The sequence below is a fragment of the Actinoplanes sp. NPDC049265 genome (assembly GCF_043197135.1).
Classification (GTDB): domain Bacteria; phylum Actinomycetota; class Actinomycetes; order Mycobacteriales; family Micromonosporaceae; genus Actinoplanes.
Genome location: NZ_JBICSP010000001.1, coordinates 1 through 112790 on the forward strand (window position 1 = coordinate 1; position 112790 = coordinate 112790).

Annotated in this window: 111 protein-coding genes, 2 tRNA genes and 1 pseudogene (1 of these 114 running past the window's edge); 41 read left to right on the plus strand and 73 right to left on the minus strand. The window is 71.3% G+C overall.

Annotated features, from left to right (window positions below; translation table 11 throughout):
- Both ACGFIO_RS00005 and ACGFIO_RS00010 read right to left on the minus strand, forming a co-directional pair.
- Positions 1-583, minus strand: a 583-nt coding sequence (locus tag ACGFIO_RS00005) for an IS110 family transposase (protein WP_392819936.1), incomplete at its 3' end; no start/stop codon positions are given.
- Between the two features lie 283 nt (positions 584-866).
- Positions 867-2417: a Rieske 2Fe-2S domain-containing protein gene (locus tag ACGFIO_RS00010; protein WP_392819938.1), complete on the minus strand. Its 1551-nt coding sequence runs from the start codon at positions 2415-2417 to the stop codon at positions 867-869.
- A gap of 134 nt (positions 2418-2551) precedes the next feature.
- Here ACGFIO_RS00010 and ACGFIO_RS00015 point away from each other — a divergent pair, with 134 nt between their 5' ends.
- Positions 2552-2779: a DUF2631 domain-containing protein gene (locus ACGFIO_RS00015; RefSeq protein WP_392819941.1), complete on the plus strand. Its 228-nt coding sequence runs from the start codon at positions 2552-2554 to the stop codon at positions 2777-2779.
- Between the two features lie 33 nt (positions 2780-2812).
- On the opposite strand, the gene ACGFIO_RS00020 is transcribed toward ACGFIO_RS00015, so the two are convergent.
- From ACGFIO_RS00020 to ACGFIO_RS00055, 8 genes are all read right to left on the minus strand, one after another.
- Complete coding sequence (locus ACGFIO_RS00020) at positions 2813-3862, minus strand: DivIVA domain-containing protein (protein WP_392819943.1); 1050 nt, start codon at positions 3860-3862, stop codon at positions 2813-2815.
- A gap of 37 nt (positions 3863-3899) precedes the next feature.
- Positions 3900-5078, minus strand: coding sequence for a 23S rRNA (adenine(2503)-C(2))-methyltransferase RlmN (gene rlmN, locus ACGFIO_RS00025; protein ID WP_392819946.1), 1179 nt, complete (start codon positions 5076-5078; stop codon positions 3900-3902).
- 44 nt (positions 5079-5122) lie between these two features.
- Positions 5123-6157: a phosphatidate cytidylyltransferase gene (locus ACGFIO_RS00030; protein WP_392819949.1), complete on the minus strand. Its 1035-nt coding sequence runs from the start codon at positions 6155-6157 to the stop codon at positions 5123-5125.
- Positions 6157-6714 (minus strand): ribosome recycling factor, encoded by a 558-nt coding sequence (gene frr, locus ACGFIO_RS00035; protein WP_392819951.1) that lies wholly within the window; start codon positions 6712-6714, stop codon positions 6157-6159. Before frr ends, ACGFIO_RS00030 begins: the two co-directional genes overlap by 1 nt.
- 45 nt (positions 6715-6759) lie before the next feature.
- A complete protein-coding gene (gene pyrH / locus ACGFIO_RS00040) occupies positions 6760-7536 on the minus strand; it encodes a UMP kinase (protein WP_392819954.1) in 777 nt (258 codons plus the stop codon).
- 97 nt (positions 7537-7633) lie between these two features.
- On the minus strand, positions 7634-8461 hold the full coding sequence (gene tsf, locus ACGFIO_RS00045; RefSeq protein WP_392819957.1) for a translation elongation factor Ts: 828 nt from the start codon (positions 8459-8461) through the stop codon (positions 7634-7636).
- Positions 8462-8490: 29 nt separating this feature from the next.
- Positions 8491-9447, minus strand: coding sequence for a 30S ribosomal protein S2 (gene rpsB / locus ACGFIO_RS00050; RefSeq protein ID WP_392819959.1), 957 nt, complete (start codon positions 9445-9447; stop codon positions 8491-8493).
- Between the two features lie 214 nt (positions 9448-9661).
- A complete protein-coding gene (locus ACGFIO_RS00055; RefSeq protein WP_392819962.1) occupies positions 9662-10270 on the minus strand; it encodes a hypothetical protein in 609 nt (202 codons plus the stop codon).
- Positions 10271-10414: 144 nt separating this feature from the next.
- On the opposite strand from ACGFIO_RS00055, the gene ACGFIO_RS00060 reads away from it, so the two are divergent.
- The 3 genes and pseudogenes from ACGFIO_RS00060 (at position 10415) to ACGFIO_RS00070 (ending at position 13848) form a co-directional block, all read left to right on the plus strand.
- Positions 10415-10774 carry a YraN family protein gene (locus ACGFIO_RS00060; protein WP_392819964.1) on the plus strand — a complete coding sequence of 120 codons (360 nt, stop codon included), beginning with the start codon at positions 10415-10417 and terminating at the stop codon, positions 10772-10774.
- 57 nt (positions 10775-10831) lie between these two features.
- Positions 10832-12352, plus strand: a pseudogene (locus tag ACGFIO_RS00065) (YifB family Mg chelatase-like AAA ATPase); the annotation flags it as partial.
- 281 nt (positions 12353-12633) lie between these two features.
- Positions 12634-13848, plus strand: a complete 1215-nt coding sequence (locus tag ACGFIO_RS00070; RefSeq protein WP_392819966.1) for a DNA-processing protein DprA — start codon at positions 12634-12636, stop codon at positions 13846-13848.
- A gap of 11 nt (positions 13849-13859) precedes the next feature.
- Here ACGFIO_RS00070 and ACGFIO_RS00075 read toward each other — a convergent pair whose 3' ends face one another.
- A complete protein-coding gene (locus ACGFIO_RS00075) occupies positions 13860-14045 on the minus strand; it encodes a DNA-binding protein (protein ID WP_392822498.1) in 186 nt (61 codons plus the stop codon).
- Between the two features lie 1038 nt (positions 14046-15083).
- Between ACGFIO_RS00075 and ACGFIO_RS00080 the strand changes: the two genes are divergently transcribed.
- Together ACGFIO_RS00080 and ACGFIO_RS00085 are read left to right on the plus strand one after the other, a co-directional pair.
- On the plus strand, positions 15084-15341 hold the full coding sequence (locus tag ACGFIO_RS00080) for a hypothetical protein (protein ID WP_392819969.1): 258 nt from the start codon (positions 15084-15086) through the stop codon (positions 15339-15341).
- Positions 15342-15716: 375 nt separating this feature from the next.
- Entirely contained in the window at positions 15717-16121 is a 405-nt protein-coding gene (locus tag ACGFIO_RS00085) for a winged helix-turn-helix domain-containing protein (protein WP_392819971.1), read from the plus strand.
- Between the two features lie 224 nt (positions 16122-16345).
- Here ACGFIO_RS00085 and ACGFIO_RS00090 read toward each other — a convergent pair whose 3' ends face one another.
- Positions 16346-16792 (minus strand): DUF6636 domain-containing protein, encoded by a 447-nt coding sequence (locus ACGFIO_RS00090; protein ID WP_392819974.1) that lies wholly within the window; start codon positions 16790-16792, stop codon positions 16346-16348.
- 45 nt (positions 16793-16837) lie between these two features.
- Here ACGFIO_RS00090 and ACGFIO_RS00095 point away from each other — a divergent pair, with 45 nt between their 5' ends.
- Together ACGFIO_RS00095 and ACGFIO_RS00100 are read left to right on the plus strand one after the other, a co-directional pair.
- On the plus strand, positions 16838-17776 hold the full coding sequence (locus tag ACGFIO_RS00095; RefSeq protein ID WP_392819976.1) for a tyrosine recombinase XerC: 939 nt from the start codon (positions 16838-16840) through the stop codon (positions 17774-17776).
- A 20-nt stretch (positions 17777-17796) separates the two neighbouring features.
- Positions 17797-18978 carry an aminotransferase class V-fold PLP-dependent enzyme gene (locus ACGFIO_RS00100; protein WP_392819979.1) on the plus strand — a complete coding sequence of 394 codons (1182 nt, stop codon included), beginning with the start codon at positions 17797-17799 and terminating at the stop codon, positions 18976-18978.
- Positions 18979-19403: 425 nt separating this feature from the next.
- Here the strand turns inward: ACGFIO_RS00100 and ACGFIO_RS00105 are convergent, their stop codons facing one another.
- The 14 genes from ACGFIO_RS00105 to ACGFIO_RS00170 all read right to left on the minus strand — a co-directional run bounded on the left by ACGFIO_RS00105 (position 19404) and on the right by ACGFIO_RS00170 (position 29529).
- The gene (locus ACGFIO_RS00105; RefSeq protein WP_392819981.1) at positions 19404-20129 is read right to left on the minus strand and encodes a peptidoglycan DD-metalloendopeptidase family protein; all 726 of its coding nucleotides are present in this window, start codon (positions 20127-20129) and stop codon (positions 19404-19406) included.
- Between the two features lie 40 nt (positions 20130-20169).
- The gene (locus ACGFIO_RS00110; RefSeq protein ID WP_392819983.1) at positions 20170-20493 is read right to left on the minus strand and encodes a DUF2469 domain-containing protein; all 324 of its coding nucleotides are present in this window, start codon (positions 20491-20493) and stop codon (positions 20170-20172) included.
- Complete coding sequence (locus ACGFIO_RS00115) at positions 20490-21305, minus strand: ribonuclease HII (RefSeq protein WP_392819986.1); 816 nt, start codon at positions 21303-21305, stop codon at positions 20490-20492. Before ACGFIO_RS00115 ends, ACGFIO_RS00110 begins: the two co-directional genes overlap by 4 nt.
- Positions 21305-21961 carry an NUDIX hydrolase gene (locus tag ACGFIO_RS00120; protein ID WP_392819989.1) on the minus strand — a complete coding sequence of 219 codons (657 nt, stop codon included), beginning with the start codon at positions 21959-21961 and terminating at the stop codon, positions 21305-21307. Before ACGFIO_RS00120 ends, ACGFIO_RS00115 begins: the two co-directional genes overlap by 1 nt.
- 45 nt (positions 21962-22006) lie before the next feature.
- Entirely contained in the window at positions 22007-22654 is a 648-nt protein-coding gene (lepB, locus tag ACGFIO_RS00125) for a signal peptidase I (RefSeq protein ID WP_392819992.1), read from the minus strand.
- A complete protein-coding gene (lepB, locus tag ACGFIO_RS00130; protein WP_392819995.1) occupies positions 22651-23532 on the minus strand; it encodes a signal peptidase I in 882 nt (293 codons plus the stop codon). Before lepB (ACGFIO_RS00130) ends, lepB (ACGFIO_RS00125) begins: the two co-directional genes overlap by 4 nt.
- Before the next feature lie 174 nt (positions 23533-23706).
- Complete coding sequence (rplS, locus tag ACGFIO_RS00135; RefSeq protein ID WP_392819997.1) at positions 23707-24066, minus strand: 50S ribosomal protein L19; 360 nt, start codon at positions 24064-24066, stop codon at positions 23707-23709.
- A 122-nt stretch (positions 24067-24188) separates the two neighbouring features.
- The gene (gene trmD, locus ACGFIO_RS00140) at positions 24189-24947 is read right to left on the minus strand and encodes a tRNA (guanosine(37)-N1)-methyltransferase TrmD (protein WP_392819999.1); all 759 of its coding nucleotides are present in this window, start codon (positions 24945-24947) and stop codon (positions 24189-24191) included.
- Entirely contained in the window at positions 24947-25444 is a 498-nt protein-coding gene (gene rimM, locus ACGFIO_RS00145; protein ID WP_392822499.1) for a ribosome maturation factor RimM, read from the minus strand. The genes trmD and rimM overlap by 1 nt, the downstream gene beginning before the upstream one ends.
- Before the next feature lie 18 nt (positions 25445-25462).
- Complete coding sequence (locus ACGFIO_RS00150) at positions 25463-25720, minus strand: RNA-binding protein (protein WP_014447131.1); 258 nt, start codon at positions 25718-25720, stop codon at positions 25463-25465.
- On the minus strand, positions 25698-26219 hold the full coding sequence (gene rpsP, locus ACGFIO_RS00155; protein WP_392820002.1) for a 30S ribosomal protein S16: 522 nt from the start codon (positions 26217-26219) through the stop codon (positions 25698-25700). Before rpsP ends, ACGFIO_RS00150 begins: the two co-directional genes overlap by 23 nt.
- Positions 26220-26378: 159 nt before the next feature.
- Positions 26379-27026: a DUF402 domain-containing protein gene (locus ACGFIO_RS00160; protein ID WP_392820005.1), complete on the minus strand. Its 648-nt coding sequence runs from the start codon at positions 27024-27026 to the stop codon at positions 26379-26381.
- Positions 27026-28432, minus strand: coding sequence for a proline--tRNA ligase (proS, locus tag ACGFIO_RS00165; RefSeq protein WP_392820007.1), 1407 nt, complete (start codon positions 28430-28432; stop codon positions 27026-27028). The genes ACGFIO_RS00160 and proS overlap by 1 nt, the downstream gene beginning before the upstream one ends.
- A gap of 20 nt (positions 28433-28452) precedes the next feature.
- The gene (locus ACGFIO_RS00170) at positions 28453-29529 is read right to left on the minus strand and encodes an amidohydrolase family protein (RefSeq protein ID WP_392820009.1); all 1077 of its coding nucleotides are present in this window, start codon (positions 29527-29529) and stop codon (positions 28453-28455) included.
- A gap of 101 nt (positions 29530-29630) precedes the next feature.
- Between ACGFIO_RS00170 and ACGFIO_RS00175 the strand changes: the two genes are divergently transcribed.
- On the plus strand, positions 29631-30044 hold the full coding sequence (locus tag ACGFIO_RS00175; RefSeq protein ID WP_392820011.1) for a hypothetical protein: 414 nt from the start codon (positions 29631-29633) through the stop codon (positions 30042-30044).
- 66 nt (positions 30045-30110) lie between these two features.
- On the opposite strand, the gene ACGFIO_RS00180 is transcribed toward ACGFIO_RS00175, so the two are convergent.
- The 3 genes from ACGFIO_RS00180 to ACGFIO_RS00190 form a co-directional block, all read right to left on the minus strand.
- Positions 30111-30725, minus strand: coding sequence for a Uma2 family endonuclease (locus ACGFIO_RS00180; protein ID WP_392820012.1), 615 nt, complete (start codon positions 30723-30725; stop codon positions 30111-30113).
- Between the two features lie 61 nt (positions 30726-30786).
- Positions 30787-32343 carry a signal recognition particle protein gene (gene ffh, locus ACGFIO_RS00185; protein ID WP_392820014.1) on the minus strand — a complete coding sequence of 519 codons (1557 nt, stop codon included), beginning with the start codon at positions 32341-32343 and terminating at the stop codon, positions 30787-30789.
- Between the two features lie 29 nt (positions 32344-32372).
- Positions 32373-32615, minus strand: a complete 243-nt coding sequence (locus ACGFIO_RS00190) for a hypothetical protein (protein WP_392820016.1) — start codon at positions 32613-32615, stop codon at positions 32373-32375.
- A gap of 152 nt (positions 32616-32767) precedes the next feature.
- On the opposite strand from ACGFIO_RS00190, the gene ACGFIO_RS00195 reads away from it, so the two are divergent.
- Positions 32768-34795: an acyltransferase family protein gene (locus ACGFIO_RS00195; RefSeq protein WP_392820018.1), complete on the plus strand. Its 2028-nt coding sequence runs from the start codon at positions 32768-32770 to the stop codon at positions 34793-34795.
- Here ACGFIO_RS00195 and ACGFIO_RS00200 read toward each other — a convergent pair.
- From ACGFIO_RS00200 to ACGFIO_RS00215, 4 genes are read right to left on the minus strand one after another with little or no spacing between them, the layout of a single operon-like run.
- Complete coding sequence (locus ACGFIO_RS00200) at positions 34785-34973, minus strand: hypothetical protein (protein WP_392820021.1); 189 nt, start codon at positions 34971-34973, stop codon at positions 34785-34787. The two genes, ACGFIO_RS00195 and ACGFIO_RS00200, sit on opposite strands and share 11 nt — an antisense overlap.
- Positions 34974-35027: 54 nt before the next feature.
- Positions 35028-35207 carry a hypothetical protein gene (locus ACGFIO_RS00205; protein WP_392820023.1) on the minus strand — a complete coding sequence of 60 codons (180 nt, stop codon included), beginning with the start codon at positions 35205-35207 and terminating at the stop codon, positions 35028-35030.
- Between the two features lie 16 nt (positions 35208-35223).
- On the minus strand, positions 35224-35586 hold the full coding sequence (locus tag ACGFIO_RS00210) for a hypothetical protein (protein ID WP_392820025.1): 363 nt from the start codon (positions 35584-35586) through the stop codon (positions 35224-35226).
- A complete protein-coding gene (locus tag ACGFIO_RS00215; RefSeq protein ID WP_392820028.1) occupies positions 35583-36476 on the minus strand; it encodes a glycosyltransferase in 894 nt (297 codons plus the stop codon). The genes ACGFIO_RS00210 and ACGFIO_RS00215 overlap by 4 nt, the downstream gene beginning before the upstream one ends.
- Before the next feature lie 62 nt (positions 36477-36538).
- Between ACGFIO_RS00215 and ACGFIO_RS00220 the strand changes: the two genes are divergently transcribed.
- The 4 genes from ACGFIO_RS00220 to ACGFIO_RS00235 all read left to right on the plus strand — a co-directional run bounded on the left by ACGFIO_RS00220 (position 36539) and on the right by ACGFIO_RS00235 (position 42104).
- The gene (locus tag ACGFIO_RS00220; RefSeq protein ID WP_392820031.1) at positions 36539-38119 is read left to right on the plus strand and encodes a glycosyltransferase family 2 protein; all 1581 of its coding nucleotides are present in this window, start codon (positions 36539-36541) and stop codon (positions 38117-38119) included.
- A gap of 173 nt (positions 38120-38292) precedes the next feature.
- Positions 38293-38778, plus strand: coding sequence for a CAP domain-containing protein (locus ACGFIO_RS00225; protein WP_392820033.1), 486 nt, complete (start codon positions 38293-38295; stop codon positions 38776-38778).
- A gap of 282 nt (positions 38779-39060) precedes the next feature.
- Positions 39061-41139, plus strand: a complete 2079-nt coding sequence (locus ACGFIO_RS00230) for a glycosyltransferase (RefSeq protein WP_392820035.1) — start codon at positions 39061-39063, stop codon at positions 41137-41139.
- Positions 41136-42104 carry a class I SAM-dependent methyltransferase gene (locus ACGFIO_RS00235; protein ID WP_392820037.1) on the plus strand — a complete coding sequence of 323 codons (969 nt, stop codon included), beginning with the start codon at positions 41136-41138 and terminating at the stop codon, positions 42102-42104. Before ACGFIO_RS00230 ends, ACGFIO_RS00235 begins: the two co-directional genes overlap by 4 nt.
- Before the next feature lie 129 nt (positions 42105-42233).
- Here the strand turns inward: ACGFIO_RS00235 and ACGFIO_RS00240 are convergent, their stop codons facing one another.
- Positions 42234-44342 (minus strand): AAA family ATPase, encoded by a 2109-nt coding sequence (locus ACGFIO_RS00240; protein WP_392820039.1) that lies wholly within the window; start codon positions 44340-44342, stop codon positions 42234-42236.
- Between the two features lie 120 nt (positions 44343-44462).
- Here ACGFIO_RS00240 and ACGFIO_RS00245 point away from each other — a divergent pair, with 120 nt between their 5' ends.
- Positions 44463-46010, plus strand: coding sequence for a hypothetical protein (locus tag ACGFIO_RS00245; protein ID WP_392820041.1), 1548 nt, complete (start codon positions 44463-44465; stop codon positions 46008-46010).
- The gene (locus tag ACGFIO_RS00250; protein WP_392820044.1) at positions 46010-47986 is read left to right on the plus strand and encodes a glycoside hydrolase domain-containing protein; all 1977 of its coding nucleotides are present in this window, start codon (positions 46010-46012) and stop codon (positions 47984-47986) included. The genes ACGFIO_RS00245 and ACGFIO_RS00250 overlap by 1 nt, the downstream gene beginning before the upstream one ends.
- Before the next feature lie 15 nt (positions 47987-48001).
- On the opposite strand, the gene ACGFIO_RS00255 is transcribed toward ACGFIO_RS00250, so the two are convergent.
- The 6 genes from ACGFIO_RS00255 to ACGFIO_RS00280 form a co-directional block, all read right to left on the minus strand.
- Positions 48002-50212, minus strand: coding sequence for a [protein-PII] uridylyltransferase (locus ACGFIO_RS00255; protein ID WP_392822502.1), 2211 nt, complete (start codon positions 50210-50212; stop codon positions 48002-48004).
- Entirely contained in the window at positions 50209-50547 is a 339-nt protein-coding gene (locus tag ACGFIO_RS00260; RefSeq protein ID WP_364315304.1) for a P-II family nitrogen regulator, read from the minus strand. The genes ACGFIO_RS00255 and ACGFIO_RS00260 overlap by 4 nt, the downstream gene beginning before the upstream one ends.
- A 36-nt stretch (positions 50548-50583) precedes the next feature.
- Positions 50584-51984, minus strand: coding sequence for an ammonium transporter (locus tag ACGFIO_RS00265; protein ID WP_392820047.1), 1401 nt, complete (start codon positions 51982-51984; stop codon positions 50584-50586).
- A 211-nt stretch (positions 51985-52195) separates the two neighbouring features.
- Positions 52196-52993 carry a phosphotransferase gene (locus ACGFIO_RS00270; RefSeq protein ID WP_392820050.1) on the minus strand — a complete coding sequence of 266 codons (798 nt, stop codon included), beginning with the start codon at positions 52991-52993 and terminating at the stop codon, positions 52196-52198.
- A 50-nt stretch (positions 52994-53043) separates the two neighbouring features.
- Complete coding sequence (ftsY, locus tag ACGFIO_RS00275) at positions 53044-54216, minus strand: signal recognition particle-docking protein FtsY (protein WP_392820052.1); 1173 nt, start codon at positions 54214-54216, stop codon at positions 53044-53046.
- Positions 54217-54367: 151 nt separating this feature from the next.
- A complete protein-coding gene (locus ACGFIO_RS00280) occupies positions 54368-55171 on the minus strand; it encodes an SDR family NAD(P)-dependent oxidoreductase (RefSeq protein WP_392820054.1) in 804 nt (267 codons plus the stop codon).
- An 83-nt stretch (positions 55172-55254) separates the two neighbouring features.
- Between ACGFIO_RS00280 and ACGFIO_RS00285 the strand changes: the two genes are divergently transcribed.
- Complete coding sequence (locus ACGFIO_RS00285; RefSeq protein ID WP_392820057.1) at positions 55255-55734, plus strand: MarR family winged helix-turn-helix transcriptional regulator; 480 nt, start codon at positions 55255-55257, stop codon at positions 55732-55734.
- Between the two features lie 39 nt (positions 55735-55773).
- Here ACGFIO_RS00285 and ACGFIO_RS00290 read toward each other — a convergent pair whose 3' ends face one another.
- The gene (locus ACGFIO_RS00290; RefSeq protein ID WP_392820059.1) at positions 55774-56982 is read right to left on the minus strand and encodes an FAD-dependent monooxygenase; all 1209 of its coding nucleotides are present in this window, start codon (positions 56980-56982) and stop codon (positions 55774-55776) included.
- A 66-nt stretch (positions 56983-57048) separates the two neighbouring features.
- Here ACGFIO_RS00290 and ACGFIO_RS00295 point away from each other — a divergent pair, with 66 nt between their 5' ends.
- From ACGFIO_RS00295 to ACGFIO_RS00305, 3 genes are all read left to right on the plus strand, one after another.
- Complete coding sequence (locus tag ACGFIO_RS00295) at positions 57049-57567, plus strand: MarR family transcriptional regulator (protein WP_392820062.1); 519 nt, start codon at positions 57049-57051, stop codon at positions 57565-57567.
- A 67-nt stretch (positions 57568-57634) separates the two neighbouring features.
- Positions 57635-59323 carry an alkaline phosphatase D family protein gene (locus ACGFIO_RS00300; protein ID WP_392820064.1) on the plus strand — a complete coding sequence of 563 codons (1689 nt, stop codon included), beginning with the start codon at positions 57635-57637 and terminating at the stop codon, positions 59321-59323.
- A 172-nt stretch (positions 59324-59495) separates the two neighbouring features.
- Positions 59496-60041, plus strand: a complete 546-nt coding sequence (locus ACGFIO_RS00305; protein WP_392820067.1) for a DinB family protein — start codon at positions 59496-59498, stop codon at positions 60039-60041.
- A gap of 72 nt (positions 60042-60113) precedes the next feature.
- Here the strand turns inward: ACGFIO_RS00305 and ACGFIO_RS00310 are convergent, their stop codons facing one another.
- The 3 genes from ACGFIO_RS00310 to ACGFIO_RS00320 all read right to left on the minus strand — a co-directional run bounded on the left by ACGFIO_RS00310 (position 60114) and on the right by ACGFIO_RS00320 (position 64966).
- Positions 60114-60725 (minus strand): HAD family hydrolase, encoded by a 612-nt coding sequence (locus tag ACGFIO_RS00310; RefSeq protein WP_392820068.1) that lies wholly within the window; start codon positions 60723-60725, stop codon positions 60114-60116.
- A gap of 4 nt (positions 60726-60729) precedes the next feature.
- Positions 60730-64311 (minus strand): chromosome segregation protein SMC, encoded by a 3582-nt coding sequence (gene smc, locus ACGFIO_RS00315; protein ID WP_392820070.1) that lies wholly within the window; start codon positions 64309-64311, stop codon positions 60730-60732.
- Positions 64312-64771: 460 nt separating this feature from the next.
- The gene (locus ACGFIO_RS00320) at positions 64772-64966 is read right to left on the minus strand and encodes a hypothetical protein (protein ID WP_285682804.1); all 195 of its coding nucleotides are present in this window, start codon (positions 64964-64966) and stop codon (positions 64772-64774) included.
- Between the two features lie 424 nt (positions 64967-65390).
- Here ACGFIO_RS00320 and ACGFIO_RS00325 point away from each other — a divergent pair, with 424 nt between their 5' ends.
- From ACGFIO_RS00325 to ACGFIO_RS00340, 4 genes are all read left to right on the plus strand, one after another.
- Positions 65391-66242: a CAP domain-containing protein gene (locus ACGFIO_RS00325; protein WP_392820072.1), complete on the plus strand. Its 852-nt coding sequence runs from the start codon at positions 65391-65393 to the stop codon at positions 66240-66242.
- A gap of 145 nt (positions 66243-66387) precedes the next feature.
- A complete protein-coding gene (locus ACGFIO_RS00330; protein WP_392820075.1) occupies positions 66388-67890 on the plus strand; it encodes a DUF3492 domain-containing protein in 1503 nt (500 codons plus the stop codon).
- Positions 67887-70019 carry a hypothetical protein gene (locus ACGFIO_RS00335; protein WP_392820078.1) on the plus strand — a complete coding sequence of 711 codons (2133 nt, stop codon included), beginning with the start codon at positions 67887-67889 and terminating at the stop codon, positions 70017-70019. The genes ACGFIO_RS00330 and ACGFIO_RS00335 overlap by 4 nt, the downstream gene beginning before the upstream one ends.
- Positions 70020-70032: 13 nt before the next feature.
- A complete protein-coding gene (locus ACGFIO_RS00340; RefSeq protein WP_392820080.1) occupies positions 70033-70593 on the plus strand; it encodes a spherulation-specific family 4 protein in 561 nt (186 codons plus the stop codon).
- 73 nt (positions 70594-70666) lie between these two features.
- Here ACGFIO_RS00340 and ACGFIO_RS00345 read toward each other — a convergent pair whose 3' ends face one another.
- The gene (locus ACGFIO_RS00345) at positions 70667-71287 is read right to left on the minus strand and encodes a TetR/AcrR family transcriptional regulator (protein WP_392820082.1); all 621 of its coding nucleotides are present in this window, start codon (positions 71285-71287) and stop codon (positions 70667-70669) included.
- Between the two features lie 45 nt (positions 71288-71332).
- On the opposite strand from ACGFIO_RS00345, the gene ACGFIO_RS00350 reads away from it, so the two are divergent.
- Positions 71333-72562 (plus strand): FAD-dependent monooxygenase, encoded by a 1230-nt coding sequence (locus tag ACGFIO_RS00350; protein WP_392820085.1) that lies wholly within the window; start codon positions 71333-71335, stop codon positions 72560-72562.
- Here ACGFIO_RS00350 and mutM read toward each other — a convergent pair.
- The 9 genes from mutM to rsmD all read right to left on the minus strand — a co-directional run bounded on the left by mutM (position 72498) and on the right by rsmD (position 79011).
- Positions 72498-73370, minus strand: coding sequence for a bifunctional DNA-formamidopyrimidine glycosylase/DNA-(apurinic or apyrimidinic site) lyase (gene mutM, locus ACGFIO_RS00355; RefSeq protein WP_392820087.1), 873 nt, complete (start codon positions 73368-73370; stop codon positions 72498-72500). The genes ACGFIO_RS00350 and mutM overlap by 65 nt on opposite strands.
- A 10-nt stretch (positions 73371-73380) precedes the next feature.
- A complete protein-coding gene (locus ACGFIO_RS00360) occupies positions 73381-74526 on the minus strand; it encodes a hypothetical protein (protein ID WP_392820089.1) in 1146 nt (381 codons plus the stop codon).
- A complete protein-coding gene (gene rnc, locus ACGFIO_RS00365) occupies positions 74523-75284 on the minus strand; it encodes a ribonuclease III (RefSeq protein WP_392820092.1) in 762 nt (253 codons plus the stop codon). Before rnc ends, ACGFIO_RS00360 begins: the two co-directional genes overlap by 4 nt.
- Positions 75274-76452 (minus strand): phosphate acyltransferase PlsX, encoded by a 1179-nt coding sequence (locus ACGFIO_RS00370; protein WP_392820094.1) that lies wholly within the window; start codon positions 76450-76452, stop codon positions 75274-75276. The genes rnc and ACGFIO_RS00370 overlap by 11 nt, the downstream gene beginning before the upstream one ends.
- Before the next feature lie 37 nt (positions 76453-76489).
- The gene (rpmF, locus tag ACGFIO_RS00375) at positions 76490-76663 is read right to left on the minus strand and encodes a 50S ribosomal protein L32 (protein WP_067685631.1); all 174 of its coding nucleotides are present in this window, start codon (positions 76661-76663) and stop codon (positions 76490-76492) included.
- Positions 76664-76668: 5 nt separating this feature from the next.
- On the minus strand, positions 76669-77235 hold the full coding sequence (locus tag ACGFIO_RS00380; protein ID WP_392820096.1) for a YceD family protein: 567 nt from the start codon (positions 77233-77235) through the stop codon (positions 76669-76671).
- Between the two features lie 81 nt (positions 77236-77316).
- Complete coding sequence (locus tag ACGFIO_RS00385) at positions 77317-77811, minus strand: hypothetical protein (protein WP_392820099.1); 495 nt, start codon at positions 77809-77811, stop codon at positions 77317-77319.
- Positions 77812-77938: 127 nt separating this feature from the next.
- On the minus strand, positions 77939-78418 hold the full coding sequence (gene coaD / locus ACGFIO_RS00390) for a pantetheine-phosphate adenylyltransferase (protein WP_392820101.1): 480 nt from the start codon (positions 78416-78418) through the stop codon (positions 77939-77941).
- Complete coding sequence (rsmD, locus tag ACGFIO_RS00395; protein ID WP_392822504.1) at positions 78415-79011, minus strand: 16S rRNA (guanine(966)-N(2))-methyltransferase RsmD; 597 nt, start codon at positions 79009-79011, stop codon at positions 78415-78417. Before rsmD ends, coaD begins: the two co-directional genes overlap by 4 nt.
- A 313-nt stretch (positions 79012-79324) precedes the next feature.
- Here rsmD and ACGFIO_RS00400 point away from each other — a divergent pair, with 313 nt between their 5' ends.
- Positions 79325-80236: an LPXTG cell wall anchor domain-containing protein gene (locus tag ACGFIO_RS00400; RefSeq protein ID WP_392820104.1), complete on the plus strand. Its 912-nt coding sequence runs from the start codon at positions 79325-79327 to the stop codon at positions 80234-80236.
- A gap of 329 nt (positions 80237-80565) precedes the next feature.
- On the plus strand, positions 80566-80934 hold the full coding sequence (locus tag ACGFIO_RS00405; RefSeq protein ID WP_392820106.1) for a hypothetical protein: 369 nt from the start codon (positions 80566-80568) through the stop codon (positions 80932-80934).
- Positions 80935-81210: 276 nt separating this feature from the next.
- Here ACGFIO_RS00405 and ACGFIO_RS00410 read toward each other — a convergent pair whose 3' ends face one another.
- Positions 81211-81843, minus strand: coding sequence for a DUF3515 family protein (locus ACGFIO_RS00410; RefSeq protein WP_392820108.1), 633 nt, complete (start codon positions 81841-81843; stop codon positions 81211-81213).
- Between the two features lie 2 nt (positions 81844-81845).
- Entirely contained in the window at positions 81846-82079 is a 234-nt protein-coding gene (locus ACGFIO_RS00415) for an Lrp/AsnC ligand binding domain-containing protein (protein WP_285682767.1), read from the minus strand.
- A gap of 105 nt (positions 82080-82184) precedes the next feature.
- Between ACGFIO_RS00415 and ACGFIO_RS00420 the strand changes: the two genes are divergently transcribed.
- On the plus strand, positions 82185-83120 hold the full coding sequence (locus ACGFIO_RS00420) for a thiamine-phosphate kinase (protein WP_392820110.1): 936 nt from the start codon (positions 82185-82187) through the stop codon (positions 83118-83120).
- Between the two features lie 18 nt (positions 83121-83138).
- On the plus strand, positions 83139-83624 hold the full coding sequence (locus tag ACGFIO_RS00425; protein ID WP_392820113.1) for a GNAT family N-acetyltransferase: 486 nt from the start codon (positions 83139-83141) through the stop codon (positions 83622-83624).
- Positions 83625-83849: 225 nt separating this feature from the next.
- On the opposite strand, the gene rpmB is transcribed toward ACGFIO_RS00425, so the two are convergent.
- Positions 83850-84041 (minus strand): 50S ribosomal protein L28, encoded by a 192-nt coding sequence (gene rpmB, locus ACGFIO_RS00430; RefSeq protein WP_030436140.1) that lies wholly within the window; start codon positions 84039-84041, stop codon positions 83850-83852.
- A 153-nt stretch (positions 84042-84194) separates the two neighbouring features.
- Between rpmB and ACGFIO_RS00435 the strand changes: the two genes are divergently transcribed.
- Genes ACGFIO_RS00435 through ACGFIO_RS00450 form a run of 4 tightly spaced genes read left to right on the plus strand, consistent with a single transcriptional unit; the run spans position 84195 to position 89045 of the window.
- Positions 84195-86009 (plus strand): DAK2 domain-containing protein, encoded by a 1815-nt coding sequence (locus tag ACGFIO_RS00435; RefSeq protein ID WP_392820116.1) that lies wholly within the window; start codon positions 84195-84197, stop codon positions 86007-86009.
- Positions 86006-88252 (plus strand): ATP-dependent DNA helicase RecG, encoded by a 2247-nt coding sequence (gene recG, locus ACGFIO_RS00440; RefSeq protein WP_392820119.1) that lies wholly within the window; start codon positions 86006-86008, stop codon positions 88250-88252. The genes ACGFIO_RS00435 and recG overlap by 4 nt, the downstream gene beginning before the upstream one ends.
- Positions 88249-88578 (plus strand): DUF952 domain-containing protein, encoded by a 330-nt coding sequence (locus tag ACGFIO_RS00445; protein WP_392820120.1) that lies wholly within the window; start codon positions 88249-88251, stop codon positions 88576-88578. The genes recG and ACGFIO_RS00445 overlap by 4 nt, the downstream gene beginning before the upstream one ends.
- Positions 88575-89045 carry an AAA family ATPase gene (locus ACGFIO_RS00450; protein ID WP_392820122.1) on the plus strand — a complete coding sequence of 157 codons (471 nt, stop codon included), beginning with the start codon at positions 88575-88577 and terminating at the stop codon, positions 89043-89045. Before ACGFIO_RS00445 ends, ACGFIO_RS00450 begins: the two co-directional genes overlap by 4 nt.
- Before the next feature lie 72 nt (positions 89046-89117).
- Here the strand turns inward: ACGFIO_RS00450 and ACGFIO_RS00455 are convergent, their stop codons facing one another.
- Genes ACGFIO_RS00455 through ACGFIO_RS00470 form a run of 4 tightly spaced genes read right to left on the minus strand, consistent with a single transcriptional unit; the run spans position 89118 to position 97485 of the window.
- Positions 89118-94574, minus strand: coding sequence for a carboxyl transferase domain-containing protein (locus tag ACGFIO_RS00455; protein ID WP_392820124.1), 5457 nt, complete (start codon positions 94572-94574; stop codon positions 89118-89120).
- Between the two features lie 12 nt (positions 94575-94586).
- Positions 94587-95681, minus strand: coding sequence for a cystathionine gamma-lyase (locus ACGFIO_RS00460; protein WP_392820126.1), 1095 nt, complete (start codon positions 95679-95681; stop codon positions 94587-94589).
- Positions 95678-96673, minus strand: a complete 996-nt coding sequence (locus tag ACGFIO_RS00465) for an NAD(P)H-dependent glycerol-3-phosphate dehydrogenase (protein ID WP_392820128.1) — start codon at positions 96671-96673, stop codon at positions 95678-95680. The genes ACGFIO_RS00460 and ACGFIO_RS00465 overlap by 4 nt, the downstream gene beginning before the upstream one ends.
- Entirely contained in the window at positions 96670-97485 is an 816-nt protein-coding gene (locus ACGFIO_RS00470; protein ID WP_392820131.1) for a lysophospholipid acyltransferase family protein, read from the minus strand. Before ACGFIO_RS00470 ends, ACGFIO_RS00465 begins: the two co-directional genes overlap by 4 nt.
- A gap of 571 nt (positions 97486-98056) precedes the next feature.
- Between ACGFIO_RS00470 and cofC the strand changes: the two genes are divergently transcribed.
- Genes cofC through ACGFIO_RS00490 form a run of 4 tightly spaced genes read left to right on the plus strand, consistent with a single transcriptional unit; the run spans position 98057 to position 102039 of the window.
- Positions 98057-98701 carry a 2-phospho-L-lactate guanylyltransferase gene (gene cofC, locus ACGFIO_RS00475; protein WP_392820134.1) on the plus strand — a complete coding sequence of 215 codons (645 nt, stop codon included), beginning with the start codon at positions 98057-98059 and terminating at the stop codon, positions 98699-98701.
- A gap of 19 nt (positions 98702-98720) precedes the next feature.
- Entirely contained in the window at positions 98721-98924 is a 204-nt protein-coding gene (locus ACGFIO_RS00480; RefSeq protein WP_392820136.1) for a cold-shock protein, read from the plus strand.
- A 50-nt stretch (positions 98925-98974) separates the two neighbouring features.
- Positions 98975-101164: an RNA degradosome polyphosphate kinase gene (locus ACGFIO_RS00485; RefSeq protein ID WP_392820139.1), complete on the plus strand. Its 2190-nt coding sequence runs from the start codon at positions 98975-98977 to the stop codon at positions 101162-101164.
- Positions 101165-101166: 2 nt separating this feature from the next.
- Positions 101167-102039 (plus strand): NUDIX domain-containing protein, encoded by an 873-nt coding sequence (locus ACGFIO_RS00490; protein WP_392820142.1) that lies wholly within the window; start codon positions 101167-101169, stop codon positions 102037-102039.
- Here ACGFIO_RS00490 and ACGFIO_RS00495 read toward each other — a convergent pair.
- The 4 genes from ACGFIO_RS00495 to leuC form a co-directional block, all read right to left on the minus strand.
- On the minus strand, positions 102023-102445 hold the full coding sequence (locus tag ACGFIO_RS00495) for a hypothetical protein (RefSeq protein ID WP_392820144.1): 423 nt from the start codon (positions 102443-102445) through the stop codon (positions 102023-102025). The genes ACGFIO_RS00490 and ACGFIO_RS00495 overlap by 17 nt on opposite strands.
- A 103-nt stretch (positions 102446-102548) precedes the next feature.
- Positions 102549-103364, minus strand: a complete 816-nt coding sequence (locus tag ACGFIO_RS00500) for an HU family DNA-binding protein (RefSeq protein ID WP_392820146.1) — start codon at positions 103362-103364, stop codon at positions 102549-102551.
- Between the two features lie 256 nt (positions 103365-103620).
- On the minus strand, positions 103621-104208 hold the full coding sequence (leuD, locus tag ACGFIO_RS00505; RefSeq protein WP_392820148.1) for a 3-isopropylmalate dehydratase small subunit: 588 nt from the start codon (positions 104206-104208) through the stop codon (positions 103621-103623).
- A gap of 5 nt (positions 104209-104213) precedes the next feature.
- Positions 104214-105668 carry a 3-isopropylmalate dehydratase large subunit gene (gene leuC, locus ACGFIO_RS00510; RefSeq protein WP_392820150.1) on the minus strand — a complete coding sequence of 485 codons (1455 nt, stop codon included), beginning with the start codon at positions 105666-105668 and terminating at the stop codon, positions 104214-104216.
- A 49-nt stretch (positions 105669-105717) separates the two neighbouring features.
- Between leuC and ACGFIO_RS00515 the strand changes: the two genes are divergently transcribed.
- The gene (locus tag ACGFIO_RS00515) at positions 105718-106404 is read left to right on the plus strand and encodes an IclR family transcriptional regulator (RefSeq protein WP_392820152.1); all 687 of its coding nucleotides are present in this window, start codon (positions 105718-105720) and stop codon (positions 106402-106404) included.
- An 86-nt stretch (positions 106405-106490) separates the two neighbouring features.
- On the opposite strand, the gene ACGFIO_RS00520 is transcribed toward ACGFIO_RS00515, so the two are convergent.
- The 5 genes from ACGFIO_RS00520 to ACGFIO_RS00540 all read right to left on the minus strand — a co-directional run bounded on the left by ACGFIO_RS00520 (position 106491) and on the right by ACGFIO_RS00540 (position 108101).
- Positions 106491-106622, minus strand: a complete 132-nt coding sequence (locus ACGFIO_RS00520; protein WP_392820154.1) for a hypothetical protein — start codon at positions 106620-106622, stop codon at positions 106491-106493.
- Entirely contained in the window at positions 106619-107290 is a 672-nt protein-coding gene (locus ACGFIO_RS00525) for an MBL fold metallo-hydrolase (protein ID WP_392820155.1), read from the minus strand. Before ACGFIO_RS00525 ends, ACGFIO_RS00520 begins: the two co-directional genes overlap by 4 nt.
- A 173-nt stretch (positions 107291-107463) precedes the next feature.
- A tRNA-Glu gene (locus ACGFIO_RS00530) sits at positions 107464-107536 on the minus strand.
- Positions 107537-107617: 81 nt separating this feature from the next.
- Positions 107618-107689, minus strand: a tRNA-Gln gene (locus ACGFIO_RS00535).
- A gap of 70 nt (positions 107690-107759) precedes the next feature.
- On the minus strand, positions 107760-108101 hold the full coding sequence (locus ACGFIO_RS00540) for a hypothetical protein (protein WP_392820158.1): 342 nt from the start codon (positions 108099-108101) through the stop codon (positions 107760-107762).
- On the opposite strand from ACGFIO_RS00540, the gene ACGFIO_RS00545 reads away from it, so the two are divergent.
- Positions 108069-108848, plus strand: a complete 780-nt coding sequence (locus ACGFIO_RS00545) for a TetR/AcrR family transcriptional regulator (RefSeq protein ID WP_392820160.1) — start codon at positions 108069-108071, stop codon at positions 108846-108848. The two genes, ACGFIO_RS00540 and ACGFIO_RS00545, sit on opposite strands and share 33 nt — an antisense overlap.
- Here the strand turns inward: ACGFIO_RS00545 and ACGFIO_RS00550 are convergent.
- Entirely contained in the window at positions 108835-109626 is a 792-nt protein-coding gene (locus ACGFIO_RS00550) for a fumarylacetoacetate hydrolase family protein (protein WP_392820162.1), read from the minus strand. The two genes, ACGFIO_RS00545 and ACGFIO_RS00550, sit on opposite strands and share 14 nt — an antisense overlap.
- A 70-nt stretch (positions 109627-109696) precedes the next feature.
- On the opposite strand from ACGFIO_RS00550, the gene ACGFIO_RS00555 reads away from it, so the two are divergent.
- Positions 109697-110614 (plus strand): 3-methyladenine DNA glycosylase, encoded by a 918-nt coding sequence (locus ACGFIO_RS00555; RefSeq protein WP_392820164.1) that lies wholly within the window; start codon positions 109697-109699, stop codon positions 110612-110614.
- Here ACGFIO_RS00555 and ACGFIO_RS00560 read toward each other — a convergent pair.
- Positions 110611-110880 (minus strand): hypothetical protein, encoded by a 270-nt coding sequence (locus ACGFIO_RS00560; protein WP_392820166.1) that lies wholly within the window; start codon positions 110878-110880, stop codon positions 110611-110613. The two genes, ACGFIO_RS00555 and ACGFIO_RS00560, sit on opposite strands and share 4 nt — an antisense overlap.
- Before the next feature lie 2 nt (positions 110881-110882).
- Positions 110883-111320: an alternative ribosome rescue aminoacyl-tRNA hydrolase ArfB gene (gene arfB, locus ACGFIO_RS00565; RefSeq protein ID WP_392822505.1), complete on the minus strand. Its 438-nt coding sequence runs from the start codon at positions 111318-111320 to the stop codon at positions 110883-110885.
- Positions 111321-111689: 369 nt separating this feature from the next.
- Here arfB and ACGFIO_RS00570 point away from each other — a divergent pair, with 369 nt between their 5' ends.
- Positions 111690-112790: the 5' portion of a M16 family metallopeptidase gene (locus tag ACGFIO_RS00570; RefSeq protein WP_392820168.1), read on the plus strand. 207 nt of this gene lie beyond the right edge of the window; 1101 of the gene's 1308 nt are visible here — the first part of the coding sequence; its start codon is at positions 111690-111692; its stop codon lies off the right edge, out of view.

A 112790-nucleotide genomic window follows, 5' to 3' on the forward strand; every position in this document is an offset into this window, starting at 1 on the left:
CGAAGTCGGCGATGAACGCCCGCGAGGTCACAGCGTCGAGCTCGCTGAACAACCCCACCACGGCGGGCAGCACCGTCAGCAGATGCGACCGCAGCTGGTTGGCCACCGCCAGCCGGTGACCGACCAGGTCCTTGCGAGCCCGCACCAACGCGCGCAGGGTCTGCGTGTCCTGCCGGTCCGGGATCAGTGGTGTCAGCCGGCGCCGGTCGGTGCGCACCACGTCCGCGAGAACGAACGCATCGAACCGGTCGTCCTTGTTGCCCGCCGATCCGTACCTGCTACGCAGACTCTTGACCCGCGACGGGGCGATCACGAACACCGGCAGACCCGCCGCGAGCAGCGCGGTCACCAACGGCCCGTCACCACGTTCGATACCGACCCCGGCCACCTCGGCCCCAGCCAGCACCATGATCAGACGGGCGATACCGGCCTTGTCATGGCCGACGGTGACCCGTTCGACGACCTCACCATCGGCGTCGATCAGACACGCGACGTGATTGTTTTCTGCCCAGTCGACACCCGCGAACGCTGGCGCCGGCCCGGCCGTACTTGCGACACTCAAACGCTTGACCTCGCTGTTCAACCCAGCTGGACAAGCATCTGGTGGTCCCGAGGCCATCACTGCCGGACGCTCATTGACGGGCGCTCAACGGCGCAGTAGCCCTGTCGCCAGTCGGGATGCCCCGGACCGCCAGGCCCCGCGAACACTCCCGCAAGCCCTCAAAACAGGGGGCAGCAACGGTGGGCGATGACCCGACGGATCCAGATGCCTCCGGCCCTAACGAGCCGGACAACAACAAGGGTCCACCAATGAGCTGCGGTCTGTACCACCCACCCAGCTACGACAGGACGCTCTTGAAGTTGGTCTAGCTCTTCTCGGCGCGGATCTTGTGGCCGACCGAGGTGAGGCACCTTCCGCTGGGGAGGTCGAACTTCCAGCCGTGGAGCTGGCAGGTCAGCGTGTTGCCGTCGAGGACGCCGAAGCGGGACAGGTCGGCCTTGAGGTGGGGGCAGCGACGCTGGACGTTCCAGTCGCCGATCACGGTGTCCTCGGCGTCGACGGAGCGCTCGTGTTCGTCGTACCAGCCCTCGGCGTACTGCAGGCGCTCCTCGGAGAGGCACTTGAAGAAGCTGTAGACGAACTCGTTGTACTGGCCGATGCGCGCGGCGGAGAAACGGCAGGACAGGAACAGGGAGTTGACCCAGTCGCCCTCGTCGATGTGGATGAGGTGCTCGATCAGGGCGCGGCCGGTGCGGAAACGGTAGCGGACCTTCTCGTCGGCGTACGGGCGGACCTGCTTGCCGGGGAAGTCGACGACGATGGACTCGATGACCTCGCCGGACGTGCCGAACGAGTCGGTCAGGTCGAAGCGGACGGGGCCGCCGACGCCGTTGGCCATGTAGATCGACTCTTCCAGCAGCGGCTCGATGCGCTTCTTGAGCTCGCCCAGGACGTCGATCTCGGGGTGCCGCCAAGAAGCCTTCTCGGCCTCGATGATGGGGCGCTTGCGTTCGCGCATCTCTTCGAGGTGCTGCTGCTTGTTGGCGAAGAACTCGTCGACATCCGTGGGATGTTGCGTGTCGATCGAGTGCTCGGTGAGTTCGGACACGCTGCCGGGCAGGAGGACGACGCCGTTGGTGCCGCCGACCTTCGCGTACTCACGCATGAAGACCGACTGGTCCGGGAAGATGTTGCCCTCGTCGCCGAAGATGTCGTTGAACTGCCACAGGTCGTCGTCGAGGAAGCACGGTGGGCCGGCGATCGGGAAGACGTACGACGCCTTCAGGTCGTTGATGTAACGCCAGGTGCGGTCGAACTGCCGGTCCCGCTTCTGCTTGCCGAACGCGCGTTTCGCGTTTTCCGGCAGCTCGTAGACCATCGGGTACCAGATGGCGCCGGAGAACTGCAGCATGTGCGCGTGCACGTGGCCCAGCTCGGTGAACGTGGTCAGGTCGGACGGGCGGGCGTCGTTCTGGTTGAGCACCCGGATGCCGTCGTGCTCGACCCACAGTGACGAGTCGCCGATCGGGCCGTCGGTCGGGCTGATCAGCGCCTGGATCATGATCTTGAGGCCGCCGTCGAGCTCGTGCACCTGGTTGGACTTGGTCTTCAGGAACTTCGTGAAGCCCAGCTCGCGCAGCTCGTCCTCGAGCTGGCTGGTCGGGTATTCCGGCAGCAGAACCGTGGCCTTCTTGCTGATGTGCTGCTTGAGGTTCTTCGCGTCGAAGTGGTCACGGTGCAGGTGTGACACGTAGAGGTAGTCGACGTCACCGAGCGTGTCCCAGTCGAGCAGGGAGTTGTCGGGGAAGGGGAACCACGAGGCGAAGAACGCCGGGTTCACCCACGGGTCGCACAGAATGCTGCCCGCGGCCGTGTCGATCCGCATGCTCGCGTGCCCAGTGCCCGTGATCCGCACCGTTGCCCTCCCTCACTCCCGGTCAACCAACAACGGCATCGAAGGTACCGGGTGCGGGTTGGTGGGCTGCGCGCGGAGCCGCCGTGCGAAAATGATCGGCGAGAAATGCTTCCCCGCCGCAGGAGGACCGAGTCGTGGCCGAAGAGCCGGTTTACTCTCCCGATCAGCTCAAGCCGGGCAACCGCAAGTGGGCCCGCCGCGGCGCGCTGGGCTCGGCCGTGATCATCCTGCTCTACTTCTGGGGCAACCACGAGGGCAACACCGAGAACATCTACCTCGTGCTCACCGCGCTGATCCTGGTCGGCCTGGTCGTCGCCGACGCGGTGCTGCGGCGCAACGGCCTCAAGGCCAACGACCAGTAGAGGCAGGCGGGGGCCCGCCCGGGCCCCCGTTCCTCAGCGCCGGCGCAGCAGGATGTCTTTGACCTCGCGCAGGGCGGCGTCCACCTCGGCCTCGAAGTAGCCACCCGGAACCAGCCCGAACTGCAGCGTGTCGAGCTCGTTCTCGGGGACGGGCATCGGGCCCCGACCGGACATGGCCTGCAGGATGCTCTCGAAGAGCCGGTCCACCTGCATCGGGTCGTACCCACTGCCGAACCGGCGCGGCTGGAACGTACGCCGCAGCTGGTCGACGCGGTAAAGCTCACCGTTCGGGCCGCCGTCGCCGCCCATCGGCGGGCCACCCATGCCCGGGCCGCCCATGCCCCCGCCGCCCATCGGCGGACCGCTCATCGGTGAGGGCGGGCCGCTCATCGGCGACGGACCGTAACCGCCACGGTCGCGTTCCGGCATCCGGATCTCGGCGGTCATGTCGGCCTTGCCGTGCCGGCCGGGCTCGAACGAGTCGAAGCTGCCGGTGTCGTAGCCGGGACCGGGCCGGTCGTAACCCGGGCCCTGGCCCTGAGGGCTGTTGTCGTAGCCGGGGCCGGGACCGGGACCGCCGGGGCCCATCTGGCCGCGCTGACCGCCGTACGACGGCTCGTCGTAACCGCCCCGGCCGTAGGTCGGCTCGGGTGACGGGGGCAGCTGCTGCTGCTGACGCTGGGGCATCTGCGGCGGCATCTGGATGCGCTCGGTCGGCGGCGCGCCTCGGCTCATCCCGGCGGCGCCCATCGACGGGCCCATCCGGTCGACCGGCATCGCACCGGAGTTGCCGCGCATCGGCTCGGGCGCCATCCGGGGGTCGGGCTGCCGGCCGCCGCCGCGCTCCTCGAACTCGGCGAGCTGGCGCTCCACCCGGTCGAGGTGCAGGTCGACCTGCCATTCGTCGTACCCGCCGAAGCGCACCCGGAAGACGACGTCGTGCACCTCCTGGGCACCGACGGGCGGCCCGACCTGCTCGCCGGCCAGGGTCGCCTCCACCCGGTCGAGGAAGCTGTCGACCTCATCCACCTTGTAGCCGCGCCGCAGCGCGCGCCGCCGGAAACGCTGCCCCTGACTCGTCACAACGTCTCCCAATCCTGCTGCTGGGTACTCGGCCCAGTCACTGTGCCACCTCCGCGTCGGCGGCGGGGCCCCCAGCGCCCGCCTCCGTCACCTCGCCCGCGGCCAGCTGGCCACAAGCGCCGTCGATCTCGCGGCCACGGGTGTCCCGGACCGTCGTCGCCACACCGGCCGCGCGGAGCCGGGCGACGAACTCCCGCTCGACCGGTTTGGGACTGGCATCCCACTTGCTGCCCGGAGTCGGGTTCAGCGGGATGAGATTCACATGGGCCAGCTTGCCGCGCAGCAGCCGGCCAAGCAGGTCGGCGCGCCAGGGCTGATCGTTTACGTCCCTGATCAGGGCGTACTCGATGGAGATCCGGCGTCCCGTCTGCGCCGCGTAGTCGAACGCGGCTCCGAGCACCTCGGCCACCTTCCAACGCTGGTTGACGGGCACTAGCTCATCGCGCAGATCATCATCGGGGGCGTGCAGGGAGAGTGCAAGGGTCACCTGCAGCTCTTCGGCGATCAACCGGCGCATTGCGGGCACCAGACCCACGGTCGAGACGGTGATGTGCCGTTGCGAGAGGCCGAGCCCTTCCGGCGCCGGCGCGGTGAGCCGGCGGACCGCCTCGAGAACCCGCGGATAGTTGGCCAGCGGCTCGCCCATGCCCATGAAGACGACCCGGGACAGCCGCGGCGGTGAGCCGGTGACCGCCCCCGACGCGGCCACCCCGGCCAGGTAGACCACCTGGTCGACGATCTCGGCGACGGACAGGTTGCGGGTCAGACCGGCCTGGCCGGTGGCGCAGAACGGGCAGGCCATGCCGCAGCCGGCCTGGCTCGACACGCACGCGGTCACGCGGTCGGGGTAGCCCATCAGCACGCTCTCGACCAGCGCGTTGTCGTGCAGCCGCCACAGCGTCTTGCGGGTGGCGCCGTCGTCGCAGGCCAGCTCGCGGACCGGGGTGAGCAGGGTGGGCAGCAGATCGCCGGTGAGGCGGTCCCGCGCGGCCGCGGGCAGGTCGGTCATCGAGCCGGGGTCGCGGACCAACCGGCCGAAGTAGTGGGTGGAGATCTGCTTGGCCCGGAAGGCGGGCTCACCGAGCCCCTTGACCGCTTCCTGGCGGGCGGCCAGGTCGAGATCGGCAAGGTGGCGCGGGGGCATGCTGGCGCGCCGGCGCGTACGGACGGCGTCGGGCGAGTCGGGACTGGTCGGAATGACCGGAAGAGTCGTCATGGCGTGTCCAGTCTCCCACGCCCCGGCATGTCGTCACTCATCGCTTACCCCGGCGGCGCGATCAGTGTCAGCAGCAGATACGCGGTCGGCACGGCGAACAGGATCGAATCCAGCCGATCCATCAGGCCGCCGTGACCGGGCAACAACTGGCTCATGTCCTTGATCCCGAGGTCTCGCTTGAGCATCGACTCGGCCAGATCGCCGACGACCGCCACCACCGCGATCACCGCGCCGAACAGCAGGCCCCATCCGACCGCGGCGTCGAGCAGGAAGTAGAGCATCAGGCCACTACCCAGGGCGGCCGCGGTCACCGAGCCGCCGAAGCCCTCCCAGGACTTCTTCGGGCTGATCGCCGGGGCCATCGGGTGCTTGCCCAGGAAGACGCCGGCCGCGTACCCACCGGTGTCGGAGAGCACGACCGCGACCAAAATGCAGAGGATGCGGTACGCGCCGTCGTCCGGTTGCGCCATCAGCACGGCGAAGCTGAGCAGGAACGGAACGTACACGGCGATGAGCAGGCTGGCCCGCAGGTCGGTGCGGAACTCGCGCGGCCGGTCGGCCAGCCGCCACACGATGGCCGCCAGCACGGTGACGACCAGGCCCACGACGACCGCGTCCTCGCCGGCGAACCAGGCCAGGCCGTTCATCAGCAGGCCGCCGGCGATCAGCGGAATCATCGGCGGCTCGGCACCGGCCTGACGCAGGGCCCGGACCATCTCCCAGATGCCGACGACGGCCGCCGCGGCGATCACTCCGAGGAAGGCCGGCTTCCAGACGATCAGGGAGGCGAGCACGGTCAGGCCCAGGCCGACACCGACCGCGATGGCGGCGGGCAGGTTGCGCCCGGCCCGGCCCGAGGTCTTCGAGTCGGCTCGTCGCTTGCCCTTGCCGCGCGGTCCGGCCGTCAACTCGTACTCGGCCTCCGAGGTCGAAGTGGCGGCGGTCGGCGGGTCCCAGGCCGGGGCGGCCGGTTCCTCCGCGGCGGGCGCCCAGTAGGCGGCGTAGGGCGACGGCGCGTCCGGGGAGGACGGCCGATCGCCTGGGGTGGGCGCCCCGCCACGGGGATCGAGGTAGGACATCAGACCTCGAGCAGTTCTGATTCCTTGTGCTTCACCAGGTCGTCGACGACGGCCACGTACTTGTGGGTCACGTCGTCCAGTTCCTTTTCGGCTCGGCGGACCTCGTCCTCGCCCGCGTCGCCGTCCTTGACCAGGCGGTCCAGCTGCTCCTTGGCCTTGCGGCGGACGTTGCGGATGGCCACCCGGCCCTCTTCCGCCTTGCCGCGCGCGACCTTGATCATGTCGCGGCGCCGCTCCTCGGTCATCTGCGGGAGGTGGATGCGCAGCTGCGTACCCTCGTTGTTGGGGTTGACCCCGAGGTCGGAATCGCGGATGGCGCGCTCGATCGGGCCGAGCTGCGACTGGTCGTACGGCTTGACGATGACCATGCGCGGCTCGGGCACACCGACCGAAGCCATCTGGGTCACCGGGGTCGGCGCACCGTAGTAGTCGACGACGATCTTCGAGAACATCGCCGGTGTGGCGCGTCCCGTACGGATCGCGGCGAACTCCTCCTTGGCGTGCTCGACCGCGCTGTCCATCTTCTCCTCGGCCTCGAAGAGGATCTCCTCGATCACCGCCGTCGCCTCCTTGGCTCGTTGCTGCTCAGATTTCCCTGGTGCTCAGCGGCTCTGCTGCTCGGCGGTGATCAACGTACCGATCTTCTCCCCGCTCACGGCGCGGACGATGGTGTCGTCACCCTGGGCGCCGAAGACCAGCATCGGCAGCCCGTTCTCTTCGCACAGGCTGAAGGCCGCCTGATCGGCCACCCGCAGGCCCTGCTGGATGACACCGGCGAAGGTGATCGTCTCGATCTTGCGTGCGGTCGGATCGGTACGTGGGTCGGCGGTGTAGACGCCGTCCACGCCGTTCTTGCTCATCAGCACCAGGTCGGCGTGAATCTCCAGCGCGCGCTGGGCGGTCACCGTGTCGGTCGAAAAATACGGCATGCCGGCGCCCGCCCCGAAGATGACCACGCGGCCCTTCTCCAGGTGCCGGATGGCGCGGAGCGGAATATACGGTTCGGCGACCTGGGCCATCGTGATCGCGGTCTGCACCCGCGTCTCGATGCCTTCCTTTTCCAGGAAGTCCTGCAGCGCCAGGCAGTTCATGACCGTGCCGAGCATGCCCATGTAGTCGGCCCGGGAGCGGTCCATGCCGCGCTTCTGCAGCTCGGCGCCGCGGAAGAAGTTGCCGCCACCCATCACGACCGCGACCTGTACGCCGCGCCGGATGACGGTGGCGATCTGCCGGGCGATGCCCTGCACGACATCGGGATCGACGCCGACCTCGCCACCGCCGAAGACCTCGCCGGACATCTTCAGCACGACCCGTCGCGGGCGCTCGTGCGGTGACGCCGGATCGTCGATCCGAACGGCCTGCTCGGTCACCATCGTCATCAGATCCGCCTTCCCTGACCGGCTACTGCACCAGACCCTATGTGACGAGGAGGCCGGACGCAGAATCGCGTACCCGGCCTCCCGTCCGTGCCTTTTCCTACTCCTGGCCGACCTCGAAGCGGACGAACCGGGTGATCTCGATCCCGGCCTCCTTGGCGATCGCGGCGACCGTCTTCTTGTTGTCGGTCACCGACGGCTGCTCGAGCAGGACGAAGTCCTTGAAGAAGGAGTTCACCCGGCCCTCGATGATCTTGGGCAGCGCCTGCTCGGGCTTGCCCTCCTCACGAGCGGTCTGCTCGGCGATCCGGCGCTCGGACTCCACCGTCTCGGCGGGGACCTCGTCCCGGGTCAGGTACTTCGGACGCATCGCGGCGATCTGCATGCCGATGCCCCGGGCGTCGGCGTCGGCGGCCTCGTCGCTCTTGCCCGAGTACTCGACCAGGACGCCCACCTGCGGCGGCAGATCCTGCGCCTTGCGGTGCAGGTAGACCGCGGTCGTGCCCTCGAGCTCGGCGAACCGGTTGACCACGATCTTCTCGCCGATCTTGGCCGAGAAGTCCTGGATCACGTCGGCGACCGTACGGCCGTCGAGCGTGGCCGTGCTCAGCGCGGCGGCGTCGGCGATCTTGTTCGCGGCACCCAGCTCGACGAGCTGCTGACCCAGGGCCACGAAGTCCGGGGTCTTGGCGACGAAGTCGGTCTCGCAGTTCAGCTCGAGCAGCGCCTTGCCGGAGTGCGCGACGATGCCGTTCGCGGCCGTCCGGCCGGCCCGCTTGCCGACGTCCTTGGCCCCCTTGACGCGCAGGAACTCGACGGCCTTGTCGAAGTCACCGTCCGACTCCTCGAGCGCCTTCTTGCAGTCCATCATCCCGGCGCCGGTGAGGTCGCGGAGCTTCTTCACGTCCGCGGCGGTGTAGTTAGCCATGACTCGTCTCTCTTGAATCGAATCGGGGTTTACTCGGCGGCCTTCGCGGCAGCGACCGGCTCGGCCTCGGCGACCGGCTCGGCCTCGGCGGCGGGCGCGGCCTCGGCAGCCGGGGCGGCCTCGGCGACCGGCGCGGCCTCAGCAGCCGGGGCGGCCTCAGCAGCCGGCGCGACCTCGGCGTCGGCGGCCTTCTTCTCGGCGCCCTCGTACAGGTCGCGCTCCCACTCCGGCAGCGGCTCGCCGGCGGCGACGGTGCCCGGCTCGGGCTTGGTGTCGGCGTCACCGCGGTTGCGGCCGGACCGGGCGATCAGGCCGTCGGCCACGGCGGCGGCGACAACCCTGGTCAGCAGCTCGGCCGAGCGGATGGCGTCGTCGTTACCCGGGATCGGGAAGTCGACCTCGTCCGGGTCGCAGTTGGTGTCGAGCACGGCGATCACCGGGATGCCCAGCTTGCGGGCCTCGTCGACGGCGATGTGCTCCTTCTTGGTGTCGACCACCCAGATCGCGGACGGCACCTTGGTCATGTCCCGCAGACCACCGAGGGTCTTGGTCAGCTTGATCTTCTCGCGGGAGAGCTGCAGGGTCTCCTTCTTGGTGTACCCGGCGGCGGTGCCGCTCAGGTCGCCCAGGGCCTCGAGCTCCTTCATCCGCTGCAGCCGCTTGTAGACCGTCTGGAAGTTGGTCAGCATGCCACCCAGCCAGCGGTGGTTCACGTACGGCTGACCGACCCGCGTGGCCTGCTCGGAGATGGCCTCCTGAGCCTGCTTCTTGGTGCCGACGAAGAGGATGTGGCCACCCTCGGCGACGGTGGTCTTCACGAACTCGTACGCCTTCTCGATGTAGTCGAGAGTCTGGCGCAGGTCGATGATGTAGATGCCGTTACGCTCGGTGAAGATGAAGCGCTTCATCTTCGGGTTCCAGCGCCGGGTCTGGTGCCCGAAGTGGACACCGCTTTCCAGCAGCTGACGCATGGTCACGACGGCCATGGGTGATTGCTCCCTGTATTTCCCTGGTTGACACGCTCACCGGCGGTGGGCGTCCTGGCGCCCGGTCGTCGGCCGCAGGCGGACCCGGGAAAAGCCGGGACCAGGGAGGGCCGCCGCTGCACAGCGTCACCGACCCGGGGCCGATGCGCGGCGTGCAGAGGGCGCGCGAGGTCGACCGCACGAGGCGGTCGCCGCGACAAGCATACGCCCTGGGTTATGCCGCTCCTAAACCGGCAGCCAGGAGCACCAGGAGACCGATCGGGAGATAAACGTGGGGCGGACGCAGCCACTCGTGACGGTTGGCCGGGGCGCTACCGGCCACCGCGTACAGGCCACCGCCGGTCAGCGGAAGGCCGAGCGCGAGCAGCACGGCCGGCACCACGGCACCGGCCGCCATCGGCCCGGCGCCGAAGGTCGCGTTGATCAACAGCATGATGGCCGGGATCATCAGGACACCGGTGACGGCGAGAACGGCCAGGGCGGAAAGCGGCGGACGGGTACGGAACATCCGATTCGTACGCGACTGATACCGGCTTACCGGGGTGGCCTCTTTGTAGGGGGCCATCTGCTGCTGCGGCGGCGGAGCGTACGCACCCGGTGACGGCGCGTCGGCCAGGGACGTCGCCCCCGGCGGGCGCACGGCCGGGTACTCGGGTCCGCGTACCGGAATCCGGGTCTCCTCCATCGGGGGCCCGTCGATCCGGAACGCGCCACTGGGGCGGTCGTGCACCCCTGAGTCGTACGGGTTCCCGGAGGGGGTCGAGCTCTGTCCCGTGTACCAGCTGGGCTGCGGCTCGTCCGGGTAGCGGCGGTTTCCGTCCACGAGATGGGAACTTAGCCGCACCACGTGTGCCACGCCACAGCTGAACGGTTATCACGGCCGGGCGATCACTGACAGGTTGTCCACAGTAGCTGTCCGTCCACAACCTTTCGGCCGTTTCGTCTTCGCGAATCCGATGGTGGGCGCATGACAAAGGTGCGAAGAGCGGTCGGCGAGTACGGCGAACACGTCGCGGAGCGGTACCTGACCGCGGCCGGCCTGGTGGTCCTGAACCGCAACTGGCGATGCTCCGAAGGCGAGATCGACCTCGTCCTCCGCGACGGTGACGACGTGGTCTTCTGCGAGGTGAAGACCCGGCGCGGCGACACCTTCGGCCGTCCGGCCGAGGCGATCCGCTGGCAGAAGGTGCGGCGCCTGCGACGGCTGGCGGCGTGCTGGCTCGCCGAGACCGAGGTGCACCCACACGAGGTGCGCTTCGACGTGGTCGAGGTGATGCCCCAGCCCCAGGGCGCGGCCATGGTCGAACACATCCGGGCGGCGTTCTGAGATGAGCTACGCACGGGTGCTCCGCGCCGGCCTGATCGGGACGACGGGCCAGGTCGTATGAGCTACGCCAGAGTCCTATGCGCCGGCCTGGTCGGGATGGAGGGCCGCATTGTCGAGGTCGAGGCCGACCTGGCGGCCGGTCTTCCGGCCGTCGTCCTCACCGGCCTGCCGGACAAGGGACTGAACGAGGCCCGCGAGCGCGTCCGAAGCGCGGTCGTCAACTCCGGGCAGACCTGGCCGCAGAAGCGCATAACGGTCAACCTCCAGCCGGCCACGATGCCCAAACACGGCAGCGGCTTCGACCTGGCCATCGCGTGCTCGCTGCTGACCGCGGCCGGCGACCTACCGGCCGCGCCGCTGGAAGGCGTCGTGGTGCTGGGCGAACTCGGCCTCGACGGTGGGGTGCGATCGGTACGCGGCGTGCTGCCGATGGTGGCGGCGGCCGTTCGCCGCGGTCTGACCCGAGTCGTGGTGCCGGTGGAGAACGCTCGCGAGGCCGCGGCGGTCCCCGGAGTCGACGTTCGCGCGGTCGACACGCTTTCCAGGCTGATCGCCTTTCTCAACGGCCAGCGACACCTGCTCGACCTACCGGACTTCCCCGAGCCGCCACCCGACCCACCGGGACCGGACCTGGCCGACGTCGCCGGTCAGGAACTAGGTAAGTACGCGATCGAGGTAGCCGCGGCCGGCGGACATCACGTCGCGTTCTTCGGCCCGCCCGGGTCAGGAAAGACCATGCTGGCCGAACGCCTCCCGGGGCTACTTCCCGAACTCGACGACGAGACGGCTCTGGAGGTCACCGCCCTGCAGTCGATCGCCGGTGTACTGCCGGCCCACTCGACGCTGATCCGGCGGCCTCCGTTCCAGGCGCCACACCACACGGCCAGCACGCCTTCGCTGGTCGGCGGCGGCAGCGGCATCGCCAAGCCAGGCGCGCTGTCGTTGGCGCATCGTGGCGTCCTGTTCCTGGACGAGGCCGGCGAGATCGCCACAGCCACACTCCAGGCATTACGCCAGCCACTGGAAAGCGGCCGGGTGGTCGTCGCACGGGCCAAGGGAACGACCGAGTTCCCGGCACGAGTGCAATTGGTCGTCGCGTCCAACCCGTGCCCCTGTGCGCAACCCGCGGGTGACGAGGCCTGTGTCTGCGCATCCTCGGTCCGGCGTCGTTACCTGGCCCGGATGTCCGGGCCGCTGCTCGACCGTATCGACATACAGATCAATCTGCGGGCGCTGAGCGCGGCCCAGTTGATGACCGCTGACGCACCGGCCGAGCCGTCCGCACTCGTGGCCGAGCGGGTCGCCAAGGCGCGCGCCGCGGCGGCCGCCCGCTGGGCGGCGGACGGATGGCAGACCAACGCGGAGGTACCCGGGCCGCAGTTGCGCAGGAAACCTTGGCGCCTACCGAACACCGATACGCGCGCGCTACGCGCCGGGCTCGATCGCGGAGTGCTCTCGGCCCGCGGCTTCGACCGCGCGTTGCGGCTCGCCTGGACCATCGCCGATCTGGACGGCAAGCAACGCCCGACCCGGGACGACGTGGACGAGGCCGCCCAGCTACGGATGGGTGACGGGTTGCCCGCCCCGTCGCGCGGATCGGTGAATTGGTCTTCGCCCGTCGACCCGGCGCCGCTTCCGTCTTCAGCCGGCCATTCCGCGCCACGACCGCCCACCGGACCCACACGCCCATCCCTCGGTCCCGAGCCGCCGACCGAGCCGGCGGTCACCGAGCAATCAGCGACCCCGACATCGATCGAAACAATCAGTACGTCGCGGGCCACCGGGCCGTCCATGGCTCCGACTGATGACGACGCGCCAGCAACCACTGAAGCGTCGGCTGCAAGGAAGGACAAGTGATCGTGGCGGGTGATCAGGCGCCGCTGGATCGGGATGAGGATGCGGCTGCTCGGGTGGCGCTCACCTGGCTGGCCGAGCCCGGTAATCGTGCCGTCTGGACGATGGTGCAGGACATCGGGGCTCCGGCCACGATGAAGGTGTTGCTGGCCGGGCGGGCTCAGGACGCGAGTCTGCGTACGGGAGTGCAGTCGCGCAGCGCCAAGGGTGACGCGCGGCGCCTGGCCGACGCGGCGTTGCGTCAGGCCGCACGGCTCGGGGCTCGGATCGTGATACCGACCGATGACGAGTGGCCCGGTGGGGTCGACGCGCTCGCCACGCTCGAGGTGCCCGTGCCGGGCAGGCTGAACCGGGATATCCGGCCGCCGCTGTGCATCTGGGTGCGCGGGCCGTGGCCGCTGGGCGAGACGCTGGGGCAGTCGGTCGCGGTGATCGGGGCGCGGGCCGCCACCGGGTACGGCACGCATGTCACGGGCGAGATCGCGTACGGGCTGGCCGACCACGAGTGGACGGTGGTGTCGGGCGGGGCGTTCGGGGTCGACGCGGCGGCGCATCGGGCGGCGCTGGCCGGCGGTGGGCGTACCGTGTCGGTCCTGGCCTGCGGGGTCGATCGGCCGTACCCGTCAGGTAACGCGTCGCTGTTCGAGCAGATCGCCGAGACCGGGCTGCTGATCAGCGAGTGGCCACCGGGCTCGGAACCGCTGCGGCACCGGTTTCTGATTCGCAACCGGGTGATCGCCGCGGCCACGCGCGGCACCGTCATCGTCGAGGCGGCCGCCCGCAGCGGTGCGGTGCAGACCATGGGCCGGGTGCTGGAGTTGCACCGCAAGGCCATGGTCGTGCCGGGGCCGGTCACCTCGGCCATGTCGGTCGGCTGCCACGAGCTGATCCGGGCCAACCCGGCGGTGCGCCTGGTGACCGGGCTGCCGCAGGTCTTGGAGGAGATCGGGCGGATCGGCGACTACACGGCCGAGCGCTCGCGCGGGCCGGAGCACCAGCGCGACCACCTCGACGAGGAGTCGGCGGTGCTGCTGGAGGCGGTCCCGCACCGCGGCGCGGCCGACCCGGCCGAGCTCGCCGCGAAGGCCGGCCTGCACCTGCGCACTGTTCTGCGCCGCCTGTCGCTGCTGGAAACCCTCGGCCTGATCACCCGCCACCCCAACGGGACGGTCACCTTGCGCCCGTCCCGCCCGCAACTCGCTCAGGAGGCAACCACATGACCGGCGCCGGATCAGTCCTCGGGATCGTCGATGTCGCGGCGGTGGACCTTCATCCACGCCTCGACGTCCTCGGTCAGCCAGACCTTGCCCTGGGCGAGATCGGCGACGGGCTTGGGAAAGTCGGTGCGGCTGGTGATCTGGTACGCCCGCTGCCGACTGACCCCACCCAGGCGGATGCGGATCTCATGCGCACCCATGAGTCGGATCTGCTTCGCTGCCACGAGATCACCGTAGGCGCGGGACTATTAGTCTTTTATCAACTTCACGGGAGACAGCTAGTCGTGGGTAAACTAGGCTAGTCTCATGAACACCACTCGCGAGAGCATCTCGCCGGTGCCACTGGCACCCCTGCACCGCCGCAGCTGGCGCACCCTTTGGCGGCGCTGCTCGTGCGGCCTGCCCGAGCCGTGCGTGGACCGGGCGACCACTTCCGTCCCCCTTCCCGTACCCGTCTCGGCGGCACTGAACGGGCCGACGGAAATCCTCCCGACAATCGTCGCTCCGACCCGGCCGAAAAGCCCGGCGGATCACGCACCCCCGCCTGCCGCCGACATTCCACCGAAGCACCGACCGTCCATTCCCATCAACCCCGGAAGGCCATTGCCCAAACACAGCACCGCGGCAATGCGACCCGCCACCCCGCGGTGCCCGCACACCAACCTCATGCAATCGCCGCGACCGGGCCGCGCATCCCGAGAGCGACCCACGAGACCCGGCCCCACCGCGCCCGACCGGCTCGCGACATCCGGCCCGACAGCGTCCCCGGCATCCCGCTTCGCGACGCCCGACGGGCGCCCGATACACGGCCTCACGACGCCCGACCGGCGCCCGAGCTCCGGCCTTACGGTCGCTGACCGGCGCCCGACAACCGGCTTCGGGACGCCCGACCGGCCGCCGACAACCGGTCTCTGGGCACCTGAACGGCTCGCGAAACCCCGCCCCACGGCCCGAGAGCGGCTTGCCGCACTCGGCCCGGTAGCGCGACAACAACCGTCGCGGTCCGGCCCAGCGGCACGCGATCGGCTCACCGACCACAGTCGACGGCGGACGAACACGATCGACGACGACGGCCACCAAGCCGGTCGAGCCGGCAACCTCACCCCGGCCCAGGAGAGCCGAGCCGGCAACCTCCTCCCAGACCAGCGGAACCGAGCCCCTCGCCTCGCCCCGACACACAACAGCCGGACCGGCATCCCGACAGAGGAGGCCCGGATCAATCGACCCACCAGCACCTGGTGATCCCCTTCCCGCGGATCGAGCACCTCTGGATCCGCCCGTCCTGGGACTGCCGCACCTGTCAGCAGCCCTGGCCCTGCCCAACGGCACGGGAGGCCATGCTCGACGAGTTCCAGCAGTTCCCGTCGGTCCTGATCGTCTACATGCACAGCCAGATGACGGCGGCCTTCCTTGACATGACGGCTAGTGGGCAGAGCCCGCCGGCCGATCTGTTCGAGCGGTTCCTTTACTGGGCAACGCCAAGAACGAGCAACTGACGAGAGGCAGTCGACACGTCCGGCCCCAGACCCTCCATCGCAGTAACCACCGGGGACAGCCAGCGGCCAGTCCACGAGGTGGCGAACACTTGGAGGCCATAGCCGGACCCAACTGTCCATAGTCAACGGAGAGGGTGCCGATGCGGGAAGCCGCGCGCCTCATAGTCAATCGCAGTGTCAATCCACAGTGGTACGGGTAAGGTGGGCGACGGCCGGAAGAGCCCGCTCGGGACACGCCCTTGCGATGCGATCAACCGGCCGTCGCCACCCACCGCCCGATCAAGCTCGGCCTTCTCAGTGCGGCAGGATTATCATACCTACATGGGGCTGTACGTACAACGTGATGGAACATCGTGGCCACGTAAGCTGGGTAACATGATCGACCCCTCGGCCGACCGTGCGGTTTTCCGGCAACTCGCCGACATTCTGCGGTCCCAGATCGAGTCCGGCGAGCTGGGTCCCGGTGATCCACTGCCGAGCGAGTTGCGGCTCGCGCAGGAATACACCATCAGCCGCACCACGGTTCGGCAGGCCATCGCTCAGCTGCGCACCGAGGGGCTGGTCAGTGTCGAGCGTCCGCGGGGGACGTTCGTCCGCGTGCCGGAACAGGTCGAGCAGATCACCCTCGCCCGCGGCGACCGGGTGGTCGCGCGGATGCCCACCGACGCCGAACGCCGCTCGCACCGCCTCGGCGAAGGCGTCCCGGTCCTGGTGGTCACCTCGAACGACGGCACGATCAAGGTCCACCCGGCCGACCGCGTCCAACTCGGCCGCCCGTAACTCCAGCGCGGACCGCGCACGGAGCCACCCCGTCGCAAGGTGCCGCCCGCGACGAGAACAGGCAGAACAGCCGGTTTTCCCGAACCGTTAGGACGGTTGCCCGGGATCGGAGATGACGCCTAACGTCGGCAGCGAGGCACCGTCCACCTGAGACGGTGTACCGGCCCCTGTGGTGCGGTCGCCCGCCTTTCTGCCCCAGGGCGTCCGCACCACAGGTTCAAGAGCTAAAAGGTCTTGTAGGTCGCCCGGGCCAGCGTGAACCCGTGACCGGACGGCACGTGCGTGCACCGGATGCCGGCCGTGGCGCTCGTGCAGACGAACTCGCCGACCTGCACGGCCTTCCCGTACCCGAGAATCTCGGTCGCACCCAGCACCGTGTCACCGGCGCAGGTCACCGTCGCCCCCTCGGCCGTCACCGTGACCGCGTTCCCCCACGCCTGCTCGCAGTCGGCGGGCTTGGCCGGCGGCTCCCACGTCTTCTCGGTGATGTCGCAGCGCGCCGACTCGGCCGTCACCAGGCAGCCGATGTTCTTCGACGGAAGCGTGAACTGCCGGGACGCGTTGTTCGGGCCGCCCAGCCCGGTCGTGGCCGCGGGCTCGCCCCGGTCGGCGGGCGACGAGCACCCGGACACGCACAGAACCAAACCGATGATCACCAGAGCCCGCCTCACCACGGCAGAATAGGGGGACGACCAAAACGGCGGAAGACAAGGGCGATGGGTACGCGGGAGCTCCACGAGACGCTGCCGGCCGCGATGCGCGACGCGGCGGACGAGTTCGGCCTGCACCTGGCCCGCGTCGAGAATCGGTCGAAGCACACCGTCCGGGCGTACATGGGGGATGTGGTCTCGCTCCTCGATCATGCGGCCAGGGACGGCTGCGCGGCACCGGGCGACCTCGACATCACCGTGCTGCGCGGCTGGCTGGCGGCGCGGCTGCGCGACGGTGCGGCCCGGACGTCGCAGGCCAGGCGGGCGGCCGCGGCCCGGTCCTTCACCGCGTGGGCCCACCAGCAGGGCCTGGCCGGCATCGATCCGGGCACCCAGCTGGCCAGCGCGCGGGCCCACCGCGACCTGCCGACCGTGCTGCGCAGCGACCAGGCCGCCGAGCTGGTCGAGGCCCCGGCCGCGCGGGCGGCCGACGATCCGCTGGAGATCGCAGTCGAGCTGCGCGACCGGGCCGTGCTCGAGGTGCTCTACGCGACCGGGATCCGGGTCGGCGAACTGTGCGGGCTCGACCTGACCGACATCGACGACGGCCGGCGCGTGCTGCGGGTCTTCGGCAAGGGTGCCAAGGAGCGGACCGTGCCGTACGGTCTGCCGGCCCAGCGCGCCCTCGACGCCTGGCGGGAGCACGGGCGGCCCCGGCTGAGCAGTCGGGGCGAGGCGCTGTTCGTCGGCGTCAAGGGCGGACGGCTGCAGCCCACGGTCGTACGCCGGATCGTCTCCGCCGCCGCCCAGGCCCGCGGCCTCCCGCACATCAGCCCGCACGGCCTGCGCCACTCGGCCGCCACCCACCTCCTCGACGGCGGCGCCGACCTGCGCGCCGTGCAGGACCTGCTCGGGCACGCGTCGCTGTCGAGCACCCAGATCTACACGCACGTATCGACCGAGCGCCTGCGAGCGGCGTTCCGCCAAGCTCACCCCCGCGCCTGACGATCACTTACGATCCAGGGATGAGAGAGCCGCCCCCCGCCATCCCCGGTGCGCGCCTGCTCTTCTCCCTCGACCCCGCGGTGTCCTACCTCAACCACGGCTCGTTCGGCGCCGTGCCGATCAGCGTCCAGCGCACCCAGCAGCGGCTGCGCGATGAGGCCGAGTCGAACCCGATGAAATTCTTCGCGCAGGGACTCGAGGACCGGGTCACGCACACCCGCCGACATCTGGCCGGTTTCCTCGGCGCCGACCCCGACGGCAGCGCGCTGGTCGGCAACGTCACCACCGGCGTCTCCCTGGTCCTGCAGTCGCTGCGGATCGGCGCCGGCGACGAGGTCCTGATGACCGACCACGGGTACGGCGCCGTGGCGCTCGCCGTCCGCCGCCAGTGCCGCCGGGCCGGCGCGACCGCGCGTACCGTGGCCGTGCCCCTGACCGCCACCCACGCCGAGGTCGCCGCCCGGATCCGCTCCGCGCTGCGCCCCGGCCGCACCAAGCTCCTGGTGATCGACCAGCTGACCTCACCCACGGCCAAGGCTTTCCCGGTCCGCGACGTGGCCGCCGCCGCCCGCGAACATGACATTCCGGTGCTGGTCGACGCCGCCCACGCCCCCGGAATGCTGCCGGTCGACGTGTCCGCGATCGGCGCCGACTTCTGGGTCGGCAACCTGCACAAGTGGGCGTTCGCCCCGCGCGGCACAGGGCTCCTGGCCGTGGCCCCGCCGTGGCGCCGCCGGATCGACCCGCTGATCGTCTCGTGGGATCAGGAGAAGGGCTTCCCGCACAGCGTCGAGTTCCAGGGCACCCTCGACCCGACCGCGTGGCTGTCCGCCCCCGCCGGCCTCTTCGTCCTGCGCACGCTCGGCGTCGACCAGGTCCGCGCCCACAACGCGGCCTTGGCCGCCTTCGGCCAGCAGATCATCGGCGAGGCCCTGGGCTGCGCCCCCGACGACCTGCCCGACCCCGGCGACCCGCACGTCTCGATGCGCGTGGTCCCCCTGCCCGCCGGCCTGGCCACCACCCCACCGGAAGCCCACGGGTTGCGCGACCACCTGGCCGACCAGCTCTCCGTCGAAACCGCGATCAACGCCTGGGGCGGCCGAGGCTACCTACGCCTGAGCGCCCAGGTCTACAACCGCCCCGACGACTACCTCCGCCTCGCCGAACACCTCCCCGCCTTCCTCCGCTCCCTCCAGCGCTGACCCCCAAAACCAACCCCAAGGTCAACTTCCGGTCGTAGCGGGCTGCTGGGCCCAGACCGCAGCTCCCGCCGAGGCCGGTCCGGGCGCCGCACGCTTCGCTTCCGCGGCGCCCTCCCTACAACCTGAGTAAGTGGTCACCCCCGCCGCTACCGCGGCCCACCAAACCCACCCACCGTGGCGCCACCCCATCGCGCCACGCCCACCCGCGCCGCGCGCCCACGTCCCATAGCGCGCGTGGTTGCTGGATGAGAACGCGGCGATGCCCCTCACTTGCACCCCAGTCAATGGGACCCGCCCACGTCCCATCACGCCCGCCGCGCTCACCCTCCCGATCGTGCGGTGGAGCCGGTTTTGGTGGTAGGTCTGGGCGGTATCGGCGCTGCGGATACCGCCCAGACCTACCACCCAACCGACATCGGGGAACATCACAGCGGTAGGAGCCGGACCCGGCCGCGTCCTAGAAGGACCATCGGGTCGAGGTAGGTGTCGCCGCGCCGAAGGCCCCAGTGGAGGCAGGCCGATACTGGACAACCGGGGTGGCCGGCGTCGACCGTAGCCAGAACATCGCCTGCTCCGACCGCCTCGCCCACGCTGACCGACGCCGTCACCGGCTCGTAGGTGGTGCGCAGGCCCCCGGGGTGAGACACGGTGAGAACGCCCCGACCGGCTACCACCCGGGCGAAGAGCACCGTGCCAGCGCGTGGCGAGCGGATCTGTGCGCCCGCCGTCGCGCTCAGGTCGACACCGCGGTGCCCGGCCAGCCACGGCCGCTGCGGTGGGTCGAAGGCGCGGACCACCAGCCCGGGCGACACTGGGCTGATGATCAACGCTGGCCCACGCGACACCGCGCCGCGGAAGGGGTCCGGCGCGCGCGGCGCTGCACCGCGGAAGGGGTCCGGCGCACGTGGCACCGCACCGTTGAAGTAGGTCGGCCCGAGAGACGCCGGGCCACGGGAGTGCGCCAACGCACGCGGCACCACGCCGCGGGAAGAGGCCGGCCCAGGAGTTGCCGGACCGGGGAAGGGGGCCGGCGCGCGCGGCACCACGCGGTAGAAGGAGATCGGCCCGGGAGACGGCGACCGGGGAAAAGGGGACGCCGGGCCGAGAAGCATGGCTAAGAGGAGCAGGACTGTCGGCATGCGGGCAAGCATGCCGAAGAGTCAGGCGGCCCGGAGGGGGCCTGTGGATAACTCAGCCGCCGAAGCCGGCGTTGTCGGGGAGGGAGATGTCGGGCTTCTCGAGTTCCTCGACGTTGACGTCCTTGAAGGTCATCACGCGGACGTTCTTGACGAAGCGGGCCGGACGGTACATGTCCCAGACCCAGGCGTCGTGCATCTCGACCTCGAAGTAGACCTCGCCGTCGGCGTTGCGGACGTGCAGGTCGACCTGGTTGGCGAGGTAGAAGCGACGCTCCGTCTCCACCACGTACGAGAATTGGCGGACGATGTCGCGATACTCCCGGTAGAGCTGCAGCTCCATCTCGGTCTCGTACTTCTCGAGATCCTCTGCGCTCATCGCTTCTCGCCCTCCATTGCCTCATCTTCCCCCACCGCTGGCGATCGCCCCGGCGGCTCGCCCGACGCCACGCCGACGGTACCCTCCTCCGCAGGCCAGAGCGTAAGCGGCTCGGGTCGGGCGGCGGTCAGCACCGGGCGGCGCGCGCGTGGCGGGCGGTTGCTGCGGCCGGAGGCGGCCGCCACGTTGACGTACGAGAACCGGTGCTCGGCACACGGCCCGTGCCTGGTCAGGGCCGCGCTGTGCTCGTCGGTGATGTAGCCCTTGTGCTCGGCGAAGCCGTAGTCGGGGTACTGCCCGTCGAGCTCGACCATCATCCGGTCCCGGGTGACCTTGGCGAGCACGCTGGCCGCGGCCACGCAGGCGGCGACCCGGTCGCCCTTCCACACGGCGAGGCCGGGCGCGCCCAGGCCGTCGACCGGGAAGCCGTCGGTGAGCACGTAGTCGGGGCGGGTGCTGAGCGAGGCCAGCGCCCGGCGCATCGCGGCCAGGTTGCACACGTGCAGGCCGCGCTGGTCGACCTCGGCGGGCGGGATGATGACCACCGACCAGGCGAGGGCCCGCTTGACCACTTCCGCGTAGACGCGTTCGCGGGCGAGGGGGGTGAGCAGCTTGGAGTCGGCCAGCTCGGCGATCTCGCCGCGTTTGCCCTCGGGCAGCATGGCCGCGGCGGCCACCAGGGGCCCGGCGCAGGCGCCCCGGCCGGCCTCGTCGGCGCCGGCCACGTTCTGGAAGCCGCGGCGCTGCAGGGCCCGCTCAAGGGCGTATAGGCCACCTTCACGGCGAATGATGGTGCGCGCGGGAGCAAGCATCAGACAACACCCCCGAAAGACGACGGCGCGGGGGAAGACGACGGCGCGAACGGGGGTGACGCGGACGGGGGTGACGCGGAGGGGGGCGACGCGGGTAGGGGCGGGACGGACGAAGGCGCGGAGGGCGACGCGGGTAGGGACGGCGCGGAGGAAGGCGCGGGTGGAGACGGCACGGAGGAAGGTAACGCGGGTGGGGGCGACGCGGAGGGGGCGGTGAGGCGGCGGAGCAGGTCAGCCAGCTCGGCGGGATAGATCAGCTCGGTCGAGGCGGCGATCTCGTCCGCCGACCACCAGCGGTGGTCATCGATCGTCGCCCGTTCCTCCGGATCGAAACCGGCGGTGTCGACTTTCCACTCGTTCACGCGTACCAGAAAGAAGTCTTGATCTTGACGGTAGGAACGGCCCATGTAGCTGAACTCGGTCACCTGGTGCCAGACCGGCTCGCCGAGGTCTTCCCAAGGAACGCGCAGACCGGTCTCCTCGAAGAGCTCACGCGCGGCCCCCTGTGCGGGCGTCTCGCCGGCCTCCAGCCCGCCGCCGGGGGTGAACCACCAGCGCAACCCGGGCCGGGCCGGATCACCGCCGCGCAGCAGCAGGGTGCGGTCGGCCCGATCGACGAGCACGACGCGAGCGGCACGGCGGTCGAGGACGGTCACAGCACCCAGCTTATTGCGCCCCCGGTCGATGTCGACCGCGGGCGGTCACTTGGCGGCGGCCGGCTCCGGTACGCCGTTGAAGGTGTTCGGCACGGACAGCCAGGTCGCCCTGTCCACCGGCCAGAAGATGGTGAACGCCCGGCCCACTATCGAATCCTCGGTGATCGTCGCCTCCTGGATGTTCTGGGAGGTCTCCCAGTGCTCCAGCGAGTCGGCCGACGCCTCCCGGTGGTCACCCATGACCCACAGGCGACCGGCCGGCACGGTGATGTCGAACGGCTCGTCGGCGACCGCGTTGCGGGTGCCGTCGGCGTCGGTGTAGATGTACGGTTCGTCGATCGCGTGGCCGTTGATGACCAGCCGCTGCTGCTGGTCGCAGCACATCACGTGGTCACCGGGGAGGCCGATGATGCGCTTGATGAAGTCTTCGCCCTCGTTGCCGCTCTGCCACGACTTTGGCGCCTCGAACACGATGATCTCGCCCCGGCGCGGGTCGCGGAAGTCGTAGACGAGCTTGTTGACGAGCACCCGGTCGAGCACGTTGAGCGTGTGCTCCATCGACGGGGACGGGATGTAGAAGGTCTGCAGCACGAACGCCCGGACCAGGACAGCGACCAGAATCGCCACCCCGACGAGGATCGGCAGCTCGCGCCAGAAGGATCCGCGGCGCTTCTCGGTCTGCTCGTCAATCACGATCGGAGCCTACGTCGCCGGGGGACGAACGGCAGTCCGGAACGCGCGGAGAGCCCGGCACTTAACAGGAACGGGAGGAAGAGCGCCCCGGTCGTCGGATCGGGCCGGGCCGGCGGCTCGGCCGGCATCGCGAAGGTCTTCCAGTTCTCGGGGACGTCCAGGCTGGTGAACCGGCTGGTCGGCCAGACGATCACGAAGGCGCGGCCGATCACGTTGTCGACCGGCACCGGGCCCTGGCAGCGCGCGTCCTGGGAGACGCCGCGATGGTCGCCCATCACGAAGATCTGGTCGGCCGGAACGGTCACCTCGGCGAAGATCCGGCTGGTGCACTGCCGCGGGTTGGGCGGGGCGTCGAGCGAGGAGTTCTCGAAGATGTACGGTTCGTCGATCGACTTGCCGTTGACGGTGACCCGGCCCTGCTGGTCGCAGCAGGCCACTTTGTCGCCGGCGACGCCGATCACCCGTTTGATGAAGTCGCGTTCACCCGGGCGGCTGACGCCGACGAGGTCGCCGATGGTGCGGCCGAGCTTGGCCGAGAAGGCCTGGCTGACCGGCTCGCTGGGGGTTTCCGAGGCCCAGGTCTCCGGCCCCCGGAAGACCACGATCTCACCGCGCTCGGGGTTGCGGACGTCGTAGATGACCTTGTTGACCAGGACCCGGTCCTTGATCTCGAGCGTCTGCTGCATCGACCCGGAGGGGATGAAGAACGCCTGGACCAGGAACGTGCGGATCAGTACGGCCAGGCAGAAGGCCACCACGAGCAGGAGTGGAAGCTCCTGCCAGAGCGGCATCTCCTTGCGCCGGATGATCCGGCCCCGGCGCGGTGGTCGCCTGCTCGGCGACACGCCACCCGGATAGCCACCCGAATAGCCGCCCATCTGTCCCACGCTACGCATCTCCCGCCGCCGTCCGGACGTTACAGGCCCCGGATACAGCACTACCGCCCGGAGAACGTCCTCTGACAGACGTTACGGGCGGCAGTGCGAACGAAGTTCATCCGTCACTGGAGCAAGAATATGTCGCGCTCACTCCGACCGACGGATCGACGACTGTCAGCCGACGGTCTGCTTCTCCCGCAGCTCCTTGATCTTGGCCTTCTTGCCGCGGAGCTCGCGCAGGTAGTAGAGCTTGGCCCGGCGCACGTCACCGCGGGTGACCACCTCGATCTTGTCGATCGCGGGGCTGTTCAGCGGGTACGTCCGCTCGACACCGACACCGAAGCTGATCTTGCGGACCTTGAAGGTCTCGCGGAGGCCGCCACCCTGCCGGCTGATCACGACGCCCTGGAAGACCTGGACCCGGGAACGGTTTCCCTCGACGACCCGGGCGTGCACCTTGACGGTGTCACCGGCGCGGAAGTCGGGGAGGTCGGTGCGCTGCGACTGCGCGTCGAGAGCATCCAGCGTGTTCATTCGCTGCATCCTTACTCACAGCGCACCGGGAGTTCGATGCGCAGATGGGCACTACTGATCCCTGATCACCTCGAAGGATCCTCGTTCGTCGAGCCACGGCGTGGGGACGAACGGCAACCTCCCTACTTTGCCACAGAGGGAGGCTCGATCTGAAATCCGCCCTCCGCGAGGGCGGCCCTGTCTTTTTTGTCCAAATCCGCGGGCGGGTAAGCGGCCATCAGGTCGGGGCGGCGCGAGGCCGTGCGCAGGAGTGATTGGGTACGCCGCCAGCGCGCGATCCGCCCATGGTCCCCGGACCGCAGGACCTCCGGCACGTCACGTTCCCGCCAGGACGCCGGCTTGGTGTACACCGGCGCCTCGAGCAGACCGGCCGCGTACGACTCCTCGGTCAGCGAGTCGGCGTTGCCCAGCACCCCGGGCAGCAGCCGGGTGACCGCCTCGAGGATGACGATGACCGCCACCTCGCCCCCGAACAGCACGTAGTCGCCGAGCGACACCTCACGCACCGGCATCCGGGCGGCCGCGTCGTCGATCACCCGCTGGTCGATGCCCTCGTACCGCCCGCAGGCGAAGATCAGATGGTCCAGCCCGGCCAGCTCGTGCGCGTCGGCCTGGGTGAACGGCTTGCCCACGGGCGACGGCACGACCAGGGTGCCCGGGCCGACCGCGTCCAGCGCCTGACCCCAGGGCTCGGGCCGCATCACCATGCCGGGCCCACCGCCGTACGGGGTGTCGTCCACCGTCCGGTGCACGTCCGACGTCCAGGTGCGCAGGTCGTGCAGGGTGAGGTCGAGCAGGCCGGTCCCTCGCGCCTTGCCGATCAGCGACAGTTCCAGCGGCGCGAAGTACTCCGGGAAGATCGAGACGATGTCGACGCGCATCACAGATCGAGCAGGCCGGGAGGAAGATCGACGATCACGCGCCCGCCGGCCAGGTCGACGGTCGGCACCATGGCGGCGACGAAGGGGATCAGCGCCGTACCCCCGCCCGATTTGTCGAGAACGAGCAGATCTGACGACGGCGCGTGGTCGATCCGCGCGACCGAGCCGAGCTCTTCCCCGTCCAGCGACACCACCCGCAGACCCACCAGCTGGTGATCATGAAATTCGTCAGGGTCGGTCGGCGCCACCAGGGAGGACGAATCCACCTGCAACTCGGTGCCACGGAGCTCCTCGGCCGCGTTGCGGTCGGGAACGCCGGAGAACTGGGCGATGATCCGCCCTTGATGCCAGCGCAGAGCCTCGAGCGTGAGCGTGCCGGAGGTGGTGGTGAACACCGCCCCCGGCACGAAACGTCGCTCCGGCTCATCCGTACGCACGGTCACCAGGACTTCGCCCCGGATCCCGTGCGCCTTACCGATGTGACCGACGACGAGCAGCATCAGACAGTACGCGGATCAGTACGCGTCGACGATGTCGACGCGGATCCCGCGCCCACCGATCGACCCGATGACCTGACGCAGCGCCTTGGCCGTGCGCCCGCCGCGCCCGATGACCGTTCCCAGGTCCTCGGGGTGCACACGGACCTCGAGCCGCTTGCCGCGGCGCGAGTCGACCAGACGGACCCGGACGTCGTCCGGGTTGTCGACGATGCCTTTGACGAGGTGCTCCAGCGCGGGCCGGAGCGCCCCGTCAGCTCGCGTCGGCGCCGGCACCGGCCGGGTCCTCTGCGGTCGCGGCGACGGCCTCGCGGTTGGGCTCGGCCGGGTCGGCGGCCTTGGTCTGCTCCGGCTTGGCCTCGGCGGCCTCCGGCGCGGCGGCCGACTTGGCGGACTTCTTGGCCGGCCGGGTGGCCTTGGCGGGCGTCTCGACGCCCGCGGCGGCCTTGGCCTCGGCCTCGTACGCCGCCTGGCGGTCGGCCTTCGCGGCCGCGACCTTGAGCGGCGGCGGGGCCGGCAGGCCCTTGAACTGCTGCCAGTCGCCGGTCAGCTCCAGGATGCGCTGCACGGCCTCGCTGGGCTGCGCGCCGACGGAGAGCCAGTGCTGAACCCGGTCGGACTTGACCTGGATCAGCGAGGGCTCCTCCTTCGGGTGGTAGATGCCGACGTACTCGATGGCACGGCCGTCACGCTTGGTGCGCGAGTCGGCGACGACGATGCGGTACTGCGGGTTGCGGATCTTGCCCATCCGCAGGAGCCGGATCTTAACGGCCACGGTCTTTTACGCTCCCGATGATTTGCGTGAGGTGAGCCGACGGAACCCACGTGGGGATGCGGGACCGATGCCTCGTTTGGACCTGATCGCACGCCGAGGGGTTAGAGGGCGCCTCGCGCGGACCGATACCAGCTCACTATTGTGCCAGACACCCGGGAGTTACCGAGGGTCGGGGGCCCTGTCCCATCCGGCCGGAACCTCCGGAAGCCCCCAAGACGGGTCGGGGACGAAGTCCGTCCAGCTGCCGTCGAACGGGAACTCGCCGGCCTCGATGATCTTGATGACCCGCCTGCCCTCGGCCCGCACGGCCTGCTCGTCGGCCACCCAGTAGTGCTCCGGGAGGCCGAGACGCTCGGTGAACTCGTCCTCGTCCTTCCACTCCCAGGTGCGGTCCGGGCGTACCACGACATCCAGATCCTGATCGACGACGTCGATGCCGGCCAGGTCACCGTCGGCCCACCGGGTGACGCGCTCCTCGAGGTTCACGTACCAGCCGTCGAACACCCCGGCCGCGGTCCAGAACCACCAGACCGAATGGTCCGCCTCGGGCGGGAAGAACATCAGGATGCCGGGGCCCTGCCACTCCCCGAGCCGGTGCTCGTAGGGCAGCGTGACCCACTCGGTGAAGGGGCGGCCCCGCGCGCCCCGCCCGTCCGGTGCCACCTCATACATCACCGGCGTGTGCTGGGCGAGCCAGACGAGCAGGCCGCGCTCGGTGTCGGAGACCACGCGGACCGGGCGCGCGAAGGCGATCCGGTCGCGGCGGGTGTTGCGGTGCAGGACGACCTGCCCCGGGGCGTACGCCATCAGTACGAACGGGCCAGGATCGCCACAAGCCCGTCCTCGGTGTCCGAGTCGGGCATCGAGCCGTCCTCCCGGACCAGGGCGCGGACCGTGACCGCCTTGCCGTTGGCCTCCTTCTCGCCGGCGTCACCGACCGCCGGCCAGGGCACCCGGGCCCAGCCGGTCTGCGCGGCCTCGATCGCCTCGGCCAGCGTCTTGACCTCGACCGTGCGCTCGGTGCGGAAGGCCAGCGCGTCGTCGTAGAGGCGCTGCTGGTCGGCGGTGAGCGCGGCGGTCACCTCGTCGGTCACCCCGCCCAGCGGCACCGGCGACTTGGTGCCGTCGATCCGGCGGGCCACCACCACGTTGCCGGCGGCCAGGTCGCGCGGCCCGACCTCGATGCGGATCGGGATGCCGCGCAGTTCGGCATCCACGGCACGCCGCCCGAACGGGATGTCGGCCCGGTCGTCCAGCTTTACGCGTACCCCCGAAGCCTTGAGCTCGTCCCGCAACTTGGCCGCGGCCTCGACCACACCCTCGCCCGCCTTGACCACCATGACCTGCACCTGCGTCGGCGCCAGGCGCGGCGGCAACCGCAGCCCGTTGTCGTCGCCGTGGGTCATGATCAGCCCGCCCATCATCCGGGTGGACGTGCCCCACGACGTGGTCCAGGCGTGCTCGACGGTGCTCGCCTGGGAAGTGTAGGTGATGTCGAACGACCTGGCGAAGTTTTGCCCGAGCTCGTGCGACGTGCCCATCTGCAGGGCCTTGCCGTCGCCCATCATGCCCTCGAGGGTCATGGTGTTGGTGGCGCCGGCGAACCGCTCGCCCTTGGTCTTGCGGCCCGGCACGACCGGCATGGCCAGCACCTGGACCATGAAGTCCTCGTAGACATCCTTGTGGATCTGCCGGGCGTACGCGCGGGCGTCGTCCTCGGTGGCGTGCGCGGTGTGGCCCTCCTGCCAGAGGAACTCGGTGGTCCGCAGGAAGGTGCGCGGGCGCAGCTCCCAGCGCACGACGTTGGCCCACTGGTTAAGGAGCAGCGGCAGGTCGCGGTAGGAGTCGACCCACTTGGCCATGAACTCGCCGATGACCGTCTCGCTGGTCGGGCGGACCACCAGCGGCTCGGCCAGCTGCTTGCCACCGGCGTGGGTGACGACGGCCAGCTCGGGCGAGAAGCCCTCGACGTGCTCGGCCTCGCGGCGCAGGTAGGACTCGGGGATGAACAGCGGGAAGTACGCGTTCTCCGACCCCGACTCCTTGATCCGCGCGTCCATCTCGGACTGCATGCGCTCCCAGACGGCGTAACCGGCCGGCCGGATCACCATCGTGCCGCGCACCGGGCCATTGTCGGCCAGTTGCGCCTTGGCGATCAGATCCTGGTACCAGCGGGGGAAGTCCTCCGCACGGGGAGTGAGCACGCGAGCCATGGCCGGAATATTAGTCGGGCCTACTTGATCACGTTTCCCCGGAGCACGATGCGGCTCGGCGTCTTGACCACGCGAAGGTCCTCGCGGGGGTCGGACGGGTAGACGACCAGGTCGGCCAGGCCGCCTTCGACCAGGCCCGGGAAGCCCAGCCACTCCCTCGCGCCCCAGCTCGCGGCGGCCAGCACGTCGTCCACCGACATGCCCGCCCGCCGCAGGAGCAGCATCTCGTCGGCAGCCAGCCCGTGGTCGATCCCGCCGCCCGCGTCGGTGCCGACATAGATGGGTACGCCGGCCTCGTACGCCGCACCCACCACGGCCGGGAACCGGTCACGTAGCGCGAGCATGTGGTCGGCGTACCCACCGAACTTGGCTCTGGCCTGCTCGGCGATGTCACCGAAGGTCAGGATGTTGATCATGGTCGGCACCAGCGCCGTGCCCCGCCGTGCCATCTCGTCGACCAGGTCGAGCGAGATGCCGGTGCCGTGCTCGACCGAGTCGACGCCGGCCCGCACCATCATCGCCACGCCCTCCTCGGAGAACGTGTGCACCGCGGCCCGGGCCCCGTTGGCGTGCGCGGCCTCGACCGCCACCGCCATCGTCGCCTCGTCCCAGCTCGGCGCCAGGTCGCCGGCCGCACGGTCGAGCCAGTCCCCCACGATCTTGACCCAGCCGGTGCCGGCCTTGGCCTGCTCGGCGACAGCCTGGGCGACGCCGTCGGCGGCCACCTCGACCCCGATGTCGCGCAGGTACCGCTTCGGCGCGGCCACGTGCTTGCCCGCGCGGGCGAGGCGAGGGATGTCCGGTTCGTCGTCCAATTCCGGGTACGGGTACGGCGAACCGGCGTCACGCAGCGCCAGCACTCCCGCGTCCCGGTCGAGGTAGGCCAGCTGCCGCGCCTCGTCGAGCCCGGTGATCGCCCGCGGCCCCCGCGCGATGCCCAGATGACAGTGGGCGTCGACCAGCCCCGGCAGGATCCACCCCGCACTCGCGACGGTCTCGGCCCCGGCCACCGGCTCGTAGGTGACCCGGTCGCCGACCAGCCACAGGTCCCGCATTTCACCCTCGGGGAGAACGACCCCGCGCACATGCAACGCCACGGGGTCTTCCTACCACGATCACCGCTTGCCTAGATGTCCGTAAAATATGAATCAGGTTACTTTGCCCGAACCGCTCCGGGGTTAATCCGTTGTGGACAGTCATGAAGAAGCGCACAGCGATTCCGCTGATGATCGCCGCCGCCCTGGCCACCACCGCCGTCGCGACCGGCCCCACGATGGCCGCCGCACCCACCACCGCGGCCGGGGTGATCGTCACCTACCGCCACCCGAACAACTCGACCTTCAAGGCGATCCTCACCGACTCGACCTCCATCGCGAAGGCCCGGGCCCAGCTCGCCGGCACCGAGCCCGCCCCCAGCCACCCGAGCGGCACGATCAACTACAACGGGGCCAACGAGAACACCGGCTGGTCCTGGCACCTGGACAACACCCGGCAGAGAGACTCGGACATCGAGGCCTGCGACGGCACACCTCAGGACGTCGAGAACCACGCCATCACGGTCTCGACCTACTGCCCGTGGGACGCCGTCGTGATCGCCATCCAGAACAACTGACCGAGCACCCGCCCGGCGGCACAAGCCGCCGGGCGGCACAAGCCGCCGGGCGGCACATCGCCCCGCTCAGTGCCGCATGGCTCGCGAGATCAACCCGTCGCGGCGACGCGTCAGCGCCGGCAGATCGATCGTGACCTCCCACGGCACGTCGACAGTCACCACGTCCGTCGTCTCGATGTGCCGGTGGTAAACACTGTTATCGCCGAGCAGAAACTGGTTGAAGGAGATCCGCTCGGTGTAGAGGTCGACGATCCAGTAGGACGGAATGCCGTTCACAGCGTATTGCTTGCGTTTCACCTCCCAGTCCCGGCTGATCGAACTGGGCGACACCACCTCGACCGCGAGCAGGACATCGGCGTGATGGATCAGCGTCGCCATAGAGGCGCTCGCTTCGATCACCAAGACATCCGGTCGTCGTTCGGTGTGCTCGTCGACCATCACCGCCCGCTCCTCACCAACCGCGTAGTCGGGCGGGCAACCGGCATCGATCGCGTTGGCGATCGCGCGGCAGATGATGCTGTGGACCGTCGGCGCTGCGGGCGACAAGACAAGCCTTCCGTTGATCAACTCATAGCGGAGATCCTCGGGAAGACTCACCAGGTCAGCGACGGTGAGATCAGTGCGGCTGAGCAGGTCCTGCAGTTCGGGGTGGAGAGAAGGACGACGCAGGGCAGTGGTCATGGACAGCTCCTCACGAGGGGTGCCGTCCATGCTACTAGACATACGACTACCTGTCGCCTGACTATTTCTCGTCGTCTTTCTTGGGCTTCATGAGCTTGTTGAAGTCGAGATTGGGGAGCTTGAAGCCGGGCGGAAGGCCCTGCGCGCCGTCGCCGCCGGCCAGGGCGGACGGGTCGAAGCCGGGCGGCAGCTGCGGCATGCCGCCACGGGGCAGGGCGCCACCGGTGCGCGGGCCGCGCGAGCCACCCTTCGTACCCTTGCGCTTGTTCTTCGGGCTCTTGGTCGCCTTGCGCCGGTTGCCGCCGGGCAGGCCCATCATGCCGCCCATCTGCTTCATCATCTTCTGCGCGTCGGCGAAGCGGTTGAGCAGCTGGTTGACATCCATCACGGTCACACCGGAGCCGTTGGCGATGCGGGCGCGGCGCGAGCCGTTGATGATCTTCGGGTTGGTGCGCTCGCCGGGGGTCATCGAGCGGATGATCGCGGTGACCCGGTCGAAATGCTTGTCGTCCAGCTCGGCCAGCTGGTCCTTCATCTGGCCCATGCCGGGCATCATGCCGAGGATGTTGGCGATCGGGCCCATCCGGCGGACCGCCATCAGCTGCTCGAGGAAATCCTCCAGCGTGAACTGCTCGCCACCGAGCAGCTTGGCCGTCATCTTCTCTTTCTGATCCTCGTCGAAGGCCGTCTCGGCCTGCTCGATAAGGGTCAGCACGTCGCCCATGCCGAGGATCCGGCTGGCCATCCGGTCGGGGTGGAAGACGTCGAAGTCCTCCAGCTTTTCCCCTGTCGACGCGAACAGGATGGGCTCGCCGGTGACGTGCCGGACGGAGAGCGCCGCACCACCACGGGCGTCGCCGTCGAGCTTGGAGAGCACCACGCCGGTGATGCCGACGCCGTCGCGGAAGGCCTCGGCGGTGGAGACCGCGTCCTGGCCGACCATGGCGTCGATGACGAAGATGACCTCGTCGGGGTTGACCGCGTCGCGGATGTCGCGGGCCTGCTGCATCATCTCGGCGTCGATGCCGAGGCGGCCGGCCGTGTCGACGATGACGATGTCCTTGGCCTGGCGCCGGGCCACGTCGATGGCGTCCCGGGCGACCTGGACCGGGTCGCCGACGCCGTTGCCGGGCGACGGGGCGTAGATGTCGACCCCGGCCCGGCCGGCCAGCACCTGGAGCTGGTTGACCGCGTTGGGGCGCTGGAGGTCGGCCGCGACCAGCAGCGGCTGGTGGCCCTGGCCCTTGAGCCAGCGGGACAGCTTGCCGGCCAGCGTGGTCTTGCCGGAACCCTGGAGGCCGGCCAGCATGATCACGGTCGGTGGCTGCTTGGCGAAGGTCAGCCGCCGCCCCTCGCCACCGAGGACATTGATGAGCTCCTCGTGGACGATCTTGATGATCTGCTGGGCCGGGTTGAGCGCCTGGGAGACGTCGGCGCCGCGCGCCTTCTCCTTCAGCGCGTTGATGAACGACCGGACCACCGGCAGCGCGACATCCGCCTCGAGCAGCGCAAGGCGGATCTCGCGCGCGGTGGCGTCGATGTCGGCGTCGGTCAGCTTCCCCTTGCCGCGAAGCTTGGTGAAGATGCCGTTGAGGCGGTCACTGAGGTTGTCGAACACGTGGCAAGCCTAGCTTCCCGCCGCCGCGACTACTGGTTGCGCATCCGATAGGTCTTGGCGGCCGCCTCGATGCGGTTCTGGGTGCGGGTTCCGGGGCGCAACTCGCGCTTGACCCGGCCGTAGACCCAGACGCCGCCGCCGACCACGGCCGCGCCGATGAGCAGGTAGCCGAACCAGCCGAGCAGGAAGTGCAGCACGCTGACCGCGACCCACCCCACCACGACGACGCCGGCGATCAGTGCGACCAGGTATGCGATGCCCTTGCCCATCATGCCCTCTTCTCGGTTGACCCGGACTCCACCATGCGCCCTCGACGCAACTCCGCGCATCAGTCTCCCGCCGTATTCGTACCCGTAGGGGTCGGTGGTGCAGAAGGGTCGATATCGACCGCAACCTCGCCTCGGGCACCGACGTTGACGATTCTGTGACGATCACCCGCGTCGTCCCGCGGCGGGTCACGCCCGGCGGGTCACGGAACGGCCACTATCGGCGCGACATCGAGGGCCTGCGTGCGGTAGCGGTGCTGATGGTCGTGCTCTACCACGCGGGCGTGCCACTGATCCGCGGCGGCTTCGCCGGGGTCGACGTGTTCTTCGTCATCTCCGGCTATCTGATCACCGGGCAGTTGCTGCGGGACGGCCGGATGGTCGCCTTCTACGCCCGACGGTTCCTCCGCCTGCTGCCCGCCGCCCTGCTGGTCGCCGCGGTCACGGTGGGTGCGGCGGCACGCTGGCTGCCGCCGGTGCGTACGCCCGCCATCGCCGCCGACGGCCTGTTCGCCACCCTGTCCAGCATCAACTACCGGCTGGCGGCGACCGGCGCCGACTACCTGACCGCGGCGACCGCCCCCTCACCCCTGCGGCACTTCTGGTCGCTGGCGGTGGAGGAGCAGTTCTACCTCCTCTGGCCGCTGCTGCTGATCGCCGGTTGGGCGCTCGGCCGCCGCCGCGGGATCACCGGCGCGCTGGCCGTGGTGGTGGCCGGCTCGTTCCTGACCTCGCTGTGGCAGACCACGGCCAACCCGACCTGGTCCTACTTCGGACTGCACACGCGGGCCTGGGAGCTGGGCGCCGGCGCACTGGTCGCGGTGCTGGCGCCCCGGGTGCCGCGCCGATTCGCGTCGGCACTGTGCGGGGCCGGCCTGGCCGTCATCGTGCTCTCCGCCGTCGTCCTCACTGCGCGAACCCCGTTCCCCGGGTACGCCGCGGCGCTGCCGGTGCTGGGCACGGTGGCCGTGCTGACCGGCGGCGTCACCGCGCCCTCGGGCCTGCTGGGCGAGCCGCCGCTGCAGGCCGTCGGGCGCCTTTCCTACTCCTGGTACCTGTGGCACTGGCCGTTCCTGACCATCGGCCCGGCCGCGCTGGGCGTGAGCGCGACGCTGCCGGTGAAGCTCGCCCTGGCCACGGCCGCCCTGGTCGCGGCCTCCCTCACGTACGCGATGGTGGAAAACCCGATCCGCCGCCTCCCCGCCCTGCGCGACCGCCCCCGGGCGACGGTGGCCGGCGGCCTGGTCCTGATCCTGGCCACTGCGGCCGGCTACCTCGTGGTGAGCCGGACCGACCCGGCCCCGCCGACCCGCTACCGGGCGCCGGTGCTGACCGCGTGGACGCCGGAGCAGCTGGCCGCGGGCCTCACCACCCCGGCCGTCCCGGCCAACCTGACGCCGTCACTGCGCGCCGCGAGCAAGGATCTGCCCCGGGTCTATCCGGACGGCTGCTCGTCCGAGCTCACCGACACCTCTATCCGGCAGCCGTGCGCGTACGGCGACGTCGCCTCGGCCGAGACCGTGGTGCTGTACGGCGACTCGCACGCCGCGCACTGGTTCCCGGCCCTCGAGGTGATCGCCCGCGACCGCCACTGGCGCCTGCTCGTGGTGACCAAGAACGCCTGCTCGGCCGCGGCCACCCGGATCTTCCAGGTGGCCCTGAACCGGCCCTACAACGAGTGCGTGGTGTGGCGGCGGAAGGCGTGGGCGTACATCGCCGGGGTGCGGCCGTCGCGGGTGTTCATGGCGTCCGCCGCGGCCGGCGGCACCGTGGTCGACGCGGCCGGCGTACCCGTCGACGATCCGACCTGGACCGACCGGGCCTGGCTGGCGGGCTGGGCCGAGACGACCGAGCGGCTGGGGCACGGCCGCGCCCGGCTCTATCTGCTGGAGGACACCCCCTACCAGCGACAGCCGCCGCTGGAGTGCCTGTCGCAGCATCCGAACGACCCGCGCGCCTGCGTGGTGCCGATGGACAGTGCGCTGCCGGCGCCGGACCGCCGCGTGTCGATCAGGGCGAAGCTGCGTACGGAGGGCGTGGCCGTGATCGATCCGACGCCGTGGTTCTGCACCACCGGCGGCTGCCCGGTCATCGTCGGCAACGTGCTCGTCTTTCGCGACCCGAGCCACATGACCGCCACCTGGTCCCGGTTGCTGGCGCCACGGCTGGACGCGCTCATCGGATGAGAGGCGGCGTCGGATCGGGCCACCGGTCGCCCCGGGCCCGGATCGAACGCCACACCACGTCGGCCCGGCCCAGCACCGAGGGGTGGGCCTCCATCTGCATGACCGCCTGGAAGACCTGGTTGACCTCGGAGTCGGTGGTGGTCGCGTTGACGACCTGTTGCACCAGCCAGCGCCGCACCCGGCCGCCGAGCGCTCGGCCCGGACCCGGCTCTCCAGGAACGGCCGGGGGAGGTCAGCAGGTCGAGGTCGGCCCCGGCCACCTTGGGTACGCCCCGCGTGTACGACGCCATCCTCGCGCGGCGAGCATCCCGGCCATGCTGCCGCCCAGCACCACGGCCGTGCCGAGCCGGACCGGCACACCGGCCGGCGGGGTCGGATCGGCGATCTCGGCGAAGGTCTCGGCGTCTCCCATCGCTCCATTGTGAAACTCAGGCCGGGCGGATGTGACCCGGCCCGTGATCGAGCAGGATCCGGGTCAGCCGCCGGGTCAGCAGGTCGTCCCAGGGGACGCCGGGGCGGTGCCGCTCCCAGGTGGCCGCGTCCGGCAGGTACTCGAGAAGGACTCCGGCGGCACGGGCGTGGCGGAAGCCGGGGCAGTCGGTGACCACCACGGTGGCCGGGCCGGTGTCGTGGGCCAGGCTCGCGGTCAGTGCCCGCAACGCCTCGGCGTCGTGTCCGATCGCGACCACCACCTCGACCGCGTCCGGCTGCGGTTCGGCCGCCCGGGCCCGCCACCAGTCGCGTTCCGCGCGGGCTCCGGCCAGCTGCCAGCGCAACCTCTCCGGCGTCACGGCGTGGCTCCGATCCACGCCGCGGCGGCCGCGGCGCCGTTCTCGAACGCCACCTCCGCGCACCGGGACGCCAGCGCCGCGCGTACCTCCGGCTTTGTCGCCAGCGTGAGCAGGTCGTCCAGGTCCGCGGCCCGCTCGGCGCAGAGCGCCGCCCCGGCCGCCGCGGCGAACCGGGCCCGAGCCAGCTGGTCGTCCGGTCCGTCATCGGGCTCGGGCACGAACACCGTCGGCACCCCCGCGGCCAGCAGCTCGTGATATGCCGTGTAGCCGGCCGTGGCGACGGCCAGGTCGGCGGCCCGCAACGCCCGGGCGGCCGGCTCGATCGGCGTGAACCCCGGCACCGCCCGGTTCAGTCCCCGACACACCACGGCCGGCTCCTCGCCCAGCCCGAGCAGTTCCCGGGCGGCGGTGCGGCCGAGCAGGTCAGCGCGGTCGAGCGCGGTGATCGGCGGGACGGTGGTGACGCCGTCCCGGTCGTACACGGTCCAGCCCTCGTCGCCCGGAGCGGCGAACTCCCCCGGCTCGAGCACCGCGTCGAAGGCCGCCGACCGTCCCCGCCAGCGCAGTCCCTGCCCGCGCCGCCACATCGCCGGGCGCAGCCACCGCCAGGTCACGTCCGGATGGTCGGCGGTCGCGGCGAGCAGCCCGTCCTCCGGCACGCCGTCGAGCACCACGGTGCCGACCTCGTGCACCTCGATCAGGTGACGCAGCCGTTCGCGCAGGAAGGTCTCCCGGCGCGGGCGGGTGGTCGCGGGCAGATGTTCGACCAGCAGCGCGGCGTCGGGCAGGTTCTCGGCGCCGGTGAGCAGGACCGGCGGCTCGGGCAGCCGGGCGGCCACCGCGAGCAGGCGGTCGGTCGCGTCACCGACCAGCAGCACCCGAGGGTTCACACAAGGTTGAACGACACGCGCGTCTCGGACGAAACTCTCCCGCGGTAGTTGATCATTAGGTGGTGGAGGCGGACCAACTTCTGGAGGCTCATTCGGCACCGCCGGTCGTTCCCCGGGTCGGGGACCGCCGGCGGGTGACCAGCGTCGTGGTCGCGTGCGCGCCCGGGCCCGAGCTGATCGGCTCGGTGCGCTCGCTGACCGCGCAGAGCTGGACCAACCAGGAGATCCTGCTGTACGACGACGGCTCGCCGCACGGACACGACGGCGTCTTCCGGTCGGCGGCCGCGCTGGATCCGCGGGTCCGGCTGATCCGGTTGCCGGCCAACGTCGGCGTGTACGCCGCCCGCAACCTGGCCCTGGCCCGCGCCACCGGCGACTACGTGACGTTCCAGGACCCGGACGCTTGGTCGCACCCGCTCCGCCTGGAACGTCAGGTGCACGCCGTGGGCAGCGGCGCCGGGGTCGGCTGTCACGCCGTGCTGAACGGCTCCGTCGTGCGCGGTCCGCTGCTGGTGCGGCGCGGGGCCGGTGACTTCGACGAGGTCCGGCACGGCGGCGACGACGAGTACACGGAACGGCTCGGCCTGCCGGCCCTGGCCGACGTGCTGTGCCTGCTGCGCTCGCCGGTCCCGGCACACCTGGTTCCGGCGCTGCGGGCGTACCGGTCGGCGTACCGGGCGTGGCACCGCCGCCCGGCCGCCTCGCCCTGCCGCCCGTGGCCGCTGCTCGAACGGCGCGGCCGCCGCGCCTACGACGTGCTGCTGGTGGCCGACTGGACCCGGCCGGACGCCGGACTGGGCCAGTTCCAGGCACTCCGGTCACTCGGGCTCCGGATGGCACTCCTGCACCACTCGTCGTCCACCGCCGATCTCGACCCGGCCGTTCAGCACGCCGTCAACGACGGCCAGGCCGAGCAGGTCGACCTGACCGACGACGTGCGGGCCCGACTGGTCGTGGTCCGCGACCCGGCCGTACTGCTGACCCCGCCCTCGGTGCCCAGCGGTATCCGCGCCACCCGGCTGATCCTCGAGGGCGCCGCCACCCCGCGGTGTGCCGCCGAGGCCCGCGAGCTCTTCCACGCCGAGCCGCTGTGGGCGCCGGCCGGGCCGCACAGCCGGCAGGCGCTTTCCGGCCTGCCGCTGACCCCGGTCGACGTGCCGGCCACGGTCGCCGCCGGCCAGTGGCGGCTGGACCGGCGTCCCGTGCGGGCCGGGCGGCCGGTCGCCGGCGTCATCGGCTCGCCGGCTGAGCTGCCGGCCGAGCCCGGCATCGACCTGCGGTTGCTGGACGGTAGCAGCGGCGTACCCGGCGGGTTGCCGTCCTGGTTGGTCTATCGCTCCCTCGACCTGCGCGCCTTCCTGCACCAGCTCGACTTCTACCTGCCGCTGCCGGCCGAGGCCACACCGGCCGACCCCACTCCCGCGGTCCTGGCCGCCATGGCCGCCGGTTGCGTGGTCGTGCTGCCGCCCCGCTACCGCTCCACCTTCGGCGACGCCGCCGTCTATTCCGCCGCACCCACCGACGCGGTCCGCTCCTTCCCGGCCGCGTCCCTACCGGCCCAGCGCGACCGGGCCGTCTCCTTCGTGCGTACCCACCACCAGCACGACCGTTACGCGGCTCAGATCCTGGCCCTGACACCGTGATCGCAACCATCCGGTTCCCGGGCTGGAAAGGCCTTGCGGCTACTTACCCGTCCCGCAACTCAGAGGTCACGGCAAGGCACCTGTAGCGGCCTTCAGGGACCCGTGGGCGGGCCGATCGGAATGCTGAACCTGGCGGAACGAAGCCAGGCGCCGCACTCCGAAAGGCAGATCTCATGCGCTCGATCGTCCGCCGCCTCGCCCAGCTCGCCCTCGTCCCCGCCGCCCTGCTCGGCGTCGTGGCGGTCGCGAACCCGGCTCAGGCCGCCGCGCCGACGGTCGCGCAGCTGCAGGTCGACATCTTCAACGCGACCAACGTGCAGCGGGTCAAGCTGGGCTGCGCCAAGCTCCGCAACGACGCCAAGCTGGGCTACGCCGCCCGCGGCCACGCCGCCTACCAGGCCCGCACCAACAAGATGAGCCACACCGGCTCGAGCAACTCGACGTTCGCGGTCCGCGCCTCCCGCGCCGGCTACGTCGGTGCCCTGGCCGAGAACGTCGCCTACGGCTACCGCTCCGGCGCCCAGGTCGTCTCGGCCTGGATGGCCAGCCCCGGCCACCGCGCCAACATCGCCAACTGCCGCGCCAAGGCGGTCGGCGTGGGCGCCTTCTACTCGGCCAACGGCACCCCCTACTACACCCAGGACTTCGGCTCCCGCTGAGCTTGTCCACCCGAGTTCCGGGCCTGCCCCCGCGGGCCCGACGTGGGGTGATGCCCCACGACCCGCGCCCCCGCCGTCCCCCGCGGCGGGGGCGCGCTGTCGTCAGGGCCGGGAGTTCGGCCCACGCTCAATTCGGCGGGTACGGGCGCAGAGGTCCCCGACCGCGGCGGCCCGCTGCCCGCCTTCGAAGCCCGGCCCGGCGGTGCGTCCGGGCCGTAGCCGCCCACCGGCCACATGCTACGGAGGGCATCACCTGAACGGCCTCGCCGGCGTTGGTCAGGTGTGCAGGCGGCCGAGTTGCTGGACGACCACGTCGCGGCGATCGGTGCTTCGCTGCGGTCGGCGGTCGGTGCCACCGCCGTGCGTACCGGATCGATCGACGCCCGGCATCTGCTCGCCCGCGCCGCCCTCGGGCCCGCCGCCGGCCTCAACGACCTGCTGGTGGCGGCCCGGAACCGGGACCGGCGCTGGCTACGCCGGGTCAAGCCGCGCCGGCCGATCCTGGCCGCCCTGGCCCAGACGATCGCCCTGCAGGACCGGTTGCCGGGCGACCGGGCCGACGCGCTGGCGATCTACTCGCTGATCGGCGCCGGCGCCCTCTCGGCGACCCATCAGGGCCTGCACGCCCAGCTCACCCTGGCCTGGGCCGGGCCGGCCGCGGTGCCCCGGCTGCTGGCCTCCTACAAGCGCATCCGCCCGGAGGTCCGGGCCGCGCTGGAAACCGATCTGGCCAACCCGTTCGTGGCCGAGCGCCCGGTCGGGCCGTGGCTGGAAGCGTTCCGGACCCTGCTCGGGGGCCCGGATCTCACCCTGGACGCCACCAGCCTGCCCCCGATCGACCGGCTCGCCACGCCCGCGCCGCCACTTCAGGTGGAGGCGCCGCAGCGGATCTCGGTGCTGCTCACCGCCGAGCGACCGGGACCGGAACTGCTCACCGCCGTACGCTCGATCCTGGCCCAGACCTGGTCCAACCTGGAACTGATCCTGGTGGCGCCCGAGCACGACCCGACCGTCCGGCGGGCCGCCGCGATGAGCGACCGCATCCGGGTCGTCCGCGACGACGGGCCACGGGCGGCGACCGGCGAGTTCGTCACCTACCAGGACGCCCGCGGCTGGTCGCACCCCCGCCGCCTGGAACGTCAAGTGGCACCCCTGATCCGGGGCGGGCCGGCCGCCACCACCGCGGACGTCCTCCCGGTGACCGAGGACCTGCTGCTGACCAGGGCCGGCCTGCGCGCCACCCGGCCCGAGCCGACGCTGCTGTTCCGCCGCGGGTCGGAGGGCGGGGCGGTCGAGCATCTGACCGAACGGTTGTCGCTGATCCGGGTGGGCGCCGTCGCCACGGCACCGGCGGTGGCCAGGAAGGCGTTCGACGTCGTGTTCGCCGGTGACTGGCGGTTCGCGACCGGCCCGGTCCGCTCGGCCGTCGACGAGATCCGGGCGCTGACCCGGGCCGGGCTGCGCGTCGGGCTGGTGCAGCTGGACTCGTTCCGGGCCGCGTACCGCCGCCCGCTCCCGCCCTGCGACGCGATCCGGGATCTGGCCGGGGCCGAGCCGGTGGGCCTGGACCAGCCGTGCACGGCCGAGGTGTTGGTGATCCGGCAGGCGGCGGTGCTGCAGTTCGCCGCGGACGATCCCGCCCAGTTGCGCGCCGGCCGGGTGCTCGTGGTCGCCGACCGTGCCCCCGGCGGCCACTACGACACCCGGACCTGCACTTCCCGGGTACGCCGGGTGTTCGACCTGACGGCCGTGTGGTGGCCGCGCGATCCCGGCGTCCGGGCGGCGTTGCGGGCGGCCGACCCGGACCTGCCGATCGCCGAACGGGACCTGCCCGCCGTCGTCGACGCGGACGGCTGGGTCGCCGGGCGCGGCGGTGCCACGGCGGGACGCCCGATCGTCGGGGCGGACCTGTGCGACACCTCGCCCGAGGGCGCGCTCGGCATCCTGCGGCACCTGTCCGATCTGGACGTACGCCTGCGCCTGGCCGACGGGCCGCCGGAGGTGCCGGCTCCGCGCGTACCCCACTCGTGGCTGGTTTTCCCGGCCGGTGCCGTGGCCCCGAGAGCCTTCCTCCACCAGCTCGACTTCTATTTGCACGGGCCCGGCCCGGCGGCCGGAACGTTCTCGCGCCCCGCTCTGGAGGCCGCGGCCGCCGGGTGTGTCGTGGTGCTGCCGGAGCGGTTCGCCGCGCTCTACGGCGACGCCGCCGTCTACGCCGAACCGGCCGCCGTGCCGGCCCTGATCCGCCGGTACGCCGCCGACGACGCCCTGTTCGCCGAGCAGAGCCGCCGCGCGCGCGAGGTGGTGGCCCGGGCCCACCGGCCGGAGCAGTTCGCGCTCACGTTGGGAGTCTGCCGATGAAGGAACTCGGACGCCGGGTGCTGCGGCGGCTGCTGCGCCTCACCCCGCACACGATCGGGATCGCCGCGGCGACGCTGGCCGGTGCGGGTGCGATCGCGGCGGCGCTGTCCGGGCGTACGCCGATCGCCGTCGCCTGGAGCGCCGCGCTGCTGACGGCGACGCTCGTGGTGACCGTGCATCTGCATCGCGGCACCACCGCCCGGCACGACGCCCAGCAGGAGTCGGCCGGCGAGCTCCGCGACATCCTGGAACAGCTGCAGCGCCGGGTGATCGCCACGGTCGAGAAGGAGCGCCTGGAGGCCGGCGACCGCCACCTCGAGCTGACCGACACGATCACCCGCGGTCTCACCCCCGAGGGGGCGGAAGCGTTGCTGCGCGCCCAGAACCGCGAGCTCGACGCGGTGATCCAGCTGTCCCGCACGGTCGTGCCGCGGGCGCCCATGCCGATCGGCGACACCGGGCCCACCCCGGCCGACCTGCTCGCCCTGCTGCATCTGACGCGCTCCCGCAAACCCGGTCTGACGGTCGCGCTGGGCGCGGGTCCGGCTTCGATCTGGCTCGGGTACGCGGCGGAGCACGCCGGCCGCGTGGTCGTCGTCGAACACGACCCGGCCCGAGCCGACCGCCTGCGCACCGATCTCGTGGCCCACAACCTGACCGGTGTCGAGGTGGTGCGGGCGCCGCTGGTCGAGCTCACCCTGGACGGCCGCACCACCGACTGGTACGACGTCGACGCCCTGACCTCCCTCACCGACATCGGCCTGCTGCTGGTCGACGGCCCCGCCACCGACCCGCTGCCACCGGCGCTGCACGTGCTGGGCCGCCGCCTGGCCGACGACGGCGTCGTGGTCTCGCTGCCGCGCTCATCGGTCCCGCGCCAGCATCCGCACGACGGTTTCCGCCTCGACCACACCGCCCGCTGGACCGTCCTGTCCCGCGCCACGTCACCGGCTACGTCGTTCTGAGCACGGCGGACCGCTGGCCGGACCGCCACGGCCGGTGGGCGGCGACGGCCTGGACACACCGCCGGGCCGGGCTTCGAAGGCGAGCAGCGGGCCGCTGCGGGCGGGGACCTCCGCGCCCGTACCGGAAGATCAAGGTAGTGGGGTGAAGCGGAAGCTGGCGGCCTCCGTGACCGTCACGGCCGTCGCCTCCAGCACCCCGGTGTATCGGGCCGGGCCGGTGCGACGGGTCGACAGGTAGCGGTTGCGGCCGACCGAGAACAGGACGAACTCGCCCTCGGCGGCCGGGATGACCCGCAGCCACTCGTGTGGCCCCTTGCTCGCCGTGAACAGCCGTACCGCCGCATCGCCCGGCACCCGTGGGCGCGCCGACACGAAGCGGCGGTGGGCGGCGAAGCCCCGCAGCATCAGGTTCGCCGGCCGGCGGGGGAATCGGCACATCTGGAACTGCTCCCACGTGCCGTACGTGTCGGGCCGGGTCCGGGCCCGCAGCACCCCGGCGTCCAGTCCCTGGTAACCGTCCTCGGCCGCGACCAGCAGACCGCTGCGCACGTCGAGCAGACCCACCGCCCGGGGCTCGCAGCGCAGCGGCTCGATCATCGGCGCGCCCCCGGCCACCGTGCCCAGCGCCAGCAGGCCGGTCAGCACCGACGACAGCCAGCGGCGGCGGGCCCGGCAGCGGCCCTGACGACCGGTCTCGACCGCCTCGTGGCTGATGCTCTCGTCGACGAACCGCCGTTCCAGCTCGGACAGTGACGACCGCCAGGACGGCGACGCGGTCCACTGCCGGGTCTGCGCCAGCCGGCTGCCCCGGTAGAGGATGCTCCGGTCGTACCCCAGCTCCTGCCAGACGGCGGCCGAGTCGGCCAGCCGCCGGTGCGCCCGCAGCGTCACGCGGTCCTGGTCCACCCACTGACGCAACCGCGGCCAGGCCCGGATCAGTGACTCGTGCGCCAGTTCGACGCTGCCGTGCCCGGTGGTCAGCAACCGCGCGTCCACCAGCCGGTCGACCAGGCCGGCCGCGTTCACCTGCGAGCGCGGCACGCGGCGGGCCCGCACCCCGGACAGGTCGTCGAGGTCGATCATCCGGAGCAGCAGGGGCCGGAGGGCCGTCCGCTCCTCGTAGTCGAGGCGGTGGTACACGCCTTCGGCGGTGGCCGCGACCGCGCCGTCGACCCCGCCCGCGGCCTGATATCCGTCGAGCGTGATGGTCGTGCCGCGATGACGCCGCCACGCCTCCAGCAACGCGTGCGAGGCGAGCGGCAGGGCACCGGGCCGGCCCGCCACCTCGGCCACGATCGCCGAGACGAGCGCGCCTTCGACCCGCAGCCCGAGGCGGTCGGCCGGCTTCACCACCGCCTCGCGCAGTTCGGCCGGGCTCATCCCGCCCATCAGCAGCTGCCCGTCCTGCATGGCGGCGAGCAGGCCGGGGAACTCGGCGAACCGCGGGTAGTGGTCGGCGCGCACGGCGAGGACCACCCGGGTGCGGCTGCCGGGCCGGCACAGGGCCAGCAGGGCGGCGAAGAAGGCGGCCCGTTCACGGTCCGGCACGGACGCCGAGAACACGTTCTCGAATTGGTCGACGATCAGCAGCAGTTCGGCCGGTCGGTCGAGCAGCGCCTGCCGTACCGCCAGTTCGGCGTGGGCCGGGTCGCGGTTCAGGTCGTCGAGCAGTGCACCGGCCGGGATCCGGGCCAGGCCGGCCAGCGGCAGGGCGAGGTCGGTCAGCGGGTGCGCGGCGGGCACCATCAGCACCGCCGGCTGGGGCATCGCGGCCATCAGCCCGGCCCGCACCAGCGAGGACTTGCCGACACCGGAGGGCCCGAACACGGCCACCAGCCGGCGTTGGGACACCCGCCGGACCAGGTCGGCGACGAGGCCCGCGCGACCGAAGAACAGCTCGGCGTCCTCCTTCTGGAAGGGCGCGAGTCCGGCGTACGGCGGGCTGCCCGCGACCGGCTCGACCGGCTCGGGTGGGTCGGTCCGGGCGAGCAGCCGCCAGCGGTTCTCCCAGTCGGCGACGTTGCCACTGCACGCCTGGACGTACGCCCGGGTCACCGGCAGGGTCGGCAGCCGGCGCCCGGACGCGGCGGCGGCGAGGGTCGCGGCGGAGAAGTTCGCCAGCACGGCCAGCGCCCGGTACGAGGGATTTCCCGCCTTCTCCCGCAGTTGCCGCAGGCCGACCGCGAATTCGACGAGTGGGTCGCCGTTCGGGTCGAGCGCGCGTTCGGGCCGAGGCATACCCACCCCCGTGAGTTGTCCAGCTGTTTGTCCGCACCATTGTCCAAACCGGTCAAGCGGCAGCAAGACAACTTGTCGGCGGCTAGACAGGGATCTCCGACACATTGACGGGGGTAAACCTTGAGAAGACACATCGTCGCGTTCGCCGCGGCGCTGGTCGCGATTCTGGCGATCGGCACGCCGGCGTACGCGGAACCGCCGGTCGACCCGTATCAGGCGTACGTCGACCCGGACTGCCTCTCCTTCGTGGAGCAGCCCGGCGTCAAGGAGTTCCGCGACATGATCATGTCGCGGGTCGGCGGCGCCAACGGCGGCATCTTCGCGTGCTCCGGGTACGAGCACGGCGAGGGCCGGGCCTGGGACTGGATGCGCGAGGCGAGCCGCCCGGCGGAGAAGGCGCAGGTTGAAGCGGTTCTCGACTGGCTGCTGGCCACGGACGCGGCCGGCAACCCGCACGCGATGGCCCGGCGCCTCGGCATCGGCAACATCATCTGGAACCGGCGGTCGATCAGCCTGTGGACATCGTCGGCCAAGCGGTGGAACGACTACCCGTGTGACGGGACGGCCGGCGGCTGCCACACCAACCACGTGCACTTCGCCTTCTCCTGGGCCGGTGCGCGCAAGCAGACCACATGGTTCACCACCCCGGACCGCCCCGGCAACTGGTATCCCGGCGGCAGCTCGTCGACCAGCGACACCGCGGTGACCCAGTCGTCGGTGATCGTCAACCCGGTCAACGGCAACATCCAGGTGTACGCGAACTCGGGCGGCCGGCTGGTCGAGACGTACTGGAGCGAGGCAGCGGGCTGGGTCCGCAACGACATGGGCCTGTCGATCAGCGGTGCGCCGTCGGTGATCCTCAACCCGGCCAACGGCAACGTTCAGGTGTACATGAACTACGGCGGTCAACTGGCCGAGATGTACTGGAGCCCGGCCACCGGGTGGTCGGGTCTGAACCCGCTGGGCGGCAGCATCACCGGCCACCCGGTCGCGATCGTCAACCCGCACAACCAGAACGTGCAGATCTACTACAACGCCGGCGGGCAGCTGGCCGAGCAGTACTGGGTTCCGTCGACCGGGACCTGGTCCGGTCAGCACGAGCTGGGCGGCAGCATCAGCGGCAGCCCGGCGGTCTTCGTCAACCCGCACAACCAACACGTGCAGATCCACTACAACTCGGGCGGCCAGCTGGCCGAGCAGTACTGGCATCCGGCGACCGGCTGGAGCGGCCAGAACAGCCTCGGCGGCACGATGTCGGGCGACCCGGCGATCATCGTCAACCCGCACAACCAGAACGTGCAGATCTACTACAACGGCGGCGGACAACTGGCCGAACGCTACTGGAATCCGGCCGCCGGCTGGAGCGGCCAGAACAACCTCGGCGGCAGCATCACCGGCAGCCCGGCGGTCATCGTCAACCCGCACAACCAACACGTCCAGGTCCACTACAACTCGGGCGGGCAGCTGGCCGAGAACTACTGGGTCCCGGGCACCGGAGCCTGGTCCGGACAGAACATCCTCGGGGGCACGATGACCAGCGACCCGGCCATCGTGGTCAACCCGCACAACCAGAACCTCCAGGTGCACTACAGCTCGAACGGGCAACTGGCCGAGAACTACTGGAACCCGGCCGGCGGCTGGAACGGGCACCACACGGTGGGCAACTGATGACCGCCATCTTCCCGGCGGTGGTCGTGGCGGCGGCGAGCATGCTCGTCGCCGCCCCGGCGGCACCGACCACCGACGTGACCTACCAGGGCCGGCACTACACGGTTCCGGCCGGCTGGCCGGTGCACAACCTGGACGACGAGCCGGCCACCTGTGTGCGCCTCGACCAGAAGGCCGTCTATCTGGGCCGGCCCGGCGCCGACCAGGACTGCCCGGCCAACGCGATCGGGCGTACCGAAGCGATCCTGATCCCGCCGCCGAGGCCGGCGGCCGCGCCCAAAGCGGCCGCGGTCGCCCTCTCCGCCGACCTGACGAACTACGAGGGCAAGGGCTTCGACCCCTGTACGGCGCCGAGCGCGGCCACCATGGACAAGTGGAAGGCCGACTCGCCGTACTCGGCGATCGGCGTCTACATCGGCGGCGTCAACCGCGGCTGCGCCCAGCCCAACCTGACCGCCGGCTGGGTGTCGCAGCGGGCCGCCACCGGCTGGAAGTTCCTGCTGCTGTACGTGGGACTTCAGGCGTCCCGCAACTCGTGCTCGAACTGCGACCTCATCACGTCGCCGACCGCCGAGGGGACCGCGGCCGCCGACGACGCCGTCGCACAGGCCACCGCGCTCGGGTTCGGGCCGGGCAGCCTGCTGACCTACGACATGGAGTCCTGGACGGCCGGGCAGAACAATCTGGCGCTGCCGTTCCTGGACGCGTGGACGCGGCGACTGCACGCGCGCGGCTACTCGTCCGGTGTCTACAGCAGCGCCGCCACCGGCATCACCCAGCTGGTGGACAACTTCGACCGGTACGTGATGCCGGACGTGGTCGACTTCGCCAACTGGAACAACAACGCGACAGTGACCGATTCGCACGTACCGGCCAACCGGTGGGCCGATCACCAGCGCATCCACCAGTACGCCGGCGATGTGAGCGAGACGCACGGCGGTGTCACCCTGCAGATCGACCGGGACTTCTTCGACGTCCGGCTGGGCGGCACCGGCGCCGGTGACTCACCGGTGACCACGGGTTCGGTGGTGATCAACCCGGCCAACGGCAACATCCAGGTGTACGCCAACTCGGGCGGCCGGCTGGTCGAGACGTACTGGAGCGAGACGGCGGGCTGGGTCCGCAACGAGCTGGGCAACGCGATCTCCGGCGCACCGGTGGCGATCCGCAATCCGGCCAACGACAACATCCAGGTCTACTTCAACTCGGGCGGGCACCTGGCCGAGCGCTACTGGAAGGCCACCGACGGCCAGTGGTCGGGGCAGAACGACCTGGGCGGCACCGTCACCGGCCACCCGGTGGTGCTGATCAACCCGCACAACCAGAACGTGCAGGTGCACTACAACGCGGGCGGACAGCTGGCCGAGAACTACTGGGACCGGGCCACCGGCACCTGGTCCGGTCAACATCTGCTCGGCGGAACGATCACCGGCAGCCCGGCGGTGTTCGTCAACCCGCACAACCAGAACGTCCAGATCCACTACAACGCGGGCGGACAGCTGGCCGAGCAGTACTGGAATCCGGCCACCGGCTGGTCCGGCCAGAACACCCTGGGCGGCACCATGTCGGGCGACCCGGCGGTCATCGTCAACCCGCACAACCAGAACGTGCAGGTCTACTACAACGCCGGCGGCCGGCTGGCCGAGCGGTACTGGAACCCGGCGGCCGGCTGGAGCGGCCAGAACGACCTCGGCGGCAGCATCACCGGGAGCCCGGCGGTGTTCGTGAACCCGCACAATCAACACGTGCAGGTCCACTACAACTCGGGCGGGCAGCTGGCCGAGAACTACTGGGTCCCGGCCACCGGCACCTGGTCCGGGCCGAACCTGCTCGGCGGCACCATGACCAGCGACCCGGCGATCGTGGTCAACCCGGCCAACCAGAACGTGCAGGTGCACTACGACGCGGGTGGCCGGCTCGCGGAGAACTACTGGAATCCGTCCGGCGGCTGGTCCGGGCACCACCTGATCGGCTGACGGGCCGCCGCCGGCTCAGACGGCGGCGAGGACGGCGGCGGCCGCGCGGTCTCGCGCGGCCGCCTCCGACCAGTCGCCGATCAGATAGAACGCGTCCACCACGTCACCGCCGAGAGTGGAGATGCGGGCCGCGCGCACCACCGCGCCGATCTCGTCCAGGGCGGTCGCCACCCGGTAGAGCAGCCCCGACGAGTCGGCCGCGCGCAGTTCGAGCACCGTGGCGTCGGTGGCGATCTCGCGATGCCAGACCACCCGGGGCGACGCCGCGTGGCCGCGGGCGCTCATCGCCCGGGCCCGGACCCGCTGGGTCACCGACACGTCGCCGGCGGCGACCCGGCGCAGGTCGGCGGCCAGCGCCACCGGGTCGTAGGGCGAACCGTAGCGGGGCTGGGTCAGGAACGTGACGATCGCGCGTCCGTCCACCGTGGAGGCATCGGCGCCGACCACCTCGAGACGATGCATGGCCAGGCAGGCGGTCACCGCGGCGAGCAGGCCCCGGCGGTCGGCGGCGGCCACCGCCACCTCGTCACCGTCCAGGTGCACGGCGGGCAGGTCGCCGGTCAGCAGCGACGGGTCGGGCTGAGGCGGGGCCGGCAGCACGCCGGTGTCCAGGGCGGTACGCACCTTGGCCACCAGGTCGGCGATCAGCCGGCCCTTCCAGTCCGACCAGGCGGCCGGCCCGGTGGCGTGCGAGTCGGCGCGGGCCAGCGCGTGCAGCAGGTCCAGGGTGGCGACGTCACCGACGGCCTCGGCGACAGTGGCGATGGTCACCGGGTCGGACAGGTCGCGGCGGGTGGCCACGTCGGGCAGGAGCAGGTGCAGGCGGACCAGCTTCTCGATGGTCGCCACGTCGGCCGGGGGCAGGCCGATGCGGGCGGCGACCGCGCCGGCCACCGGCGCGCCGACGACGCTGTGGTCACCGTCCAGCCCCTTGCCCACGTCGTGCAGGAAGGCGCCGATCAGGAGCAGGTCGGGGCGGTCGACCTCGCGGGTGTAGGCGGTCGCCTCGTACGCGGCCTGCACCAGGTGGCGGTCCAGGGTGAAGCGGTGCACCGGGTGATGCTGCGGGAGGCTGCGCATCCGGGCCCACTCGGGCAGCCACGCGTCGATCAGGCCGTACCGGTCGCAGGTCTCCCAGGTGGGCAGCAGGCCGGCGCCGGAGCCGAGCAGAGAGACCAGCGCGCCGCGGGCGGCGGCCGGCCACGGGGTGGGCATGGGCGGGCTGAACGCGGCCAGCCATTCGCAGGTCGCGCGGGCGATGGGCAGGCGGACGGTGGCGGCCGCGGCGGCCACGCGCAGGCTCAGCGCGGGGTCCGGCACGGGACCGATGGCGGTACGCGCGAGCACCAGTTCGCCGTCCTGTTCGACGACGTCGCGGGCGACCGGGCGACGGGCCGGCGCACCCGGCGGCATGCCCCGGCGGCGTCCCGTGCGCAACCGATCGGCGGCCCGCCAGGCGTCTTCCAGGGCATAGGCGACGGTACGGGCATCGCCCGAGACCCGCCGCAGCAGAGCGTCACCGTCGTCCAGGCCGAGCAGTTCGGCCACCGTCCCGCGTTCCTGCGCGACCAGCCGGTCGACCCGGCGGCCGACCGCGATGTGCAGGGCGTCCCGGGTGTCGAGCAGGCGCAGGTTGGCCGCCCGGACCGCGGGTCGCATGGTGTCGGAGATGCCGGCCCGGCCGATGCCCCGCAGCACTGTCACGTCGCGCAGCCCGCCGGCTGCCTCCTTGAGGTCGCCCTCGAGCAGGAAGGCGAGCTCGCCGTGCTGGGCCCAGCGGGCCTGGGTGAGTTCCTTGAGTGGCGGCATCAGGCGGACCGCGGTGCGCCGCCACTGGTCGCCGGCCGCGCCGATCAGCTCGGCCGAGAGCCGGGTGTCACCGGCGATGTGCCGGGCGTCGAGCAGGCCCAGCGCCACCTTCACGTCGTCGTGGGCGACGGAGAGCGCTTCGGGCAGGGTGCGTACCGAATGGTCGAGGCCGAGCTTGGCGTCCCAGATCGGATACCACAGACCGGAGGCGATCCGGTCGATCCCGGCCTGCCCGTCGTGCAGCAGGACCAGGTCGAGGTCGCTGTGCGGCGCGCAGTCGCGCCGGCCCAGGCCGCCCACCGCGAGCAGGCTGACCCCGGGCAGGTGGCTGGGGAAGAGGTCGTCCAGCCAGGTGTCGAGCGCCGCCGCCCGCTGGTCGCGGGCGGCGGCGCCGATGTTGTCACCCAAGATGATCAGAGCGCGTCGAGGCCGCGCTCGCCGGTGCGGACCCGGATCACGTCCTCGACGGCCGTGACCCAGACCTTGCCGTCGCCGATCTTGCCGGTCTTGGCCGCGGTCACCACCGCGTCCACCACCTTGTCGACGTCGATCTCGTCGGTCAGCACCTCAACCTTGATCTTGGGCAGGAATTCCACGGTGTACTCGGCACCCCGGTACACCTCGGTGTGGCCCTTCTGTCGTCCGTACCCCTGAACCTCGCTCACGGTGAGGCCGGCGACGCCGAGCGCGTGCAGAGCCTCCTTCACCGCGTCGAGCTGGTACGGCTTGATCACCGCGGTCACCAGCTTCATGCTCAAACCCTCCATCGGAGCCATCTGTGAATTGAATCAGGACCGGGTGGCGCCGGGGCTGGAGAAGCGCTGAGTCGGCTCCTCGGCCTCGGTCGCCGCCGGGGCCGACTGGGAGATGCCGGCCATGGCGAACGCGCCACCGCCACCGGAACCGCCGGAGGGCGTGAAGTCGTACCCGGTCTCGCCGTGGTCGGCGATGTCGATGCCGCCGATCTCGGCCTCCGGGGTGACCCGGCCGAGCTTGATGGCCTTGAGGATCAGGGCCAGGATCGCCGCGATGGCGAACGAGTAGACCGTCACCGTGAGGCTGCCCAGGAACTGGCGGCCGAGTTGGGTGACGCCGCCGCCGTAGAACAGTCCCTCGGAGGCGTTCAGGATCTTGGCGTCGGTGATGCCGGCGTTGACCTGGGCGGTGGCGAAGAGGCCGATGCTCAGCGAGCCCAACCATCCGCCGACGAAGTGGACGCCGACCACGTCGAGCGAGTCGTCGAAGCCGAAGCGGTACTTCAGGCCCACGGCCAGGGCGCAGACCGCACCGGCGACCAGACCGACCAGGGCGGCCGGCAGCGGGGCGATGAAGCCACAGGCCGGGGTGATCGCGACCAGACCGGCGACCGCGCCGGAGGAGGCGCCGACCAGCGTCGGCTTACCGTCGCGGAGCCACTCGACGATGATCCAGCCGAGCAGTGCGGCGGCCGTGGCCACCTGGGTGTTGATGAAGGCGAAGATGGTGGTGCCGTCGACGGTCAGCTCGGAGCCCGCGTTGAACCCGAACCAGCCGAACCACAGCAGGCCGGCGCCGAGGGCGACGAACGGGACGTTGTGCGGACGCATGTTCTCGCGCGGCCAGCCGACCCGCTTGCCGAGCACCAGGGCCAGCGCCAGCGCCGCGGCACCGGCGTTGATGTGCACCGCGGTACCACCGGCGAAGTCCAGTGCGCGGATCTTGGCGCCGATGAAGCCGCCGCCCCACACCCAGTGCGCGACCGGGATGTAGACGATGGTGAACCAGCCGATCGCGAACAGCACCCAGCCGCCGAACTTCATCCGGTCGGAGACGGCGCCGCTGATCAGGGCGACCGTGATGATGGCGAACATCATCTGGAAGGCCATGAAGGCGTACGTCGGGATGCCGGTGTTGGCCCCGAAGAAGAGCCACTCCTCGGTGATGGCCTTGGTGCCGGTCCCGAGGTAGCTCCAGTTGCCGATGATGTTGTTCAGCCCGGAGCTGCCGTTCACGCCGAACGCCAGGGTGAAGCCGTAGATGATCCACAGCACGGAGATGAGCCCGATGCACGAGAAGCTCATCATCATCATGTTCAGAACGCCCTTGGACCGGTTGAGGCCACCGTAGAACAGCGCCAGACCCGGAGTCATGAGCAGTACGAGCGCAGACGACAGGAGCAACCATGCGGTGTTACCGGTGTTGATCTCCACGCTGCCTCCTCTCGGATAGGTGTCCTCCCGCACGGCCCACTGGCGTCGTCGCCGTGTGTGCCGGTATCGGGCGGAAGCCTTCCGGGCGGCTGTTTCGAGCAGCGTCAACCCGCGATTTCCGAGGTGTGACGGGTTGTTTCCGACGTGTGAAGAAACCCTCACAGGGTGCACGGCAAAACGCCCACTAGGCCATAATCCTCGCGCCTCGCGGTTAACGCAGGGCGTACTCAAGGGTGTGTCGCTCGTAATCGAGCAGCCGCAGGTCACGCATCGGACGACGCAGATGACCCTTGTGAACGATGCGCACGAAGGCCGGATCGCCGGCCGCGGCCATCCGCCGGATGCCCTCGACGTGGTCGACGATCCGCTTCCGGATGGTGCGGACCAGGCGGTGCCGGTCGCGCGGGATCAGGCCGTACGCGTCGGCGAAGAGCCGCAGCCGGTGCGGGCGGTTGGGCCGCTTCCAGCCCAGCGTGTACGAGTCCCGGTCGCTGAACAACGGCACCCAGGTCCAGGCGGCGTAGGCCACGTCGTAGATGCGGGCGCCGGGCGAGGCCAGGTCGAAATCGATCAGTGCCAGCGTGCCGTCGGGTCGCCAGACCACGTTGTGCGGGGCCGCGTCGTGGTGGCAGACCACCTCGGCGTCCGGTGGCGGTGGCCCGAACGAGCGCCACACCGAGCCCGGCGGCGGCTGGAAACCGTACTGGGCGTCGTGGAACATCCGCAGCATGGTCGCCACGGTGACCAGCGCCTCATCGGTCACCCAGTGCGGGGCCAGCGGATATTCACCGCACTCACCGTCGAGATACGACAGCACCTCGCGGCCGCGGTCATCCATCCCGAGCGCGTGCGGTGACCCGGTGAAACCGACCCGCTGCAAGTGGTTGAGCAGGGAATGCACCGCCGGGGTCCACGGGCCGGCGTTCCGCCGGACGGTGTCGCCGGCCTTGGACACCGTGCTGACGTTCCCGCCGTGAAGGGGGATCTCACGAACGGGCTCCTGCGCCACCCACGACCTCCCGCCCTGTCCGCCATGCGCACCCACCTGAAGATTCGAGACTACCCGTCGGCCCCAAGGAGGGCCTCGACGAAGGCCGCCGGCTCGAACGGCGCCAGGTCGTCCGGCCCCTCACCGAGACCGACGAGCTTGACCGGGATGCCGAGTTTGCGCTGCACGGCGATGACGATGCCGCCCTTGGCCGTACCGTCCAACTTCGTCAGTACGACTCCGGTGACGTCCACCGCCTCGGTGAACACCCGCGCCTGCTCCAGACCGTTCTGCCCGGTGGTGGCGTCCAGGATCAGCAGGGTCTCGTCGACCGGCCCGTGCTTCTCGACGACCCGCTTGACCTTGCCCAGCTCGTCCATCAGGCCGACCTTGTTCTGCAGCCGGCCCGCGGTGTCGACCAGCACCGTGTCCACACCGGTGTCGATACCCCGTTTGACCGCGTCGAACGCCACGCTGGCCGGATCGCCGCCCTCGGGCCCGCGGACGGTCTCAGCCCCGACCCGCTCACCCCAGGTGGCGAGCTGCTCGCTGGCCGCGGCCCGGAAGGTGTCGGCCGCGCCGAACAGCACGGTACGCCCGTCGGCGATCAGCACCCGGCCGATCTTGCCGCAGGTGGTGGTCTTGCCCGCGCCGTTCACCCCGACCACCAGCACGACGGCCGGCCGGCCGTCGTGCGGGGCGGTACGCAGGCTCCGGTCCATCTCGGGTTCGAGGGCGGAGGTGAGCTCCTCGGCCAGCTGCGCGCGGACCTCGTCGACGGTCCGCGAGCCGAGCACCCGGACCCGCTCCCGCAACCGCTCGACGATCACCTGGGTGGCCTCGACACCGACGTCGGCGGTGATCAGGCTGTCTTCGATCTCCTCCCAGGCGTCCTCGTCCAGGTGGTCCCGGGAGAGCACGGCCAGCAGGCCGCGACCGAGCGCGTTCTGCGAGCGGCTGAGCCGGGCCCGCAGCCGCACCAGCCGCCCCGCGGTCGGCGCCGGCTGCTCGACCACCGGCGTTTCGGCCACCGGCGCCTCGGCCTCGACCGGCGCGGTCTCCACCGGCCCGGTCCCCGGCGACTCCCCCTCGGCCGGCTTCGTGATCACCGGCGGCGACGTCGGCTCGATCGTCGGCGCCTGCGGCGGCGGAACCTGCTTGCGGCGCATCCGCGGCACCACCAGCCCGACGGCGCCCACCACCAGCACCACGAGCAGGATCACCGATGCGATCACGTATTCCATGCCTCAGAGCCTGACAGATCCCGGAGCGCCGCGTGTCACTCCCCCACCTCCGGCCCGGGCGGGAACCTCGGCTCAGCCAGCACCGCGATCATCCGGTCCCGCGGGCGTCGTCGCGGTTGATCGTGGCGATGAACCCGACGGTTCTCCATGATCAGGTGGCGTCGGCGAGGTGGCGGCCCTGGCTCAGGCCCAGTTTGCGGTTGATGGCGCCGGCCACCGATGTGGTGGTGGCGCGGGGCAGGAAGCGCGCGGCCAGGGTCGACGCCCGGTTGGCGAACTTGCCGGGGTAGGAGGCACGGCGGCGGCGGGCATAGTCGTCGAGGATGTCCTTCGCGACCCGGTCGGCGCTGTCGACGAGACCCTTGTTCATGGTGACGGTGGTGCCGTCGAAGAACGACGTGTCGGTGCCGCCGGGGTGGGCGACCATGACGTGGACGCCGGTGCCGCGCAGCTCGGCGGCGAAGGCCTCGGTCAAGGACAGCACGTACGCCTTGGTCGCGGCGTAACTCGCCTGGTAGGGCATGGGCTGGAAGGCCGCCGTCGAGGCGACGTTGACGATGCCGCCAGAACCGCGGGCGGCCATGACACGGCCGAGCTCGTAGGTCAGGCTGGTCAGACCGGTGACGTTGAGTCCGATCGCCCGCAGGTGCGCGTCCATCGGGACGTCGAGGAACGGGCCGACCGTACCCAGACCGGCATTGTTGATCAACAGGTCGACGTCGAGGCCGCGGGTGGCGAGGTCGCGCAGCAGACCGTCGGTGCCGGCGGGCGTGCTCAGGTCGGCGGCGATCGGGGTCACCCGCACATCCTGGGCGGCGAGCCGACCGGGGGCCGGCTCGGACCGGGCCACCAGGATCAGGTTGGCGCCGCGTTTCGCCAGTTCCTCGGCGAGCGCCCGGCCGATGCCCTTCGACGCGCCGGTGACCAGGGCGGTACGCCCACGGAAGTCGTCCACGGCTCCTCCAATACTTCAAGTCTTGAAGCTTTCGTCCACGCTAGCATGTACTTCAAGTGTTGAAGCAAATTGAGGATGGCGTCATGGATCGGACCGACCTGACCGCGGCGGTCGTCGCCCATCACGAGCTGTTCCTGATGACCGGCGACCGGCTGACCCAGGTCTTCGCCGAGCTGAGCCTCACCCCCGCCACCGCGCACGCCCTGTGGCTGCTCGACCCCCAGGCGCCGCCGCCGGCCATGAAGACCATGGCCGAGCGGCTCTACTGCAACGCCTCCAACCTGACCTTCGTCAGCAACCAGCTCGTCGACCGCGGCCTGGCCCGGCGCGAGGTCGACCCGGCCGACCGCCGATCCCGGGTCCTGGTGCTCACCGAGCGGGGCCGCGAGGTGCGCGACGAACTGATCCGGGAGACGCTGGCCCGCACCCCGTTCGCCACCCTCGGCCCGGACGAGGTGGCCCAGCTGCGGGTTCTGCTCGAACGGGCAACCGGTAACGCCGGATCAGCTGACGGCGTCACGGAGACGCCGGCCCGGGCGGCCGGGAACGCCGGCATCAGCTGAGAACCGGCCAACGGCCGGGCGCGATCTCCTCGGGGCCGGTCATGCCGCAACGCCCGGCGTGGGGTGGAAGTCGGGCAGCGTGATCTTGTCAGCGGGTGGTGAGCTGAGCCGGTCGGCCAGCGCGAGGCGCCGCGCGGGGGCGCTTCCGGCCAGCTTGGCCAAGGTGCGCAGGGTAGTCACGCCGGCCCGGTGGACCGGGTACGCGACGCCGGGCACACCGGCCGGCAGATGCTGCGCCCCGGCGACGTACGGTCGCATCCGTTTCTCGAACCGCTCGAAGGCCCGCGTGTGATCGCCGGCGGTGGCCAGTTCGGCGGCCAGCACGTACGCGCCGACCAGCGCGAGACTGGTGCCCATGCCGCTCAGCGGGGCCGCGCAGTAGGCGGCGTCACCGACCAGCGCGACCCGCCCGGCGCTCCAGCGCGGAAGCCGCACCTGCCCGACGGCGTCGAAGTAGTAGGGCGCCCGGTCGAGCCCGTCCAGGACGCGGCCGGTCTCCCAGCCGGCCCCGGCGAAGGTCCGCCGCAGGAGCGCGGTCTGGTCCTCCCGCCGCAGGTCCTCCAGGCCCCGGACGTTGGTCATGAAGGCCAGCGTGGCGCGGATCGTGCCGAAGTTGTCCGGCCGCAGGGTCACCTGGCGCCGGTCGGGCGCGTGGAACCAGCGCCACCAGTCGTTGTCGGCGCCGGTGCGGGGGATCGTCAGGTAGGCCAGGTAGAGGCCGAGGTGCCGGATCCCGGCCGCAGGGAAGATCATTGACCGGGTACGCGAGGTCAGCCCCTCGGCGACGACCACGACGTCGAAGGTCCGGGGCGGTCCGTGCCGGAATGTCACCTCGACCCGGTCGCCCCGGTCGTCGAGCGCCGTGATCTGGTCGCCGAACAGGTATTCCGTACCCGGAAGGGTGCTCTCGTAGATGACCCGGGACAGCTCGCCGCGCAGGATCTCCAGTTCGGCCGTGCCGCCGTCGACGTCGGAGGCGGCCTGCGGGAAGGACGCGACGGCCCGCCCACGGCCGTCGACGATCTCGGTGCCCACCTCGCCGGTCGAGGCCTCGAAGAGGGCTTCCTCCAGGCCCATGCGGCGTACGACCTCCCGCGACGCGCCCCGGATGTCGATGTTCTGGCCGGTCTCGCGCAGCCCGTCGAAGCGCTCGACGACGGTGGTGTGCCAGCCGGCCGCGTTAAGCCAGTAGGCGAGCGCGGGCCCGGCAACGCTGGCGCCCGAGATCAGGATGGTGGGGGTGGACAAGCGGGGTCCTCTCGTCGCGGCCAAAATAGTTACACCGTGAAGTAGTTACATGGTGAAGCTATCACGGTGGATCGTTATGCTGAGCCGCCCGAGGAGAGGAACTGTGTGACCGGCATCCGGGAAGGGCAGCGGGAGAAACTGCTCGAAGCGCTGCGGAACCACGGAACCGCATTCAGCGCGCTGGCCCGGCAGTTCGGCGTCAGCGCGGGACTGCACATCACCGACGCGACCGCGCTGGTGGAGATCCTCAACGCCGAGGACCGGGGCGCGCCGCTGACCCAGGCCGGGCTCGGCCACCTGGTCGGCCTGACCACCGGCGCCACGTCGTCCCTGCTCAACCGACTGGAGGGCGCCGGCCACGTCCGCCGGCAGCGCGACGACGCCGACCGGCGGGTCGTCCACCTGCACGCCACCGAGGGCGTCGACGCCATGGTCGACCACTTCTTCGCGCCCCTGGTCGACCGCCTCGCCGCCGTGATGGATGCCTACCGGCCCGAGGTGCTGGCCCAGTTCGAGCAGTTCGTGACCGATGTCGCCACCGCGATGACCGCCTACGCGGCGGAGGTCGGGGCGCCCACCAGCTGATGAACCCCGGGCGAAGAGGCCGATCGCCCGCTGGCGGAAATCAAGATCGATAGGAAGACTGGGCCCCGTGACGGCGCACCTGCTCATCGGGCCGGTTCTCCGACGGGTCGTGGGTGACCGCGCGACCGTCTGGGTGGAGACCACGGAACCCGCGTTCGTGCGGGTCGAGGCGGAAGGCGGCGCGTCGGGTTCGGCGCCGACCTTTACCGCGTACGGGCACCACTACGCGATCGTGATCGTCGACGGTCTGCTCCCGGGCGCCGATCACCCGTACACGGTGACGCTCGACGGTCGCGAGGTCTGGCCGCTGGCCGACTCCCCGTACCCGAGATCCTTCATCCGGACCCGCCCGGCCGACGACGCCGAGCACCCGGTCCGGCTGATTTTCGGGTCGTGCCGCGAGGCCACCCCGCACGCCACCGGGCGCAAGCTGCCGCCGGACGCCCTGGACGCGTACGCCCGCCGCCTGATGACCGACCCGCAGAACCCGGACCTGCGCCCCGACCTGATCGTGCTGCTCGGCGACCAGGTGTACGCGGACAAACCCACCGCCAAGATCAGGAAGTTCCTGAAGCGCCGCCGCGAGGCCGGCCACCACGGCCCCGACGACCAGGTCGTCTCCTTCGACGAGTACACCAAGCTGTACCTGGAGTCGTGGCGCGACCCGGAGGTGCGCTGGCTGTTCGCGACCGTCCCGAGCGTGATGATCTTCGACGACCACGAGATCATCGACGACTGGAACACCTCGTCGTCGTGGCGGGCCGACATGGCCGCGCAGGGCTGGTGGCGCGAGCGGATCTCGGCCGGGCTGGCGTCGTACTGGGTCTACCAGCATCTCGGCAACCTGAGCCCGGACCAGCTGGCCGCCGACCCGCTGCTGCACAAGGTCACGACCGTCGACGACGCCACCGACCTGCTGCACGACTTCGGGCTGGCGGTCGACCAGCCCGATTCGGCCGACAACACGGACCAGCCGTACCAGTGGAGTTTCGCCCTCGATCTCGGCCGGACCCGTCTGGTGATGCTGGACAACCGTTGCAACCGGGTGCTGGTCCGGGGCGGCCGCGAGATGCTGCCGGCGCCGGAGTGGAACTGGTTCGTCGACCAGGCCCACGGCGACTACGACCACCTGGTCGTCGGCTCGTCGCTGCCGTGGCTGATGCCGCCGGCGATCCACCACATCGAGGCGTGGAACGAGCAGAGCGCCGACTCGGGCGACAGGCGGCGGGCCGGCCGGGCCGAGCGCCTGCGCCGGATGGTCGACCTGGAGCACTGGGCCGCGTTCCACAAGTCGTTCGGGGCGCTGGCCGAGCTGTTCCGGCGGCTGGGCGAGGGCGGCGAGGGGGCGCCGACGCACCGGGTCGGGATGAGTGGGGCGTACCGCGGACCCGAGACGATCAGCGTGCTGTCGGGTGACGTGCATCACTCGTACGTGGCCCAGGCCGACCTCGGACCCCAGGTCACCACCCCGGTACACCAGCTCACCTGCTCGCCCATCCACAACCAGGTGCCCGCCTTCATGCGCCCGCTGATGCGGTTCAGCTGGTCGCGGGCGGCGGCGCGGAGCACCCGGGGCATGGCGCGCTCGGCGGGCGTACCGGAACCGCCGTTGACCTGGAAACGGCTGGCCGGACCATACTTCGGCAACGCGGTGAGCACGCTGCGGCACCGTGGGGCGCACGCCGACATGACGATCGAGGGTACGAATCCCGACGGCACCCTCTTCGAGGTGGCGAGCGTCGAGCTGCGGCACTGAAACTCGGTCGCCCGGTCCCGGCGTACCCGGAAAGTATGGGCGTCATGACTACGCGGGGGACGATTTCACGGCCTTCCCGCCGGCGGTCGGCCCGGCCCGACCGCCGGCTGCCCGGCTGTCGCCGGATCACGAGTTCGCGACCGCGCCACAGCTGTGCCTTAGGGTCAGTTTCATGACGGTTGGACAACCTCCCGCCCGCCCCGCCATCTGGACGGCGCCGGTCGTGCACAGAGAGCACAAGGCCAAGGCCGGCGACGAACGCTCGATGCTCGACAGCATGCTCGAGTTTCACCGGGCGACCCTGTTGACCAAGTGCGCCGGCCTGACCGCCGAGCAGCTCAAGCAGCATGCGACCGACCCGTCCAGCATGTCGCTGCTCGGCCTGATCCGGCACCTGACCGAGGTCGAGCGGAGCTGGTTCCGCCGCGGCGCGGCCGGCGAGGACGTGGACATGTTCTATTGCTCCGAGGCCAACCCCGACGGCGACTTCGACGACGTCGGCGACGCGGACGCCGAGGCCGACTACGCCACCTACCTGGCCGAGGTCGGCCGAGTCCGCGCCGCGGCGGCCGGCCTGCCCCTCGCACAGACCTTCACCCGCAACGACACGGTCTTCAACGTCCGCTGGGTCTACCTCCACCTGATCGAGGAGTACGCCCGCCACAACGGCCACGCCGACCTGCTCCGCGAACGCATCGACGGCGTCACCGGCGAGTGAGGTCAGCCGTCGTCCCGCCCGGCGGAGCCGACCACGCCGGGTCATCACCCCAGGACGGTTCCCCCGGGACGGTCAAAGGCCGAGGGCCGGGCGCAGGTAGCCGAAATCGCGGCGGGCCGTCCAGCGAAGGCCGAGCATCTTGGCCGCGCGGGCTCCCCGGATGACCCGGTCGTCGTCGTCCACGACCATCACCCAGGGCGGCTCGACGTCGAGGGCCTCGGCCGCCTTGGCGAAGAACTCGGGAGCCGGTTTGTGGATCGCGAGTTCCCAGGAGCTGAGGATCACGTCGAACTCGTCGGTCAGCCCGAGCGCCGCCAGGTCGGCGCGCAGCCGGTCGGTGGCGTTGGTGGCCAGGCCAACCGGGCGGCCGGCCGCGCGGACCTCGCGTACGAAATCGAGAACTTCCTGATCGACGGAGCCGCGGTGGGCCTGCCACTCGGCGACGGCCGCGGCGGCCGGGCCCGGGTCGAGCGGCAGCCGGGACGCGACCAGCTCCATCCACTGCGCGTCGGTGATCTCGCCGGCCACCGCCGGGCGGTACAGCTCCCAGGCCATGGCCGTCGTCAGCAGCGTGCCCGGCTCGAGACCGTAGGAAGACTCGACCCCGGCCGCGACCGACGGATCCCAGTGGCGGACCACGCCGTCCAGGTCGATGAGCAAGGCCCGGGCCGGCTGGCGCTGCACTGTGCTACTCCTCGGTGTCCTTCTTGAGCCGCTGGCTGATCACCTGGGTGACACCCGAGCGCATGGTCACGCCGTAGAGGGCGTCGGCGACCTCCATGGTGCGCTTCTGGTGCGTGATGATCAGCAGCTGGCTGCGCTCCCGCAACTGTTCGAAGAGCGTAATCAGGCGGCCGAGGTTGACGTCGTCCAGGGCGGCCTCGACCTCGTCCATGATGTAGAAGGGCGAGGGACGGGCCCGGAAGATCGCGCACAGCATGGCCACCGCGGTCAGCGAGCGCTCGCCACCCGAGAGCAGGCTGAGCCGCTTGATCTTCTTGCCGGGCGGGCGGGCCTCGACCTCGACGCCGGTGGCCAGCATGTCCTCGGGGTCGGTCAGCACCAGCCGGCCCTCGCCACCGGGGAACAGCACCTGGAAGACGGTCTGGAACTCGCGCGCGGTGTCCTCGAAGGCCGAGGTGAACACCTCGAGGATCCGGTCGTCCACGTCCTTGACCACGGTCAGCAGGTCCTTGCGGGTGGCCTTGAGGTCCTCGAGCTGGTCGGAGAGGAACTTGAAGCGCTCCTCCAGCGCCGCGAACTCCTCCAGGGCCAACGGGTTGACCTTGCCCAGCAGGGCCAGTTCACGCTCGGCCTTGTTGGCCCGCTTCTCCTGGGTCGGCCGGTGGTAGGGCACCGGGTCGGGGGCGGCCTCCCCAGCCGCCGAAGCCGCGTTGACCTCGACCTGAGTCGGCGGCACCCACTGATCGGGGCCGTACTCGCTGACCAGGGTGTCCACGTCGAGCGAGAAATCCTCGGCCGCCTTGGCCTCCAACTGCTCGATGCGCATCCGCTGCTCGGCCCGGGCCACCTCGTCGCGGTGCACCTCGTTGGTCAGCCGCTCCAGCTCGGACACCAGGCGCTTGGCGGTCGCGCGGACCTCGGTCAGCTCGGCCTCGCGGGCCGTACGCGCCCGGGCCAGCTCGTCGCGTACCTCGACCGCCGCTTCCAGCGACACCGCCACCCGGCGCATGGCGTGGGCGGCGCCGACCGCGACCGCCTTGGCGATCTCGGCGCCACGGGCTCGTGCCGCCCGGCGGGCCGCGGCCCGCTCCCGGGCCTGCTTCTCCTGGTTGGCCTGGCGGAGCAGGGAGTCGGCGCGGCCGGAGATCGAGGCGACACGCTCTTCGGCGGTACGGACGGCCAGCCGCACCTCCATCTCGTTCTGCCGCGCCTGCGGAACCATGCCGGCCAGCATGTCCCGCTCCTCGGTGGAGGGTTCCTCGTCGATCGGTGTGTCCTCGGCCAGCCGCAGGCGTTCCTCGAGCTCCTCCAGCCCGGCCCGGTCCCGGTCGCGGCCGGCCTGCGCGCGTTGCAGGGACGACCCGAGCCGCTCGGTCTCGGCCTTGGCCGATCGGGCCGCCGCGCCCAGCTCGGCCAGGCGGCGGGCGGCGGCGTTGCGCTCGCCTTCCGCGGCCCGCTTGGCCGCGGCCGCTACGTTGACGCGCTCCTTGTGCTCGGCGACCTCGGCCCGGGCCTCGGCCAGCCGGTCCTTGAGCTCGCCGATGGACTCCTCGGCGGTCAGCCGGTTGGACCGGGCCTCGTCGACCGCGGCCTGCACCTCGATGTAGCTGGTCTGCTTGCCCGAGCCACCGGCGGCCGAGTACGAGCCGAGCACGTCGCCGTCCGGCGTGACCGCGCGGAGCTCGGCGTTCGAGGCCACCAGCGCGGTCGCCGCGGCCAGGTCGGGCACCAGCACCACGTCGCGCAGCGTGCGGTTGAGGGCGGGGCGGATCGACTCGGGACACTCGATGACGTCGGGCGCCCAGACCGCGCCGTCCGGCAGCGCGGGGCGCAGCGAGTCGAGTGACCCCTGCATGCCGGGCGCGGCGGGACCGGCGACCACGAGGGCGGCCCGGCCGGCGTCGGCGATCTTGAGCGTACGCATCGCCTCGACGGCCTCGTCCACCCCGGCCAGCGCGACCGCGTCGGCCAGGCTGCCCAGCGCCGCGGCCAGCGCCGCCTCGTGTCCGGGCCGGACGGTCAGCATCGAGGCCAGGCTGCCGAGCAGACCCGGCACCTGGTCGGCCTTGCCGAGCAGCGCGCCGGCGCCGTCCTTGCGCCGGAGGCCGAGCGCGAGCGCCTCCTCGCGGGCCTTCCAGCTGGCCGCGTCCTTCTCGGCCGCCCGCTCGGCGTCGGACAGCTCCTTGACGATCGCGGCGGCCCGGTCGTGCGCGGCCACCGCCTCGTCGTGCCGCGCGTCGAGGTCGGCGTTGTCCCGGTCGGCTTCGGTCGACTCGGCCGACACCTCGTCCACGGCGGCCTGCGCGGTCTCGCCCCGCTGCAGCGCGTCGGTGTGGGCGGAGGCGAGGCGCTCGATCTCCTCGTCGGCGCTGCCGGTGCGGGCCCGGGCCGCGTTCACCTGACCGGTGAGCTTGGCGAGGCCCTCGCGCCGGTCGGCGATGGCTTTCGCGGCGGTACGCAGGGAGGCTTCCGCCGCGGCGAGCTGCCGTTCCAGCTCCTGCCGGTACTCGACCGCCTCGGCCAGGCGCATCTGGTCATCAGTCAGCGCCTCGCGCAGCTCCTCCTCCTGCTCGCGAACCCGCTCGGCCTCGGCCACCAGCTGCTCGGGGTCACGGCCGGGCCGCTCGTCCTCGGGCGCGGCGGAGAGGTGCCGCAGCCGCTCACCGGCCAGCTGCTCGGTCGACCGGAAGCGCTCCTGCAGGGCGGACAGCTTGTACCAGGTGTCCTGGGCGGCCTGCAGCAGCGGCGCGTCCTCGGCGTGGGCCAGCTCGAGGTCGGCCAGCATCCGCTGGACCTCGCGATTTTCCCCCTCGACCTCCTGCCGGCGCTCGCGCATGGCCGACTCGTCGGCGATCTCCTTGTCCAGGGTGGTACGCAGCGTGTGCAGGTCGTCGGCGAGCAGCCGGAGCCGGGCGTCGCGCAGGTCGGCCTGGATGCCGGCCGCGCGCCGGGCCACCTCGGCCTGCTTGCCCAGCGGCTTGAGCTGGCGGCGCAGCTCGGCCGTGAGGTCGTTGAGCCGGTTGAGGTTGGTCTGCATCGCGTCGAGCTTGCGGATGGCTTTCTCTTTGCGCTTGCGATGCTTGAGTACGCCCGCCGCTTCCTCGATGAACGAGCGGCGGTCCTCGGGCTTGGCGTGCAGCATCGCGTCGAGCCGGCCCTGGCCGACGATGATGTGCATCTCGCGGCCGATGCCGGAGTCGCTGAGCAGTTCCTGAATGTCGAGCAGGCGGCAGGAGCTGCCGTTGATCTCGTATTCACTCTCGCCCGAGCGGAACATCCGGCGGGTGATCGACACCTCGGTGTAGTCGATCGGAAGCGCACCGTCGCCGTTGTCGATGGTCAGCGTAACCTCGGCCCGGCCCAGCGGCGCCCGGCCGGCCGTACCGGCGAAGATGACGTCCTCCATCTTGCCGCCGCGCAGCGCCTTGGCGCCCTGCTCACCGAGAACCCACGCGATGGCGTCGACGACGTTGGACTTGCCGGAGCCGTTGGGGCCCACCACACAGGTGATTCCCGGCTCCAGCCGCAGCGTCGTGGCGGAGGCGAAGGACTTGAAGCCCTTGACCGTCAGGCTCTTGAGGTGCACGGATCTCCGAGGGTCGGTTGTCGTCTACTGGGGTGCAGGCTACCCGCACCCGGCCGGGACCCCTGGTTGCGGCGCGTCCACGGCCGATTTTCACAGCTCACGGCGCCTTCCGCGGACGGCTCACCGGGCTCTCCTCAGACAAGTCCCCGGTCTTCCGCTCGCCGGCTTCCGCGGGCAGCTCCCGGCTTCCGTTCCGCCGGGCTTCCGCGGGCAGCTCCCGGCTTCCGCTCCCCGGGCCTCCGCGGACAGCTCCCGGCTTCCGCTCCCCGGGGCTTCCGCGGACAGCTCCCCGGCTTCCGCGGACGGCCGCCGTGCCTTCCTCGCGGCCCCCCGCGGCCCGTCCTGGGATCGCTCCCGGCCAAAAAGATGCGCGCCGCCACGGTGGTGGAGGCGCGCTGTTTGGGGGGTGTCCCATGGAGCTGGTTGGGGCCGGAGCGGCCCCGGTTACTCAGCGAGATACTCAGGTCAGCGCGGGCTCGGTCAGCCGCGCGAAATCGTCTGCTTCCGCGGCGGCGGCCGCGAGACGATCGTTTTCCGCCCGCAGACGGGTGACCTCGAACTCCAGAGCCTGCACCCGGGAACGCAGTCGGGTGACCTCGTCGATCAGGCGCCGATCGGGCGCCGCACCTACGTGGCCGAAGAGGGCCTTCGCCATCATGAACTCCTAGTGAGACTGGCTGTCTCTTTGTGAAATGTGATGCCGGGAACGGCCGGCCGTCGCACGCCCAAGGGGCGCACACCACGCTCACGGGCACGCGTGAGCACAGAATCCCGCACCAGAGATGGGAGCATGAGGTGCGGATCGCCCGAGCCCAGTACCACTGAAGAGTGACCTGGACACGGATGGGCGCGACTGGCGACTCATCCATAGTCCGCCGAGACGCACGCTGCGTCAAGCCGAGGACACGGGGTCGGCCTGCGCTTTGGCAGTGAATCTCGCCACGCGATCTGTCGTCGGTGACCCTTTCCACAGACTTATCTTTCCCTTAGCTGGCTGGCTTCTTTACTTTTTCGCGCCCTACCGTCCTCGACGTCGAGCCCTCTCGATCCATCAGGTGTGCTCAACCTGAGGGGAGGGCGTGGAGGAAGTTGCGTTGCACCAGCCGATCGCCGTCAGCACGGGCCATGGGCGGCACCACCGCGGACGGCGCACCCCGCCGGTCCCGGTCGCCCTCGGTCTGACCGTCGTGGGTCTGCTGGCCGCCTTCGGTGGCGGCGCCGCCCTCCTTCCCGCCAGTTTCACCGGCTCCGGCACGCCCCTGCGGGCGGCCGGCGCCGGTTCGGACGCCTTGGCGCCGGGTGCCGGTGGCGGGGCACCCGGCGTCCGGGCAGTTCCGCCGGCGCCCTCGAACTCGGCGCCCGCGAACGCAGCGCCCGCGAACTCGGCGCCCGTCCCCGGCACCTCACCCTCCGCGCCGGCGGCATCCCCCAAGCCCAAGCCGACGGCCAGCAGTAAGCCCGCCACGAAGACCAGCACCAAACCGGCGGCCAAGGTCACCACCAAGAAGACGACCGCGGCCGCCAAGGTCGCGCCCGGCCTGACCGGGCAGGAGGCCGAGGTCATCCGGCTGACCAACGTCGAGCGAGACAAGGCCGGCTGCGGGCCGGTCGAGCTCGACACCCGGTTGCGGACGGCGATGCGCCTGCACGTGACCGAGCTGGGCAAGCACGGAAATCTCTACATCAGCCACGTGAGTGACGACGGGCGGTCGTTCGTCGACCGGGCCCGGGCGCAGGGCTACAACGACGCCGGCGGCGAGAACGTGGCGCGGGGACAGGGCGACGCGGCCGGCGTGATGACCTCGTGGATGAATTCCGAGGGGCACCGGGCCAACATCCTGAACTGCTCGTTCAAGTCGATCGGGGTGGGCGCGGTGAAGGCCTCCACCGACGGGACGATCGTCTGGGGCCAGATCTTCGGTCGCAGTTGACTTCAGCCGGCTCGCAAACCCGCTTCAAAACGTACAAATGGTGCGAGTTGTTTCGCCCGGGTGACACGGTCCCGTAACTTTTCGCGGCTGCCTCGTTGCGCCCTGCGTGATATCGCCGACCGACCCGCGCGCCTGAGCCCGGCGCATGCGTATCTGTCTGCTCACTTCAGGTGGGTATCCGTTCCGCCGGGACGCGCTCGGCGGCTGGTGCCGGTCGGTCGTCGAAGGCCTGCCGGAGATCACGTTCGACCTGGTCACGGTGGTGGACCGGGAATCGGCGGTGGGTCCCGCGTACCCCCTGCCCCCGAACGTGCGAACCGCCGCCGCGATCGCGCCGCAGCTGCCCGAACCCCGCCGCGCCGGCGCCCCCGACGATCGGGCCACCGCCGCGGCCGTCCTGCTCTGCCGAGGCCTGCTCGGCGAGCAGGAGAACGCCGACCAGATGTTCGCCGACGGGCTCGGCCGGCTCGCCGCGATGATCGAACCCCTGCCCGCGGTGGCGTCGTCGCCGCTGGCCGGAGTCGCGCTGGCCGACGTGCTGCTGGACGCCTGGCGGACCGGGCAGCGGATGACCGCGAACGATCGGCTGCCGCTGCCCCGGCTCAGCGTCCGGGACGCGCGGACCGCGGCCACCCTGCTCCGGCACGCGATCCGGGTCCTGGCCGTACAGCCGCCGCCGGTCGATCTCGTACACTGCGTCGGTGGGACCACGCCGCTGCTGGCCGCGCTGGCCGCGCGGTGGCGCGCCGGGACACCCCTGCTGTTGACCGAGGCGCGGGCTCCGGTGGCCCGGTTGCGGCCGTCCGAGGAGAGGCTTTCGCCGGCGGTACGCACGGTGCTGCGGCGCTTCCGGCGGGCGGTGGCGCGGACCGGGTACGCCGAGGCGTCCCTGATCGCGCCGCTGAGCTCGTACCACCACGGCTGGGCGCTCAAGCACGGGGCGACGCCGTCCCGGCTGGTGTCCGTACCCGCCGGGGTGGAGCCGGTCGACCCCGGACCGACCGATCTCACCACCGCCGACCCCGCCCTGGTGTGGGCCGGCAGCGGCGGACCGGACAGCGGCCTGACCCACCTGCTGGACGCCTTCGGCAGCGTGATCGCCCAGGTCCCCGGCACGGTGCTGCACCTGGTCGGTGTCACCGCCGCGCATGTCGATCACGCCGCCGAGCAGATCGACCGCAGCGGCCTCGGCCGGGCCGTACGACTGCATCCGCTGCCCGCCGATCCCCGCGACCGGTACGCCGCCGGCCACGTCGTGGTGCACCTGCCCGGCCCCGCCGATCCGCCGTACCGGCTGGTCGAGGCCATGATGTCCGGCCGGGCGGTGGTCGGCGTGGACATCGGGCCGGCCGCCGAGACCCTCGGTGACACCGGTGTGTTGGTCAAGCCGGGTGACCCGGCCGAACTGGCCCAGGCGATGGTGGCGCTGCTCCGGGCACCGGCCCGCCGCCGGACGCTGGGCGAGGCCGCCCGGCGCCGGGCGCTTGCCCACTTCACCACCGACCGGGTGCTCCGGGTCTACCGCGCCCTGTACACCGACCTGGCCGCACCACCGCCGCCGCCGTCGTTCGAGCTGGCGCTGTCGGTGCCGGCCCCGCGATCCGAACCACCGGCCACGATGCGCTGGCTGGTCCGGGAGGAATCATGACGCTCTCCCCGTACCCCATCTCGGGCGTGCCCTCCGCCCCTGATCGGCCCACCTCGGGCGTGCCCTTCACCCCCGACCGGCCCACCTCGGGCGCACCTCTCACCCCCGACCGGCCCACCTCCGGCGCGCCCCTCACCCCCGACCGGCCCACCTCCGGCGCGCCCCTCACCCCCGACCGGCCCACCTCCGGCGCGCCCTTCGTGCCCGATCAGGCCGAGCGGCGGTCGGGGCGGCACAGCGGCCGCAGCCTGGGCAGCCTGCTGGCCGAGCACCTGGCCGAGGCCGAGCACCTGACCGAGGCCGGACGGGCGGCTCCCGGCTCGCCGGCTGACGCGGTCCCTCGAACGGCCGCACCCTCGCTCGCCGCGGACGGCTGGATGGAAGCGGCCTGGGACGACGACGAGCGGGTGGCGCTGGCCGGCGGCGCACAGCTGACCGAGGTCGACTTCGGCAACCTGTGGAAGGACGACGACCGGGTCGGCGTGGACGACGACGCGGCGCCGGGCCGGTCGTGGCGCAAGCCGTGGCGTCGTCACCGCCGCGCGCAGCACGCCGCCGATGATCCGCCCACCCCGGACCTGCCCTCCACGGCCGATCACCCCTCCCCCGCCGAACACTCGCCCGCCGCCGCTGACCCGTCCGTTGATGATTCGTCCACCCTTGACTCGCCCGGGACTGATGAGCCGTCAGCTGAGGAGGCCGCTGCTCTCTGGCCGCGGCCCTCGGCGCAACCCGCGGCGACCGCCGACGGCCCGGTCACGGAGCCTTCCGGGCCGGGCCACGAGCAGTCGGTGGCCGACCTGGCCGGCCGGCTCGGCGACGACCTGGTCGACGCCTCGGACGTCGTCGCGGAGATCGGGCAGCTCGGGGTCGGCGACGACGACGAGGCGCGGCGGCGCTACGGGATGTCGCTGCACGGGCTCGGGATCTCCGTACTCACCCATCTGGAGCAACGCCGCGCCCAGCGTGGAGCCCGCCGGGCGCCGGCCCGCCGGCCGTACCTCGGGGCCGCCGCCGTCCGCTGCGCCCTCTATCTCGGGCCGCTCGGCGTCGCCCTGGCCGGGACCGCCATCCTGGCCCGGCTCAACTGGCTCGTGCCCGCGGTCCTGGTGCTGCTCGGCTGGAGTGCCACCCAGGCCCTGACCAGCGTCGGGGCCGAAGTGGCGCGGGGTGCGGGGGCGGCTCCGGCGGCCCGACTGGTCGGGGGCGGATTCCTCGCGGCCGGCGGGCTGTGGGGCGCGCTGGTCTGGGTGGCGCCGGACGCGCTGCTCGGCGGGTCGCGGATGCTGGCGCTCACCGTCGGGCTGGGCGGGCTCGGCGCCCTGGCCACGGTCACCGCCGCGCTGGTCACCCGGACCGAGGCCGATGTGGTCCGATGGTCGGCGCCGTGCTGGTTGCTGGGTGCGCTGGGGGTGGCCGACGCGTTCGGTGCCGGGTGGGCGTCCGGGTTGCCGCTGGGCACCCTGCTCCCGGCGGCGATCGTGGTGGCGGCGGTGCGCGCCTATCGGCCGGTGATCATCCGGCGGGTGCCGGGGCGGCCGCGGCTCGAGCGTGGTGCGCTGCGGCGCGGGCTGGGCCATCTGGTGCTCGGCGCGGCGCAGGCGGGCACGGTCGTCCTGCTGTGGCGGGCCGGTCCGTCCGGTGCCGCGCTGCTGGCCGTGTTGCCGTTGCTGGCCGCGGTCCCGGCTTTGGAAACGCTGATCGGCTGGCATCTGCACGAGGTCGAGGCCGGGCTGGATCTGGCCGAGAGCACGCGGGACCACCGCCGGCACGTACGCAGCATCGCCGTGACCACGGTGTCCGCGCTGCTGCCACCGCTGGCGGCCGGGATCGCGCTGGCCGCGGCCGCCTACCGGGTGCCGGTGACGGCCCGGCCGGGCGTGCTGGCGCTGGCCGCCGGGACCCTGTTCGGCGGCCTGCTCGCGATCACCTTCCTGCTCGCGGCGCGCCGCCGGATCGTGATCGCCGCATCCCTGGCCGCCGCCGCACCGTTGGCCATCCTGACGTCGGCGACCCTGAAGGCGCCGCTGCCCGGCGAGCCGCTGCCGACCGCCGTCGCCGTGCTGGCGATCACCCACCTGCTCGGGTTGCTGCTGGTGGCGTACGCGTCCGCCGGTCGACAGAAGTGAGACGGAGACCCTCGTGAGAACCCTTTTCCCGCCGTACGCCCACCCGTCCGCCGATCTGGCCCTGGACGCCGACACCTGGATCATCCAGGGCCGCCCGGGCCGCCGCCGCTCGGTGCATCAGGTGCTGGGCCGGGTCGACCTGGACTGGGGCGGCCGGTCCCTGGCCGACGTGCTGGCCGACGTGGACGCGTGGCGCGAGGACGGTGTGGAGGGCCTATTCCTGGACCGGGCCCCGGCCGGGGAGGGCGGCGTGGGCCCGGTGGCGCTGACCGTCCGGCTGGCCGCCCGCCGTGGCCTGCACCGGGTGGTGCTGAATCCGGGCGTGCCGACCCATCCGCTGTACCGCGACCTGAACGTGCGGATCTGCACCTTCGACGGCCCGTGGTCGGCCTACCAGGGCTGGGACGGCGACGGCGTGCAGCCGGGCGACGGGCACATCGTGCACGGCGTGCCGACGGCGCTGCTGACCGCGGCCCGCCGGCTGATGGGACGCCGGGGCGCCGGTTTCGGCCTGGCCACGGACGCGAGCCCGTTCTTCGTCCCGGTTCCGGAGCAGGTCGCGGTCGAGAGCTGACCTCGCGAGCGTTGATTGCTACAGCGACGTCGCTACAGCAAAGCTGCTGCACCATGCCGCTGCGGCAAAACCGCTAGCGGGCCGCGTAGGCGCGGAGGAACGCGCGTACCCCTTCGACCACCAGCGGCCGCACCCGCTTGTCGCCGACGGCCGGCAGACCGCCCAGCCGGGTCGCCGCCACCCCGAAGGTCAGCGCGATCAGGTGGTCGGCGGCCAGCCGCGGATCGGGCGCGACCAGCAGTCCGGCCTCGGCCAGGACGGCCAGTTGCGCGGCCAGCGCGTCCTCGGGCGCGTCGGCGAACGGCGCCTCGTTGAAACCGCGTTCGCCCCCGAGCAGCTTCAGCAGGGTGGTGTACTCGGCCGAGCCGAGCATGTCGGTGACGATCCGCATGGAGAAGCCGATGAACGCGTCCTCCAGCTGGGCCGGGCCGGTGAGCCCGGTCAGGGTGCCGTCGATGGTGCGGTTGACCGCGTCGATCAGCGAGCCGGAGATATCGCCGACCACGGCTTGCAGCAGGGTCTGCTTGTCGCCGAAGTAGTCGTAGACGGTTCGCTTGGAGACGCCGGCCCGGGCCGACACCGCGTCCACGCTGGTCCGGTCGAAACCGTCGCTCAGGAACAGGTCGCGGGCCGCGGTCAGAATGGCCGCCCGCTTCTGAGCCGAGCCTTCCCGCAGCGTCTTGTTACTTGGCACACCGTGACCTTACCGTAGCTACACTGCACGGTGTAGTGTCGTGCCATGACTAAGGCACTCATCTCCGGCGCGAGCATCGCCGGACCCACGCTGGCCTACTGGTTGCACCGCTACGGCTGGGACGTGACAGTGGTGGAGAAGGCGCCGGCCGTCCGCGGCGGCGGCTACCCGATCGACGTCCGCGGCACCGCGCTCGGCGTACTCGACCGGATGGGCGTGCTGCCGCGGGTCCGGGCCGCGCACATCGACACGCGACGGCTCACCTTCGTCGCCCCGAACGGCAAGATCGTCGGCTCGCTCAACCCTGACACGATGACCGGCGGCGCCGAGGAGCGCGACATCGAGCTGCCGCGCGGCGACCTGACCACGATCCTGTACGCCGCCGTCCGCGACGACGTCGAGTGGATCTTCAACGACTCCATCGGCACGCTGGACGACCACGGCGACGGCGTCACTGTCACCTTCGTCTCCGGCCGGACCGGAGAATACGACGTGGTGATCGGCGCCGACGGGCTGCACTCGCACACCCGGCGGCTCGTCTTCGGGCCGGAGGAACAGTTCAACCACTACCTGGGCTACTGCTTCGCCGGCTTCACCATCCCGAACGACCTGGGGCTGTCGCACGAGGCGAAGATGTGGGCGGCGCCGGGGCGGATGGCCGCGATCTACGCGCCCGGCTGCACCGACACGCTGCACGGATTCCTGATGGCCAAGCGCCCGATCCCGCCACTGGCCGAGCTGCGGGACGTGGCCGCCCAGCGCGCCCTGCTGACCGAGATCTTCGGCGGCGAGGGGTGGCTGCTACCCAAGCTGCTCGACGGCATGCGGGCCGCGGACGACGTCTTCTTCGACGTCACCAGCCAGATCCGGATGCCGGCGTGGTCGCGCGGACGGGTCGCGCTGGCCGGTGACGCCGCCCACGCGCCGTCGTTCTTCTCCGGCCAGGGCACCAGCATCGCGCTGGTCGGGGGCTATGTCCTGGCCGGCGAGCTGGCCGGCGCCGCCCCGGAGCAGGCGTTCACGAGCTATGAGCGGAGGACCCGGGAATTCGTACGCCAGAACCAGGCCCTGGCCGACGGTGGCGGCTCCACCCTGGCCCCGGCGACGAACCGGGCACTGTGGTTCCGCAACCACGTGCTGCTCAAGGCCGCGCCGCTGTTCGAGAAGACCGGCCGGCTGGGTGGCAACGTCCGGAAGGCGGCGACCGCGCTCACGCTCCCCGACTACCCCGGAGCACGGCGGCTCGTGGGCGCGGCTGGCACTTCGGGCAACTGAACGAGGAGCGGTTCATGAACTGCTCGCGGCGCATCGGCGTGCCGCAGCGGTGGCACGGTTCGCCCTCCCGCCCGTACGCGTGAAGTGCTCGGTCGAAATAACCGCTCTGCCCGTTGACGTCCACATAGAGCGCGTCGAAGGACGTGCCACCGGCCACGATCGCCTCACCGAGGACGTCGCGGACGTGGGCCAGCAGGCGGCGGACGGCCGGGCGGGTGAGCGCGTCGGTCGGGCGGGTCCCGTGCAGCTCGGCCCGCCACAGGGCCTCGTCGGCATAGATGTTGCCGACCCCGGAGATCAGCGTCTGGTCGAGCAGCGCCCGCTTGATCTCGGTGTGCTTGCCGCGCAGCCGGGCCACGAACGCCTCGTCGTCGAAGAGCGGATCCATCGGGTCGCGGGCGATGTGTGCGATCTCGTCCGGCAGCTCGGCCCCGCCCTCGGAGACGGCCAGCCCGCCGAACGTCCGCTGGTCGACGAAGCGCAGCTCGCGCCCGCCGTCGGTGAACGTGAAGCGGACCCGCAGGTGCGGCCCGTCCTCCTTCTCGGCCGGCTCGATCAGCAGCTGGCCGCTCATCCCCAGGTGCCCGATGATCGCATCGCCGGAATCCAGTGGCAACCAGAGATATTTGCCGCGGCGGGACACGTCGAGGACGGTGCGGCCGGTCAGCATGGCGATGAAGTGGGCGTCGCCGGGCAGATGACGGCGAATCGCGCGGGGGTGGTGGACCTCGACCGTGCCGATGGTGCGCCCGGCCACCCACTTGGCCAGGCCCTGCCGCACGGTTTCGACCTCGGGCAACTCAGGCATTTCACGATCCTCAGAGGGTGTACGGCCAGACGACGACCAGGTAGGCGCCATACCACAGGCCGAAGAGGGCCCAGGCGACGATGGACAGCACGGCGACCCGGGGCCGGGCGCGGGCCGCGGCCACCACCGCGGGCATGAGCGTCAACAATACGGGCAGAAGCAGGCGGGGCTTGGAGTGGTAGAAGCCGGCCTGGCCGTACACCAGGATCATCGCCAGCACGCCGTAGACGGCCAGCGGCGGCCACGGCCGGCCGGCCAGCGCCACACCGGCGGCGGCCAGGGCGGCCAGCAGGATCAGGGCCACGCTGACCGGCACCCAGCCGTCGGCGCTGCTCAGCGTCGTACCCAGGAAGGTGACAGTGCTCGCCCCGGCGTCGAACGACGTACCCCAGCCCGCGGTTTGGATCTTGAACCAGGCGTCCCACTCACCCACCCGCAGCCCGACCCAGGCCAGATAGGCGGGCACCCCGGCCAGGGCGACGGCCGCCGCGACAAGGGGCTTCCAGCCGTGCCGCCGGAACGCCATGACGGCCGCCACGGCCAGCGCCACCGCCGCCGCGGCACCGGTCGGGCGGGTCAGCGAGGCCGCCAGCCCGAGCAGCCCCGCGGCCCACCACACCTGGCGATGGGTCGCGACCAGCATCCCGGCCACCAGGGCCAGGAACAGACCCTCCGAGTACGCCATGCTGAGCACCACCGAGACCGGAGCGGTGGTGCAGATCGCCACCAGCGCCCAGCCCGCGCGGCGACCGTGCAGCGTCGTGCCGAGCAGGTGCAGGGCGACCGCGGCGCCGGCCGAGGCCAGCCAGGCGACCGCCAGCGCGGCCGGACCCGAGCCGGCGCCGAAGGCCATGACCAGCCGGATCAGCATCGGATAGACCGGGAAGAAGGCCAGCTCGTTGGCGGCCAGGGCGCCGTTGTCGCCGTACGTGTAGCCGTGCGGATAGCCGTTGGTGGCGACCCGCTCGAACCAGCCGCCGTCCCACTCCAGCAGATGCTGGCCCATGGACTGGCCGTCGTCGGCCACCGCGGACAGCCAATAGAGCATGATCAGCTGTACGAGGCGGCCGACGAGCAGAATGCCGACCGCCACGGCCAGCCCTCGCGGGCCGCCGGCCTGGTCGAGGAGCCGCTCCCGGCGTTCGGGAACGGTCACTGGGCGTGTCCGCCACCGGCGACGGCCGGCGGCGGTGGGTCCTGTTCGGCACGCTCGGTGAGGGTCCGCCAGGCGGCCGCGGCGGCCCGCTGCTCGGCCTGCTTCTTGCTGCGCCCGTCCGAGCCGCCGTAGCGCTCGCCGGCCACCACCACCCAGGCCGTGAACGTCTTGGCGTGGTCCGGGCCGGCGTCGTCGATCACGTAGTCCGGCACCCCCAGCCCGAGCGCCGCGGTCAGCTCCTGGAGGCTGGTCTTCCAGTCCAGGGCGGCGCCGCGCCCGGCCGACTCGGCCATCAGCGGATCGAACAACTTGTGAATCACGTCACCGGCCTTGTCCAGCCCGTGCTCCAGGTAGATCGCGCCGAGCAACGCCTCCAGCGTGTCGGCCAGGATGCTCGCCTTGTCCCGGCCGCCGGTGGTCTCCTCGCCCTTGCCCAGCAGCAGGTGCGGACCGAGGCCCTCGGGACCCAGCGTGCGTGCCACGTCAGCCAGCGCGTGCATGTTCACCACGCTCGCCCGGAGCTTGGCCAGCTGGCCCTCCGGGAGATCGGGGTGGTTGTGGAACAACGCCGACGTGATCACCACGCCGAGCACCGAGTCACCCAGGAACTCCAGGCGCTCGTTGGTCGGCAGACCGCCGTTCTCGTACGCGTACGAGCGGTGGGTCAGGGCTCGTTCGAGCAGGCCGGGCTCGAGGGGCACACCGAAGGCCTCCTCGAGGGGCTTGGTCGGGGGCCGTCGTCTCTTGTCAATGTTCATCGATCACCTCTGGTTCGCTGCTTTCTTCCATGGGTGCCGCGTCGCGCAGGAGCACCGAGATGGCGGGCACGGCGGCGCGGCGGTGCAGGTCGGCGGCGAGCGCGATGCCGGCCGCGAGGTCGGTGCCGGAGGCCGCGCCGTGACAGACGACGACGGTGCCGGAGACGCCGAGGAGGATGGCCGCGCGGGGTGGCACGTCACCCGGGCGGGGTGGGGCGATGCTGGCGTACGCCGTCTCCAGGCCCTTGAGGAGCACGTTGCCGGTGAAGCCGTCGGTCACCACGACGTCGGCGGCGCCGCCGGTGACCACGTCGTTGCCCTCGATCAGACCGGCGTAGCGGGCGCCGGCGGGCAGGGTCGCCGCGCCGAGCAGGGCCGGCATGGCCCGTCGGAGGCGGTCACCCTTGCCGCTCTCGGTGCCGATGGTCAGCAGACCGACCCGGGGCGTGACGACCTCGTGGACCACCGAGGCGTACGCCGCACCCAGTCGCGCCTGCGTCAGAAGGGCCCGCTCGTCCGGGTCGACGGTGGCGCCGACGTCGAGCAGCACCACCCGGCCGGTGGCGGTCGGCAGCACCGCCGCCAGCGCCGGCCGCCGCACCCCGGGCCAGCGCCCGAACCCGAGCGCGGCCGAGGTGACCGTGGCACCGGTCGACCCGGCGGAAACGACGGCGTCCGCCTCGCCCGCGGCCACGGCCAGAACGGCGGCGCGCACACCAGACTCGATCCAGCCGGCGTCACCCCGCTGACCAGACCGCTCGCCGGCACTCTCGCTCACCCGGCCGGACTCGCTCACCCGGCCAGACTCGTTCACCCGGCCGGACTCGTTCACCCGGCCGGACTCGGTCGAGCGGCCGGACTCGGTCGAGCGGCCGGACTCACTCGCCCCGCCGGACGGGCTCGCGCGGCCGGTTGGGCCCGTGGTGATCGCTCGGACGCGGGCGCGCTCGTCCGGTTTCAGGGCAGCCAGAACCTCGCCGGCCACCTCAGCGGGGCCGACGAGCAGAAGATGCACGGCCGGATCGGCCTGGACGGCGTGCAGAGCGCCGTCAACCACGACGGCGGGAGCTTCGTCCCCGCCGAGGAGGTCGACGGCGATCCGCGCGATGCCCGGTAGCGGGATGATCCCGCCCTCCGGCGCACCGGCATCTCGCCGTTGGTCAGACACGACCCGCCCGTTGCTCGGGCGCGTCACTCCGGCCGGCTCAGACCTCGAGGACCTGACGCCCGTTGTAGGTGCCGCAGACCGAGCAGGCCGCGTGCGGCAGCTTCGGCGACTTGCACTGGGGGCAGGCCACGGTCGAGACCGCGGTCGCCTTCCAGTTGGCCCGGCGCGACCGGGTGTTGCTGCGCGACATCTTGCGCTTGGGGACGGCCACGGTTCCTACTCCTCAGTGTTCGACAGGTTGCGCAATGCGGCCCACCTCGGGTCGACGGCCTCGTGGCTGTGGTCAGCCGGGAGGTCGGCGAGGTGTGCGCCGCACTCGGTGCACAACCCTGGGCAGTCCGGCCGGCAGACCGGGTTCGCGGGCAGTGTGAGCACCACCGCGTCCCTTACCACCGGCTCCAGGTCCAGCAGGTCGCCCTGCATCCGGCCCACCTCGTCCTCGTCGGTGGTCTCTTCGGTGGTGCTGTCCGCGTAGGCGAACAACTCACCGATCGACACGTCGAAGGGCTCGGTGATCTCGTCCAGGCACCGGCCGCACTCACCGGTGAGCGTGCCGTGGACGTGACCGCTGACGTAGACACCCTCGGACACCGACGTGAGCGTCAGATCGAGCTCGAGGTCGGCACCCTCCGGCACCTTGATCAGCTCCAGGCCGAGGTCCGCCGGGGCCGGCACCACCCGTTGCAGGGCACGCGTCGCACCAGGCTGCCGGGGAAGCTTCGTCGTGTCGACGACCAGTGGCTGCCTGGGATCGAGGTGGTTCTGCTGCGGTGATTTAGGCATCGTGAACTCTCAGCCCTTTCAAGGCCGACTAGAAAGGTTACCTGAGCAGGCTGCGGAGCGTCGAATCGGCCCGGCCGCCCGCTAGAAGGGCAGGGGTCGCTCGTCCTCGCCCTGGAAGGTGCCGATCTCGCGCAGCGCGTGCATCTTGTCGCGTCCGCGCTCGATCGAGGCCAAAGCCCTGGTCAGGAACTGCTCGAAGTTGGCCAGCGCGGTGTCGACGTAGTCGTCGACCTCCTCCCGCAGCCGCTGGGCCTCGGCCCGGGCCTCGGCGACGATCCGAGCCCCCTCGTGCTCGGCCGAGACGGTGACCTCGTTCACCGAGACCAGCCGGGCGTGTTCCGATTCACCCTCGCTGATGATCCGGTCGGCCTCGCGCTTGCCGGCGTCAATGATCTTGTCGCGCTCCTCCAGCAGGGCGGCCGCCCGGCGCAGGTCGCCCGGCAACTCGGCCCGCAACTCGTCGAGGATGGCGACCATCTCGCCCCGGTCGAACATGAAGTTCGTCCGCGACATCGGCACCGACCGTGCCGCCTCCACCATGGCGATGATCTCGTCGATGCGGTCGAGCGGATCCACGGCGCCTCACTCCTGTCGTCACGCGCCCCACGCAGCGTGGTGCGATCACGTTACTGCGTAATCGGCCACCGCCCATGATGGGGTGTGCCCGGCGCGTCGGGCCGAGCGGTCACGACCACGGGCGCGTCTAGCCCTGGCGCAGGCGTGTCACCAGCCGCTCGCCGACCATGTCGGGCACGTAGGTGGAGATGTCGCCACCCCACTTGGCCACCTCTTTGACCAGGCTGGAGGACAGGAATGAATGCTGCGGATTGGTCGGCATGAACAACGTCTCGACGCCGGACAACCCGATGTTCATCTGCGCCATCTGCAACTCGTAGTCGAAGTCACTGACCGCCCGAAGGCCTTTCACGACCACTGCCGCTTCCTGTGTACGGCAGAAATCGACCAGCAGCCCCCGGAACGACTCGACCCGGACGTTCCCGTAGGACGCGGTCACCTCACGGAGCATGTCGATCCGCTCCTCGATGGTGAACAGACCGGTCTTGTGCTGGTTGATCAGCACTCCGATGATCACCTCGTCGAAGATCCGGCTGGACCGGCCGACGATGTCCAGGTGGCCGTTGGTCACCGGATCGAAGGAACCCGGGCACACCGCGCGTCTCATGATCGGCGACCGTACCAAAGGGTGGTCTCGCCGTACCTCTTGCTGCGTTCCGGTGTGATGCCATCCACCCAGCTCAGATCCTCTCCCCGGGGCACCGCGCGAGTGGAACGCTCGATCACCGTCACCGCGTCCGGTGCCAGCCACCCGTTGTCCACCAGCAGGTGTTGCATTTCGGTCAGCTCGCCGTCGGCCAGGGCGTACGGCGGATCGGCGAAAACCACGTCGAACGGACCGCCCTCGGGCGGGGCGGCGAGCACCGTGGCCACCTTTCCGGCGATGAGCCGGGCCGCCGCGCCGGCACGCAGAGCAACCACGTTGTCGCGGATCACCCGCGCGGCCTTGGCGTCCGATTCGACCAGAAGCGCGAATGTAGCTCCGCGTGACAATGCTTCGAGTCCGACGGCCCCGGAACCGGCATAGAGATCAACGAACCGGGCACCGTCCAGATCGGTCAGCGAATCGAGCGAGCTGAACAACGCCTCACGTACCCGATCGGACGTCGGCCGGGTCTGCGAACCGGGTGGCGCGGACAGCCGCCGCCCGCCGTGCGCGCCGGCGATGATCCTGGTCATTGCGCTCCTATTAGCACGGATTGACGCTACTGCACCAGGCTCCCAGAGTCGCCGGGCGGGTGAATTCCGCGACCCCCGAACCCTACTCAGCGAATCGACAGAATGCCTCTCGGTACAGCGAAGATCTCGGATTGACAACGACAGGATTAAGCCGCCTTCATCGGTTTCGCAAATTCACTGCAGTCGCTATGGTCACTGCCTGTTGCAGGCGACTTCGGTCGACTGCCCGACGACGTTGGGGAGGCGTCGTCGCAAGGCTCTCACGTTCTCAGGCCTTCGCCGCGTGCCTCCACTCGTACCCCCGCATCCCACAACAGGAGCACAGGAGCAACGCGTGAACCTGCTCAAGTCCCCCCTGCGCCGCACAGTGGCCGCGGTCGCCGGTGCGTTCATCGGTTTGACCGGCGCCTTCGCTCTCACCACGCCGGCCAGCGCCCACTGGGGTGAACTCGACGTCGCCACCCAGTGCGCCGACAATGGCGGCTGGCAGGTCAAGTGGACGATCAACACCCACCAGACCGGTGGCCTGTCGGCCACGATCGCCGACCTGTCGACCATCGAGGGCGGCAGCACGCTCACCACGATCGCCAACGGCATCAACAAGATTGCTCCCGAGCAGTCGATCTCCGAGGTGCAGACCTTCAGCAACAAGGTCGGCGAGGCTCACTTCCACGCCAAGGTCTACTGGGGCACCCCCGGCACCCAGAACTACTGGGAGAGCGTCCTCGACCGGACCGTGACGAAGATCGCGGGCTGCAAGGAGACTCCGGAGACGCCCCCGGGCGACACGGACAACCCGCCGGCCGACACGCCCACCAAGCCGGAGAAGCCGGCCACGCCCGCCGCCACCCCGGGCGAGCCGACCCCGATCGTCGAGTTCGACTGCGACACGATGACCGTCGGCCTGGACAACCCGAAGAACGGCATCAAGATCACGCTGCTCCTCGAGACCAGCAAGGGCGAGAAGCGCACGCTGACCGTCAAGCCGGGCGAGAAGAAGACCACGAAGTTCTCCGCCAAGCCGGGCTTCACCGTCACGGTGGGCGCCAAGGAGGTCAAGGAGACCACCACGATCGCCTACACCAAGCCGGACGACTGCGCGGCCGCTGGTTCCGGTGGCGGTGACGTGCTGGCTCTGACCGGTGCGAACGCGAGCACCATCGCCGGTGTCGCCGGTGGTGTGCTGCTGATCGGTGCGGCTCTGTTCTTCATGGCTCGTCGCCGGAAGATCAAGTTCACCGCGTAACACCAACTAGCTCCGGCTGAGAGCGCGTCGACCATCCGGTCGGCGCGCTCTTCGCTTTGCCGCCGGGCGCCATCGCGCCGCTTTGGAGCTGGGCGCCATCGCGCCGCTTTGGAGCCGAGCGCCATAGCGCCATCGCGGCCGGGCGCCATCGCGGCCGGGCGCCATCGCGGCCGGGCGCCATCGCGGCCGAGCGCCATCGCGGCCGGGCACCATCGCGGCCGGGCACCATCGCGGCCGGGCGGTTCACCGGTCGACGGGTGCCGGGGCGAGGCGGAGGGTCCGCGGGTCGGTGATCGGGCTTGATCTGGTACGGGCATACGGTGACGGCCATGGAGTGGAACAGCTTCGATGGTGCTGAGGTGGCCGCGCTCACTCAGGGGACCGCGTTCGTGGCCGATCCCGGTGAGCGCGACTGCCCGTCGTGCGGGGCGCGGGCCGTCCGGGCGTACCTGACGACGCCGTCGAGCGCGCGCCGGCCCACCCTGGTCTCCTACGTGTGGTGCACGGGCTGCCGCAAGTTTGTCGGGACCCGCTCGGCGCTGCCGGCCGGCCTGGTCTTCACCGATCCGCTGGCGACGCTGCCGGCCCCCGAGCGGCGAGAGCTGGAACGCACGCTCAGCGGCTTCCTGGCGCACCTCGACCGGCTGTGGGACACGGGAGTGCTGCCACAGGCGTTCGGCGTCGAGAACGCATCCTGACCGGCCGGAAAGGTGATAGCCCTGGGCGGCGTCCGAGGCCCGGACACCGGTCCAGGGCTACCACTTAAGCCCGGGACACCACCCAGGGACTACTGCTAAAGCCCAGGCACCGCACGGGGACTACCGCTAAGCCCAGACACCGCCCAGGGACTGCCGGGCACCGCACGGGGACTACTGCTGAAGCCCCAGGGGCTACGGCTGAAGCCGGGACACCGCCCAGGGCCACCGCCGGAAGCCCGGACTGCGGCCGGGGCTGTCACTGGGGAGAAGGGCGGGTCAGGGGCCGCAGCCGGAGGGGACGCCTTCGGTGCGGGACTTGACCGTCTCGACCACGGTGTCGGAGAACTCGTTGGCCCACTGGGCCGGGTTCTGCAGGCCGGCCGGAACCGTCACCTGCACGGCCACCTCACGGTCCATCGTGGTGAAAACCGCACCGCCGGCGCCGGACCGGCCGTACCAGCAGACCCTGTCCATGATCAGCAGGTCGGCGGTGAGCGGCACACAACCCGCGGGACCGGTGCCGGTGGTCGGGCACATCTGGGGCTGGGCGACACCGCAGGCGACGGTCAGGGGCGGCTCGCCGTACGCCGCGTTCTGCTCGAGCCCGGCACTCACCTTGCGCGCCGGCAGATCGCGCACCGCGTTCGGCAGCTGCGAGGTAACCGCGAGACAGACCTGCGCCGCGCGCGCGTCGAGCTGGGGCGCGGCCATCCGCACAGGCGTGGACGGGACGGCCACCGGAGTGCTGGGAGTGGCGTCCGGGTTCGCCGCCGGGCCGGGTCGGACCGCGAGGAAGAACACCACCCCGACGACGACCGCGACCGGGATCGCGACCACGGCGGCCCAGAGCGCGGCCCGGCGATTGCCCGGGTCGGGTTGCACGGGGGTACGCGTCTCCAGGTCGACCATGCTCAGAGGTTTACCACGCTGCAGGTGAGGGTCCGCGTGATGCCCGGTACGTACTGGACTTTGCTCACAATCAGCCGACCGAGCTCGTCGACCGTGTGTGCCTCGGTCAGCACCACCACGTCGTAGGGGCCGGTGACCGCGTCGACGCGGACCACTCCGGCGATTTTGTCGATCGCGGCGGCCACGTCACGGGCCTTTCCGACCTCCGTCTGGATGAGGATGTATGCCTGGACCACGACTGACTCCTATCCGACGGTTCGACCCGAACGTGAAACTACCGTACGGAAGTGCTCAGCAGCGGGCCGCCACCATGAGGTGGCCACCACAAAGGGGGAAACCACGTGAGCATCGCCGAGGCCGGCGAGTTCGGGCTCATCGCGCGGATCGTCGCGCGCCTCGACGACGGACCGGCCACCCTGCTCGGGCCCGGGGACGACGCCGCCCTGGTCGCCGCGCCGGACGGCCGGGTGGCGGCGAGCACCGACGTGCTCGTCGAGGGCCGGCACTTCCGCCGGGACTGGTGCACGGCGGCCGATGTGGGTCACCGGGCGGCCGGGGCGAACCTGGCCGACATCGCGGCGATGGGTGCCACCCCGACCGCGTTGCTGGTGGCGCTGGTCGTACCCACCGATCTGGAGATCTCGTGGCCGGAGGAACTGGCCGGTGGGCTGTCGGCCGAGGCGGCCAAGGTGGGCGCGAGCGTGGTCGGCGGCGACGTCTCGGCCGGGCCGCTGACCATCGCGGTGACCGCGCTCGGCGACCTGGGCGGGCGGGCGCCGGTGACCCGGACGGGGGCGCAGCCGGGCGACGTGCTCGCGCTGGCCGGCCGGACCGGGTACGCCGCCGCCGGGTACGCCATCCTGTCCCGCGGCTTCCGCACCCCGAAGATCTTCGTCGAGGCGTACCGGCGGCCCGAGGTTCCGTACGCGGCCGGCGCGGCGGCGGCCCAGGCCGGCGCCACCGCGATGATCGACGTGTCGGACGGGCTGCTGCAGGATCTCGGGCACATCGCCACCGGCAGCGTCGTGGGCGTCGACGTGCGGCGGGAGGCGTTCACCGTGCCCGATCAGATGCGCGACGCGGCCAGCGCGCTCGGCGTCGACCCGTACCTCTGGATCCTGACCGGCGGGGACGACCACGCGCTGGCCGCGACCTTCCCGCCCGAGGCCGCGCTACCTCCGGGTTTCCAGAAGATCGGCACCGTGCACGAGGGCACCGGGGTGACCGTCGACCGCACTCCGTGGACCGGTGGCACCGGGTGGGACCACTTCAGATAAGAGCTAGTCTCGGGTCTCGTGAGTGAGATCGTGGTGCGTGAGATCGGCTTCGCCGATCCGCGGGTGCAGGCGCTGGTCGAGCAGGCGTTGACCGAGATGGGCCAGCGGTACGGCGGCAGCGGCGACGACACACCGGTGGCGCTGACCGACTTCGACCCGCCGGCCGGCCGGTTCTTCGCCGCGGCCGACGGCGACCGGCTGGTCGGGTGCGCCGGCTGGCGTCGCCACGGTACGGACGCCGAGCTCAAGCGCATGTTCACGATCAGGGCGGCGCGGGGCCGGGGCATCGCCCGCATGCTGCTGGCGGCGATCGAGGAGTCGGCCCGGGCGGCCGGGCTGCGCCGGGTGATCCTGGAGACCGGCGACAAGCAGCCGGAGGCGATCGGCCTCTACGAGTCGGCGGGATATGCCCGGATCGACGACTTCGGGTTCTATCGGGGGCAGCCGGGCGTGCTGTCGTACGCACTGCCGTTGGAGACCGGCGCCGTTTTCCGGGACGCCTGACCACGGCCGACGGCGGAACGGCTCGCCTGAGAGCAGCCGGCGCCACGGAGCACGTCGGCGTCGAGGCCTACGGGTTCACCGGTGCCGAGGACGGCCGCAGCGGCGCGGGGCCGGCCGGCGAAATGACTCGCTTGACCAGGGCCGGCGGAAATGCCTCAGCAGACCCCGGGGTGCCGGGGCCTGCTGATCAACACACTTGAGGGCCCGGAACGGGCCGGTACGCGATTAGGCGCGAACGACCTTGCCGGCCTTGATGCACGAGGTGCAGACCTGCAGCTTCTTGGTCGTGCCGCCACCGGCCGGGGTGCGTACCGACTGGATGTTCGGGTTCCAGCGGCGGTTGGTCCGCCGGTGCGAGTGGGACACGTTGTGGCCGAAGCCGGGCCCCTTGCCACAGACGTCACACACGCTAGCCACGGGAATACTCCTGAGATCTGAATCGAAAACCTTGAAGCGCCCAGGGCTGAACCGCCCACAGGCAACCCGACCACGGTACCTGATGGTTCGCCGAAGGAGCCAATCGGGTTCACGTCGGGCGGGATTGTCGGTCGTCCCCAGTAAGGTCGGAGCGTGCTGGAAACGTTGGACGACGCGGCCGTCCACCGCTGGTGCGGTGGCGGTCTCGCCGCGCTGCGGGCCCACCAGCACGAGATCGACGAGCTCAACGTCTATCCCGTGCCCGACGGTGACACGGGCACCAATCTCGTTCTCACGCTGACCTCGGCGGCCGAGGCCCTGTCGTCGGCCGACGCCACGACTCCGGATGCCGCCGAGAGCGGGACGCCGCTGGGGCGGGCGATGCGCCGGATGGCCCGTGGGGCGCTGCTCGGCGCCCGGGGCAATTCGGGCGTGATCGTGTCGCAGATCTTCCGGGGCATGGCCGACTCGTTCGCGACGGCGGTGGCGGTGCGCGGGGCCGAGCTGGCGACCGCGCTGCGGACGGCGTCCGAGGCGGCCTACGCGGCGGTGGCCCGGCCGGTCGAGGGCACGGTCCTGTCGGTGGTCGCGGCGGCGGCCGAGGCGGCGGGCCGGCTCAAGTCCGATGATGTACGCGCGGTGGCCCGCGCCGCGGCCCGAGCGGCGGCCGAGGCGCTGGCCCGCACCCCACAGCAGTTGCCGGTCCTGGCCCGGGCCGGGGTGGTCGACGCCGGCGGGCGTGGTCTCGTGCTCCTGCTCGACGCTCTCGTCGAGGCGCTGGGACCACCCGATCGATCGGCCCTCAAGGTGAGCGAGGAAGGGCCCCAGGGTGGGTTGAAAGGCTCGGCCGAGGATCACAAGAGCGGCCCCGACACGCGCCGCGAGACGCCGGAAACAGGCGGCACGGCCGAGGATCGTGCGGGCGATTCGGTGGGGTACGAGGTGCAGTACCTGTTGGACGCGAGCGTCGAGGCGGTCGAAGTGCTGCGCGGGCGGCTGGGTGGGCTCGGGGACTCGCTGGTGGTGGTCGGCACCGGGGACGGTGAGCCGCCGACCTGGAACGTGCACGTCCACGTGCCGGTCGAGGCGGTCGGCGCGGCCGTCGAGGCGGGGGTCGAGGCCGGGCGCCCGCACCGGATCGGGGTGACGCGGCTGGAGGATCGGCGCGGCGACCGTCGCGAGCATGACTCGCCGCACGAGGGGCACGAGGGACACGAGGGACACGAGGGACACGAGGGACACGAGGGACACGAGCATGACTCGCTGCACGAGGGGTCGGAGGAGCCTCGGCGGCGGGACGACGACGCCCCGGCCCGCAGTGCGCGCGGCGCCGTGGTGGTCGCGGCCGGGGAAGGGCTGACCGCGCTCTTCGGGGCCGAGGGCGCGGTGGTCGTCGACCGGAACCCGTCCACGGCGGAGATGCTGGCCGCTATTCAGGACACCGGCGCGGGCCGGGTCGTGCTGCTGCCCAACGACGCCAACACGCTGGCCGTGGCGACGGCGGCGGCCAAGGAAGCGGCCGGGGCGGGGCTGCGGGTCAGCGTGGTGCCGACCCGATCACCGGTGCAGGCGCTGGCCGCGCTGGCGGTGCGGGACGCGGGGCGGTCGTTCGCCGACGACGTGATCGCCATGGCCGAGGCGGCGGGCGCCTGCCGGTACGGCGAGGTGTGCACGGCCCAGCGTGAATCGTTGACCGTCGCGGGACGCTGCCGGCCGGGTGACCTGCTCGGGCTGGTCGACGGGGAGGTGCACATCATCGGCGACGATCTGCCCACGGTGGCCTGCCGGCTGGCCGACCGGATGCTCGGCGGCGGCGGTGAGCTGGTCACGCTCGTGCTCGGTGCCGGCGTACCGGACGGGCTGCACGAGACCCTGACCGCCCACATCGGACGCCAGTGGCCGTTCGCCGAGGTGCAGACGTTCAGCGGCGGGCAGCCGCGATACCACCTACTGGTAGGAGTCGAGTGAGCGAGACGACGACCGCCACCACGACCACGACGCCGCTGGAGCAGGTGCTCGGTGGCAAGACCGCCAAGGCCCTGGCCGACCATCTCGACCTGCACACCGCGGGCGACCTGATCTACCACTTCCCGCGGCGTTACGACGAGCGGGGCGAGCACACCGACATGCGCCGGCTCGAGGTCGGCGAGCAGGTGACGTTGCTGGCTCAGGTGCGCGCGGTCAACGTCAAGCCGATGCGGGCGCGGCGCGGCAACATGCTCGAGGTGACCATCGGGGACGGGTCCGGCGCCACGCTCACCTGCACGTTCTTCAATCAGGCGTGGCGGCAGCGCGAGCTGCGTACCGGACGATGGGGGTTGTTCGCCGGCAAGGTGACCGACTTCCGGGGCAAGCGGCAGCTCAACGGCCCGGCCTACCAACTGCTCAGCGCGGACGCGACCGAGGACGAGGCGGCCGAGGAGATCGAGGAGTTCGCGGGCGCGTTGATCCCGGTCTATCCGGCGGCGGCCGCGGTGCCGACCTGGGTGATCTCGAAATGCGTGCGGACCCTGCTCGACACGTTCCAGCCACCGGACGATCCGCTGCCGGCCACCACCCGGGCCGGCCACAACCTGATCGGCATCGGTAGGGCGCTGCACGAGATTCACCGGCCCAGCTCGCAGGAGGATCTGTACCGGGCGAAATATCGGCTCAAGTGGGACGAGGCTTTCGCCGTACAGCTGACTCTGGTGCAGCGCAAGGCCAACGCGGCCGCCGCCCCGGCAATCGCGCGACCCCGTGCCGAGAGCGGGCTGCTGGCCAAGTTCGACGCGGCGCTTCCCTACGAGCTGACCGAGGGCCAGCGCGACGTGGGCGAGGAGATCGCGGCCGACCTGGCCCGGCCGCACCCGATGCACCGGCTGCTGCAGGGCGAGGTCGGTTCGGGCAAGACCTTGGTTTCGGTACGCGCGATGCTCCAGGTCGTCGACGCCGGTGGCCAGGCCGCTCTGCTCGCCCCGACCGAGGTGCTGGCCACCCAGCACTTTCGCGGAATCAGCGCCCAGCTCGGCCCGCTCGGCCGGGCCGGTGAGATCGACGGCGACCCGGCCGGCACCCAGGTGACCCTGGTGACCGGCTCGCAGGGGGCCAAGGCGCGGCGGGCGGCGCTGGCCAAGGTCGCGGACGGCACCGCCGGCATCGTCGTCGGCACCCACGCGCTGCTGTACGAGGGGGTCGACTTCTCCGATCTCGGGCTGGTCGTGGTCGACGAGCAGCACCGCTTCGGCGTCGAGCAGCGGGACGCGTTGCGGGCCAAGGCCGCCCAGCCGCCGCACGTGCTGGTGATGACGGCCACGCCGATCCCGCGCACGGTGGCCATGACTGTCTACGGCGACCTCGAGACGTCGGTGCTGTCGCAGTTGCCGCGGGGTCGTTCGCCGATCGCCTCGCACGTCGTGCCCGCCCTGGAGAAGCCGCAGTTCCTCGACCGGGCCTGGAAGCGGCTGCGCGAGGAGGTCAAGGCCGGCCATCAGGCGTACGTGGTGTGCCCTCGGATCGGCGAGGCCGGCTCGGACGAGGACGGGGAGCCGCCTTCAGACTCGGCCTTCAGTCCCGACCGGGACGGTGGCGGGGCTGCGGACGGCGAGGCGGCGCGACGGCCGCCCTTGGCCGTGATGGACGTCGCGCCGGCCCTGGAGGAAGGCCCGCTGAAGGGCCTGCGGATAGCCATTTTGCACGGGAAGCTGCCGGCCGACGAGAAGGACGCGGTGATGCGCGCGTTCGCCGCCGGGGCTCTCGACGTGCTGGTGTCGACCACGGTCATCGAGGTCGGCGTGGACGTGCCCAACTCCACCGTCATGATCATCATGGACGCCGACCGATTCGGCGTCTCCCAGCTGCACCAGCTGCGCGGCCGGGTCGGCCGGGGTTCCGCCGCCGCCGTCTGCCTGTTGGTCAGCGAGGCGGCCGAGGGTACGCCGGCCCGCGAGCGCCTGGAGGCGGTGGCGTCCACCACCGACGGCTTCAGGCTCTCCGAGATCGACCTGGAACAGCGCCGCGAGGGTGACGTGCTCGGCGCCTCGCAATCCGGAAAGCATTCACATCTGCGCTTGCTGTCGCTGCTGCGGGACGAGAAGCTCATCAAGGAGGCGCGCGCCGAGGCCGCTTCACTCGTCGAGGACGACCCGATGCTGTCGCGCTACCCCGCGCTGGCCGCCTCGGTAGCCGCCCTGGTCGACGAGGAGAGAGCCGAGTTCCTGGAGAAGGGTTGATCTACCACTTCTGCCGGCGTTCGGATTATTCGTCCGACGCCGAGCTCTACATCAACGAGACGCTGTCCACGCAGGGGTTCATCCACTGCTCGCCACGCGATCACGTGCACGTGCCGGCCACCCTGCGCGCCCGCGGCCAGCCCGACCTGGTGGTCCTGGAGATCGACGAGACGCGGCTGCCGAAGCCGCCGGTGTGGGAGGACGGTGACCCGCCGGACCCCGACGGCCGGCTGTTCCCACACGTGTACGGCCCGATCCCGACCGCCGCGGTGGTCGCCGTGCACGACCTGCCACCGCGCCCGGACGGGTCGTTCGCGCCACTGTGACCATCCTGATCACCGGGATGTCGGGCACCGGCAAGTCGACCGTCCTGGCCGAGCTGGGCCGGCGCGGCCATCGGGTGGTCGACACCGACTACGGCGGCTATGCCGTGGAAACCGCCGACGGTCAGGTCTGGGACGAGGAACGCGTCGGCGCGCTCCTCGGCACCGGCCCGGATTTCGTCAGCGGCTGCGTACCGAACCAGGGCGTCTTCTATCCCCGCTTCGCCGCCGTGGTCCTGCTCAGCGCGCCGCTCGACGTCCTGCTGGAACGGGTTGGGGCCCGCACCACCAACCCGTTCGGCCGTACGCCGGAGCAGCGGGCCCGGATCGCCGCCGACCACGCCGCCGTCGAGCCGCTGCTGCGGGCCGGCGCCAGCATCGAACTGGACGCCCGCCGCCCGGTCGAAGACCTCGCCGCCGAAATCGAAACCATCAGTGGTAGCCCAACGCGGCATCCGCCCCGCCCATAGCGCCGTCGGCTACCACCGAGCCTTTCGGCGGTGTCGGAGCGCGTGACGGCGCCCTGGGCTACCACTGCGGTTTCAGCGCTTCAGGCCGTGCTCGATCGCCTCGATGATGCGCGGCCGCAGCTCGACCGCGCTGATGATCGCGTCGACCGAACCGACCTCGACCGCCCGCTGGATGCTGTGCACCCGGTCGAACTCGGCCGCCACCTCACCCAGCTTCTCGGACCGGACCGCCGACCGCACCTCGGCCAGTTCGACGTTCAGCGCCGCACGGTCGGCCCCGCTGGCCGCGGCCACCCGGGAGACCAGGTCGGCCACCCGCGGGTCATTGGTGGTGCGGTTGTTGACCTCGCCGGAGAAGACCACCGCCGCCGCGGGCGCGCCGCCCAGTACCGAGGCGAACGAGCCCTCCAGCGCCAGCACGGTCATGTTCGGATTCAGCGCCTTGGAGAACACCACGAACGCGCCGCCGTGATAGCGCGAGATCACGGTGAACACGATCGGGCCCTCGAAGTTGACGATCGCCCGGCCGATCTCGGCGCCGTACTCCAGCTGCAGCTTGCGCATCGACTCGGGCGATCCGTCGAAACCGGACAGATTCGCCAGCACCACCAGCGGCCGGTTGCCGGAGGCGGCGTTGATCGCCCGTGCCGTCTTCTTCGACGAGCGCGGGAACAGCGTGCCCGCGGTGTACGTGTCCGGTCCGTCGGTGGGCGGGAAGCCCCGCCGCGACACCGACCGGGACTCGATCCCGATCAGGCAGACCGGCCAGCCACCGATGTGCGCGTCCTGCACGACCGACGTGTCGGCGTCGGCCATGCCGGCCCAGCGCTCCAGCACCGCGTGGTCCTGGTCGGCGAGAGCGCGCATCACCGTACGGATGTCGAAGGCCTTTTTCCGGTCCGGGTTGTGGGTCGCCGCGAAGATCTGCCCGACCGTGGTGAAGTCGCTGCCGGCGAAGGTGTGCGGGTAATCCGAGACGTCCCGGTCGGCCGGGTCGTTGGTGCCGGCCCGGCGCGGCCCGGACTCGCCCGGCACGACGTACGTGTGGTCGTAGTGCGCCATCAGCACGTCGCGGGCCGAGATCAGGTCGGGCGCCCAGTATTGCGCCTGCCCGTTCGGGCCCATCACGCGGTCGTACCCGCCGATGCCGTAGTTGTCCTCGGCCGAGACGCCGCCCGAGAAGTCCAGCGACTGCTTGCCGGTCAGCACCATCGCCGAGTCGGGGGTCATGACCAGGATGCCCTTGGTGTGCATGAGCATGGTGGCCTCGGCGTTCCAGTACGGCTGGGCGCCGACGTTGATGCCCGCGACCACGATGTTGATCTCGCCACCGGCCTGGGTGAACGTGACGATCCGCTTGAGCGCGGCGGCCACCCAGTCCATGTTCTCGGTGCCCGAGGACATCGAGATGCGGGCCCCCGCCGACAGGGCGAACCATTCCAGGGGTACGCCCATCCGCTCGGCCAGGTCGAGCGCGGCGATGACCCGGGCACACTCCGGCTCGGACAGCGCGCCCAGCGCCTTGGTCGGGTCGCCGAGCAACACCACCCGGGTCACGCCCTCGGGGTACCGGGCGGTCGGCGTGGTGACCACACCGGCCACGATCGCGGCCTTGTTCCGCCCGGCCGGCCGGTCCACCGGCGTCAGGACGCCGCTCTCGTCAAGGTCGTACTCGGCGAAACGGCCGAGCATGCCGGTGATCTCGTACGGGTAGGCGTTGCCCCGCCGCGCCGCCCGCAGCACCTTCTGCCGGTAGTCGTCGAGCGGCCGCACCGGCTCGTCGGTCGGCTTGTCCACGCTGACCCGGGCGCCCCGACCGGGCTCGATGGTGATCGTCACGGCGACCTCGGTCAGCTCCCCGGACGAGCCGCGCTGCCGGGCCAGGAACTGGACCTCGTCCAGCCCGGCGCCGGCCGTGGTCGGCAGGATGCGCTGCACCAGTGCGTTGAGCTCCTCGGGGGTGAGCTCGGTGGACGGCCAGACGTACATCATGATCCGGTTGGTGTCGAAGCGCTTGTTCTGCGGCCGCTGCGCCTGGATGTTGCGGATCGCGTCGAGGCCGGCGGTGATCGCGTCCTCGACCGCGGGCAGGGCCACCAGCCGGCCGTCGGCCTCGCGCAGCGGCGTCAGGTCACGGACCTGGCCCATCGCGATCAGCCGCTCGTCGGCCGGGTTGCTGTGCGCCACCGCCTTGAAGAGGTAGATCTCCTCGTCGACCGAGGGCAGCCGGGTCAGGTGGAACTCGCGCAGGCGCTGCAACTGCAGCCGCCGGGCGATGGCCGGGTGCAGGCCCCGGATCAGCCGGTCCTCCACCAGTGCGCCGCCGTCGTTGTCGGGGCGGAAGGTGAAGTGGTGGTGCATCACGCCGCTGGTGCCGGCGATCGTGGTGGTGATCCGGCGTACCCCGGCCGGCAATGGCTCGGCCGCGAGGTAGTCCCCCAGCCGCCGGGCCAGCTCGTCGACGTCCTCGGGCTGGCTGTCCCAGGCCACGTACAGGTCGGCGACCAGCCCGCGGTCCGGCACACCCCGCGCGACCTCGAAGACGGCGGCGACCGCGGCCGGCAGTGCGGCGATGTCCACGGCCGTCGTGACCATCCGCGTCACCCGGTCGGGGGCGGTGTGCTGGGCCGTGACGAACCGGCAGCCGCCGACCTCTCGGGTGGTGATCTCGGAGAGCGAGCGGTTGCCGTAGTAGCGGCGGGTCACCACCTCGAGCAGCGGGGCGGGGTCGCGGCCGGGCCGGCCGATCCGCTGGCCGATCAGCCGGACCAGAGGCTCCGACGAGGCGACCATGGCCTGGATCCGCTCGGCGCGGTCCGGGGCGTCCGGGTTGCGGTCGAGGTGGCGCAGGTCGTCGCGGATGGCCGCGTACACCTTGGCCCGGTTGCGCCGCAGCAGCGGCTGGGCGAACCAGCGGAACACCACCCCGCGGGCCAGGTCGGACACCGCCGGGAAGCGGATCTGGGTGGCCTCGACGAGGTGTTCGAGGCCGAGCCCGGCCCGTTCCAGCAGGGCGTCGTCGAACGGCGGTGGCCCCGCGATCCATTGCCGGAGCAGGCCGGACACCACCTCGACGTCGGCGGTCATGCGCTGCTGGGCCAGGAAGATGCGGAAGACCGCCGACTCCAGCTCGGGCGTACGGTCGAGGGCGGTGACGCCGTAGTGGCCGAGCACCCGCTGCAGCCGTGCCTGGAACGTCTCCGGTACGCCGGCCCGCTCGACGTCGAGGCTCTGCAGATAGCTGTGGAAGTATTCGCGCGGGCTGTGCACCGGGCTGCCCGGTTCCAGCTCGATGTCGCCGCCCGGCTTGTTGCGGCTCAGCTCGAGCAGGTCGGCGAACACGGTCATCAGGTCGGCCTCGCCGGGCGAGACGCGGCCGCCGCGGGCGGACAGGTAGCCGGCCAGCAGCCGCTTGCGGTCGTCCGGCTCGACGTCAAAACCGAGCAGCAGGCTGCGCAGATCCTCCAGGCTACGGTCGGCGGTGGGCTCACCGCCCTCGGCCGCGGGCAGGTCGATCGAGCCGGCCGAGGAACTCGCCGCCTCCTCGACCGCGTCGCCCAGCGGTTCCAGCCGCAGCACCGGCGCACCGGTCTCGACCTGGCTGCCGACCGACACCGGCAGCTCGCGGACCCGGGCGTGGAACGGCGCCCGCAGGACGTTCTCCATCTTCATGCTCTCCAGCACGAGGACGGGAGCGCCGGCGTCGACCTCGTCGCCGACCGCCACCGGGGTGGCGACGACCAGGGCGGGGGCGGGTGAGCGGACGACGCCGCCCTCGTCCCGGCTGACCCGGTGGGTGACGCCGTCCACCTCGACCAGATGGGTCGGGCCGTGGGTGGCGGTGACCAGCCGGAACCGGTGGCCGTTGACCAGGATCCGGCCCAGGTGCTCGTCGTACTGCTCCAGCTCGACGTCGGCCCGGTGCAGGTCGGCGCCGACCGCGATGGCGACCCGGAACCGCTTCGGACCGACCCGGGAGACCCGGACCCGGTACGACGCGCCGCGCAGCTTGAGGTCGAGCGGCCGGCCACTGTCGTGCCGGACCTGCGGGCGGCCGCCGTGCGCGGTGGCCAGCAGACGCTGCCGGCTGACCTCCTCCTCGTCCTGGTAGGCCTCGATCGCGGCGGCGGCCAGCGCGACTGCGGAGTGCCGGTGGCTGACCAGCCGGCCTTCAGCCCGGACGCGGTCGATCCAGCCGGTGTCGGCGCTGCCGTCGATCACCTCGGGCTGGGCCAGCAGGTCGAGCACGAAGCTCTTGTTGGTGGCGCCGCCCTCGATGATCACAATGGTCTCGGCCATCGCCCGGCGGAGGCGACCGAGGGCCTCGTCACGGTCCCGGCCGTACGCGATGATCTTCGCGATCATCGAGTCGAACGCGGCCGGAATCGAGTCGCCCTCGCTCACCCCGGTGTCGACCCGGACGCCGGGACCAGCCGGCAGCACCAGCCGGGCGATGCGGCCGGGCGACGGCGCGAAGTCCCGGTCCGGGTCCTCGGCGTTGAGCCGGGCCTCGACCGCGTGCCCGCTCTCGGGCGGTTGCGGGCCCTCCAGCCGGCCGCCCGCGGCCACGTGCAGCTGCAGCCGGACCAGGTCGGTGCCGGTGGTGATCTCGGTGATCGGGTGCTCGACCTGCAGGCGGGTGTTGACCTCGAGGAACGCGAAGAGGCCCTGGCCCGGGTGGAAGAGGAACTCGACGGTGCCGGCGCCGCGGTAGCCGACCGCGAGGGCCAGCCGGACCGCCGACGCCTTGAGCTCGGCCGCCTGCTCGGCCGTCATGACGACCGAGGACGACTCCTCGATGACCTTCTGGTTGCGGCGCTGAACCGAGCAGTCGCGGACGCCGAGCGCCCACGCCGTGCCCTGCCCGTCGGCGATGACCTGCACCTCGACGTGCCGGGCCCCGGTGACCAGACGCTCCAGGAAGACCACGCCGGAGCCGAACGCGCGCAGCGCCTCCTGGCTGGTGCGCTCGTACGCGTCGGTCAGGTCGGCCGCGGTGTCGACGCGCCGGATGCCCCGGCCGCCACCACCGGCGGTCGCCTTGAGCATCAGCGGGTAGCCGATCTCGTCGCCCGCCCGCAGCGCGTCCTCCAGGGTCGCCACCTCGCCCCGGCTCCACGGCGCGACCGGGACCCCGACCTCCTCGGCGATCAGCTTCGAGCCGATCTTGTCCCCGAGCTTGCGCATCGCCTCGGCGCTCGGGCCGACGAAGGTGACGCCGATCCGCGCGCACAACTCGGCGAAGTTGGGGTCCTCGGCCACAAAGCCCCAGCCGACCCAGGCCGCGTCGGCACCCACGTCGAGCAGGGCGCGCTCGAGGAGGTCGTGGTTCAGGTAGGGACGGGCGGACGCCGGGCCCAGCGGATGCGCGACGTCGGCCTCGCGGACGAACGTGGCGCTGCTGTCCTCGTCGGTGTAGAGCGCCACCGTCTCGATCCGCGTCCCGGTCTCGGCGGACAGATCCCGGACGGCGTGGATGAGCCGCATCGCGGCCTCTCCGCGGTTGACGATGGCGACACGTTTGAACACCGGTTGAGCCTCCTAGGCGTCGAGTGCGGCGGTGAGGTCTGCGAGCAGGTCCTCAGTGTCCTCGATCCCACAGGACAACCGGACGAACCCCTCGGCGGTGTCGTCTCCCCACTGCGCCCGGCGGTCGGCCGTGGTGTGCACCCCGCCGAACGAGGTGGCGGCGAACACCAGCTTCGCGGACGTGAGGATATCGGCAACCCGGGACGCGCTGCCCAGGTCGAAGGAGACCACCCCCGGGATCCGGCGCATCTGCTCCGAGGCGATCCGGAACGACGGGTCGGTGGGCAGCCCGGGCCAGCGCACGCCGGTCACGTCCGGCCGCCGGAGCAGCATCTCCGCGACCGCGGCGGCGTTGGCCGTCTGCCGGGCCAGTCGCAGATCGAGCGTGGCCAGCGAGCGGTGGGCGAGCCAGCAGTCGAAGGCGCCGGGGATGCCCCCGGTCTGTGCCCGCCAGGTGGTGACCTTGTCCAGCAGCTGCTCGTCGTTGGTGGCGACGTAGCCCAGCAGGACGTCGGAGTGCCCGGTCAGCGCCTTGGTGCCGGAGGCGGCGACCAGGTCGGCCCCGAGCTCCAGCGGCCGCTGCCCGAGCGGTGTCGCGGTGGTGTTGTCGACCGCGAGCAGGGCGCCGGCGGCGTGCGCGGCCTCGGCCATGGCCCGCACGTCGCACACGTCCAGGCCGGGGTTGGCCGGGGTCTCGATCAACACCAGGCGTACGCCGGTAAAGGCCGGATAGGGACCGGCGGTCGGCACCAGGATCGTGCTGACACCCAGCTCACGCAGTGTCCCCTCGGCGAACGCCCGGACCGCGAAGTATCCGTCGGCGGGCAGCGCGACGGTGTCGCCGCTCCGCAGCACGCTCAGCAGCAGCGCGGTGATCGCCGCCTGCCCGGACCCGAAGGCCCGCACCCGGCCGCCCTCCAGCGACCCGATCGCGTCCTCCAGGTGGCGCCGGGTCGGGTTGTCCGGTCGGCCGTAACCGTTCTCGGCCGGGCCTTTCTCGGGGTCGAGGTGGTAGGGCGCCGCGAACACCGGACCGGGCAGGAAGGGCTCCCCCGGCGCCGGCGCGGGCAGCCCGGCGTGCACCACGCGGGTGCCGTCGCCTGTCATTCCGGCTTCATCTCCCGGCCCATCAGCAGCTTGACCGCCACCCGGGGGTCCACGCCCTCGTGGCAGACCCGCTCGACCTGCTCGGTGATCGGCATCTCGACCGCGTGCGCCCGGGCCAGGTCGCGGATGGCCAGGCAGCTCTTCACGCCCTCGGCGGTCTGCCGGGTCGCCTTCTGCGCCTGCTCGAGCGACTCGCCGCGGCCGAGGTGCTCGCCGAACGTGTGGTTGCGGGACAGCGGCGACGAGCAGGTGGCGACCAGGTCGCCCAGCCCCGCCAGCCCGGCGAAGGTCATCGGGTCGGCGCCCAGCGCCACGCCCAGCCGGGTCGTCTCGGCCAGCCCGCGGGTGATCAGCGACGCCTTGGTGTTGTCGCCCATTCCCATCGCCGAGGCCATGCCGTACGCCAGCGCGATCACGTTCTTGACGGCGCCACCGATCTCGCAGCCGATCACGTCGTCACTGGTGTACGGCCGCAGGTACGGCAGCGCGACGGCGTGCTGCACGAGCTGCGCCCGGTCGGGGTCGGTGCCGGCCACGACCGTGGCGGCGGGCTGCTCGGCGGCGATCTCGGGGGCCAGGTTGGGCCCGGACACGACCACCACCCGCCGCGGGTCGACCTTGGCCGTCTCGACTATCACCTGGCTCATCCGCTTGGTCGTGCCCAGCTCGATGCCCTTCATCAGGGAGATGAGGGTGGCGTCGGCGGGCAGGTGCGGCGCCCAGTCGGCCAGGTTGCCGCGCAACGTCTGCGACGGCACGGCCAGGAACACCATATCGGCGCCGGTCACCGCACTGGCCAGGTCGCTGGTCGCGGTGACCCGGTCGGGCAGCCGGACGCCGGGCAACGAGCCCTCGTTGACGTGCTGCTCGCGGATGGCTGCGGCGACCGGCTCGCGGCGCGCCCACATGGTCACATCGGCCCCGCCGTCGGCCAGGATCTTGGCGAACGCGGTGCCCCACGCCCCGGCCCCGATCATCGCGGCGCGGGTCATTCGGCCACCGCCGGCGGTTCGGTCGTGGTTTTCGTACCGGCCGGGGCCGCGGACTCGGTCGCGGCCCCTGAACCGGCCGAGGGCGGAGGCTCGGTCGCCGGCGCGACCGGACGGCGGGCGGACGGCTGGTACAGCGGCGGCGCGTCACCCTCGCGGATCTGGCTCAGCAGATCGCGGATGGTCAGCATGATGTGCTCGGTGATCTCGTCGAGCACCTGCTTGGTCGGCTCCTGCCCGCGCCACTTGCTCAGGTCGAGCGGCGGCCCGGCGATCGCGCTGACCGTACGCCGCGGCCGCAGTGAGATCTTCTTGGTCCGCGAGTCGTAGATTTGGTACGCACCCCACTGGGCCAGCGGAATCACCGGCGTGTCGGTACGCAGCGCGAGCCGGGCGGCGCCGGTCTTGCCGCGCATCGGCCACAGGTCGGGTTCCTTGGACGTGGTGCCCTCCGGGTAGATCACCACCGTGCCCTCGTCGGCCAGCGCGGCGAGCAGCGCGTCCAGGCTCTTCACCGCCTCCACACTGCCGCGTTCGACCGGGACCTGCTTGACCTTCACCAGGAACGGGCCGAGCACCGGCACCTTCCACAGGCTGGCTTTGGCCAGGAAGCGCGGCCAGCGGCCGATGTCGTAGAGAAAGTGCGAGACGACCAGCGGGTCGAAGTGCGAGGCGTGGTTGGCGACCAGGATCACCCCGCCGGAGGTGGGCAGGTTGGCCTGGCCGTGCCAGGTGCGCTTGGTCATCACCTTGAGCATCGGCAGCACGATGACCACCGCCAGCCGCCGCCAGAACCCCAGCCTGCGGATCGCCACGACCCCTCCTGCCTCTGCCCCGCTGCACCGGACGCCTGTGTGCCGGTGCGGTGAGCGCCGCTCCGGTCGTCTGGGACGAAATCATGCCTGCTCCCGCCCCGCCAAACCAGGCGGCCCCCGCCCGATGATGCACACCTGTGCCCGACCACCCGCCGCCCGCCTTTGCTCTGAGCACACATATGCATCACCCCGGCGTCGCGGTCGGGAAGGCTCAGCCACTGAGCTGCGATGCGTATTTGTGCTCAGAGCAAAGGGCCGGCGGTGGGGAGGGAGCGTGATGAGTATTTGTGCTCAGAGCAAAGGCGCCACGGCCGGAAGCGGGCGACGACGCGCATCTGCGCTCAGAGCAAAGGCGCCACGGCGGGGAGGGGACGACGACGCGCATCTGCGCTCAGAGCAAAGGCGCCGCGGCGGGGAGGGGACGGCGATGCGTATCTGTGCTCAGAGCAAAGGCGCCACGGCAGGAAGCGGGCGACGACGCGCATCTGCGCTCAGAGCAAAGGCGCCGCGGCGGGGAGGGGACGGCGATGCGTATCTGTGCTCAGAGCAAAGGGCGCGGCAGGATGGTGGGGTGAGCGACTCGTGGACCGCGGTGATCCCGGTCAAACGACTGGATCTGGCCAAGACCCGGCTGCGCGGCGCGGTGCCCGCCGCCCGGCACCAGGACCTGGCCCTGGCCATGCTGGCCGACACGACCGCCGCGGTGCTGACCTGCGCCGAGGTGACCGAGCTGTTGGTGGTGACCGATGACCCGGCGGCCGCCGAGATCGCCCGGGGGCTGGGCGCGCGTCCGGTGCCGGACGAGCCCGGGGCCGGGTTGAACGCGGCCTTCCGGTTCGGCGCCGACGTGGTCGCGGGGCGGGGCCGCGACCGGGTCGCCCTGCAGGGTGACCTGCCGGCGCTGCGGCCGGCCGAGCTGGGTGAGGCGCTGCGGTCGATCGAGCGCCGGGGGTTCGTGGCCGACGCGGCCGGCACCGGGACGGTGCTGCTGGGCGTACGCCGGGAATGGGATCTCGACCCTCGGTTCGGCCCGGGATCGGCGGCGGCGCACGCGGCGTCGGGCGCGGCCGCGCTGACCGGCGACTGGCCTGGGCTCCGGCAGGACGTGGACACCGCCGACGATCTCCGGGCCGTGCTGACGCTCGGGGCCGGGCCGCACACCTGCGACCTGCTGCGTGATCTCGGACTCACCTCTTCCTGCCTCCCCGCGGCCTGACGGGCGGTAGCTTCAAGGCATGCAGGGCACGATCTCCGGTTTCGATCCGGATGCGCATACCGGGACATTGCTGCTCGATGACGGCACTGAGCTGGAGTTCGGCCCGGAGGCGTTCGCCGCGTCCGGTTTGCGCCTGCTCCGGCTGGGCCAGCGGGTGGTGATCGAGTCGACCGTCATAGGAGGGGTGACCAGCGTCTCGATACCCGGGATCGACCCAAATTGATCTTGAGGCTGTTCATTCCCCGTTAACCACAAACGGGTGATGATGGAGCGATGCAAAGCCCGCCCCGGACACCAGGACCCCCCGTGCCCCCGCGGCGGGGACCGAATGGCCGCTTCCTCCCCCGCCCCACCTTCGAGGAGGCGCCCGTGACCCAGGCCACCACCGAGACCTACGAACTGCCCGAGGACCGCTTCCTCAACCGGGAGCTGTCCTGGCTCGACTTCAACGCCCGGGTGCTCGCCCTGGCCGAGGACCCCGAGACCCCGCTGCTCGAGCGGGCCAAGTTCCTGGCCATCTTCGCCGGCAACCTGGACGAGTTCTACATGGTCCGGGTGGCCGGGCTGAAGCGGCGGCTGACCGCCGGCCTGCCCATGCGCGGCGGTGACCGGGTATCGCTCCGGATGCAGCTCGAAATGATCACCGAGCGGGCCGCCGACCTGGTCACCCGGCACGCCGCCTGCTTCGCCGAGGAGGTCCGGCCCAAACTCTCGGCCGAGGGCATCGAGCTGGTCCGCTGGACCGAGCTGGACGCGCCCGAGCGGGAACGGCTACGCACCTACTTCCGGGAACAGATCTTCCCCGTACTCACTCCGCTGGCGGTCGACCCGGCGCATCCGTTCCCGTACATCTCCAGCCGGTCGTTGAACCTCGCCGTAGTCCTGCGTGACCCGGCCGACGGCAGCGCCGAGTTGTTCGCCCGGGTCAAGGTGCCCAACAACGTGCCGCGGTTCGTGACCGTGCAGAACGACAGTCGCGGCGCCCGCTTCCTGCCCGTCGAGGAACTCATCGCGGTCCACCTCGACCAGCTCTTCTCCGGCATGCAGGTGCTCGAGTGGCACCTGTTCCGGGTCACCCGCAACGCTGAGGTCGAGGTCGACGAGGACCGCGACGAAGATCTGCTGCAGGCCCTCGAACGCGAGCTGGCCCAGCGCCGATTCGGGCCGCCGGTGCGGCTCGAGGTGGCCGCCTCGATCAGCGACCACGTGCTCGACCTGCTGCAGCGCGAGCTCGACATGGACGGCAACGACGTGCTCCGGGTGCCCGGCCTGCTCGACCTGTCGGCGCTGTGGCAGGTCTTCGGCGAGTGCGACCGCGACGATCTCAAGGATCGCCCGTTCGTCCCGGCCACCCACCCGCAGCTGGCCGACGGCGAGGTGCCGCGCAGCGTCTTCAACCGGCTGCGCGAGTGCGACATCCTGGTCCACCACCCCTACCACTCGTTCTCGACCAGCGTCCAGCGCTTCATCGAGCAGGCCGCCGCCGACCCCAACGTGCTGGCCATCAAGCAGACGCTCTACCGCACCTCGGGCGACTCCCCGATCGTCGACGCGCTGGTCGACGCGGCCGCCGCCGGCAAGCAGGTGGTGGTGCTGGTCGAGGTCAAGGCCCGGTTCGACGAGGTCGCCAACATCGCCTGGGCGCGCACCCTGGAACGGGCCGGCTGCCACGTGGTCTACGGCCTGGTCGGGCTCAAGACGCACTGCAAGACGGCGCTGGTGGTCCGGCAGGAGGGCAACCAGATCAAGCGCTACTGCCACATCGGTACGGGCAACTACCACCCCAAGACCGCGCGGCTGTACGAGGACTTCGGCATGCTGACGGCCGACCCCGAGGTCGGGGCCGACGTCACCGACCTGTTCAACGTGCTCACCGGATACAGCCGGCAGACCGCGTTCCGGCGGCTGCTGGTGGCGCCGCACGGCGTACGCAAAGGACTGATCGAACGCATCGAGGAGCAGGCCCGCGTCGCCCGGGACGGCGGCCCGGCCCTGGTCCAGTTCAAGGTCAACTCGCTGGTCGACGAGGAGAGCATCGACGCCCTCTACCGCGCCTCGCAGGACGGCGTGCGGGTCGACCTGATCATCCGCGGCATGTGCGCGCTGCGCCCCGGCGTGCCCGGCCTCTCCGACAACATCCGGGTCCGCTCGATCGTCGGCCGGTTCCTGGAGCACTCGCGGGTGTTCCGGTTCGGCATCGGCGACGACGCCGAATACTGGATCGGCTCGGCCGACCTGATGCACCGCAACCTCGACCGCCGCGTCGAGGCCCTGGTCAAGGTCACGCTGCCGTCCGCACAGGACGACCTGCGCGGCGTCCTCGAACTGGCCATGGCCGACGACAGCGAGGGGTGGGACCTGGCCGGCGACGGCACCTGGCACCGCCGTCCGACCAACCCCACCGAACCGCACATCCACCTGCAGGAGGCGTTACTCCGCCGGGTGATCGGGAAAACAGCCTGACCGTGACTGACGTGGTTCGCGCGGCCGGCGCGGTGCTCCTCCGGGACTCCCAGGTGTGTCTGGTGCACCGCCCGGCCTATGACGACTGGACGCTCCCCAAGGGCAAGCTCGAGACCGACGAGCTGCCTCTCACGGCCGCGGTGCGCGAGGTCGTCGAGGAGACCGGGGTACGCGGTGAGCCCGTGCTCAAACTGCCCGATGTGACATACCCGCTGCCCGACGGCCGGGACAAGCACGTGGAGTTCTGGCTGATGCGGGCCACCGACGACCCGGTCCTTCCGATCGCCGACCCGGACGAGGTGGACGCGGTCGAGTGGCTGGCACCGGAGGCGGCGGCCGCCCGGCTGACCTATCCGGCCGACCGCGACCTGCTGGCCCACGCCGTCAACACGGCCGAGGTCACCGGCGTCGCGCTGATCGTCCGGCACGCGCACGCCGGCGAACGCAAGAAGTGGCACGGCAACGACGCGCTGCGGCCGATCGACGAGCAGGGCGAGGGCGAGGCGGCCCGGATCGCCGAGGTGCTCACCCACTTCGCGCCGCGGCGGCTGGTCGCGGCCACGCCGTTGCGGTGCAAGCAGACCCTGGAGCCGCTGGCGGCCAAGCTCGACCTGCCGATCGTCACCGACAACGCGTTCGCCGAGCCGGCCGAGAAGGACGACGTGCCTGCCCGGGTCCAGGAGGGCCTGGCCCGGCTGGCCCAGTTGCGCGGCGGCCCGGTGACGGCGATCTGCAGCCAGGGCAAGGTGATGCCGCACCTGCTCGCCGCCCTGGCCGGCACCGACGACTCGGATCAGTACAAGACCCGCAAGGGCGGCGGCTGGGTGGTGGCCTGGGCCGGCGACCGGGTGGCGGCGATCAGCCGGTTGCTCTGACCCGCCGGCGCGGCCGGGGTTCCGGCGGCAGGTCGGTCCGCCAGTAGCCGACCATCTCGCCGGTGAGCCACCGCGCCCGCCACATCTCGTCGGCCCGCGGCTCCCAGTCCCGGTACGGCAGCAGGGCCACCCGCCACGCCATCAACGCGATCAGGTACCAGCCGACCAGCGGCACCAGCCCCAGCCAGGCGTCCCGCCGCCGGTAGGACGCGTGCCGGGCCAGGACGGCCACCGCCATCGCCGACCAGGCGCAGGTGACCAGCCAGTCCAGCAATCCGTTGCCGGACCACCGCTCGGCCAGGTCGCCGAGTGTCCACCCGGGCACGACCGCGACGGCGAAGACGACCACGGCGACGAACGAGCGGCTGGTGAGCCCGCGCGGCGGGCTGAGCGGCGGACGGTCCATGCCCGGACCGTAGGCTCAGCGGCCCGCTCAGCGCTCGAACACACGAAAGGCGTCCACCGTACGGGTGGACGCCTTTCGTTTCTCAGCGGAGCGCTCAGACCCCTTACTTGGCGGTCTTGCGAGCGGTGGTGGCGCGTGCGGTCGTGGCCTTCGCCGCCGGAGTGGTCCGGGCCGTGGCCGCCGTGGTCTTGCGCGCCGTGGTCTTCTTGGCGGCCGTGGACTTGGTGGCCGCCGCCTTCTTGGCCGGCGCCGACTTTGCCGCCGTGGCCTTGGTGGCCGTCGACTTGGCCGCCGTCGTCTTCTTGGCGGCGGTCGTCTTGGCCGGCGCCGCCTTGGTCGCGGTGGTCTTCTTCGCCGCCGTGGCCGTCGTCTTCTTCGCCGCCGCCGTCTTGGTGGCGGCCGCCTTGGTCGGTGCGGCCTTGGTGGCGGCCGTCTTCCGCGCCGCCGTGGCCGTCGTCTTCTTGGCCGCGGCCGCCTTGGTCGCGGTGGCCTTGGTGGCCGTGGCCTTGGTGGCCGTCGTCTTCTTGGCCGCGGTGGCCTTGGTCGCCGCCGCCGTCTTGGCCGGCGCCGCCTTGGTCGCGGTGGCCTTGGTCGCGGTGGCCTTGGTGGCCGTCGTCTTCTTCGCGGCGACCGCCTTGGCGACCTTGCCGCTGGCGACCATCTCCCGGAAAGCCGTGCCCGGCTTGAAGGCGGGCACGGATGTCTTCTTCACCTTCACCGGTTCGCCGGTGCGCGGATTCCGGGCGGTACGCGCGTTGCGTGCCCGCTTCTCGAAGACACCGAAGCCGGTGATGGCGACCCGGTCGCCCTTGGTGACGGCGTTCTCCACCTCGCTGATGACCGCATCCAGCGCCGCTGTCGCTGTCTTCCGGTCGCCCAGGCGGGCAGCGAGCGCCTCGATGAGCTCGGCCTTGTTCACGGTTTTCCTCCCGATCGTGAGAACTGACACGGGCTCACAACCACCTCGGCGCTCGCCCCGGTGCGTGGGTGCACATGCTCTCCACAGTCGTGAACCTGCATCATCGGCCCAATGCGAGCCATTCTGGCCGCACCGTATGCCCTCTGACCAGCAGACACAAACATCTGCATAAAAAAAATCGTTGTGTCACAAGGAATTCGCCCCCGCCGGGGGATCCGGAGGGGGCGAAAAGGCAGTTCTGACTAGGGTTTTCGGCCTAGACGGTGACGGGTTTGAAACCAGGTCGGGTTTGCTCGTACGAGGTGATCGTGTCCTCGTGTCGCAGGGTCAGTCCGATGTCGTCGAGGCCTTCCATCAGCCGCCAGCGGCTGAAATCGTCGATCGGGAAGGTCCAGACGGCATCGTCCACGCGCACCTCGCGGGCGCCCAGGTCGACCGTGATCCGCTTCTGCGGCTCGCTCTCGGCCATCTCCCACAGGGCTTCCACGGCCTTCAGCTCCAGCTGCACCGGCAGCAGACCCTCCTTGAGGGCGTTGCCACGGAAGATGTCGCCGAAGCGCGGGGCGATGACGACCTTGAAGCCCCAGTCGCGCAGCGCCCAGACGGCGTGCTGCCGGGACGAGCCGGTGCCGAAGTTGGGGCCGGCGACCAGGATCGTGGCGCCGGTGTAGGCCGGGTTGTTCAGGACGAACGACTGGTCGTCGCGCCAGGCCCGGAACAGCCCGTCCTCGAAGCCGGTGCGGGTGACCCGCTTGAGGTAGACCGCCGGGATGATCTGGTCGGTGTCCACATCAGAGCGGCGCAGCGGCAGCACGGTGCCAGTGAGACTCGTGAACTTGTCCATCTCTCTCAGCCCTTCAGGTCGGCCGGCGCGGCCAGTTTTCCGGTGACGGCGGTGGCTGCGGCGACCTGCGGCGAGACCAGATGGGTACGCCCGCCCTTGCCCTGCCGGCCCTCGAAGTTGCGGTTGGACGTGGAGGCGGCGCGCTGCCCCGGGTCGAGCGTGTCCGGGTTCATGCCCAGACACATGGAGCAGCCCGCGAACCGCCACTCGGCGCCGGCCTCGGTGAAGACCTTGTCCAGCCCTTCGGCCTCGGCCGCCTCGCGCACCTGGTACGACCCCGGCACGATCATCATCCGGACGCCCTGGTGCACCTGGTGGCCGCGCAGCACGTCGGCGGCGGCCCGCAGATCTTCCAGCCGGCCGTTGGTGCACGAACCGACGAAGACCACGTCGACCGGGACGTCCTTGAGCGGCGTGCCGGGCGCCAGGTCCATGTATTCCAGGGCGCGACGGGCGGCGTTGCGCTCGACCTCGTCGACGAAATCCTCCGGGTCCGGTACCGCGCCGTCGAGCGCCGCGCCCTGCCCCGGGTTGGTGCCCCAGGTGACGAACGGGCTGATCGCCGACGCGTCCAGGATCACCTCGGTGTCGTACTCGGCGCCCTCGTCGGTGACCAGCGACTTCCAATAGTCCACGGCGGCGTCCCAGTCGGCGCCCGCGGGGGCGTGCTGCTTGCCCTCCAGATAGGCGAACGTGGTCTCGTCCGGCGCGATCATGCCGGCCTTGGCGCCCCACTCGATCGACATGTTGCAGATGGTCATCCGGCCCTCCATGGAGAGCTTGCGGATGGCCTCGCCGCGGTACTCCACGATGTGGCCGTTGCCACCGCCGGTGCCGACCTGGGTGATCAGCGCCAGGATGAGGTCCTTGGCGGTCACCCCCGGCCGCAGCTCGCCGGTGACCGTGACGGCCATCGTCTTCGGCTTGGCCTGCGGCAGCGTCTGTGTCGCCAGCACGTGCTCGACCTCGCTGGTGCCGATGCCGAAGGCCAGCGCGCCGAACGCGCCGTGGGTCGCGGTGTGCGAGTCGCCGCAGACGATCGTCAGGCCCGGCTGGGTGAGGCCGAGCTGCGGCCCGATCACGTGGACGATGCCCTGCTCCTCGTGCCCGAGCGAGCGGATCTGCACGCCGAACTCGGCGCAGTTCTTGCGCAGCGTCTCGATCTGCGTGCGGGACACCGTGTCGGTGATGGTCAGCAGGTCACCGCGGCGGGTGTTGGAGGACGGGTCGTCGTACCCCGTAGGCGTGTTGTGGTCCTCGGTCGCCAGCGTGAGGTCGACCCGCCGAACGCCGCGACCCGCCATCCGCAGCCCGTCGAACGCCTGCGGGCTGGTCACCTCGTGCAGCAGGTGAAGGTCGATGTAGAGCAGGTCGGGCTCGCCTTCGGCGGACCGTACGACGTGGTCGTCCCAGACCTTCTCGGCCAGGGTCCTCGGCTTTGTTGGCGTGACTCCCACCATCTGGACATCCTAAATTCTGGGAGGTATGTTTCGGCTTGTGGGACACAGTATGAGCGGTGTCGGCGTTCTCGACAAGGCGGTGGTGATCCTGGCCGCCTGCGTCGACGGCGCCAGCCTGGCCGAGCTCGTCGACCGGACGAAACTGCCCCGGGCGACCGCACATCGCCTGGCCCAGGCGTTGGAGATCCATCGGATGCTGGTCCGCGACACCCAGGGCCGCTGGCGCCCCGGCCCCCGTCTCGGGGAGCTGGCCAACGCCGCCCCGGACGTCCTGCTGACCGCCGCGGAACCGCTGCTGTCCGCATTGCGGGACGCGACCGGGGAGAGTGCTCAACTCTACTTGCGTCGTGCTGACGAACGCATCTGTGTCGCCGCGGCCGAACGCGCCAGCGGTCTACGTGACACCGTCCCGATCGGCTCGGTGCTGCCGATGACCGCCGGCTCGGCCGCCCAGATCCTGCTGGCCTGGGAACCGCCCGAGGCCGTGATGCCGTTGCTGCCCCGGTGCAAGTTCACGGGCAGGACGCTCGCCGAGGTTCGCCGCCGCGGCTGGGCCCAGAGCGTGGCCGAACGGGAGGCGGGCGTGGCCAGCGTGTCCGCCCCGATCCGCGACCGGACGGGCCGGGTCATCGCGTCCATCTCGATAAGCGGTCCGATCGAGCGACTCGGCCGCCGCCCCGGCGAACGTCACGCCATGGCCGTCGTCCGCGCCGGCCAGCGCCTCTCCGGCCTCTGATCCCGCCCCGGCCTACCACCGAAGGAGCTACCACCGAAGCCCTCGGTAGGACCGGGCGGTATCAGCGCCTTCGGCGGCGCCCTGAGCTACCAGTGAAGTGCTTGGTGGCAGGACCGGGAATCGGCGCCCAGATAGACGATCTCGACGTCGAGCCGTTCGGCGATGTGCCGGCGGAACCGTTCGGGATCGGCGCCGCGGCCCAGCCACCAGCCCGTCACGCCGGCGTCCACTCGGCATTGTCATGCGCGAAGACGATCCGCCTCGGGTCGAACTCCAGCAGCCGGCTCAGCCACGGCGGCGGCGTGCCCTCGCCCGCCCGTACGCCCAGCACGTCGTAGGTGAACAGCGAGGCATTGTCGTGGCTCTGCCCGGCCACGATGATCGATCCGTCGTTCTGGCGCACCACCACCGACTGATGGCCGGCCGTATGGCCCGGCGTGGGGATGACGTGTACGCCCGGCAGCACCTCGGCCTCGCCGTCGAGTTCGACGTGCTTCAGGCCGGGCGGATCGACCAGCTCGGGCAGCGTGTGGCCGGTGACGTTGCGGGCCACCTCGAGCTCGGTCGCCTGGGTGAAGACGGGACGTCCGGGCAGCGACGGGTTTCCGCCGCAGTGGTCGAAGTGCAGATGGCAGTTGGTCACGTACCGGATGTCGTCGATCGTGGAACCGGCCCGCGCGACCGCCTCGGGCAGCGCGACCCGCGTCGGCCGGTAGTGGTCCTCGACCCACGGATGCGTGCCCATGCCGCTGTCGACCAGCAGCACGCCGTCCGGGTGGTCGATCAGACAGCCGAGCACCGGCTCGACCCGCGCCGCGCCGTCCACGGTCTCCGATCCGGGCCGCACGAAATAGCCGAAGTCCACCCGCCGCACCTGAATGTCCACCCGCCCACTCTCGCACCGCGAGAGCCGATCACCGCAAATCCGGCTCCACAACCCGGGAGGGACCTACCACCGCCAACCCAGTGGTAGGCGCGAGCGGCATTCGGGGCCGGACTAGCGTCGGCGGAAACGAAAACGGTCCGCGGTCAGTTTCGACCGCGGACCGAACCGCTTTGTAGCCCCGAAGGGATTCGAACCCTCGCTACCGCCTTGAGAGGGCGGCGTCCTAGGCCGCTAGACGACGGGGCCAGGACTGCCGTTCTCGCTCCGAACGACGGTGTAGAACCTATCAGATCCAGCACCGGCGCTCCTTTGCGGGAACGTCTTGCGCTGGGGTACCAGGACTCGAACCTAGACTAACTGAACCAGAATCAGTCGGGCTGCCAATTACCCCATACCCCATCGGCACGGTCTCGCCGTGCCGGGTCTGAACTCTACCTGAGCCCATGGTGCCCGCCAAATCGGGTTACCGTCAGCCGATTTGCCCAGGTCGGAAGAGATCCGCGTGGCGACGGGCCCAATCGGCGAAGGTTGTCGCCGGCCGCCCCAGCACCTTGGAGACCGTCGGCACGGGCCGCCGCGGGTGCTCGGCCAGCGCCTGAAGGTCCCCGAAATACCAGGCCGCGGCCTCCCGTCCCATGGACGGCGCGTAGTGGTCGACCGCCTCGGAAAGCGGCAGGTCGATGTAACGCAGTTCACGGCCCAGAGCGGCGCCGAGCTGGGCCACCCGGTCCCGCCGGGTCAGCGCGGCCGGGCCGGTCAGCTCGTACGAGACCCCGGGATGGCCACCGTCCAGGAGCACCCGCGCGGCCACGGCGGCGATGTCCTCCAACGCGACCCCGACCGGATCCTGCCGCTGCTCTGGCGGCGGACGAAGCCCGCACGCACCGGCCGGCCGCCGAAGCTGACCGTCGACGCCGTGGTGACCGCCGCGATCAGGCTGGCCGACGAGGGCGGGCTGGAGGCGACGTCGATGGCCCGGCTGGCCGACGACCTCGGCGTCGGCACGATGACCCTCTACAGCTACGTCCCGTCGCACGACGAGCTGGTCGACCTGATGATCGACGGCGTGTTGCTCGGCCGTGAGCTGCCCGGCCCCGACGACCCACGGCCCACGCACTGGCGCGACCAGGTGATGCTCTACGCCGACCGGACCCGGGCCGTGTACGCCGCCCATCCCTGGCTGGCCCAGGTCTCCCAGATCCGGCCGCCGATCGGGCCCGGCATGCTCGCCGAACGCGAGTACGTGCTGTCCTGCGTGGCCCGCGCGGCCCGGCCCGAGCAGGTGAACACCGCCGCCGTCACGATCCAGATGTTCGTGACGGCGGCGGCGCGCGGCGTGGCCGAGAACGAGTTGGTACGCCGGGCCAGCGGGCAGTCGACCGACGAATGGTGGCTGCACCGGGCCCGGCTGTGGGAAGACTGGTTCGACGTGGAACGGCACCCGACGATGACCGGCCTGTGGAACGCCGGGAAGTTCACCGACGGACCGGACGAGCAGGCGGATGCCGCGTACGCCTATGGTCTGGGTCTGATCCTGGACGGGATCAGTCCAGCGTGACCACCGGGTTGTTGATCGAGCCGATGCCCTGGACCGTGCACGTGACCGTGTCACCGGTGGTGATCGGCCCCACGCCGGCCGGGGTGCCGGTCAGGATCACGTCGCCCGGCAGCAGCGTCATCACGTGCGAGACGTAGGACACCAGGGTCGGTACGTCGAAGATCATGTCCTTGGTCCGGCCGAGCTGGCGCACCTCCATCGCCTCCGGGTTGCGGCCGACCTCGCACCGCACCTCCAGATCGCTGACGTCGAGGTCGGTGACGATCCACGGACCGAGCGGGCAGAACGAGTCGAAGCCCTTGGCCCGGGTCCACTGTGGGTCGGAACGCTGCAGGTCACGGGCGGTCACGTCGTTGCCGACGGTGTAGCCGAAGATCGCCTTCTCGGCGCCGGCCCGGTCCACCCGGCGGGCACCGGTCGCGCCGATCACCACGGCCAGTTCGGCCTCATGCTCGACCTGCGTCGACACCGAGGGCAGCCGGATCGCGTCGTTCGGGCCGATCACCGTGGTCGACGGCTTGATGAAGATCAGTGGCTCCTTGGGCAACTCGTTACCCAGCTCCTTGGCGTGGTCGGCGTAGTTGCGGCCGATGCCGATCACCTTGCTGGAGAAGATCGGGGCGAGCAGGCGTACGTCGGCCAGGGCCCAGCGCTGCCCCGTGAAGCGCACCTCCTCGAACGGCAGGCTGCCGATCTCGGAGACGGTCAGCCCTTTGTCAGACCCCTCGACGACCCCGAACGACACCCCGCTTGCGTGCACAAAGCGAGCAAAACGCACCGAATACCCCATCCCTCGAAAGCCTGTACGCCTCCTCAACCTACGCGCCCGTAATAGCTACGCTGGCTGGGTGCTCACCACCACGCTGCCGCCGCAGACGTGGGTGCCGCTTGCCCAGGCCCACGCCGAGCGCGCCGACCAGATGACGGCCGGCCAACGCGCCCGCAAGGCTCGCGGCGAGAAACACGCGATCGAGGACTTCCTGTACGACTACTACGGCACCCGCCCGGCCCAGCTCCGCCGCTGGCATCCCGGAGTGGGCACCGGCCTGGCCACCGGCCCCGGCGCCGTCCCGCCCCAGGCCGGCTGGAAGTGGTACAGCACATACCCCGACGGTGTGGTGACGTTGGACACCAAGGCGTTCCTTCAGGCCCGCGGCGAGAGCGTCCGCTACATCCACGGCCTGCTCACCGCGACCGCGTCCCGCCCCGTGTTCACCGGCTGCTTCGGCCTGCACGAGTGGGCGATGGTCTACCGCCAGCCCGAGCACCGCCATCCCCTACCGCTACGCCTGGGCCAGGCCGCCACCGACGAGGTGGTCGAACGCCACCCGATCCGCTGCACCCACTTCGACGCGTTCCGCTTCTTCACCCCCGAGGCGGTCGGCCTGAACCGCCTGCAGCCGACCCGCGCCACCCAGGTCGACCTCGACCAGCCCGGCTGCCTGCACGCCGCCATGGACTGCCACAAGTGGGCGTCCAAACTCGGCCCCGCCGTCCCCGGCGCCCTCGCCCTGGACTGCTTCGCCCTGGCCGGCGACATCCGCCTACTCGACATGCAGGCGTCGCCCTACGATCTGACCAGCTACGGCCAGCCCGCCGTGAAGATCGAAACCGCCGAGGGCAAGGCTGAGTACATCGCCCGGCAACGCGAGTTCGCCCGGCGCGCGGCAGGTCTGCGCGCCCGCCTGATCCGCGTCTGCGACGAGCTGATGGGCCCCGAAGCCGCCGAGGCCAACCGTCTCGCCGTCGCTCCGCACAACCATTAGACGGGTACGCCGAACACAAAGTCCCCAATGCCGCGGCGGCCTAGCCGGCCGGTCCCGGCCGTTGCGCCCGCGTCCGGGCTGATGTCGTGCTCACCCCAGCCCGACCGTGGCGTCCGCAACCTCCGGCTTTCAGGGCCGGGCAGGAATTCGTCCAGTTCCCCGGCCAGCCGAAGCATCGACGCCCCCGCCTCCACCGGATAACGCCGATGCAGCCGCACATGGGTGTCCGGGTTCTCCGCGCGCCGGACCCCCACCCCGAAACTCACGCTCAGTCCGGGTAGGCGCGACGGTTGCGTTTGGTCTCGCCGCGCCGCTTCTTCTCGGCGATCCGGCGCTCGACCGAACCACGCGACGGCCGCGTCGCCCGCCGAGCCTTGGGCGGCGGCGCGATCGCTCCCGCGACCAGCCCCGCCAGCCGAGCGGCGGCCGCCTCCCGATTGCGCAGCTGCGACCGATGCTCGGACGCCGTCACAGTCAGCACCCCCTGCACCAGCCGGGCCCCGAGCCGTTCCACCGCCCGCTCCCGCACCGAGGGCGGCAACACTTCCGACCCGGCGACATCCCACGACAACTCGACCCGCGAATCAGTGGTGTTGACCCCTTGACCGCCGGGCCCGCTGGACCGGGAGAACCGCCACGCCAACTCCGCAGCCGGGATCGTCAGTCGATCACTCACGCGGACGTCATCAGGCACGGGCCCCAGCATCGCACTCACGCCGCCGTCCCGCCACCAAGATCGCCCCCCCGCCGCCCTGTGGACAACCGCCCCCCGTCGTGACGCCACGCCCAGCGCCGGTGGACCCGCGGCATCTGGCCCTCAAGACGAGTTGCCGCCGACCCGGTGGAAGGGGGTGCACGTGGGGCGATCCAGTCGCCGACCGTCCGAAGTGGAAGGTGAGTGGCGCCGGCCGCGCCGGCGGGCAGCGGCACCGATTCGAGGACGCGCCCGACCTCGAACAGCGTCGGCTCGAGCCACCGGAAATCGGCCCTCCGGCTGCTGGACCACCAGGGCACCAGGTGGAACCGAAGACGTGACGAAGGACGGCACAGGCGGACCCAGGGAATACTGGTCGGCGTGACGTCGCAAACCGCGCCGGTGGAAACCGGCTATCCGTGGCCCATCGTTACCAGACGCCTCGACAACGGCCTGCGGGTCGTGGTCAGCGAGGATCGCAGCAATCCGGTGGTCTGCGTCAACCTCTGGTACGACGTCGGCTCCCGCCACGAGCCGGCCGGGCAGACCGGCTTCGCGCACCTCTTCGAGCACCTGATGTTCGAAGGGTCGGTGCACGTGCCCAAGACCGAGCACATGCGCGCGGTGCAGGGCAACGGCGGCTCGCTCAACGCGACCACCAACCCGGACCGGACCAACTACTTCGAGACGTTGCCGTCCGAGCATCTCGAGCTGGCGCTGTGGCTGGAGGCCGACCGGATGGGCGGGCTGGTGCCCGCGCTCACCCAGGAGACGCTGGACAATCAGCGCGAGGTGGTGAAGAACGAGCGGCGGCAGCGGTACGAGAATGTGCCCTACGGCGACGCCTGGCTGCGCCTGTTGCCGTTGCTGTACCCGCCGGGGCACCCGTACCACCACTCGACCATCGGGTCGATGGAAGACCTGAACGCCGCCGCGCTGGAGACGTTCCAGGCGTTCCACCAGAGCTACTACGCGCCCAACAACGCCGTCCTCACGGTGGCCGGTGACGCCTCACCGGACGAGGTGTTCGCGTTGGCCGACAAATATTTCGGGGCGCTCGAGCCGGTGTCCGACATCCCGCCGGCGCCGCACAGCTACCTGGCCGGCCCGGCCACCGAGCCGCGCCGCGAGACGGTGGTGGGGGCGGTGCCGGCGCCACGCATCTATCTGTCGCACCGCACGCATCCGTTCGGCACGGCCGCCTACGACGCGGTCACCGTGCTCTCCACGGTCCTCGGCAGCGGGCGGGGCAGCCGGCTCTACCAGCGCCTGGCCGACGGCAAGCGGATCGCCCAACCGGACTACGTCGGCGCGTACGGCGTCGACCTGGCCCACGCGCCGGCCCCGCTGATCATCACGGCCACGGCCAAGGACGGCGTCGAGGCCACCGTGCTGGAGGAGGGCGTGACCGAGGTCCTCGACGGTCTCGCCACCGAGCCGGTCACCGAGGCCGAGCTGGAGCGGGCCAAAGCGCTGCTGACC

What these genes read in the sequence shown, in the direction of transcription:
- rlmN (WP_392819946.1), bottom strand. Translation starts at nt 5,078, where the DNA reads ATGACGACTCTTCCGGTCATTCCGACCAGTCCCGACTCGCCCGACGCC.
- ACGFIO_RS00030 (WP_392819949.1), bottom strand. Translation starts at nt 6,157, where the DNA reads ATGTCCTACCTCGATCCCCGTGGCGGGGCGCCCACCCCAGGCGATCGG.
- pyrH (WP_392819954.1), bottom strand. Translation starts at nt 7,536, where the DNA reads ATGACGATGGTGACCGAGCAGGCCGTTCGGATCGACGATCCGGCGTCA.
- tsf (WP_392819957.1), bottom strand. Translation starts at nt 8,461, where the DNA reads ATGGCTAACTACACCGCCGCGGACGTGAAGAAGCTCCGCGACCTCACC.
- rpsB (WP_392819959.1), bottom strand. Translation starts at nt 9,447, where the DNA reads ATGGCCGTCGTGACCATGCGTCAGCTGCTGGAAAGCGGTGTCCACTTC.
- ACGFIO_RS00060 (WP_392819964.1), top strand. Translation starts at nt 10,415, where the DNA reads ATGACAAAGGTGCGAAGAGCGGTCGGCGAGTACGGCGAACACGTCGCG.
- ACGFIO_RS00075 (WP_392822498.1), bottom strand. Translation starts at nt 14,045, where the DNA reads ATGGGTGCGCATGAGATCCGCATCCGCCTGGGTGGGGTCAGTCGGCAG.
- ACGFIO_RS00085 (WP_392819971.1), top strand. Translation starts at nt 15,717, where the DNA reads ATGATCGACCCCTCGGCCGACCGTGCGGTTTTCCGGCAACTCGCCGAC.
- ACGFIO_RS00095 (WP_392819976.1), top strand. Translation starts at nt 16,838, where the DNA reads ATGGGTACGCGGGAGCTCCACGAGACGCTGCCGGCCGCGATGCGCGAC.
- ACGFIO_RS00100 (WP_392819979.1), top strand. Translation starts at nt 17,797, where the DNA reads ATGAGAGAGCCGCCCCCCGCCATCCCCGGTGCGCGCCTGCTCTTCTCC.
- ACGFIO_RS00105 (WP_392819981.1), bottom strand. Translation starts at nt 20,129, where the DNA reads ATGCTTGCCCGCATGCCGACAGTCCTGCTCCTCTTAGCCATGCTTCTC.
- ACGFIO_RS00110 (WP_392819983.1), bottom strand. Translation starts at nt 20,493, where the DNA reads ATGAGCGCAGAGGATCTCGAGAAGTACGAGACCGAGATGGAGCTGCAG.
- ACGFIO_RS00115 (WP_392819986.1), bottom strand. Translation starts at nt 21,305, where the DNA reads ATGCTTGCTCCCGCGCGCACCATCATTCGCCGTGAAGGTGGCCTATAC.
- lepB (WP_392819995.1), bottom strand. Translation starts at nt 23,532, where the DNA reads ATGGGCGGCTATTCGGGTGGCTATCCGGGTGGCGTGTCGCCGAGCAGG.
- rplS (WP_392819997.1), bottom strand. Translation starts at nt 24,066, where the DNA reads ATGAACACGCTGGATGCTCTCGACGCGCAGTCGCAGCGCACCGACCTC.
- trmD (WP_392819999.1), bottom strand. Translation starts at nt 24,947, where the DNA reads ATGCGCGTCGACATCGTCTCGATCTTCCCGGAGTACTTCGCGCCGCTG.
- ACGFIO_RS00160 (WP_392820005.1), bottom strand. Translation starts at nt 27,026, where the DNA reads ATGGCGTACGCCCCGGGGCAGGTCGTCCTGCACCGCAACACCCGCCGC.
- proS (WP_392820007.1), bottom strand. Translation starts at nt 28,432, where the DNA reads ATGGCTCGCGTGCTCACTCCCCGTGCGGAGGACTTCCCCCGCTGGTAC.
- ACGFIO_RS00175 (WP_392820011.1), top strand. Translation starts at nt 29,631, where the DNA reads ATGAAGAAGCGCACAGCGATTCCGCTGATGATCGCCGCCGCCCTGGCC.
- ACGFIO_RS00180 (WP_392820012.1), bottom strand. Translation starts at nt 30,725, where the DNA reads ATGACCACTGCCCTGCGTCGTCCTTCTCTCCACCCCGAACTGCAGGAC.
- ACGFIO_RS00190 (WP_392820016.1), bottom strand. Translation starts at nt 32,615, where the DNA reads ATGATGGGCAAGGGCATCGCATACCTGGTCGCACTGATCGCCGGCGTC.
- ACGFIO_RS00205 (WP_392820023.1), bottom strand. Translation starts at nt 35,207, where the DNA reads ATGGGAGACGCCGAGACCTTCGCCGAGATCGCCGATCCGACCCCGCCG.
- ACGFIO_RS00225 (WP_392820033.1), top strand. Translation starts at nt 38,293, where the DNA reads ATGCGCTCGATCGTCCGCCGCCTCGCCCAGCTCGCCCTCGTCCCCGCC.
- ACGFIO_RS00235 (WP_392820037.1), top strand. Translation starts at nt 41,136, where the DNA reads ATGAAGGAACTCGGACGCCGGGTGCTGCGGCGGCTGCTGCGCCTCACC.
- ACGFIO_RS00240 (WP_392820039.1), bottom strand. Translation starts at nt 44,342, where the DNA reads ATGCCTCGGCCCGAACGCGCGCTCGACCCGAACGGCGACCCACTCGTC.
- ACGFIO_RS00250 (WP_392820044.1), top strand. Translation starts at nt 46,010, where the DNA reads ATGACCGCCATCTTCCCGGCGGTGGTCGTGGCGGCGGCGAGCATGCTC.
- ACGFIO_RS00260 (WP_364315304.1), bottom strand. Translation starts at nt 50,547, where the DNA reads ATGAAGCTGGTGACCGCGGTGATCAAGCCGTACCAGCTCGACGCGGTG.
- ftsY (WP_392820052.1), bottom strand. Translation starts at nt 54,216, where the DNA reads ATGGAATACGTGATCGCATCGGTGATCCTGCTCGTGGTGCTGGTGGTG.
- ACGFIO_RS00285 (WP_392820057.1), top strand. Translation starts at nt 55,255, where the DNA reads ATGGATCGGACCGACCTGACCGCGGCGGTCGTCGCCCATCACGAGCTG.
- ACGFIO_RS00305 (WP_392820067.1), top strand. Translation starts at nt 59,496, where the DNA reads ATGACGGTTGGACAACCTCCCGCCCGCCCCGCCATCTGGACGGCGCCG.
- ACGFIO_RS00320 (WP_285682804.1), bottom strand. Translation starts at nt 64,966, where the DNA reads ATGGCGAAGGCCCTCTTCGGCCACGTAGGTGCGGCGCCCGATCGGCGC.
- ACGFIO_RS00330 (WP_392820075.1), top strand. Translation starts at nt 66,388, where the DNA reads ATGCGTATCTGTCTGCTCACTTCAGGTGGGTATCCGTTCCGCCGGGAC.
- ACGFIO_RS00335 (WP_392820078.1), top strand. Translation starts at nt 67,887, where the DNA reads ATGACGCTCTCCCCGTACCCCATCTCGGGCGTGCCCTCCGCCCCTGAT.
- ACGFIO_RS00350 (WP_392820085.1), top strand. Translation starts at nt 71,333, where the DNA reads ATGACTAAGGCACTCATCTCCGGCGCGAGCATCGCCGGACCCACGCTG.
- mutM (WP_392820087.1), bottom strand. Translation starts at nt 73,370, where the DNA reads ATGCCTGAGTTGCCCGAGGTCGAAACCGTGCGGCAGGGCCTGGCCAAG.
- rnc (WP_392820092.1), bottom strand. Translation starts at nt 75,284, where the DNA reads ATGAACATTGACAAGAGACGACGGCCCCCGACCAAGCCCCTCGAGGAG.
- ACGFIO_RS00380 (WP_392820096.1), bottom strand. Translation starts at nt 77,235, where the DNA reads ATGCCTAAATCACCGCAGCAGAACCACCTCGATCCCAGGCAGCCACTG.
- coaD (WP_392820101.1), bottom strand. Translation starts at nt 78,418, where the DNA reads ATGAGACGCGCGGTGTGCCCGGGTTCCTTCGATCCGGTGACCAACGGC.
- ACGFIO_RS00405 (WP_392820106.1), top strand. Translation starts at nt 80,566, where the DNA reads ATGGAGTGGAACAGCTTCGATGGTGCTGAGGTGGCCGCGCTCACTCAG.
- ACGFIO_RS00410 (WP_392820108.1), bottom strand. Translation starts at nt 81,843, where the DNA reads ATGGTCGACCTGGAGACGCGTACCCCCGTGCAACCCGACCCGGGCAAT.
- ACGFIO_RS00460 (WP_392820126.1), bottom strand. Translation starts at nt 95,681, where the DNA reads ATGACAGGCGACGGCACCCGCGTGGTGCACGCCGGGCTGCCCGCGCCG.
- ACGFIO_RS00465 (WP_392820128.1), bottom strand. Translation starts at nt 96,673, where the DNA reads ATGACCCGCGCCGCGATGATCGGGGCCGGGGCGTGGGGCACCGCGTTC.
- ACGFIO_RS00480 (WP_392820136.1), top strand. Translation starts at nt 98,721, where the DNA reads ATGCAGGGCACGATCTCCGGTTTCGATCCGGATGCGCATACCGGGACA.
- ACGFIO_RS00485 (WP_392820139.1), top strand. Translation starts at nt 98,975, where the DNA reads ATGCAAAGCCCGCCCCGGACACCAGGACCCCCCGTGCCCCCGCGGCGG.
- ACGFIO_RS00495 (WP_392820144.1), bottom strand. Translation starts at nt 102,445, where the DNA reads ATGGACCGTCCGCCGCTCAGCCCGCCGCGCGGGCTCACCAGCCGCTCG.
- leuD (WP_392820148.1), bottom strand. Translation starts at nt 104,208, where the DNA reads ATGGACAAGTTCACGAGTCTCACTGGCACCGTGCTGCCGCTGCGCCGC.
- leuC (WP_392820150.1), bottom strand. Translation starts at nt 105,668, where the DNA reads ATGGTGGGAGTCACGCCAACAAAGCCGAGGACCCTGGCCGAGAAGGTC.
- ACGFIO_RS00515 (WP_392820152.1), top strand. Translation starts at nt 105,718, where the DNA reads ATGAGCGGTGTCGGCGTTCTCGACAAGGCGGTGGTGATCCTGGCCGCC.
- ACGFIO_RS00545 (WP_392820160.1), top strand. Translation starts at nt 108,069, where the DNA reads ATGGCCACCGTCCAGGAGCACCCGCGCGGCCACGGCGGCGATGTCCTC.
- arfB (WP_392822505.1), bottom strand. Translation starts at nt 111,320, where the DNA reads ATGCTGGGGCCCGTGCCTGATGACGTCCGCGTGAGTGATCGACTGACG.